The sequence below is a fragment of the Serratia sp. 121840015-1 genome, assembly GCF_053627655.1.
This window is the reverse complement of the sequence record NZ_JBSEYF010000004.1, coordinates 57,672-171,890: the sequence shown is the minus strand read 5'-3', so window position 1 is coordinate 171,890 and position 114,219 is coordinate 57,672. Positions and strand designations below refer to the sequence as shown.

Here is a 114,219-nt window from a genome sequence, read left to right as displayed (position 1 = left end):
AATCTGAAGCTGCCCGCCCGGCAGGGCAAACAGCCTTAAAATCCGTTGAGTTTGCGGTCTCGCTGCCACTCTTCAGGGGTGTACGCCTTGATAGACAAGGCATGAATGCGGTTGTCCGCAATGTATTCCATCAGCGGTGCGTAAACCGTCTGCTGTTTTTTGACGCGGCTCATACCGGCGAACAGTTCACCGACCACGATCGCCTGAAAATGGCTGCCGTCGCCCGTCACATGTACTTCATCCAGTGCCAATGCCTGCATCAGCACGTCTTTAATCTCGTTGGTTTCCATAGTATCCAGTTCTGCCGCTAAAGGATCATAAACAGCCTAGTATCTTAGTGGAATACGATGTTTTCTTAAACTAAAGAAAAAGCCCCTGCGTAACAGGGGCTTTGTATCGTTTTACCACGCAAGGGCGACGTAAAACGCCGCTAACCGGCGGTATCGACAGGCATTATCGCCTGCAGGTTGTAGAGCGCGATCAGCGTTTTCAGGCGCTCGGTGGCGCCGAAAATTTTTAGCGCTACGCCGCGCTCACGCTGCTCTTCCTGCAGATGCAGCAACAGCGCCAGCCCGGCGGAGTCCACCCGCTCCAGTTGCGCCACGTCGATCGCGGTTTTATCCGCCATCAGCGCATCGCGCTGCCGCCACAGCGGCTGCAGCGTTTCCCGGTCCAGTTCACCGCGCAGGATCAGCGTCTGCTGCTGTGATTCGAAGCTGAGCGCTGCCGACATCAGTTTTTCTTGTCCAGCGTAATAGGCTGCGCGGCGGCGGCCTGCAGCTGTTTGGTCAGGCCATCGATGCCCTGAGTACGCAGCGTGGACGCCCACTCGTTCTGCTTGGTGGTGATCATGCTGACGCCTTCGGCGATCATGTCATACGCCTGCCAATAGCCGGTTTTGCTGTTCTTGCGCCATTGGAAATCCAGACGTACCGGCGGGCGGCCGCCGTTGTCGATGATGGTGACGCGAATGGCCACGATGTCGGCATTGCCCAGCGGCTGTTCAGGCGCGATCTGGTAAGTCTGGCCGTGGTACATCGCCAGCGCCTGGCCGTAAGCCTGCTCCAGGTAAGACTGGAAGGCGGTAAAGTAGGCTTCGCGCTGCGCAGGCGTCGCGTCTTTGTAGTAACGGCCCAGCACCAGCGCGCCGGCGTATTTCACCTGCACGAACGGCATCAGTTCCTGATGCACGATGGAGCGCAGGTAGTTCGGGTCCTGCTTGATCTTCGGCTGTTCGTTCTTCAAACGGCTGAAGGTCTTCTGCGCCGCGTCTTGCATCAAGCTGTAAGGATTGGTTTGGTCGGCTGCGCTCGCCAGCGGTGCAACCACCAGCAGAGCCACCATCAGTAAACGTTTAAACATGCAGGTATCCTCTCTTAATGATTTGGAACAGCGGGTTGCGGTGCGGCGCCGGCAGCCGGCTCAGCGGCCGCGTCTCCCGATTTGGCGCTGTCCTGACCGCCGCTTTTATACAGGAACTGGCCGATCAAATCTTCCAGAACCATGGCTGACTTGGTGTCCTGGATGGTGCCGCCGTCTTTTAGAATGGTGGTGCCCATGTCAGGATCTTCGAAGCCCACGTTAAGCGCCAGATATTGCTCGCCCAGCAGGCCGGAGGTGCGGATCGCCAGCGAGCTGGTATCCGGGATTTGGTCGTACTTTTTCTGGATATCCAGCGCCACGCGCGGCGTGTAGGTTTTCGGATCGAGCTCGATGTCCGCCACGCGGCCGATCACCACGCCACCGATCTTCACCGGCGAACGCGGTTTCAGGCCGCCGATGTTGTCGAACGTCGCGTAAATGCGGTAGGTCGGCTCGCTGCCGATCGATTTAAGGTTCGCCACCTGCAGGCAGATAAACACGATGGCGCACAGCGCGATCAGCATAAATGCCCCAACCCAGATTTCACTCTTCTTCGTTTGCATCGAATCAATTCCCAAACATCAGTGCTGTCAGCACGAAATCCAATCCCAACACCGCCAGTGACGAATGCACCACGGTACGCGTCGTCGCCCGGCTAATCCCTTCAGAGGTAGGCACGGCGTCGTACCCGTTGAAAATGGCAATCCAGGTTACGGTAATGGCGAATACCACGCTTTTGATCAGGCAGTTGAGCAGATCTTTTTTCCACTCCACGGCGCCCTGCATCGCCGACCAGAAGAAGCCGCTGTCGATGCCCTTCCAGTCCACGCCGACCACCGAGCCGCCCCAGATGCCGATCGCCACGAAAATGATGGTCAACAGCGGCATGCTGATCAGCCCCGCCCAGAAGCGCGGCGCCACGATGCGCCGCAGCGGATCGACCGCCATCATTTCCAGGCTGGAGATCTGCTCCGTCGCCTTCATCAGGCCGATTTCCGCCGTGAGCGCGGAACCGGCGCGGCCGGCGAACAGCAGCGCCGTCACCACCGGCCCCAGTTCGCGCAGCAGCGACAGCGCCACCATCATGCCGAGGCTGGCCTCGGCGCTGTAGGTGGTGAGCACGATATAGCCCTGCAGGCCCAGCACCATGCCGATGAACAGCCCGGAGACCATGATGATCAGCAGCGACTGCACGCCGACGCTGTAGAGCTGTTTCAACAACAGCGGCCACTGCTTGCCGGGTTCCGGCCGGCCAATCAACGCGTTGAACAGCATCAACCCGGCGCGGCCGAAGCTGGCGCTGGTGTTGATGCCACTGCGCCCCAAGGACGCTAACGCTCTTAATAACATGAGCTTATTTACTCCCTAAGCCTAGCAGTTCGGTCTGATAATCCCCGGCCGGGTAGCGGAACGGCACCGGCCCATCCGCTATACCATCCAGGAACTGGCGCACGCGCGCATCAGGATTGTTCTGCAATTGCTGCGTGGTGCCTTCGGCGATCACCCGGTGATCGGCCACGATGTAGGCGTAGTCGGCGATGCTCAGCACCTCCGGCACGTCGTGCGACACCACGATGCAGGTAATGCCCAGCGCATGGTTCAGCTCATCGATCAGCTTGACCAGCACCCCCATGGTGATCGGATCCTGGCCGACGAAGGGTTCGTCGAACATGATCATCTCAGGGTCCAGCGCGATCGCGCGCGCCAACGCCGCCCGGCGCGCCATGCCGCCGGAAAGCTCATTGGGCATCAGTTGGGCCGCGCCGCGCAGCCCTACCGCCTCCAGCTTCATCAGCACCGTGCTGCGCAGCAGGGGTTCAGGCAGGTTGCTGTGCTCGCGCAGCGGGTAGGCTACGTTTTCGAATACGGTCAAATCGGTGAACAGCGCGCCCGACTGGAACAGCATGCTCATCTTTTTGCGCGCGTCGTATAACTGACGGCGGGACAACGCGGGAATGTTGTCGCCGTCGAACCAAATTTCCCCGCTGTCCGGCGTCAGCTGGCCGCCTATCAGGCGCAGCAGCGTGGTTTTGCCGATGCCCGATGGCCCCATGATTGCCGTGACCTTGCCTCGGGGCACCGTCAGGTTGATGTCTTCAAATATCCGCCGGTCGCCGCGCGAGAAGCTCATGTCGCGCACTTCGACCAAATTATCTGTCTTATGGAGCATGTTAATGGACCCTTTACGACTCATCTGTTGCTGAATCTACCCGTGATGTTAAAGCAATGGGCTCAATCCGTCTCATCTTTACAAAAACTTACTGCCATTTCGCGACCAATGGTGCCATTGGTTTTACTTTTCCGCGCCACCCGGTCAAAATTGGCGCCATAACGAAAAAAAACGAAACTGTTCAACTATTAGCCGGGAAAAACCGTTGCTGTAGCTCTAGCGCGCGCAACGGAGGGCAAGCAATACCGCCGCATTGACGGCTTTAACCAACGAACCGGGATAATACCCGACAAAGGACCCTGCATGTTTCTCGCGATAGCATTATTAATCGTTGGTTTATTTCTACTGGTGTATGGTGCAGACCGCTTAGTTTATGGTGCTGCCGTGATTTCCCGCTCGCTCGGCGTCCCGCCGTTGATCATCGGCATGACCATCGTCGGCATCGGCACTTCGCTGCCGGAGCTGATCGTGTCCACCACCGCCGCGCTGAACGGGCAGATAGATATGGCCGTTGGCAACGTATTAGGTTCCAACATTACCAACATTTTATTGATCCTGGGCGTGGCGGCGCTGATTCACCCGCTGGCCGCGCGCTCCGAGATACTGCGGCGCGAACTGCCGCTGATGTTAGCGGTCACAGTATTGTGCGGTTTCGTGTTGATGGACGGCACCCTGAGCAGGCTGGACGGCGTGCTGCTGCTGGCCGCCGCCGCCGGCTTCATCCTGCTGATGCTGAAAATCGCCCGGCTGGCGCAGCGCGAGGGCAGCGACAGCCTGACCATGGAACAGATCGCCGAGCTGCCGCAGGACAGCAGCAACACCGTGGCGGTGCTGTGGCTGGTGTTGGCGTTTATCATTCTGCCGCTCTCTTCCAGGATGGTGGTCGATAACGCGACGGTGATTGCGCACTATTTCGGCCTGAGCGAACTGGTGGTCGGGTTGACCATTATCGCCATCGGCACCAGCCTGCCCGAACTGGCCACCTCCATCGCCGGGGCGCTGAAGGGCGAGGATGATATGGCGATTGGTAATATCATCGGTTCCAATATTTTCAACACGGTGATCGTGCTGGGCGTCCCCGCCCTGCTATCGCCGGGTAGCGTGGACACCGCCGCCTTCCAGCGCGATTACTGGGTGATGCTGGCGGCCAGCGTGCTGCTGAGCGTGCTGTGCATCGGCCGCAAACACCGCATCGGCCACCTGGCGGGCGCGCTGTTATTATGCGGCTTTATTGCGTATCTTGCGGTGCTGTTCTTTAACCCTTTCAGTACTTTCGGCTAAACCGACGGGAATGAGTATGTCGAACATTGAGTTGCAACCGGGCTTCGATTTTCAGCAGGCCGGCAAAGAAGTGCTTCAGATAGAGCGTGAAGGGCTGGCTCAGCTCGACAGCTACATCAACGCAGACTTCACCCGCGCCTGCGAAACGATCGCCGCCTGCGGCGGCAAAGTGGTGGTGATGGGCATGGGCAAATCCGGCCATATCGGCTGCAAGATCGCCGCGACCTTCGCCAGCACCGGCACCCCCTCATTCTTCGTTCACCCGGCGGAGGCCAGCCATGGCGATTTGGGCATGGTCACCCCGCAGGACATCGTGCTCGCCATCTCCAACTCCGGCGAGTCCAGCGAGATCCTGGCGCTGATCCCGGTGTTGAAACGTCAGCAGATCACCCTCATCTGTATGACCAACAATCCGGAAAGTTCGATGGGCAAAGCGGCGGATATCCACCTGTGCATCAAGGTGCCGCAGGAAGCCTGCCCGCTGGGGCTGGCGCCGACCACCAGCACCACCGCCACGCTGGTGATGGGCGATGCGCTGGCCGTCGCGCTGCTGAAAGCGCGCGGTTTCACGCCGGAAGATTTCGCGCTGTCGCATCCGGGTGGCGCACTCGGCCGCAAACTGCTGCTGCGAGTTAGCGATATCATGCACAGCGGCGACGAAATGCCCCACGTCAGCGCCGACGCCTCGTTGCGCGACGCGCTGCTGGAAATTACCCGAAAAAATCTGGGCCTGACGGTGATTTGCGACGATCTGATGAAAATCGCCGGCATCTTCACCGATGGCGACCTGCGCCGGGTGTTCGACATGGGCATCAACCTGCGCGAGGCGAAGATCGCCGATGTCATGACGCCGGGCGGCGTGCGGGTGCGCCCCAATATTCTGGCGGTCGATGCATTGAACCTGATGCAACAACGCCACATCACCGCGCTGCTGGTTGCCGATGGCGACCAGTTGCTGGGTGTGGTACATATGCATGACATGCTGCGCGCCGGCGTCGTTTAATTAAGGAATAGAACGGAATGGGTATGGTAGAAACCTGCTACGGGCCGGTAGAACAAGAGGTTATGGCGCGTGCCGGGAACATCCGCCTGTTGATTTGCGACGTTGACGGCGTGCTGTCGGACGGCCTGATCTTCATGGGCAACAACGGTGAAGAACTGAAGGCGTTCAACGTGCGCGACGGTTACGGCATCCGCTGCTTGAAAACCTCGGACATCGAAGTGGCGATCATCACCGGCCGCTCCGCCAAGCTGCTGGAAGACCGCTCGCAGACGCTCGGTATCACCCATCTGTATCAGGGGCAATCCGATAAGCTTTTGGCCTTCCGCGAACTGTTGGATAAACTGTCGTTAACGGCGGATCAGGTCGCCTATATCGGCGATGACCTGATCGACTGGCCGGTGATGGCGCAGGTCGGCCTGGCGGTCGCGGTGGCGGACGCCCACCCGCTGTTGACGCCGCGCGCCCACTACGTCACCCGCATTGCCGGCGGCCGCGGCGCGGTGCGCGAACTGTGCGACATCATTCTTTTGGCTCAAAATAAGCTGGAGGACGCCAAAGGGCTGTCGATATGAGTAAAACCAAACTGTGGATCACCATCCTGTTGACGGTGATCGTTCTGGCGCTGATCGGCTGGAACATGACGGACTTCAGCGACGAGACGGCCCCTGGCCCGGTCAACGATCAGGATCCGACTTACCAGAGCCAGCACACGGTCACCGTGGTGTACAACCCGGCCGGCAAGCTGAATTACAAACTGGTGGCGGAAGACGCGAAGTATTACACCGCCGGCGAGCTGAGCTGGTTCACCCAGCCGGTGATGACGCTGTTCGATGAGAATGCGGTGGCCACCTGGTCAGTTCGCGCCGATCGCGCCAAACTGACTAAAGACCGGATGCTGTATCTGTATGGTCACGTCGAGGTAAACAGCCTGACCACCACCTCGCAGCTGGAAAAAATTAAGACGGACAACGCTCAGGTAAACCTGGTCACCCAGGACGTCACCTCCGATGACGAAGTCACGCTTTACGGGACCAATTTTACCTCTAACGGCATGAAAATGCGTGGGAACCTGCGGACCAAAACCGCTGAGCTGATTGATAAGGTTAAGACCAACTATGAAATTCAGAACCAAAAACCAACTCCGTAACCTGTTGCTCGGCAGCTTAGTTTTGGCCGCCAGCGCCCCCGCTCTGGCGCTGAAATCCGACTCCAGCCAGCCGGTGAGCATCGACTCGCTCAAGCAGTCGTTGGACATGCAAAGCAACGTCAGTACCTTCACCGACAACGTGGTGATCAAGCAAGGCACCATCGATATTCGCGCCGACAAGGTGGTGGTCACCCGTCCGGGCGGAGATCAGAATAAGACCTATATTGAAGCGTTCGGCAACCCGGTAACCTTCTACCAGATGCAGGACAGCGGCAAGCCGGTCAAAGGCCACGCGCAGAAAGTGCGTTACGACGTGGCGACCCAGCTGGTGACCCTGACGGGCAACGCCTATCTGGAGCAGCTCGACAGCAACGTGAAAGGCGATCGCATCACCTATCTGGTGCAACAGCAGCAAATGCAGGCGTTCAGCGATAAAGGCAAACGCGTGACAACGGTTCTGGTACCGTCGCAGTTGCAAGACAAAAACGGGCAAAAAAAGAGTAACTAATCACTTATGGCAACACTCATCGCAGAAAACCTGGCGAAAGCCTACAAGGGCCGTAAAGTTGTCGAAGACGTCAGCCTGAAAGTGAAATCCGGCGAGATCGTCGGCCTGCTCGGGCCGAACGGCGCCGGTAAAACCACCACCTTCTACATGGTGGTCGGCATCGTGCCGCGCGACGCCGGGCGCATCGTGATCGACGAAGAAGACATCAGCCTGCTGCCGCTGCACGCCCGCGCGCGCCGCGGCATCGGATACCTGCCGCAGGAAGCGTCGATCTTCCGCCGCCTGAGCGTGTACGACAACCTGATGGCGGTGCTGGAGATTCGCCCCGACCTCACCAGCGAACAACGCGAAGACCGCGCCAAAGAGCTGATGGAAGAGTTCCATATCTCCCATCTGCGCGACAGCCTCGGCCAGGCGCTGTCCGGCGGTGAACGCCGCCGCGTCGAAATCGCCCGCGCGCTGGCGGCCAACCCGAAATTCATTCTGCTGGACGAACCCTTCGCCGGGGTGGATCCGATTTCCGTTATCGACATCAAAAAAATCATCGAGCACCTGCGTGACAGCGGCCTGGGCGTGCTGATCACCGACCACAACGTGCGCGAGACGCTGGACGTATGTGAACGCGCCTACATCGTCAGCCAGGGCAAACTGATTGCCCACGGCACGCCGGATGCTATTCTGGCCGACGAGCAGGTAAAACGCGTTTATCTGGGCGAAGAGTTCCGCCTCTGAGCGCCGGCGCGCCCTGCGGGGCGACACCGTTAACGGAAGTAGACAGAAGACTATGAAGCAAGGTTTGCAACTCAGGCTCAGCCAACAGCTGGCCATGACTCCTCAGCTCCAGCAGGCGATCCGCCTGCTGCAGTTGTCCACGCTTGAGCTTCAGCAAGAGATCCAGCTGGCGCTGGAGAGCAATCCACTGCTTGAACAGACCGATCTGCACGACGAAATCGACGCCAAAGAAACCCAGGAAACCGAGGGGCTCGATACCCGCGAGGCGCTGGAACAAAAAGACATGCCGGAAGAGCTGCCGCTGGACGCCACCTGGGATGAGATCTACACCGCCGGCACGCCGTCAGGCACCGGCACCGACTACAGCGACGACGAGCTGCCGGTCTATCAGGGCGAGACTACCCAAACGCTGCAGGATTACCTGATGTGGCAGGTGGATCTGACGCCGTTCTCCGATACCGACGCCGCCATCGCCACCTCCATCGTCGACGCGGTGGACGACACCGGTTATCTCACCGTGCCGCTGGAAGACATTCTGGAAAGCCTGGGCGACGAGAACGTGACCCTCGAGGAAGTCGAGGCGGTGTTGAAGCGCGTGCAGCGTTTCGATCCGATCGGCGTCGCCGCGCGCGATCTGCGCGATTGCCTGCTGGTGCAGCTCTCCCAATACGCCAAAGACACCCCTTATCTGGCCGAAGCGCGGCTGATCATCAGCGACCATTTGGATCTGTTGGCCAACCACGACTTTCGCAGCCTGATGCGATCAACCCGGCTAAAAGAAGATACACTGAAAGAAGCGATGCTGCTGATTCAGTCGCTCGATCCGCGCCCGGGGCAGTCGATCAATACCGGCGAATCGGAGTACGTAATTCCGGACGTGCTGGTGCGCAAAACGCAGAACACGTGGACGGTCGAGCTCAACGGCGACAGCATACCGCGTTTGAAGATCAATCAGCAGTACGCCGCGCTGGGCAACAGTGCCCGCAGCGAAGCCGACGGCCAGTTCATCCGCAGCAACCTGCAGGAAGCCAAGTGGCTGATTAAAAGCCTGGAGAGCCGCAACGAGACGCTGCTGAAGGTCACCCGCTGCATCGTCAGCCAACAGCAGGCGTTCTTCGAGCAAGGCGAAGAGTTTATGAAACCCATGGTGTTGGCGGATATCGCCCAGGCCGTGGAGATGCATGAATCGACGATCTCGCGCGTCACCACGCAGAAGTTTCTGCACAGCCCGCGCGGCATTTTCGAATTGAAATATTTCTTCTCCAGCCACGTGAATACCGACAGCGGCGGCGAAGCCTCCTCGACGGCGATCCGCGCGTTGGTGAAGAAATTGATTGCGGCGGAAAACCCCGCCAAACCACTCAGCGACAGCAAGCTGGCCACCCTGCTTTCCGATCAGGGGATCATCGTGGCGCGGCGCACCGTCGCCAAGTACCGAGAGTCTTTGTCCATCCCGCCGTCGAACCAGCGTAAACAGTTGGTTTGACCTCTATTGAGAAGGAAGACACTATGCAGCTCAACATTACCGGACACCACATCGAAATCACCGATCCGTTGCGCGAGTTCGTGAACAACAAGTTCGCCAAACTCGAACAGTATTTTGATCGCATCAATCAGGTGTATGTTGTATTAAGTGTGGAAAAAGTGCAGCAAATTGCGGAAGCAACGGTGCACGTGAATGGAGGCGAGTTGCACGCCACCTCGGAAGACGAGAATATGTATGCCGCAATTGATACGCTGATCGACAAATTGGCACGTCAATTGAACAAACATAAAGACAAATTGAAGCAACACTGACACCCTAACCCATTCCGTGAGGTTGCCTCCGTCGCAGCCTCGCCCTTCGGCGCGTGACCCGCATGGGTGACGCGCCGAACGGTAATCAGGGTTAAAACCGACGAAAAACCGCCTTGCCGGGTGCGCCCGGCGGCGCGGTTTTAAGTGAAGATGAGATGAACAACGAATATATGCAATTAAGCTCGGTGTTAAACATCGAGTGCACCAAAAGCTCGGTACACTGCACCAGCAAGAAGCGGGCTTTGGAAATTATCAGCGAACTGGCCGCCAAACAGCTCAATCTGCCTTCGCAGGTGGTGTTTGACGCGGTTCTCACCCGGGAGCGCATGGGCAGCACCGGTATCGGCAACGGTATCGCCATTCCCCACGGCAAACTGGAAGAGGACACACTGCGGGCCGTTGGCGTGTTTATCCGTCTCGACCAACCCATCGCTTTCGACGCTATCGACAACCAGCCGGTCGACCTGCTGTTCGCGCTGCTGGTGCCTGCCGATCAGTGCAAAACCCATTTGCATACCCTGTCGCTGGTCGCCAAACGCCTGGCCGACAAAACCGTATGCCGCCGCCTGCGCGCCGCGCAGAGCGACGAAGAGCTTTACCAAATCATCACCGAGTGAAGCCCGGCCGGCGTGACTTCCAGCCCGGATAACGCTACTGTTTCACGATGATGGATCCGGCTGCGGCCGGAATAACAAAGTTTCCACCGGTGGCGATGAACGCCGCCGCGATGCCAGGGGAGTTGCCACATGGTGCTGATGATTGTCAGCGGCCGTTCCGGTTCCGGAAAATCCGTCGCCTTGCGGGCGCTGGAAGACATGGGTTTTTACTGCGTTGACAACCTGCCGGTGGTGCTGCTGCCGCAGCTCGCCAACACGCTGGCGGAACGCAATATCTCCGCGGCGGTCAGCATCGACGTGCGCAACATGCCGGAATCGCCAGAAGTGTTCGAATACGCGATGACTCAGCTTCCGGACAGCTTCTCGCCGCAGCTGCTGTTCCTCGACGCCGATCGCAACACGCTGATCCGCCGTTACAGCGACACCCGCCGCCTGCACCCGCTCTCCAGCAAAAACCTGTCGCTGGAAAGCGCCATCGACGAAGAGAGCGATCTGCTCGAACCGCTGCGCTCGCGGGCTGACCTGATTATCGACACCTCGGAAATGTCGGTGCACGAACTGGCCGAAATGCTGCGCACCCGCCTGCTGGGTAAGCGTGAGCGCGAGCTGACCATGGTGTTCGAATCCTTCGGCTTCAAGCACGGCATTCCGATCGACGCCGACTACGTGTTCGACGTGCGCTTCCTGCCTAACCCGCACTGGGATCCGAAGCTGCGGCCGATGACCGGTCTGGACAAGCCGGTCGCGTCGTTCCTCGATCGCCATACCGAAGTGCACAACTTCATCTACCAGACCCGCAGCTACCTGGAGCAATGGCTGCCGATGCTGGAAACCAACAACCGCAGCTACCTGACGGTCGCCATCGGCTGTACCGGCGGTAAACACCGCTCGGTATACGTGGCGGAACAGCTGGCCGATTACTTCCGCTCGCGCGGCAAGAACGTGCAGTCGCGCCACCGCACGCTGGAAAAGCGCAAACAATGACGGTCAAACAGACGGTTGAAATCAAAAACAAGCTGGGCATGCACGCGCGTCCGGCGATGAAACTGTTCGAGCTGGTGCAAAGCTTCGACGCCGAGGTGATGCTGCGCAACGAAAGCGGCACCGAAGCCGAAGCCAGCAGCGTCATCGCGCTGCTGATGCTGGACTCCGCCCAGGGCCGGCATATCGAAGTCGAAGCGACCGGCCCCGACGAAGTCAACGCGCTGGCGGCGGTGGTCGAGCTGTTCAACTCCGGGTTTGATGAAGATTAGCCGCTGAAGCCCTCTCGCGAATGCGTCGTACCGGCGCGTTCGTTCCCTTTGCCTCCTATCCCTGACACAACCTCCCGCTTTTCACTTTGCGTACCCGCTTCCAAAATCAGCAGTAACTGCCTGTAAATGCGAGGCATGGATTTACCATCACGGCGCTAACCGCAATAGTGTGCCACGACAGAAACGGGCTGCAGCCGGGTATTTCCCTCTCACTGCGAGCGGGGATGATAAGTTTACAATTTGTGAACACCTAAGGCAGCCGCTATAATGTTCACCAGGCAGGAATCGAGGGAACGATGCATATCATTTCCAGGGAACCGTTCAATAACGCAACGAAGCAATACCCTAATGAAGCCGCTGCTCTCGAGGCCATTTATAAAACGTTGCGACGCGGCGAGTTCCGCACGCCGGACGAGTTAAAAGCGCTTTTTCCTTCGCTCGATCGTATGAAATACAAAGAGAAATGGTGGGTCATTGACGTCGGCGGCAACCACCTGCGAATTTTGTTCTTTGCCAGCTTTGAGACACAGAAAGTATTCATAAAGCACATTGTTAGCCACGCCGAGTACGACAAGCTGATGCAGCACTATCGAAGGAGTTCATCATGATTACAGATGCCATTAAGGCCGCCGATGCGCTGCTGCGCGCCGTGCCCTTATTGCAGGGCAGCGGTTCTCAGCAAGACTACCGGGAAGCGCTCGAATTGGTGGAATATCTGCTGGAAAACGATGAACACCATCCGCTGATTGACATGCTGGCAAAAAAGATCGCCGAATATGAAGATAACGGCGCCGAGTTTACCGCATTCAACCAGCGTATCGCCCAACTCCCGCAGGGGGTGGCCGCGCTTCGCGTATTGATGGAACAGCACCAACTCAGCCAAAGTGATTTTGAACATGAGATCGGCAAAAAGTCGTTGGTCAACCAAATCCTAAGCGGCAAAAGATCGCTGACCATTCCGCACATTATGGCGCTGGCCAAACGCTTCAATCTGCCCCCGGCCCTCTTTCTGCCGGAAGCAGATTAGCCCCCTTAACTCCGGCTCAGGCAGTCCAGCGCCACCGCTTTAAAGCTGTCGAAGCTGTCGCTGCCCAACAGGCGGCTCATTGAGCGTTCACGCACGAAGGTGACGAACAGCTCGTAGATCGCCATCGCCTCTTCATAGTCGCTCTTGCTGATCGCCAGCAGGAAAATCACGTGCGCGACCTCGCCTTCTCCCCAGGCGACGCCCTGCGGCGCCAACAGCGTCACCACCACGGTCTTTTTGGCCAGCAGCCCCAGCGAGTGCGGCAGCGCGATGCCCTCGCCCAGCAGCGTGGAAACGATCGCCTCGCGTTCGACCAGCGACGGATAGAAGTCCGCGCCGACGTACCCTTCCCGCTCCAGCTGGCCGCACACCCGGCTGAACAGCTCCGCCTGCGTCAACGGCTCGTTGAGCACCATGAAATGCTCGGCGTCGAAGAACTTCTCCAGCATGTACGGTCGGGTGCGATCCACCAGCACCAGCTTGCCCAGTTGCTCCAGTTGGTAATCGGTCGGGAACGGCGACATCACCACCACCGGCTTGTTCTTTTCGCCGATGCGGGCGTTGGAAATCACGAAGTCTTCATCGATATGCTCAAGCATCTCGTAATCGCGCAGCGAGACAATGCGCGTCATCACCAGCTGCGGATACTTGCGCGCAATCTGCGCCTGGATCATGCGCACCGTCGAGTTGCCGGTATCGCACACCAGCATCACCTGCGGGTGGCGCTCATAACCGATGTTGTAATGCCGCTCCAGCCCCACGCCGATGTGCAGCACCAGATAGCCGATTTCGTTCTCGCTCAGGGTATAGGGGGTGTATTTGCCCCAGCTGGAGACCGCCGCCAGCGTCACGTCGTAAGCCATCGGATAGTGCTGCTTGATGTTGGCCAACAGCGGATTGGGGATATTGATCTGGTATTTCACCCGCGTAATCATGGTCTTGATATGGGTGAGCAGATCGGCCCGCAGCTGCTCGTCGCCCTGCAGGTTGTAGTTATAGTGTGCGTTGATGTAGGACAGGATGTAGTCCACCAGCGCTTCTTCATCGTCGGCGTTGATCTCGGTCGGCTGCACGTCCTGCACGCGCCGTGCGGCAATGTTGACCCGCAAATAGGCCTCTTCGGCCATCGAGATCTCTTTGCCGGAGGCCGAACGCAGCTCCGCCGCCAGGCGGGTCGACACCTGACGCACCGCGTCGTCGCCGTCTTCCACCTCGAAGTCCGGCAGCGGATAGCCGTCGTTGATGCGCCGCAGCGCCACCGCGCAGTAGAAGATCAGGTACTGCTCGCCCTCGTCGGTCAGGCGAATGGCATATTGCGACAGCAGCGGGTGCAGCAATCCGGCGAACGCCGCTACCTGCGGCTGCAGCAGGATCTCGTTGTTGAGCAGCGGGTTCTCGGCGTCGGCCAGCTGCAGCTGGAACAGCAGATCGGTGAGACAGGCGCGGATCGCCATCTCGGCGCCGAACAGCTTCATGCCGTAGCGCGGCTTGGTTTCGATCGTCAATTGATAGTGCGCCAGACGCTCTCTCACCTCAGCCATGTCGTTTTGCAACGTACCGCGGCTGACGAACCACTCGTCGGCCAAATCTTCCAGTTTGAGGGAGAAGGCTGAGGTCAAAAAACGCACCAGCAGATAATGCACCCGCTCCTGCGCGCTGCGCGGGGTGGCGTGCTTGCGGCGCTCCTGATGCTGCAGAGCGCTGAACAGCGCGGCGTTATCGACCTGCAGGCGATAGCCGGCCCCGCGGCTATGCACGAAACGCGCGCCGTATTTGTCCAGAATCTCGTTCAGCGCGGTGATGTCCGCCCGCACCGTGCGGGTGGACACGGCGAAACGCTTCGCCAGCTCATCCTGCGGCAAAGTCTCGGTTTGCAAAGCATCGAACAAGTAAGCCAAACGCGGGTAAGGAAATCGCACCATTCTGTGTCCGTCAATCAGGCAACCCGCCCGGTGAGCCGGGCGGGCCACGGGTTACTTCGGCGGCGGCAGGAACGCCATTTGCGAGGGGCTGCCGATCGGCAGATAGCCGCCCACAAAGCTGAGTTTGCCGTCCGTCGGGTTTACGCTGAAACGGGTAACGTTATCGCTGCGCTGGTTCAACGCATACAGATAGCGGCCATCCGGGCTCAGCGCCAGCGAACGCGGGTAATCGCCACGCGTCCAGGTTTCCGCCACCGGCTTCAACTCACCGCCGGCGCCCACGCTGAACTGGGCAATGCTGTTATGCAGCCGGTTGGCGACGTACAGCGTGTCGCCGTTCTTGCTGAGCGCCAGCCCCGAAGCGAAGCTGGTGCCCTGATAGTCGGCGGACAATGCGGAAACCGCATGCAGTTGTTTCAGAGTACCTTTTTGGCGATCAAAACGGTAGCTGGTCAACGTCGAGGCCTCTTCGTTCACCAGCAGCACGGTTTCGCCGTCCGGATGGAACACAAAGTGACGCGGCCCCGCGCCGGCGGAAGAGGCGGCGATCCACGGCGGATCGTTCGGCGTCAGCCGGCCGCTCTCGGCGTCAAAGCGCCATTGGTAGATGCGATCCAACCCCAGATCCGTGGAGAACACGAACTTGCCGCTCGGATCGCTGGCGATCATATGGGCATGCGGGCCATTGTGATCGCTGATGGCGAAGCTGCCGTTCACCGCCGCCGCCGGTTTGGCCGCGCCCGCCGGGCCCTGCTGTTGCTGCACCGAGCTGGCGGCGCCCAGGCTGCCGTCCGCTTCGATCGGGAAAGCCGCCACGCTGCCGCTGACGTAGTTGGCCACCAGCAGATGCCGCCCGTCCGGCGTCGATGAGAGATACACCGGCCCCGCCCCCTGCGAATCCACCTGGTTGAGCTGCGTCAGGCCGCCGTCGGCCGGATTGACCCGGTAAGCGGTGATGCCGCCGTGTTTGCCGCCGTTGAAATCGGCCACTTCGCTGGCGACATACAGCGTCTTGCCATCGGCGCCCAGCGTCAGCTGCGCCGGATTCGGCACTTTGCTGACCAGCGTAGTGTGGCTCAGCGCGCCGCTGGCCGGATCGACCTGCACCCGATAAACGCCTTCGCCGTTGGGATTATAGGTGCCGATATAGGCGAAATGAGATGACATGGAATTCATTGCATCCTCAGCATGCAGCGCCGGGCCGGTCACGGCCAGCAGCGCCAGGAACAACGCGGTGCGTCGGGTTGGAGTCTGCCAGTTTCGCATAGTAATCCTCAGTATATATCCGTCATCTTTCAAGCTGCAGCGTTGTTGGCTGCCCGCACTCACCCCAGTCACTTACTTAAGTAAGCTCCTGGGGACTCATGCTCTTGCCGCCGGGAAGCAACTCCAATTATTTAGGGCATACCTCATCCCATTGCGCGTTCAGCCCACCAGCTTTTTGGTCATCGCCAGCAGGGTTTTCACGTCCTGCGGACGCGTGTCGCCGCTGGCGGCGTCGATGATCGAGCTGTAGATATGCGGGATCACGCGTTTCACGCCGGCCGCCAGCGCGATCTCGACGATCGGCTCGTAATTCTCCAGATCGATGCCGCCGGTCGGCTCCAGCATAAAGTCATGCTCGGCGCAGGCCTTGGCTACGTACTGGTACTCGTCCTTGCACTTCAGGCCACCCATCGGGAAATACTTGATCGAGCTGCCGCCCATGTCCTTCAGCAAGGCGATGGCGGTTTCCACCGGCACGATGCCGTCAGGCGCTGCGGCACTCAATGGGCCGGTAGAAATCTTCACCCAGCCGACACGGCCGGTCGGCGATACCAGGCCGTTGACCACGCTGTCGTTCTGGCCCAGCAGAGCGCGGCTGGCGCCGACGCCGGTAAACACCTGGTTAACGTGCTGCGGCTGCACCTGCTGAGCGATCAGGCTGACCATCGCCGACTGTTTCGGATCGCCGGCGCCCAGGCCGACCGAGAGCGCGTTTTCAATCAGGCGCGCATAGCGCAGCATGTCGGTCACCGCGCTGTCGACGTCCGGGTAGTTCTTGGAGAGTACGCCCACCAGCACATGGCCTTCCGCCGCGGCGTAGATGTCCTGCGCGTTGGCTTTGGAGCCGGCCAGCACGTTCAGGCAGACGCGGTCGCGATAGTAGTTAGGCTGCAGCTTCATGCTTGTTTCTCCGTAAACAGGTTTTTGATACAGCTAAAGACGGTCATCAGCTGTTGCTCGTCGACGCTGCGCACGTCGACCTCAATCTTGCCCTCGTTGGCCTTGTAGCCGCGGAAGTAGATGGCAATATCGCCGGTTTTCAGCGCCTGAACGATGTCATAGGTCGACCGCCCCAGCACCGCTTCGTCGAAAGTGATCTCGGCGCGGGCGATATCGCGGCCGGCGCTGTCCCAGACGGTTTTGGCGCTGACGCCGGTCAGGGTGTTGAGGCTATCGAGGAACGGCGTCATCCGCGCCACCATCTGTTGCCCGGTGGTTTTCTCAAGCGTCAGATAGCTTTCAATCGCCTGCGTCAGCCCGAGGATGCCCTCTTTGCCGACCTTCATCGCCCGGCCGATACCGCCGGACTGCAGCTTCACCCACTCGACGTACTGTTTCTTGCCGATAACCAGGCCGCTGGTCGGCCCTTCGATGGCTTTGGCGCCGCTGTAGATCACCAGATCGGCCCCCATCTGGTAGTAACACATCAGATCTTCTTCCGCCGCGGCGTCGACGATCAGCGGCAGGTTATGCTTGCGCGCCACTACCGCCGCCTGTTCGACGGACAGAATGCTTTTCTGCACGCAGTGGTGCGATTTGACGTACAGGATCGCCGCCGTCTGCGGCGTGATGCAGGCTTCAATCTGCTCCGGCGAACATTCGTTGGCGTAGCCCGCCTCCACCACCTTGCCGCCGCCCAGCGCCACCATGGTGTCCACCGGCGCGCCGAAGTTGACGTTGTGACCGCGCGGCAACACGATCTCGCGCGGCACGGCGATCGGCGCCGAGTGCAGGTTCACCAGCAGATTGGCGTTATCTTTGACGATCGCTGCCGCCACCGACTGGGCGATGCCCGCCGAGGCGCAGGAAACGATCACCGCGTCCTCAACGTTGAGCAGATCGGCGATGTAGGCGCCGGTCTTGTTGACCAGATCCTTTATTTCGAAATAGTGATTCAGGCCGTAGTCAACGGCGTCAATCACGTCCTGGCGCGGCGTGGAAACGCCGAGAATGGTCATGCGGCCGGAGGTGTTGATCACCTGCTTCAAACCGTATTTTTCATAAATCGAAGACATGGGCTGCCTCCCCTTGTTCGGTTAATAGGATTTCCCCGGCCACCACCGCGGCCAGCGGCACCAACAGCTGTTCGCCCTCGGCGGTTTGCCCTTCGGCGTCGGCGAACACCTGCGGTTCGCGGCGCAGTTCAAACAGCGTGAAATCAGCGTCATAGCCCGGCTCCAACCGCCCTTTGCCGCTCAGCTGCAGCGCCGACGCGGCGTTCTCCGTCACGCAGGCGATCACCTGCGGCAGCGTCAGGCCGACGCTGAAGAATTTGGACATCACCGTCGCCAGGCTGTGCACCGGCCCGTTCATGCGGTTGCGGCAGTAAATATCGGAGCTGATGGTATGCGGCAAAATGCCCAGCGAGATCGCCTGGCGCGCCACCTCGAAGCTGAAGCTGGCGGTGCCGTGCCCCACGTCGAGCAACACGCCGCGCCGCAGCGCGCGCTGGATCGACTCGCGCAGCGTGCCCGCCGGCGTCAGAATGCGGTTCGGTTTGCCGTTGTAGCAGTGGGTGATGATGTCGCCACGGGTCAGCAGATCGGCGATCTCGTCCAGATTCGGCGGGTTGTTGCCGATATGCACCATCAGCGGCAGCTGGCGGTTTTCCCGCTGGATCTCTTTGGCCAACACCAGTGGCCGGGTGCCGTTCTTGCCCACCACGCTACTGCTCATGCGCGCCTTGATGCCGATGATAAAGCCGGGATGGTTGGCGATGGCCTGGCCGGCCTCGTGCTTGTCGATGTCCGTCAACTCCGCCAGCTCGTTCTGCCGCAGCAGGCCGATGCGCGAGATGTTGAGGAAGGCGAACACGTTGGTTTTGGCGCTGCGCGTCAGCTGATAAAAGGCGTCGATATCGTCGGCGCCGGTGCTGCCGGCATCGACCACGCTGGTGACGCCGCTGGCGACACCGACCCGATCCGGCTCGTCATGGTAAATCGGCGAGTCGGGATAGCAGTGTACGTGCGCATCGATCCAACCGGCGCTCAGGCGGCAGTTGCCCGCCAGATCCAGTTGGCGAACGGCGCTGACGTCCGCCGCCAACCGCCCGACCGAGGCTATTTTGCCGTCTTTCACCGCCAGATCGATCAGCGTGTCGTCCGCCAGCCTGGCGCCTCTGATTACTAAGTCATACATACCGCATTGCTCCTGTTAGCCCGGGCGCCGCCGCAGCATCGGGCGGCGCCTGGCGCAGGCCTCTTAAGAAATGGCTACCGGGAAGATCGCCCCCAAGATCATCGCGCCGAGGATCGCTCCACCGGTGATCGGTTTACCCCAGATATAGAACAGCAGCGCGCCGAGCAGCGAACCGATGCCGATCGGGATCGAGGCGGTCATCGCCGACAGGATGATCAACGGCCCGAGGAAGCGGCCCGACGAGTTGCCCGCGCCCATCATCACGTCCGCCCCGTAGGTGGAGTTGCTCTGATTGATGGTAAATTTGCGCGCCAGGATGATCACGTAACCGATCGCCAGGCCGATGACGAGGCCGGTGGCCAGCGAAGCGGCGAAGTTGGCGACCGGGAACACGATGCCGGCCCCCAGCAGCAGCGCCGGTACGCCCAGCCCGACGCCAGTCTGGATCGCGCCACCGATGTCCAGGATCCCCACCAGCGAGCCTTCGATGATGCGCGCGAACAGGAAGCTGGCGCCGAACGCCGCCACCGCGCCATACACGCCGGTATCCATCCCCGCCCGCAGCATGGAAACGAACGCCACTTCGTTAAAGGCGCCGATGCCGTACAGGTAGTACATGTGCGTCCCGGCGAACACGCCGGAGGACAGCAGGCCAACAAAAATCGGGAATGACCAGTCGGCGTACCAGAAGCCTTTTTGGGTTTGCTCTTCCATCATCCCGCTCCTTATTTACCGCTCAGGGTGTTGTGAATGGCGTCCAGCCAGCCCGGCACGCCGAGGCTGAAGGACTCGAGAACTTTCATGTCGAAGCCGCGGAAGAAGCCGCTCAGCACGAACAGCAGCACGATCACCGCCATCATGATCTTGGTGATCTTGTTCCAGCCACTCTCTTCTACGCCTTTGCCGATCAGAATGCCCAGCACCAGGCCCGGTACGGCGTTGCCCATGATCAGCTGCGCCAGGCCGCCGAAGATGGTGCCCCAGAAGCCGGAACGGCGCCCGGCGTCGATCGCCGCCAGCCAGAAGATCACCGGCATCACGGTGTTCACCAGCAGGTTGGCCGCCGGCACCAGCACCTTGATCGCGGTGACCTGCAGCGCGGCAGGCACGGCGGAAGCGGTGGTATTGAGGAACGCCACCACCAGCATGCCGATGATGCCGCAGGCAATGGCCATTTTTTTCGGATCGTGCAGCGTTTGCGCCAGATTGCGGTTCTTGACCATCAGGGCCGCCGCGCCCCAGTGCGGGATGATGCGGTGGTCGACGTCCTGCGTGAAGGAGCCCGCCGCCACGGAAGACGCCCAGGCGTTGAAGAAGAAGCCCAGACCGAATGAGAAGTGGGAAGCCGGATCGCCCTCGCAGGAATTCAGCTCGCCCAGGGTGCGAAACGCCCCCATGCCCTGTGTTGTCGGTGCGTGGAACATGCGCGCGGCGCCGGCCCCTACGCCGACCCCCACCAGCCCACCGATAATAATCGATTTAAATAAGATGATTAAAAACATCAGTATACCCTTTCATTTATGCTAACGTTTTTATTTCGTGACGAAGACAACCTTCTCGGTATTGATAATGGTTACGTTCACGGTTATTTCCAGAGAAACGGCATAGCTCTTTCTTTCACGCGGCAAAAAGAAGAAAAGAAATTTCTCTTTAGTTATTTTCTCTTCCGCTTTCACTACGCTGACGTCCTGCGGCTCGATACGCAGCAGAATATTGTTGGTGGACTTTAATACCGCGCCCTGCACATTAGCCAAGGCGGAAGCAAAAGCTTTCGCTTTGCTGTCGCCTTTACCCTCCACCTTTACCGATGTGGTATATTGCTCTTTCATTATGGATTGCCATGTTTTTTGACGTAGGCTTCCACCAGTTTCTGGCCCAGCTCTTCTTTATCCATAAAGCCGAAGCCCAGCACGTTGTAGCCTTCGTTAATTGCCGTCACGCCCTCTTCCACCGAACGCATGCCATATTTAGCCTTGTAGCCGTGTTTGGTTTGCGCGGTAATCGCGCCGGCGCCGCCGCTGCCGCAAAAAGAGATGCCCAGCTGCGCGTTTTCCGCTTTCATGACGTCGCCGAGCTTCATGTCCGCCGCGACGCCGGGGATGACCACCGCTTTTCCGCCTGCGCTTTCAACGCCTTGGCCAACTTTTTGCCCTTTGCCCAGACGATCGCCGATCACTACGGTAATTTGACCCATGGTATATTCTCCTGATTGAAATCGATGCGTTAACCGCTATGCGTTATTATCTTTGGCCACTTCGAAGTGCACTGACAGCAAATAGGCTTCTTCGATAGGCAATGTGCCAAACTGATTCACCACGCGCTCCGCCATTTGCATGGATTCGGCAGAGATTTCGTCGAACAACGATTTATCCACCTCCGGCAACGGCTCACCGGTTATTGAACGCAGCACCATGGCGCGAATATGCGATTCCAGCATCTGTTGCTGCACCGCATTGGTATAAATATTTTCAGCATTCAGCATCGCGGTAATATCCGCCAACACCCGAGCAGCGATCGCTCCGGCTTCGCTGACATCGGATTGTTCAATTTCTTTTATCGAAGCAGATCCATCATTCACTTTTCAGTACCCCTAGATCCTACATTAATCAGTAAGCCGTAAAGCGCATCACCTGAATAACCCGCTTTCTGTGATGTCTTTACCCTACCCTCGGTAGGATTTTCTGTGTAGACCGGTTTTTTCCAGTTCGAAGTGGAAATCGAATGACGCGCCGGGATCCATTTCGCAAAACGGCGCGGCGGTGAAAAAGTCAATGAGATAACAAATAGATAACCGGGCTAACCGTTTCTTTTGCCACGATTGACGATAAAAGCCTTCGTGATCGGGATCTCTTTCTTTTCTCGCCCCAACCGCCTACTATCAATAGGACAAATCGACATTACCCACACCCCCGCTCCTCTGGCGCGGGGGTGTTGCTTTGTGTTGTTTTTCCGAATTTATGGGTGCACAGACTGGCACCCTTTGATTTGACTGGAGAGTGGAATGACCAAACCCATCATTACTATTAATGAGCTGGATGCGGAACGCCTGGATGCGCTATTGGAACAACCGGCCTTTGCCAACACCGACGTCGCCGCCGCGCTGAACGACGAGTTGGATCGCGCGGAAATCCTGCCGCCGGAGAAAATGCCGGCCAACGTGGTGACCATGAACAGCCGCGTGCGTTTTCGCGATCTGCACACCGATGAAGAGCACGTGCGCACGCTGGTTTACCCGGCATCGCTGAAAGACAGCCACGATCAGCTGTCGGTAATGGCGCCGCTGGGCGCAGCGCTGCTCGGCATGCACGTCGGCAAGCAGATCTCCTGGCAATTGCCGAACGGTGAAGAAGCGCGGATTGAAGTGCTGGAATTGCTGTACCAGCCGGAAGCGGCGGGCGAATACCACCGTTAAGCGGTTCTCAGGGCGGCATCCGGCCGCCCTTTCTGTTTCAGAGGCAAATAGCGATCAGCACGGCGATCAGCAGCAGCACGTAGATTTTGGCATGCAGCGCATCGCTCACCTTAGGCAAACAGCGCCTGGCAAACACGATCCCCGCAATCCCCGCGACCACCAGCAACCCCAGAATGTTCAGATTGACGTAGCCCAGATACTGCGGCCCGCTCATCTCGTGCCACCCCAACACGATATACATCAGCGCCCCGATCACCGCCACCGGGATCGACAGCGGATTAGCGGCGCTGACGCAATACTTCATGTCGTAACCATGGCGGCGCAGCAGCGGCACGGTCATCACGCTGCCGCCCACCCCCAGCAGGGTGGCGATGCCGCCGATCAGCGGCCCACCGCCCCACAGCGTAACGGGGGACAGTTCGGCGCGCGCCGGTTTGATCAAAAAACCCCGGCGGAACAGGCAGTCGGCGATGGTCACTGCCATATAGACCACAAACAGCCCGCGGATCACGCCGTCCGCCAGCAGTGAAGAGGCGAACGCGCCCAGCGCCGCGCCGATGCCGATGAAAAAGATCAGCGGCACGATGGTTTCACGCAGCAGGTTGCCGCTGCGCCAGTTGGTCAGCGTGGCGTAACTCGCGTTGAGGATCATCACCGCCGTCGAGGTCGCCACCGCGATATGCATCGCCTGGCCGGGCTGCTCGCCCGATGCGGAGATCAGGTGATAGACGAAAGGCACCACCACAAAGCCGCCGCCGAAGCCGAACAGAATGGTGGTGATGCCGGTCAGAAAACCGGCACCCAGTACAATCAAGGTTTCAATCATGGCCGTGCGCCCGCACGAAGTCGTCGAACCCGGCGCAGAACTGCCCCGCCAGCGGGTGGAAACGATCGCCGACGAACAGCCCCAGATACTGCTCTCGCACGGCGTCATGGTCCACCAGCTCAATGCCCGCCTGCTCTGCCTGCGCCAGCGTCTGCGCGTCCGGGAAGCCCCAGTAGCGCGAATCGCCCTGCTTTTCCGCCGCTATCGCTTCGCTATGCTCCGCCCACATCAGCTGGCGCGCCAGGAAAGTGCCGCTCTGCACGCCCAACAGCATCATGTTTTCCAGGAACGACAGATCGTGACGCAGCTCGGCGGGCAGGCGGGCGATCACCGGGCCGGCGTCCCAGTGCTCATCCATTTCATGCAGCGTTACCGCACAGTCCCTGTCACCGTTCATCATCGCGCGGAACAGCGTCATCACCCCGCGATAGCGCGGCAAATCCCCCGGATGCAGGTTCCAGAGCAGCTTGCCGCGTCGGCTGAAGGCGCGCACATAGTCGGCGGAGAATTTCTGATAACAGCGCAGGGAGATCACCCCATCCATATGCCCCAGGCTGCTGATAAACGCGGTGTCGTTGATGTCGAGAACGCGATGCGCTTTGACCCCGGCGGCGGCCAGGAACAGCGCCGGCGGCTGATAGGCGCCCTCGCAGGCGGCGGCGTTGCGGCCCACGAACGGGAACACGAAATCGTTCAGCACTTCGCGCTCATACAGCCCCAGGCGGCGAACAGCCGGCTCCTGCGTGCGCCCGGCGCTTTTCGCCAGGGGGAAATACACCGTAAAGGCACACTCGTCCTTCAGGGCGGCGATCAGATCCTGACACACCAGCCAGGAGAAAATGTCGTTGCCGACAAAGAGCGCTACGTTTTTCATACTTCAGCCTTCTTTGCGTTGAAAATAGGGTTGTTAAACACGATCTTGCTAATATCCCGCGTGATGGACTCCATCGCCGAGGTGTAAAACAGATCGCCCTTGGCGGGCGCGCCGAGCGAGTAGAGATGCTGCTCGCGGCCGCGCCGGTCGGCGATTTTCAGCGTGTGCGGGTTGCACTTCACGCCGCCGAACAGGTTCTCTTGCACCAGCCCGTCTTGCAGCAGCTGATGGCTCAGGCGGTTGGGCGGCAGTTGATAGGAAGGCGTGGTGCAGTTGAACAGATACTGCGCGTGCACCCGCGTCTCATGGCAACGGAGGGTAAACCCATCCGCTCCCTTGCAGATATCCGCCAGGCCGCCGCAGGCGCGCAGGCGTTGGCTCTCCAGCGCCGCCACGATCTTGTTGGCGTTCTTGATCGGCATGGCGTGCCGATTGCGCATCCAGGAGGAGTTGTAAAAGCGCATGAAGACCTGCCGGTTGTTGGCATCCATCTTGACCCAGGCGGCGCACACCGCCGGGTGGATCGCCGCCAGATAGCTGCAAATATGCTCCCGGGCAAAACGCGCGCGATCGAGGCTGTCTGCCAGATCGCGATAGCAATCGCGCCTTTCCCCCAGCGCCGAGAGCACCGTCAACCGCTCCGGCCCCGGATAGTGGCGCGCCAGCGCGGCATTGATCGCATGCACCAGCTGATGCGCGTCAATGAAATCGCAGCCGGCGACAAAGCGCCGCACCCCCTCCACAAACGCCTCCGGCGGCGGACGCATCAGCGCCGGCTGCACGCTGGGGAACAGGCCCGAGCGCGATAAAGCGCAGATGTCGGTCGCCCCCAGGCGCTCCATCAGCTCTACGATGGCGTCAATCGCCGTCAGGCTGCAGCCGATCACGCCGATGGTCGAATAAGGGTTGATCGGCGGCAGATCCTGGTGGGCCTGATAGGCGATCACCCCGTCCACCGGATAGAGACATTCCGGCGGGTTGTGCCCTGAGCACAGCACCAGCGCGTTCATCTGCTCGGCGCCGCCGCAGGCGGTGGTCAGCCGATAGCCGGCTTCGTGCGGCGCGATGGCATTCACTTCGGCGGTCACGAAATTCAGCGTCACATTACTGTCCGCCGCCATATAAATCGTCATGTCGCGAATAAAATCGAGATATTCCCGATACAGCCAGCGCGGCGGATAACGATCCTGGCAAAACTGCGGGAAATGCATGGCAATCCAATCAACAAAGTGCGCATCGTCGAAAATATCCGCCGACATGTTTTCCGGCGTCATATTTAATATATGGCTGTCAAAATCGCTGCTGTATGCCATACCGCCTTTGAAGCCCTGCTTGTCGAAAACCTTCAGGGAAAGCGGTCTTTTGCAATGATTAACCGACTTATTTTTTATAAAGTTATACGCAAAAGAGATCCCGGCGGCTCCGCCGCCAATCACACCGAACTTATACATGAAATATCACCTTATAGTCATTGAACTGCACTAAGAACTATTGCTTCAGGTGTTGGAATAAAATGACGCTTTATTCCTTATTAACTTCTTGTATTGCGAGAACGAGAACGTTCGTCCCACCCCGGTGTGAAAACTTGCATGGGTTGCCTGGCCGATAAAATAGCGGCGCCCCGAACAAGCGTTATTTTTCTGCCCCGATAGTAGGGCGACGGCCGTTGGCTTGCTTTATATGAAGGGCCAACTATCATTGCGTTTCGGCCAATCTGCCCGCCAAAGAGGACACATGCGCAATGTCCGCATTGATGACATCGACCACGTAACGCGCGCGGTGATCGCCATCGGCACCGACTACCCACCGGGGCATCTGCTGCCGATGCACAGCCACCGGCGCGCGCAGTTGCTGTACGGCGCCACCGGCGTCATGCACGTTTTCACCCAGCAAGGCAATTGGGTCGTCCCGCCGCAGCACGCGGTGTGGCTGCCGCCGCAGATGCCGCACGCGGTGAGGATGGTCGGCGTCACCACCCGCAGCCTGTACCTCGAACCCGGCGCGTTGCCCGCCGAACGGCCGCAGGTCTGCCAGGTGGTCAGCGTCACTCCGCTGATGCGTCAGCTGTTGATGGCGGCGGTGGATATGCCGCTGGAGTATGAACAAGAGGGGCGCGACGGAGCGCTGGCGACGCTGCTGCTGCATGAGCTGGCTAGGCTGCAGCCTTTGCCGTTGCACATCCCGCTGCCCGCCGATCCTCGGCTGGGCGAGCTGTGCCACGCCTTTTTGCAGCACCCCGATGCCCACGACTCCGCGCAGCGGTGGGCGCCTCGCCTGTACATGAGCATTCGCACCTTCAGCCGCTTCTTTCGCGCACAGACCGGCCTGCCGTTTTCGCAATGGCGCCAGCGCGCCTGCGTGGTGCTGGCGTTGGCGCTGCTGGCCGAAGGGCGCAGCGTGACGCAGGTGGCGATGGAGATGGGATATGACAGCAGCGCGGCGTTTTCAACCATGTTTCGCCGCGTGCTGGGGCAGGCGCCCTCCTCCTATCTGACGGAAGACGGGCGCGACGGTTGACGGGTTAGCGGAATTTCTTGTGGTTGGCGTCGCGGGTCTGTTTGAACCCCTGCGCCAGCTGCTTCGCTTCGGCGACTTTGCCCTGGTTGGCCAGCGCCAGCGCCTGATCGATCTGGCCGATCAGGGTATCCAGCCCGTGGCGGAAATCTTTCATTTCCGGACTGTCGGCGGCTTTGTCCTCCAGCTTCGGCGGAGTGCCCTGTTTGGCGTCCTGCGCGGCGGCGCGCATGTTTTGCAGGCTCTGTGTGAGGGTAGCGGCGGAATCGGTATTCAGCACCGTTTTGTAGTTTTCCGCCAAGGTGTCCATATCGTCGCCCAGATCGGCGGCGGCCGCCAGCGAACTGGCCGCCAGCAGCGTCAACGCCGCCAGCGCTTTCAGGGTATTCTGCATGTTTGCTCACCTTCCAGTTATTGTTTTAATTAACCCACCGATACCATAGGCAAGGCCGGGCAAAACCGAAACCGGAGATTTGTAAGCAAGGTTGAGACGGGATAACGCGCGGCCGGCGAGCGCCGGCCGCGCAGAGGTTCACTGACCGGCGATCTTCATTTCCGGCAGCAGCACCGAACCGCACTGGATATTGCTGCGGGTTTCGATATCGCTGCCGACGCTGACGATATTGCGCAGCATGTCTTTCAGGTTGCCGGCGATGGTGATCTCGCTGACCGGATATTGGATCTCGCCGTTTTCCACCCAGAAACCGGCGGCGCCGCGCGAGTAATCGCCGGTGACGCCGCTGACGCCCTGGCCCATCAGCTCGGTCACCACCAGACCGGTGCCAAGCTGTTTCAACATGCCGGCGAAGTCCGCACCCTGCCCGGCAATGCGCCAGTTATGGATGCCGCCGGCATGGCCGGTGCTGTGCAGGCCCAGTTTGCGCGCCGAGTAGCTGGTCATCAGCCAGGTTTGCAGCACGCCGTCCTTGACGATATCGCGCCGCTGGGTGCGCACGCCCTCGCTGTCGAACGGCGTCGACGCCAGCCCTTTCAGCAGGTGCGGATGCTCCTCAACGGTCAGCCACGCCGGCAGGATCTGTTTGCCGAGCGAGTCCAGCAGGAAGGTCGACTTGCGGTAAACGCTGCTGCCGCTGATGGCGCCCACCAGATGGCCGAACAGCCCGGTGGCCACCTCGGAGGCGAACAGCACCGGTGCCTTCATGGTCGACAGTTTGCGCGGCGCGAGGCGCGCCAGCGTGCGGCGGGCGCACTCCTGCCCCACCCATTCGGGGCTTTGCAGATCGCCCATCGCACGGCCGATGGTGTAAGCGTAATCTCGCTCCATATCGCCGTCCTGCTCAGCAATGACGCAGCTGGACAGCGAGTGGCGGCTGGAACAGTAGCTTTGCAGCATGCCGTGGCTGTTGCCGAACACCTTGATGCCGTAGTGGCTGTTGAAGCTGCCGCCTTCGGTGTTGGTGATGCGCTTGTCCGCCGCCAGCGAAGCCTGCTCGGCACGCGCCGCCAGCTCGATGCCGCGCTCGGCGTCCAGTTCGATCGGGTGGAACAGATCGAGATCCGGCGCCTCGAACGCCAGCAGATCTTTCTCCGCCGGGCCGGCGCAGGGATCTTCAGAGGTGTAGCGCGCGATATCCAACGCCGCCTGCACGGTGCGGGCGATGGCGTCCGGGCTGAGATCGGTAGAAGAGGCGCTGCCTTTGCGCTGACGGTGATACACGGTAATGCCCAGCGCGCCATCGCTGTTGAACTCGACGTTTTCCACCTCGCCGAAGCGGGTACTGACGCTGATGCCGGTCGATTTGGTGACCGCGACTTCCGCCGCGTCGGAACCGGCGCGGGCCAGCTCCAGCGCCTGAGAAACGGCCTGTTCCAGCGCCTTGCGCTGTTCTGCAACTTGAGTGACTACTTTCATCAATCTGCCATAATTAATCAGAAAATCGTTGAGAAAAGTGCCGGAGCGGCGTAGTTGTGCACGCGGGGCGGCGCGCAAAAATCCTGAGATCTCTGCCGTTGAGTCTAACAGGAACCGCGTTGAATTTCGCATAAAGCCGAACGGCAAAGCCGGGATAACATGCAAAAGCCGCGCATTACTCGACGATCAGTTTTACCGACTTGCCGATATTCGCCATCATGTTGACCAACGCGTCCAGCGTGAACTTCTCGGTTTTCTGATTCACCACGTCGGACACGCGCGGCCGGGAAGTGTGCAGATAACGCGCCGCCTCCTCCTGGCGATAACCTTCTTCCTCAATCCACGCGCTAATCTCACCCATCAGCTGTTTTTTCAGTGCGATAAGCTGCGCAATTTCCGCATTGGACTGCGCTTGCAATTGCCGAGCCTCGTCGGCGGAAAATCCCAGATCCGCAAACACATTGCCGCCTGCGGGCGTAACGTGGCGTGAACCGGTATCAATCGGTTTGGTCATGACCTTTACTCCGCTCATTAATAACCGCGTCATAACGCGCTTTGATTATCTGAATATCGTGGCGGCTGGTTTTCTCCGTCTTCTTCTGAAAGCTGTGCAAGACATAGATCGCTTCGCTGAACTTTGCCACATAGACCACCCTGAACGCGCCGCCGGTGGCATATAAACGGATTTCGATAACGCCGCTTCCGCAGCTGACCATCGGTTTCCAATTACCGGGTTCCAGACCTCTTTGCACTTTACTCAGTTCAAATCCTGCCGCTTTTCGCGCATCGATTGGAAAGGCCAGCAAATCCGCTAACGATGAACCGCGCCAATCAATGGCTTTCTCGATGCCATCATCCATGAATACCACCTCCTTTTGTATAAAACTTTATACAAACATGGTGATAAAAACAACAGCATGAATTCAGAGGACAGGTGCCAAGACATGATTGTGCCCCAGCGCGGCAGCTATACTCAGTTTGCTCAAGGCACGCAATTGGCGGGTTGCCGGACAACCTGTTAGGATTAGCCTCTTTTTAACGGAGCCTACCATGAACAAACAGCCTGAAGACTGGCTCGACGATGTCCCGGAGAATGAAAACGAGGACGATGACGAGATTATCTGGGTCAGTAAAAGTGAGATTAAACGTGATGCCGAAGCGCTGAAAGACCTGGGGGCCGAAATGGTCGATCTGGGCAAAAACGCGCTGGACCGCATTCCGTTGGACGAAGATCTGCGTGCCGCCATCGAGCTGGCGCAAAAGATCAAGAAAGAGGGCCGTCGCCGTCAGCTGCAGCTGATCGGCAAGATGCTGCGCGCCCGCGATATCGAGCCGATCCAGACCGCGCTCGACAAGCTGAAAAACCGCCACAACCAGCAGGTTTCGCTGTTCCATAAACTAGAAGCGCTGCGCGACCGCCTGGTGGAAGAAGGCGATGACGTCATTCCGTCGATCCTGGATCTGTATCCGGCCGCCGATCGCCAACAGCTGCGTTCACTGGTGCGCAACGCGCAGAAAGAGAAGGCCGCCAACAAGCCGCCTAAGGCTTACCGCCAAATCTTCCAATACCTGCGCGAGCTGGCCGAAGCGGCCGACTAAGCGCCGCCGCCATCCCGGGATGAAGCCGTTTCATCCCCGGTGATGGGCCGGCTCGCCGCTGCTTTCACGGATATTGAAGCGCAGGCTGCCTTCCAGCTCTTCTTCCGCCTCTTCAAACAGCAGAATGATCGCGCCGAAACGACGCTTGCTGCGGGCATTCAGGTGAGTGAACTCGATTTCCACCGGCAGGCCGATATCGCCGGTCACCACGTCCCACAGCGCGTCGAGGTTGGCGCCGAACCCCTCGTCCAGCGCAAACTTGCGCGCGAAATCGCGGTAGAAGGCCGGCACATCCTGGATCTGTTCAAAATCAAACTCTACTTTTGCCATCAAACTCACTCCACACGAATGAAGTTTTTGTAATGGTCGCGCGTGACGAAGATCAGACCGTCGCTCGAATACAGCAGGCGATCGGCGCCGCGCCGGCCACACTGGTAATTGATGTCCGCTTCGCGCCAGACCCGGCCGCCGGCGGTCGGCAATTGCCCTTCACGGTTAGAGAATCGATCGCCGCCAATCGCCTTGCCCGGCAATACCGCACAGAGGTTGCCTGAACGCGGATCCCAGCCCTGCTCGCGCGCCTGCTTCTTGGTGACGTAGTAATCCGGCAGCCGCTGATGCTGCTGCAGGTAACTCACCACCGTTTGCTGCTGCGTGAGCCGATCGATGCTCTGCTGCTGCCCCGCCGGGGCCTGGACCACCGCCGGATTGCCGCCGATCGCACGGTGCTCGTTGCCGCGCAGCGCGCTGAAGACGGCGATAACCACGGCGATGACAATCGCCACCAGAATCCGCTTGTTCATGACATTCCCTGAAATTATGCCGCCGAAGGCGCCGCAGCTCCCCCAGGCTAGTTAGGTATATAGTCGACCTGGATGAAACTAAGATGACCGGCAAGTAACGTTTTCGCGGCGGCTAAGGTTTCATCCATTCATGACAATGATGCCACTTTCCAGCCGTTCTGGCACTCGGAGTCTCTCTGAAAACGGGCCGCCTCTTATGAGACGGCCGCCGTACCAGGCGCTGCTTTCAGTATAGTCAGGGAAGGCGCCGCATAACGCGGCGCAAAAGGCGGGAACGCATCAATCGATCAAGGCGTGGCGATAGCGATGCAGCATGTCGGCCAGGCGTTTCACCGGCCCGGTGACGCTGAGCGGCGCCTGATTGTCCACCAATTTTTGCTGGTACTCGTTCATTTCACCCAGCAAGCGATCGTAGTAATAGGCGCGCTTGACGTCGTTCTTGGCCGAGACCACCCGATCGGCGGTGCTGCGGATCTGGCGGTGGAAGGCCGACAGCTCTTCGCTGACCGGGATTTCCGCCCGCTGCATACGCTGGTGGGCGATGATCAGGTTCAGCGCCAGACGATACTTGGCGATATCGTTCGGGAACATCATCAGCAGCTGGTTGAGCTGTTGATACAGCGCTGGCAGGTGGTTCTGCCGACGGCGCGCCGCCTTGGTGGTCAGCGCCGACACCGCGCTGCTGACGAACTGGTTGAGCAACGTGCGGCCGGTGCGCTCGCGCGAATTGTCGCGGATCAGCAGCAGCACCATCAACCCGACGCAGCTGCCGAGGAACTGGCCGAGCGCCCCATCGAGAAACTGGGTGACGTTGAACTCCATCGGGTTGCTCAGCACCAGAATGTTGATCGTCCCCGCCAGCAGCCCCAGCGAACCGAGCCGCCGCTTCTGCACCTCGATGCCGATGAAAAACGCCAGCAGGCCGAGGCTGAGACACAGCAGCAAAATGCTCTGCTGCGTCGCCGGCAGGATCACCATGAAGAACAGGGAACCGACCGGGATCGCCGCCAGCATGCCCAGCACGAAATCCATCGCCACCATGCGCGGCGCCGGGGTGCGCATCGCCAGCGAGGTGATTACCGCGATGATCACCATAAAACCGCTGCCGGACGTCCAACCGGTCCACAGCCACAGCAGGCTGCCGAACGCCGTGGCCACAAAGGTGCGCAGGCCGTTGATCATCGCGTGATGCCCTTCCGCCGAGGTCGGCTTGACCACGGTTTCATTGCTCAACACACCCTCTTCCACCGCGCTGATGCTGCCGTTGGTGTGTACGCCCTTCGACAGCAGCAGGTAGCGCGTCGCCGCGCCGACCCAGCCGGTGAGGGTCGGCAGCGTTTCATCGGAGCGATGCGTGGTCAGCACCTGGCGCAACAGCTTCATGCGCTTGTGGATCTCCTGCGGGGTTTCCGCCGGCACCATCAGTTGCTCCCGCAGGCTCGCTTGCAGCGCGTTCGGGTGATTCAGCAGGATCAGATAGGTTTCGCAAGCCTGGGTGATCAGCGTCAGCGACAGGGTATGCAGCGCCTTCACCCGACGGTTGACCTTCTGCCAGCGCGAGGACTCCATCATCAGGTTGTTGCGCATGCCATCCAGCGCCGTGGTGCTCTTGACCAGATTGCTCCAGGCACGGTCAATGTCTTCTTTGTCGGCGTTGCTGATGCACATCTGCATCAGGCGATATTGATCCACCAACAGCTGATCCACCGCCCGATCGATGTCCTGCTTGATCGAACGCGGCGAGAACAGCAGATCCGCCAATACGGCGCTGACGATGCCCAGCACGATCTCGCTGCAACGCTCGATGGCGAACTGCGGCGCTTCCAGCAGATGGGCCTCGCTGGTGGCGACCGTCACGATGATGATCAGCGCGGTATAGCCGGCCAGGCCCCAGGCGTAGGAGTTCTCGACCTTGATCAGCGAAGAGAGCCAGGTGCAGAAGCCGGCCCAGATGCAGCACAGCAGCAGCATCACCACCGGCGCACGGGCGGTGGTGATGATAATGATCAGGCCGACAAAGCAGCCGATAAAGGTGCCGATGATGCGCAGCCAGCCGCGGTGGCGGATGGCGCCGGAGAAGGGTTCACCGCCGGCGGCAAAGGCCGGGCCGGCGGCGACGATGGCGGCGGTCATCGCCGACCAGCGCGGGGTTTCCAGGTTGAGATGGAAACCGACGAACAGCGCAAACACAATCGCGAAGCTGAGTTTGAAGGCAAACCTCAGCCGGATAAAGGTTGGGCTGTTCATTAGCCGAACTCACGCAGCCGGTGCATCAGGCGCACAAAGGGCGAGCCGCTGTCGGCATTGCGATCGTTCTTGCCGACGATCACCACGGTGGCGGTGGTGCCGGCCGGGTACGGATGCTGTTGGTCCTTGGCGTCCAGCAGGATCTTCACCGGCACGCGCTGCGCCAGGCGCACCCACTCCAGGTTGCTGTCGATCGAGGCCAGCCCTTTGCTGTTGACCGTGCTGCTGCTGTTGTTTACCGCCGCCGCCACGCTGTCGACGGTGCCGTGCATGATGCGATTGCTGCCGAGCGGGGTGATCTCCGCGCGGTCACCCTTATTCAGGCCGGTCAGCTTGGTTTCTTCCAGATAGGCCAGGATGTAGAAGGAGTCTTTCTTCACCAGCGCCACCGCCACCGAGCCGCGGGTGATGTATTCGCCGGCGTGGACGTTGAGGTTGGTGATCCAGCCATCGGCCGGGGCACGCACCGTGGTGCGCTCCAGATCCAGCTGCGCCAGCTCGCGCGCCGCCACGGCCTTCGCCAGCTGGTGTTGCACGGTCTGCAGCGAGTTGTTCGACTGGTCGATTTCTTCCTGCGACATCGCCTGCACGCCCAGCTTGACGCGGCGGCCGGCCTCGCGCCGTTTTTCCGCCGCCAGCGTTTGATAGTAGGCGACGTCGGCACCGGCTTCCGCCAGCGCCTGCTCATAGCGCGGCCGATCGACCACGAACAGCACCTGGCCTTTCTTCACCAGCTGGTTGTCCACCACCGGCACTTCGGTCAGCAGGCCGCTGACGTCCGGCGCGATCGCCACCACGTCGGCGGTGAACTTGGCGTCACGTGTCCACGGCGACTCGGTGTAGAACACCCAGGCCTTGAACACTGCAACGATACCCAGCAGCACAAGAATCAAAGTGATCGCGATTCGGGTTATTTTTATCGAAAAATTTTTCACAGCGACCTCAAACAAAAAGACATGAAATCAGATAAAACAAGCAGCAATACAGCGCGGTGTTAAACAGCGCCGGATGCCAGACAAAATCGTAAATCCCCGTCGGCTGCAGCAGGCGGCGCAAGAGAAAAAACAGCGCCAGCGACACCAGCAGCTCGAAAAACACCGGCGGAAACGACAGTCCGAAGATGACCATAACCGGAAGCAAACTCATCACTTTTTCCTTATTGTTCACTACGCCGGGGAAAGACACATCTCGCCATTCACATTCTCTTTACATTTTAGCGTGCGCGCGCCACAAATCTTGACCGGACAGCTTGTCCAGGTCACGAACCCGAAAAAAGGTTAAACTTTGGGGCAGACATCCACGACAGGGATTGCGAGGGTGCCGGAGGAGCGGCAGGATTGCGTCGCCGCTCGCTCTCGCACGTTGGTAAGGTCTATTCACCCGACCACGTTATATTAGCCTGCTTACTATCAAGGCATCAACAATCTGTGATCTAAATCACTTTTAAGCCAGAGTGAATAATGGAAAGATTAAAACGGATGTCGGTATTCGCCAAAGTGGTTGAGTTCGGGTCGTTTACCGCGGCCGCGCGCCAACTCGACATGAGCGTTTCATCGATCAGCCAAACCGTCTCGAAACTGGAAAATGAGCTGCAGGTCAAGCTGTTGAACCGCAGCACGCGCAGCATCGGCCTGACCGAGGCCGGCAAAATCTACTATCAGGGCTGCCGACGCATGCTGCAGGAAGTCAGCGAAGTGCATGAGCAGCTGTACGCGTTTAACAATACGCCTGCCGGCACGCTGCGCATCGGCAGCTCATCCACCATGGCGCAAAACGTGCTGGCGAACATGACCGCCGAGATGATGAAAGAGTACCCGGGCCTGACGGTCAACCTGGTGACCGGCATTCCGGCACCGGATCTGATCACTGATGGATTGGATCTGGTGATCCGCACCGGCGCGCTACAGGACTCCAGCCTGTTCTCCCGCCGCCTGGGGCAGATGCCGATGGTGGTGTGCGCGGCCAAAAGCTACCTCAGCCAGCACGGCACGCCGCAGAAGCCGAGCGACATGGTCAACTTTTCCTGGCTGGAGTACAGCGTACGCCCCGACAGCGAATTTGAACTGATGTCGCCGGAGGGCATCACCACGCGCATTTCACCGCAGGGGCGCTTCGTCACCAACGACTCCTCCACCATGATCCGTTGGCTGAAAAACGGCGCCGGCATCGCCTACGCCCCGCTGATGTGGGTGATCGAAGAGATCAAGCGCGGCGAGATCGAGATCCTGTTCAAAAGCTACCATTCGGATCCGCGGCCGATCTACGCGCTCTATACCGAGAAGGACAAACTGCCGCTGAAGGTGCAGGTGTGTATCAACTACCTAACCGACTATTTCGAACGCGTGGCGGCGGTCTATCAGGGCTATCGCTGAGCAGCGCTCAAATAACGGTGCGCCAGCGCGCCCAGCAGCATCAGCGCCAGCATGCCGAGGCCCCATAGCAGCCAGACGGCGTAGCCGGCCCAGTTCAGCAGCAGAGGAAAATAGCTCGCCAGCCCGCTGCCCAGCTGTTTCAGCCACGGCAGCCAGGCATCCAGCACCGTCTGCGGCACCAGACTCAGCGCACCGCTCATCGGCAGCGATGCGCCGCCGGCCGCTTCCGCCAACGCCGGGAGCCAGGTCAGCACGCCGGCCACACCCCAGGCCAGCAGCGTCCATAGCGCCATGGCACCCAGCAGCAGCGCGGCTGTCCAACCGCCCCGGTTCACGGCACACCGCCGCCGCACTGCGGGCAAAAGCGGCTGCCCGGCGGCAACGGCGCGGCACACTGGCCGCAGGTGGCGCTCACCGCGGCAAATGGCTGGCCGCAGCGATGGCAATAACGTGCGCCCGGTTTATTCACCGCCTGGCATTCCGGACACTGCGGCCCCGGCTCGCCATGCTGGTTATAGCGGTTGCCATGATGCCCGCCGCGGTGACCCGCGCGCTGATGACCGCCATTAACACCGCCTTTCCCCAACAACCTTTTCAGTAAGCTCATCCCGCCTCTCCTCTGTACATTGACGCTGAAGCTCACTGTAAACCCTGGAGTAAACTCCAGGGTAAAGCCCGGCGATGAGGATTTACGTTTCATTACATCGAAAAAGTGGCAAGGCTTTGATGCCGTTAACAAAAGCACCATCGGTATTATCCCACGCCGCCGCGCTGCGTTATGCTGCGGGAACCTCTCCCTGCATCAGGAATAACCATGAAAAAAATCATACTGGACTGTGACCCGGGGCATGACGACGCCATCGCCCTGCTGCTGGCCTGGGGCAATCCGCAGATCGACCTGCTGGCGGTCACCACCGTGGTGGGCAATCAGACGCTGGACAAAGTGACGCGCAACGCACTGGCGGTGGCGCGCATCGCCAATATCACCGGCGTGCCCTTCGCCGCCGGCTGCCCACGCCCGCTGGTGCGCAATATCGAAGTGGCACCCGACATTCACGGCGATTCCGGCCTCGATGGCCCGGTGCTGCCGGAACCCCACCTGCAGCTGGACTCGCGCCACGCGGTGGATCTGATCATTGATACCGTGATGGCCCACCCGCCCGGCAGCGTGACGCTGGTGCCGACCGGCGGCCTGACCAATATCGCCATGGCAGTGCGCAAAGAGCCGCGCATTGCCGAGCGGGTCAAGGAAGTGGTGCTGATGGGCGGTGGCTACCACGTGGGCAACTGGAGCGCGGTGGCGGAGTTCAATATCAAAATCGATCCCGAGGCGGCGCACATCGTGTTTAACGAAAAATGGCCGCTGACCATGGTCGGGCTGGATCTCACCCACCAGGCGTTGGCCACGCCGGCAGTCTGCGAGCGCATCGCCGCCCTCGGCACCCGGCCGGCCGCCTTCGTCGGCGAACTGCTGGCCTTCTTTGGCCACATGTACCGGCAGGCGCAGGGCTTCAGCGCCCCGCCGGTACACGATCCTTGCGCGGTGGCTTACGTGATCGATCCGAGCGTGATGACGGTGCGCAAAGCGCCGGTGGATATCGAACTCACCGGCACCCTGACGCTGGGCATGACGGTCGCGGACTTCCGCGCGCCGCCGCCGCCGGACTGCCACACCCAGGTGGCGGTCAAACTGGATCAGGATAAATTCTGGGATCTGGTGGTAGATGCGCTGGAGCGGATTGGCGAAGTGGAGTGAGATCTGTGAAACATGGATTAACGCGCTTTTACAGGCGCGTTGGTCCGTCTGGCATGATGGCAACAGGGATAGGCAGACCATCTCTCCGTTATTTACAAGAGCACAGAACAATCTTAAAAAAATTTACTTTAATAAAATTCAAAAAAAACCATAAGAACAAGAATAGTCTTAATAAAAATAAAAAATGGCGTGATAAAGAAAATGTGAAATAAGATAATGAACAGCGACAAATAAAATAACGCCCACCGCACCGCCATTAGCAACAACGATTTAACAATAAAATGCTTATCTCATTGGCTCCGTCAGCTGTTTGCCCAGACGCTCGTTGCCGCTCACACGGCGTTTCATTACGCACAAGACAATCACAACCAATTGATTTAAACACAAAAATAAAACAATAGATTAAAAATTGACTGGAGCGAGATAAATTTGAGAAAATGACAACCCTGTTTAAAAAAAAATAAAAAACCTTTTTGCAGGCAACTGAATACGGCTTCCCCCTTTTTATATAAGCCGTCCCCGCGCTCACAGGGGGGGGAATTATTTATCACTTCGATATGAAGTCTTTTCAATTCCTATAAAGCATTTCAGGCATTGACGCTTCAGCGAATTTAAACCCCAGGATAAGGATAGGGAATCCTCAAAAAATGCATTCAATGAACGATATCGAGACATGGCGGGTTAACCATGACCGATAAAGCCCCCGTTAACGCACCGGCTATCGCCGTGTTGCCCCTGCTGCTGATCTGGATGGCGGTGCTCCTGCCGGTCTATCACCCCAACATGGGCGGCGGCGGCCTGGCGCTGCCGCAAAATATTCTGGCCTGGAGCGTCATGGCACTGACCACGCTGATCGTGACCTTCACCGTTTGCCTTGGCCGTACCCGTCTTTCGCTTACCCCCACGGCACGCCTGTTGCTGCTCGGCATCGCCGTGCTGGCGCTGCCGCTGCTGTATACCCGCCCCGAGTGGCGCGAAGATGCCCTGTGGCGCTGCGCCGGTTTGCTCGGCAGTTGGCTGTTCTATGTCGCCTGTCTGCAGCTGCGCCTGACAGCCCGGCAGCGCAACCTGTTGCTGTACGGCCTGCTGTTCGCCGTCGGCGTTCAGGCGTTGCTAGCGGCGCTACAGCTGTTCGCCCCTGCTCTGGCCTGGGTATCTCCTAACGGCAGCCGGGTCTACGGCGTCTTTCAGCAACCGAACGTGCTGGGCAGCTTCATCGCCACCGGGCTGGCTTTGGCGCTCTGGCTACTGCTTGCCCCTCTCTCTGCGCCGACGCGGCGGCAACTCCCGCTGCTCGCGCTGCTGGCCGCTTTCTCCGCCCTGCTGGTGCTGATCCAGTCGCGCGCCGCCTGGCTGGGCAGTGCCCTGGCAGCGGCGTTGCTGCTGTGGCGTTTTGCCCGCCAGCACCCGGCCGTGAGCCGCTGGGCCGGCGGTGCGCTGCTGTTGGGCGTGGCGCTCGGTACCACGGTGTTGCTCACCGGTTTCGGTATGGATGGCCGCGCGGGTCTGATCGGTCGTGAGCTTTCCAATAGCGCTCGCCTGACCATGCTCCATGACGTCGGCGCCATGATCCTGGCCAAACCGCTGCTGGGCTGGGGCTACGGCGGCTTTGAATACAGCTTCGCGCACTTCCGTCTGCAGACCATGCCCTGGCGAGAAGTGCTGGAAGTCGCCGGGCACCCGCACAATGAAATCCTGCTGTGGTGGGTTGAGGGCGGCCTGCCGGCGCTGGCGGGTATCGTTATCGTCCTCGTCGCCGGCGCGCTGCTGTTGAAACGCGCCTGGCAACGGGATCGCGAGCAGCCGGCCGGTGCGCGCGTCGGGCTGTTTCTGGTGCTGCTGCCAATGCTGGTACACACCCAGCTGGAATACCCTTTCTATCTGTCTGCGCCGCATTGGCTGGCGTTTCTGCTGCTGCTGGCGCTGCTGGACGGCCAAACCGGCGAGCCGCGCCCGCTGCCGTTCGCCAAAGCCCTGAGCCTACCGGTGGCGATGGCGGCCATCGGCGTACTGGTGATGGCGGTCTTCGCCTGGCAAGGGCGCATGGCGCTCACCCAATCGGAGCGCACCATGCTGGCCACCATCGACAGCATCGAGCAGATGCCGCCGGCCGCCGCCTGGATCTACCGGGAGCGTAAAACCTTCGACGAACAATCTCACGCGCTGCTGGTCTATAACCAAACGCGTGATGATGCCCTGTTGACCGGCTATCGGCAGTGGGCCAACGCCTATCTGCAGCGCCGTATCGACGCCAACGTCTACGCCACGCTGATCATGATCTTGCGCTACCAGGGCGCTCAGGCGGAAGCCGACGCTCGCCAGCGGGAAGCCGCTTTCCTGTTTGCGCGGGATGCGCGGTTCAGGTAGGAAAAGTGAGGTGAGAGCGTGTTGCTCTCACCTGCCGTCTTGAGATTCACGCGGCAAAATCGCGCACGTTTTATCCAGCAGCGATTCTACCGAGGCGCGGTTGCCTACGTCCCAGCCGCGCTTCGAGGCCAGCAAGATAAACCCCCGTTGGCCGGCAAACGTGGTCGGAACGACGGCCACGCCATACTCCGCCAGCTGCTGCGGCGAGAGATGAAAATAATCCGCAAGATCCTTAATCGGGTAGATGCCCATCGCGGTCGGTTGCATCACGCGGCGGGCATAGTAGGTGTGGCGCAACAGCTTATCCGGCAAAGGTCGCCATTGTTCCTGAATATAGGGGCGTTCTGCCTGCAATTGGCGCCGTACATCTTCGCGCAGACAGGTCAGGTGAATATGCAATTGGTTCTGGCTGCGGCCATAAGCGGAGTTGATCGCCATGCCCAGCCTGTCGTCCGGCACCGGCCCGCCATACTCGGCGGCCAGCCGGTAACGCATCAGCCATGCATAGCCAAAATAGTCCGTCCGCTCCCCGGCCAGCAACTGCGGGCTTTCAATGCCGGAAAGCGGCGCCGTCGGCACCAAAATGAAGTGATAGGGATAACGCGGGTTTTGCAGCACGCTAAAACCCTGCGCTTTCCCCTGCGGCATATAAATCTGCTCACACGGGGCCGGATCGCGCTTTTGCTGATAGTTGGCCATGCAGAGCTTATCGACCACGCCCCACAGCGCATCGGAACGGGCGCAGCCCGTCAGGGAAAGAACGCCCAGCAACAGCAGCCAACGCCGGGTAGACACACCAAAGCACGCCATCGTCATCTTTCTCGGCATCATCGCCGCACAGCACTCTTTGCGTGGGCGAGAAAAAACTCAAAATGGGGAATGAACAAGAGGCCAGTGCATGGCCCCTTGAGGAAAGATTACGCCGTGCCGCCGACGGTCAGCGTATCCAGTTTCAGCGTCGGTTGGCCGACGCCCACCGGCACGCTCTGGCCTTCCTTGCCACACACGCCCACGCCTTTATCGAGCGCCAGATCGTTGCCGACCATCGAGATCTGCTGCATCGCCTCGATGCCGGAGCCGATCAGCGTCGCCCCTTTCACCGGTTTGGTGATGCGGCCCTTCTCGATCAGGTAGGCTTCGGTGGTGGAGAACACGAACTTGCCGGAGGTGATGTCCACCTGGCCGCCGCCAAAGTTCGGCGCGTACAGGCCGTATTCGACACTGGCGATGATCTCTTCCGGCGTCGATTGGCCCGCCAGCATATAGGTGTTGGTCATGCGCGGCATCGGCAGATGCGCGTAGGACTCGCGGCGGCCGTTGCCGGTCGGCGCGACGCCCATCAGCCGCGCGTTGAGCTTGTCCTGCATGTAGCCTTTCAGCACGCCGTTTTCGATCAGCACGTTGTACTGGCCCGGCACGCCTTCGTCGTCGATCGCCAGCGAACCGCGCCGCCCTTGCAGGGTGCCGTCATCCACCACGGTGCACAGCTCGGAAGCCACCAGCTCGCCCATATGGCCGCTGAACACCGAGGTGCCACGCCGATTGAAGTCGCCTTCCAGGCCGTGGCCCACCGCCTCGTGCAGCAGGACACCCGGCCAGCCGGCCCCCAGCACCACCGGCATATTGCCGGCCGGCGCCGCCACCGCGCCAAGGTTGACCAGCGCCATGCGCACCGCTTCTTTGGCGTAAGCATCGGCGCGCACGTCGCCGTCGACGGTTTCCAGGAAGTAGTCATAGCCGAAACGGCCGCCGCCGCCGCTGGCGCCGCGCTCACGCTTGCCATCCTGCTCCACCAGCACGCTGACGGAGAGGCGTACCAGCGGGCGAACGTCCGCCGCCAGCGTGCCGTCGGTGGCAGCCACCAACACCTGTTCGTAAACGCCGGTGATGCTGGCGTTCACTTCCTGCACCCGTGCATCGGCGGCACGCGCCACCTTGTCGACGCGGTGCAGCAGGGCAATTTTCTCTTCGCGCGGCAGGCTTTGCAGCGGATCGAGCAGCGGGTACAGCGCCCGATAGCCGATCTCGCCCAGGGTGTGCGCCCGCCCGTCACCCTGCTCACGCACGATGCTGCGCGCCGCTTGGGCGCTCTGCTGCAGCGCATTCAGGGTGATCTGATCGGCATAGGCGAAGCCGGTCTTCTCGCCGCTGACGGCGCGCACGCCGACGCCCTGGTCGATATTGTAAGAGCCATCCTTGATGATGCCGTCCTCGATCACCCAGGCTTCGTGATAGCTGGACTGGAAATAGAGATCGGCGTAATCGATACGGCGTTCTGCCAGTTGACCCAGTACCTTGTACAGGTCTTGATGACTCAGCTTGTTGGTAGCGAGTAACTGCTCACTGACAAACGTCAGGCTCATAATGGTTTCACTCTTGATTGGAGGATAACTTGTCAGACGGCGCCGTCAGCGACGTCTGGAATCGGTTGTGCTGCAGCACCGGCATCTGCGCACGAATATTTTTCAGGCTTGCGGTGTCCACGCGCACCTTCAGCGCCGCCACGGCGTCCGCGTTCTCGGCCAGCACCTTGCCCCAGCCGTCGACAGCCAGCGTGTGGCCCCAGGTGCGGCGGGTCGGCCCGTGGCGCCCCACCTGTGCCGGCGCCAGGATCATGCACTGGTTTTCGATCGCCCGGGCACGCAGCAGAATTTCCCAATGCGCCTCGCCGGTGACCCGGGTAAAGGCCGCCGGCACCGAAATCAGTTCGGCCCCCTGTGCCCGCAGCGCCTGGAACAGCGCGGGAAAGCGCAGATCGTAGCATATGGTCATACCCAAACGCCCGACCGGCGTATCCACTACCGTCAGGTGCTGCCCGTGCTGGTAGGTATCCGACTCGCGGTAGTGGCCGTGCGCATCGTTGATGTCCACATCGAACATGTGCAGCTTGTCGTAGCGGGCGCGGATTTCGCCCTGCTCGTCGAACAACAGGCTGCTGGTGGTGATAAGCTCCGGGTTTTCGCGGCTGATCAAGGGCATCGAGCCCACCAGCAACCACACGCCATAGCGGCGCGCCAGCTCGCGCACCGCGTTTTGCAGCGGACCGTCGCCCTGTTTTTCCGCCTGTTGGCGGTAAGCCGCGGAGTTGGCGAACAGCAACGCGTTCTCCGGCGTCATGACCAGTTTTACCCCGGCATTGAGCTGTTTGATCTGCTGTTCAATCTGGGCCAGGTTATCGCGCACCTGATCGCCACTGCACAACTGCAACAACGCAACGTTAGCATTCCTCATGACGCCTTATCCTCCTTTGCCTTACGAAGTACCTCATTGATCTTCGGCTGGTCGAGATCGCCGCTGATATGGTAACGAATCAGCGAAATCTTGCTCCACAGCGGCCCCAGCACCTGCGAGGCGGCAAATACCGCCGCGCCGACGATCGGGTTGACGACAAACGCCGTGGCCACGCCGACGGTCGCCGAAATCGCCGGCGCCACCACCGCCTCCATATCAATACGGCGGCGCGCCAGATCGATCTGGCCACTCATGGCGATGTCCGCCGCCAAGCCGTCGATCAATAGATTATCAGTATGCATTATGCCATCTTTCAGCCAAGCGGTGCTGCGGATGGAGTCAAAGTAGAAGCCTTTGCCGAAGGTATCGCTGAAATCGAACTGCAGCTTGCGCAGCAAGGCGTCGAAGCTGACCAATCGCAGCAACTGACCGGCGCGGCCGCCGCCCATGCTGTCGATCTCGCCCTTGCCCATCTTGACCTGCAGCGCGCCGCTCAGCGTATTGACCTGCGGCTGCCACGGCGCGCCGTGCCAGTACAGATCGAAGTCCACGTCGTAAGGCGCGCCTTTCAGCGGGATAGTGATGCCGAAGAAGGCGGCGGTTTCATCGATTTTGCCGCCGAGCAGCTTGCCTTTCAGCGAGCTGCGCTCTTCCTGCGCATTTTGCTTCCACAGGCCGGTGGCGCTCATACGCCCTTTGCCGGTGTCGACCAGGCCGTGATCCAGCGTCAGGGTATCCCCTCGATTGCTCAGATCCGCCTCGACCCTGCCGAGGTTCTGCCCCAGCACCCAGCACGACTTGCAGCGCAGCATCAGCGAAGGCCAGTCGCGGAAGGAAACTTTCTCCGCCGGCGGCGTCGGCGTGCCCGCCGCGTTTTTCGTCTCGGCGAACTGCGGGTTGTAATACAGGTAGTTGATATCGGCGCGCCACGGCCCGCGATCGGCCACCCGCAGGCTGCCGTCCACTTCATCGCTCTTGGCGCTCACCACGGTGGCACCCAGCTGTTTTTCGGCCGACAGCGTCAGCTTATGCCAGGCCTGGCCGCCCAACAGCAGCTGCGGCGTGGTCAGCGCCACGGTGGTGGGGAAGCTGAAGCCGCCCACCTGACCGCTGCCGCCCCCCTGTTTCAGCGCCGGCGCCAGCAGCGCCAGCCACTGCTCGCCATCCAGCGCCGGCAGGTTCAGCGTCATCGACTTGCCGGCCGGCAGCGGCGGCGTGCCGCCACCGTTGGTTTGCCAGGCGGCGCGCGCCAGATTCACCTGTTTTTTGTCGAAGCGCCATTCACTGTTGAAGCGGTTTTGCTTGCCCGCGCTGCCGGTCAACATGAAGCCGTTCAGACCGCCTTTGACCTTAACGTTCACCGGCAACGCCTCGCCCGGCGGTTTGTCCAGCGGTGAAGGTAAGTGACTGCTCACTTTTTTCAAATCCGCGTCGATGCCGATATCGTAGCTGGCCGAGCCCTGATGTGGGAGCGTGATGGCCACCTGGCTCTGCCAGGGCGCACTGCCGCTGAGCGCATCGGCAACCTCTTTCGGCAGGCCGGGGAACTTGCCCGGCTGCCCATCCCCCTTCAGGCCGACGTCAATCTTGTAGTCGCGAGCGCCTTCCTGCGTGGAGAAGTTGACCGCCACCGGCTGCCCGAACCAGGTGGCCGACAGCGGGTCGCTCTGCAGGTTACCGTTGTCGAAGCGGAACTTGCCGCTGAGCTTTTGCAGTTCGCTGTCCAGCGGCTTAATCAGCAACGAGTTGTTGTTCAGCGCCACTTCACCGGTCGCTCTGACCTGCTCGCCGTCCAGGGGAATATCGAGATGTAAGCGCCCACTGACATCACCGCCAATCTGCAGCTGATCCAGCGCCGCCCCCAGCGAATCGTGCAGCGGCGTCTGCATGAAGTAGTCGTGCACGTCGCTGCCCGCGCCTGCGACTTCGGCGTCGATCAGCAGCCGCTCTTTCAGGTAATCCGGGATCACCGCGCTGATATTTTTGCCCGCCACCTTGCCCAACCGGGTTTGCGGCGCATGCATCCACAGTCCTTCGTTGGCGAAGTCGAGGTCGATCGCCAAATCGGTCAGCGCCGGCCAGCCCGGTTGGAACTGGAAGGTGGCGTGGCGCAGCGGCACGAAGACTTCAAACTGCCCTTCGTTTTTACGGTACGGGAAGTGCTGCGGATCGCCGGAATAAATCAGCGTGGCGTTATCCACCTGGCCGCCCTGAATGGCGCCGCTCAGGTAGTCCACCAAATGCTTGCCCATCAGCGGTTCCGGGAAATAGCGCCAGGCGTCGGCGCCGTCATACAGGCGGATGCCCGCCAGGATATTCAGCCACGGATCGCCCTTGGCCGGCTGCTGATAGCGGAAATCGCCGTTGACCCACAGCGACTTCGCCTTGACGTCCAGCCCCTGGCTCGCCAGCTCCCAGCCTTGATCGTTGTAACGCCAGGTCAGCGCGCCACGCGCGCTGCTGATTTCAAGCGGGGCGCGGAACATGTCGCCGTAAGGCAAGGTGCTGCCTGCCAGCCCCAGCGTCAGGCGGCCGTTCTCCACCCCACCGCTCAACGCGCCGGAGAAGTGGTTGACGCCCGGCAGCAGTTCCCAACGCTGCCAGCTGACATCGCGCCACAGCGCCTGGAAACGGCTCTTTTCCGGCTGGTTCAACGGGATGTCCAGCGCCAAGGCCTCCATCATCCCCTGCGGCTGCAGATCGTTCCAGCGATCGAGCACGTCCGGGCTGAGGAACGAGAAGGTCGGCAGCAGCGCCGACAGGCGCTCCAGCTGAAGGTTGGTCGCGCGCACCCGCAGCTCTTCATTCTGCGCCGGCCCCATGAACTCGGTGTTTTCCGGCAGCCACAGGGCGGAAAGCGTGCCCTGCGGCCAGGCCTGGCCGTCGGTGCTCAAGCGCAGCTGCGGCACGTCGAGCTGCCAACCGGTGCCCTGGCGGCGCAGCGACAGCGCCAGATTGTCCACGTCCAGCCGGTGCTGCGCGGCGCCGGTATCCCAGTTGGCCGCCCCCTGCTTGAGCAACGCATGGCCGCCGGCAATCTCGCCGTTCTGCACCTGCAGCCAGGCCGCCAGGCTGAAGTCGGCGCTTTCCAGCCCGGTGTTGGCGCGCAGCCAGCGGGTAAACCAGGGTTTCATGTCGATGTTATCGGCCTGCAGGTAGACCGTGCCGGTGTCCAACAGGCCCTGATTATCGCGCAGGTCCATGCGCAGCTGCACCACGCCGTGTTGGCCGTTCAGCGTCGACAGGCTGATCTGCCCCTCGGCGCGGTGACGATCGCGGCCGTTGAGCCAGGTCAGCTGAGGAATGTCGAATTCGGCGCGCGCGCCGGCGGGCGTCAGGAACGAGATACGGCTGTCGCGCAAATCAAAGTGATCGAGCTGGCGTAGCATCAGATCGCTGATTTTACCCGGTTCAAGGCCTTCGCCCTGCCGGTCGCCGCCCAGCGTGGCGTTCAGATCGAGCCGGAATTGATAGAAGGTCAGATCGCGGAACTGCCAGCGCCAGTGCAGCAGCGATTGCCACACGTCCAGCGCCAGCGTCACGCGTTCGATATGCACATCGCTTTTGGGCAGCGTAACGCTCAGGTTACGCACTTCAAGCTGTGGGCCGAACGTTTCCCAACTGCCCTGCAGGAAATCCATCTGCACGGGCACGCCGGACAGCTTCTCCACCTGCGCCAGCAGTTGGGGACGGTAGTCGTTCAGCTTCGGCAGCATCAGGCGCAGCCCGCTGATCAGCAGCGCCACAATCACGATTAGGGTGGCGCCTGTTGCTAACAGAATCCCAGGCAGTCGCCTCACGCAGTTCTCCTTGCTCCGCTGCCTGGCAACGGGAATATCTATGCACTGACGGGCCCGGCATGCGGGCCCTTACGATGTCGGACGGGCTACATCATGACGACGTCGAACTGCTCCTGGCTGTACAACGGTTCGATCTGCACCTTCACCTGTTTGCCGACGAAGATCTCCACTTCGGCCAGCGCATGCGACTCTTCGCTCTTCAGCGCTTCGCCGACCGCCGCCGAAGCGTACACCAGGAAGCGATCGGAATCGTAAGCATGGTGCACGCGCACAATCTCGCGCAGGATCTCGTAGCACACGGTTTCCACCGTTTTCACGGTGCCGCGCCCATTGCAAGTAGGACAATCGTGACAGAGCACATGTTCAATGCTTTCACGCGTTCGTTTACGCGTCATTTCAACTAAGCCTAGCTGAGAGAAGCCGTTGATCGTGGTTTTTACCCGATCTTTACTCAACGCCTGCTCCAGCGAGTGCAGCACCCGGCGGCGATGCTCTTCGTTGTTCATATCGATAAAGTCGATGATGATGATGCCGCCCAGGTTACGCAGCCGCAGCTGGCGCGCGATGGCCTGCGTCGCCTCGATGTTGGTATTGAAGATGGTTTCGTCGAGGTTGCGGTGGCCGACGAAGGCGCCGGTGTTGATGTCGACCGTGGTCATCGCCTCGGTCTGATCGATGATCAGATAGCCGCCGGACTTCAGCTCCACCTTGCGTTCCAGCGCACGCTGGATCTCGTTTTCCACATCGTACAGATCGAAAATCGGCTGGCTGCCGGTATAGAGTTCGAGCTTGTTGGTAATGTCCGGGATGTACTCGCCGGTAAACTCCACCAGCAGATCGTGCGTTAGCCGCGAATCGACGCGGATGCGATCCAGCGCCGCGCCGGCGAAATCGCGCAAGATGCGTTGCGCCAACGCCAGCTCGCCGTACAGCTTGTATTTGGTCTGGTTGCGCTTCTTGCGCTCCATTACCTTGGTCCACAGGCGTTTAAGGAACGCGGCATCCTGCGCCAGCTCTTCCTCGCCGATGCCTTCCGCTGCGGTGCGGATGATAAAACCGCCCAGTTCGTCGCAGTGCGGCGCAACGATGGATTTCAGGCGCTCACGCTCGGCTTCGCTGTCGATACGCTGTGAAACGCCGACGTGCGCCGCGCCCGGCATGAAGACCAGATAGCGCGATGGCAGCGTGATGTCGGTGGTCAGGCGCGCGCCCTTGGTGCCGAGCGGATCTTTCACCACCTGCACCATCAGGTCTTGCCCCTGGCGCACCAGCTCGGCGATGTCGCGCACGTGGAAGTTTTTCCGCTCGTCGCCGGCGACGCATTCGGTATGCGGCATGATGTCGGAGGCGTGCAGGAAGGCGGCCTTGTCCAGGCCGATGTCGACGAACGCCGCCTGCATCCCCGGCAAGACGCGGCTGACGCGCCCTTTATAGATATTGCCGACGATGCCGCGTTTGGATTCGCGTTCGATATGGATCTCTTGCAGAATGCCGCCATCGATATAGGCGACCCGCGTTTCAGACGGTGTGATATTAACCAGTAGCTCAGCTGTCATGCCTTCTCCTCAGAGCCGGTCGATAATGGCAGCGCCCATCAACCGGTTCTTACATCACGTAATGCGACAAAATTACTGAGCAGCTCATGTGTTTCGACCAGCGGCAGACCGACCACCGCGTGATAACTCCCGGTTATCGTTCTGACGAAACAACCACCCTTTCCTTGAATTCCATAGGCGCCCGCCTTATCCATCGGTTCGCCCGTAGCAATATAGTCGCGGATATCCTGTTGTGACAGGCTGCGGAACGTCACGTCGGTCACCACCAGCTGGCAGCGCACGTCGTGGCGATCGGCGATCGCCACCGCCGTCATCACCTGATGCTGTTTGCCCGACAAAGCCGCCAGCATGTCCGCCGCATGGGCTTCGTCGCGCGGCTTCTCCAGCACCCGGCCGTTGAGCACCACGATGGTGTCGGCGCCCAGCACCGGCCGATCTTCCTGCGCCAATGCTACACCCGCTTTGGCCTTGTCCTGCGCCAGGCGGCGCACATAGGCTTCGGCGGCTTCGCCTTCCCGGCGCTGCTCTTCGGTATGCGTCAGCAGAATGTCGAACGATACGCCCAGCAGGGTCAACAGTTCACGTCGACGTGGGGAGCCGGAGGCCAGATAAAGCGAAGTCATTGAGATACCCTTACTGTACGGCGAACTGACGGCGGATTTTGCGCATCAACAGGAACAACCACGGCCACAAAATGCCGTTTACCACACTACTCCAGAACACCTCTGGGCGGAAAGAGACGTTGATCACTAAAAACTCAGCCCAGAACACCACCACGTCCATCGACAGCGACAGCAGCACGACGATCAGCGCCTGTTGCCACAGCGCCATATTGCGGAACAGTTGGAATTTGAACGCCACCAGGTAGGCGATGATACCCAGCGCCAGCGCGCGCACGCCCAGCGTGGAGCCGAGGATCAGATCCATGATCAGCCCCAGCACGAAGCCGGTGCCGACGTTGACCCGGTGCGGCAAGGCCATTACCCAGTAGATCAGGATCAACACCAGCCAGGAAGGCCGGAACATGTAGATTTGCTCCGGCCACGGCATGATTTGCAGCACCAACGCCACCAGGAACGACAGCCAGATTATCCAGCGCCCGTGGCTGCGGTAGCTGTTCATTGCACCACTCCCGCCGCGGCAGGCTGAGCTTGAGGCTGGGCAGACGCCGGAGCGGCGGTTTGCGGCGCCACGCCGGTGGCCGGAGCCGGCAGCTGAGGCCCGACCGAACCGGCAGGCGGCAGCACCTGCGGCATCATCTGCATCAGGCGTTCATTGGCCACGCGGTGCACTTCGTCCGGCGGCAGCGGCATGTCGCCGTTGCGATCGGCGCCCCACAGCAGCAGCAGGTAGCGCAAGCGCTGCAGACCGGCGGTCGGCCGCGCCTGAATCACGGTGTAAGCGCGCTGGTTGTCGACCTTGACCGAGGAGACCACCGCCACCGGATAGCCTTCCGGGAAGCGGCCGCCGAGGCCGGAGGTCACCAGCACGTCGCCAACGCGGATATCGGTGTTGTTCGGCAGATGCTCCAGCTGCAGATCGTCGGCGCAGCCGCTGCCTGCGGCAATCACCCGAATATCGTTGCGCAGCACCTGGATCGGCAGCGCGTGCGAGGCATCGCAGATCAGCAGCACGCGGCTGGTGACTTTCGCCACCGCCACCACCTGACCGACCACGCCCTTGTCGCTGATCACCGGCTGGCCTTCATAGACGCCGTTGTCCGACCCTTTGTCGATCACCACCTGATCGCTGTACGGATCGGAACCGGTGGAGATGACCTGGGTCACCATCTTGTGTTCGTCCTGGCGCAGCGGGGAACCCAGCAGCTCGCGCAAGCGGGCGTTTTCCTGCTTGAATTGGCCAAGAAGAAGAATATCGCTGTTTTTCAGCAGCAGTTCCTGCCGCAGAGCTCGGTTTTCCAGCTCCAGCTGTTGGCGGGTGGCCAGCGTTTCTGACACGCTGTCCAAAACTTTACGCGGCCCGTTGGCCAGAAAATAGAAAGGGCTGACTGCGGTGTCCATGTAGTTGCGTATCTTCACGAACGTGCCGAGCCGGCTGTCGGCAACGATCAGGCCAATGGCCGCGATCACCGCCAAAAAAAGTCGCAGTTGCAGGGAAGGCCCCCTGCTAAAAATCGGCTTCATAAATTATGCGAGTTCCTCGACAACAGAAAGAGGAACCGTACCCGATTTTCGCTGTGCGCATTCATCCGATACGATTCCTCCTTCCAGGGGCTGACTATTCTTCGCTGAACAAATCGCCGCCGTGCATGTCGATCATTTCCAACGCCTTGCCGCCGCCGCGCGCTACGCAGGTCAACGGATCTTCCGCCACCACGACCGGAATGCCGGTTTCTTCCATCAGCAGGCGATCGAGGTTGCGCAGCAGCGCGCCGCCGCCGGTCAAGACCATACCACGTTCGGAAATGTCGGAGGCCAATTCTGGCGGGCACTGCTCCAGCGCAACCATCACCGCGCTGACGATGCCGGTCAGCGGCTCTTGCAGGGCTTCTAGGATTTCATTGGAGTTCAGGGTAAAGCCGCGCGGTACGCCTTCGGCCAGGTTACGGCCGCGGACTTCGATTTCGCGCACTTCATCGCCCGGATAGGCAGAACCGATTTCGTGCTTGATGCGCTCGGCGGTCGCTTCGCCGATCAGCGAGCCGTAGTTACGGCGCACATAATTGATGATGGCTTCATCGAAGCGGTCGCCGCCGATGCGCACGGAAGAGGAGTACACCACGCCGTTCAGCGAGATCACCGCCACTTCCGTGGTACCGCCACCGATATCCACCACCATGGAACCGGTCGCTTCGGAAACCGGCAGGCCTGCGCCGATCGCCGCCGCCATCGGCTCTTCAATCAGGAACACTTCACGCGCGCCGGCCCCTTGGGCGGACTCGCGGATAGCGCGGCGTTCAACCTGGGTTGCGCCGACCGGCACACAGACCAGCACGCGCGGGCTTGGGCGCATGAAGCTGTTGCTGTGAACCTGTTTGATAAAGTGCTGCAGCATTTTTTCGGTCACGAAGAAGTCGGCGATTACGCCGTCTTTCATCGGGCGAATAGCCGCGATGTTGCCGGGGGTGCGGCCCAGCATCTGTTTGGCGTCATGACCGACGGCCGCTACGCTCTTTGGGGAGCCGGCACGATCCTGGCGAATGGCAACCACCGAAGGTTCATTCAGTACGATGCCTTGCCCTTTAACATAAATCAGGGTATTGGCGGTACCCAAGTCGATGGACAAGTCGTTGGAAAACATGCCACGAAATTTCTTAAACATAACGAAAGGATAATCCTGCAAGCTGGGGGCGGAAAATAAAATCCGCCTACTTTACCAACCACACGAAGCAGCGACAAGGCGCAAAAACGTTCTACTTCGGTGAAAAATAGTCTGTATTGTTTCTGCTCGAATGCACGGAAATTGGATGAGGCCTGAATTCCCTGAACAAAGGCTCAGTTTACCACCCTGTCAACGCACGAAACGGCGTAACACAGCTCATAAAATCTAACATATTCCCTGATTGCCGCCGATGGTAAGCACCTACCAACGTCAACCAGATAAAAGCTGACAAGAGCCTATCTCAAATAGGCGTCGTTGTCGCAGGCAGATTGGAGAAAACTCCAAAATGACGGGTGACATGGCCCAGATGGATCCGGCGTTCATTCTACGTCAATTTTTGTCCGGCAATCAGCTTAAACACGATAACGACGTGAATATTTTTTACGCCCCACGTCGATCGGTTCCGGCGACGCGAAAAAGTCGCCCTGCCCGCCGTGGATACCACGCTCTTTCAGCGTCTGCCACTCGTTGCGCGTGCGTACGCTGGCGGCGAACACCTGCGCGTGCGTGCCCGCGCAGGCGCCCGCCAGGCTCTGCACGAACAGCTGATTTTCGTCCCGCTTATCGATACTCCGCACCAGCCCCGGGTGGAGCTTGACGATCTCCACCTGCAACGACTTGATATAGGACGTACTGACCACGGTTAAACCCGCTTTGGACACCGCGAGGCGGCAGCCCAGCCCTGACAACAACTTCAGCACCGGACGCAAACGGTCGATATGTTGACACACATCTGCCTCCGCAAGTTCAATCAGAATTCGCCTACGCTGACTTTTTTCGCACTGCAACAGCGTATCGCGCAGCCAGCGCTGGAAAGAACGCTGCAAAATCGAGTCGACGCACAGCGGAAACGCCAGCGTTTCCTCAGGCCATTGCGCCAGCAAGGGGATGATGCGGCTCACCTGTTGGCGATCGTAACTCTCCGCCAACCCCAGTTGCTGCACCAGCGGCATATATTCCGCCGGCAGCAACTCCTGGGAGCCGTCATAAATCCGGCTCATGATCTCAAGATGGTGTACCTCGCCTGCCACGGTCACCGCCGGTTTCTGATACAGCCGCGGGCCGCCGCGCGCCAGTACCTGTTCCAGCAACGTGCGCCACTTGACGCTGCCGCGCCCCTTTTCCGGCACCTGGCTGTCGTACACATACCAGCCGTTCTCGCCCTGCAGCGTAGCGTGGCGCGTCGCCTGCTCCGCGTAATCGATCACCTGCTCCGTGGTTTGCCCGCTGCGGTACGCCACGATGCCGATGTGCAGGAAGGCCTCACGATCGATCAGCGCCGTGGAAGGCAAGGCATCGATGGCGTTGACCAGCTGTGACGCGATGCCGTCGGCCTCCTTCAGGGTTCGATGCGGCAACAGCACGGTAAAATCGCTGTGGAAATAGCGCGCCAGCAGCGCCGAGGGGTAGCGCATCACGAAGGTAGACAGCAGGTTGACCAGCGAATACATCAGCTCCTGGACCGCCACGCTGCCGTGCGTGTCGCGCAGGGTCTCGAAATCGGGCAGCCGCACCATCATCACGATGCCGTGCGAACCTTCGTCTTCCAGCTGAGTGGTCAATTGATTATCGAAGAACAGGCGATTATTCAGCCCGGTTTTGGCGTCCTGCGCGGCGAAGGCGCGGATCAGCGTATCGACCCGGCTGCGCTCTTCCCGCGCTTCCGCCAGATCGGCCAGCAGGCGATCGAGCGCGCCGCTGACGTTGGCCGGCCACTCACGCACGTCGCCCTGCATGACGTTTTCACGCTCGCCGTTCAGAATGCGCCGCGCGCGGCGTTCCAGGCGATCTTCACCGTCGGCCTGCTCACGCAACCAGCGCAGGCTGAACAGCAAAACCACCACCATGACGACGATCGACAGCGTGACGGCGGCGGTGGACTGCAACGTGCGCACGTCGCTGGCGAAGGGATCGAGGTAAGTGATGTACAGCGTGCTGCCCGGATGTTGCAACAGGGGGCGCGAGACCTGACGATAGCCGTTCAGCGTATCCCAGGGCTCTTTTTTCAGCGTCGGCAATTTATAGTTGAGAAACTGGCTGGTGCCGGCCTCTACGCGGATCGACACGATGCCGAGCGGGCGCATGACGATCGGCAACCATTTCTCCTGATCGCGCGGCGATTCGTGCAACATGGCCTGATCGAGAGAGGTAACCAGCGAATCAAAGCGACGCTCCTGGCGATCCTGGGTAACGTAAAAGAAGCTGTATGAGCATCCCATCAGCATCAAAAACATCGCCAGCGCGACCAACAGAGTGATCAATGCAGAGAGTTTGGTGGTAAATCGCATCCCTGTGCCTTGTCCGCTATGGTTAAGTGAGTGTTCACCCTTTAGCTAAAAGGGGCCGTCCAACCCTAACAAGCCTTGCTGAAGAATTAAACCTGCAAGCGCCGTTTTTGTCCTTTATCAGGACTTGGGCCGCTTATTATGCATATAGTCAAATAAATGTGATTCAGCCATTGATAGAAAAGTGTAAACGAGAGGAAGAGTGACATGCGTGCACTGTTATTGGAACAACAAGACGACCAAACTCTGGCTCAAATCAAAGATATCGGCAGCGACCGGTTGCCGGAAGGCGATGTCACCGTCGACATCAACTGGTCCAGCCTAAATTATAAGGATGCGCTGGCGATCACCGGCAAAGGCAAGATCGTGCGCAACTTCCCGATGGTGCCGGGCATCGACTTCGCCGGCACCGTGCGCCACAGCCGCGACGATCGCTTCAAAGAGGGGCAAAGCGTGGTGCTCACCGGCTGGGGCGTAGGTGAACATCACTGGGGCGGCCTGGCCGAGCAGGCGCGCGTCTCGGGCGAATGGCTGGTACCGCTGCCGAACGGCCTGGATGAGCGCAAGGCGATGATCATCGGCACCGCCGGCTTTACCGCCATGCTGTGCGTCATGGCGCTGGAGGAAGGCGGCGTGCACCCGGACGACGGCGATATTCTGGTGACCGGCGCCAGCGGCGGCGTGGGCAGCACCGCCATCGCCCTGCTGGCGGCGTTGGGCTATCGGGTGACCGCCATCAGCGGCCGCGATAGCAATACCGACTACCTGAAAGCGCTCGGCGCCAAAGAGGTGATGTCGCGCGATGGCTATATCGACACGCCGCGCCCGCTGGAGAAACAGCTGTGGGCCGGCGCGGTGGACACCGTCGGCGACAAACTGCTGGCGCGGGTGCTGGCGCAGATGAACTATAACGGCACCGTCGCCGCCTGCGGCCTGGCGGGCGGTTATCAGCTGCCGACCACCGTGATGCCGTTCATTCTGCGCAACGTGCGTCTGCAGGGCGTGGATTCGGTACATACGCCGCTGCACCGCCGCCAAACCGCCTGGGAGCGGCTGGCCGGTATTCTGCCGGACAGCTTCTATCAGCAGGCCACGCATGAAATCACCCTCGAGCAGGCGCCGGCCACCGCCGCCGCGCTGCTGAACAACCAAATCACCGGCCGCACCCTGGTGAAAATCCGCTGATCTTCTCCCCCCGGCAACGGGGGTTCACCCGCTTCTGCGAAATTTCATATTTTCCCGCGTCCCCTCGCTTCCTGCCGGCTTTAGCGCCATGCTTATTTCATGGAGACCCGTTAGCCGCTCGCAGGCGGCGGGAATCAGTCGCGGAGAACATAAGCATGAACAAACACCCGAAATTGACCGAGGCCGACGTCACGCCGGAGAGCGTGTTCCACCAGCGGCGCAAAGTGCTGCAGGCGCTCGGCATCACCGCCGCTACGCTGGCGCTGCCTACCGGCGCACGGGCGGACCTGCTGTCGTGGTTCAAAGGCAACGATCGCCCCAAGGCGCCGCCGGGCAAAGCGCTGGAATTCAGCAAGCCGGCCGCCTGGCAGGCGCAGCTGGCAATGACGCCGGAAGACAAGGTCACCGGCTACAACAACTTCTATGAATTCGGCCTCGACAAAGCCGATCCGGCCGCCAACGCCGGCGGGCTGAAAACCGAAGGCTGGAAAGTGCGCATCGACGGCGAAGTGGCGAAGCCGATAACGCTGGATATCGACGATCTGATGAAGCGTTTCCCGCTGGAACAGCGCATTTACCGCATGCGCTGCGTCGAGGCCTGGTCGATGGTGGTGCCGTGGATCGGTTTCGAACTGGGCAAGCTTCTCAAGCTGGCCGAGCCGAACAGCAACGCGCGCTACGTGGCCTTCCAGACGCTGTACGATCCGGAGCAGATGCCCGGCCAGAAAGATCGCTTTATCGGCGGCGGCCTGAAATACCCCTACGTCGAAGGGCTGCGGCTGGACGAGGCGATGCATCCGCTGGCGCTGCTGACCGTCGGCGTGTACGGCAAAACCCTGCCGCCGCAAAACGGCGCGCCGCTGCGGCTGATCACGCCGTGGAAATACGGCTTCAAAGGCATCAAATCGATCGTGCATATCCGTCTGGTGCGCGATCAGCCGCCGACCACCTGGAACCAATCCGCGCCGAACGAGTACGGTTTTTATGCCAACGTGAACCCGCACGTCGATCATCCACGCTGGTCGCAGGCCACCGAGCGTTTCATCGGCTCCGGCGGCATTCTCGACGTCAAACGCCAACCGACGCTGCTGTTCAACGGCTATGCCGATCAGGTGGCATCGCTGTATCGCGGCATGGATTTGCGGGAGAATTTCTAAGTGCGCCTGACGCCTGTTCATATCAAATGGCTGAAAGCCGCCCTGCATCTGGCGGCGTTTTTGCCCTTTCTGTGGTTGGTGCTGGCGGTAGATCAGGGCTGGTTCAGCGCCGATCCGTCCAAGGACATCCAACATTTTACCGGCAGGATGACGCTGAAACTGCTGCTGGCCACGCTGATGATCGCCCCGCTGGCGCGCTATGCCCGTCAGCCGTTACTGATCCGCTGCCGCCGTCTGGTGGGGCTGTGGTGCTTTGCCTGGGGCACGCTGCACCTGATAAGCTACTCCACGCTGGAGCTTGGGCTGAGCAACCTCGGCCTGTTGGGCAGCGAGCTGGTGAATCGGCCTTATCTGACGCTCGGCATCCTCACCTGGCTGATCCTGCTGGCGCTGGCGGCCACCTCGACGCTGTGGGCGATGCGCAAACTGGGCGCCAAATGGCAAATGTTGCATAACTTCGTCTATCTGGCAGCGATCCTCGCCCCCATCCACTACCTGTGGTCGGTCAAAACGTTTTCCCCCCAGCCGTTCATCTACGCGCTGCTGGCGGTGGCGCTGTTGGGCCTGCGTTACAAGAAATTCCGCGCCTGGTGGCGCTGAATCACGCGGCGGCACGCGTTATTGTCGTTGAAAAACACGCGCCGCCGACCGGAACTTTTTCTGTGTTCCAGCGCTCATATTCCTGTCACGGATCCCCGAGTTAGTCGATTTGGGGTTGAATATCTTCGCTGATAAGACCAGTATTTAGCTGCGAATTGCTACGATATCGTTATAATGCCCGACCTTGTTTCTGTTCTCAGGGTGAATTGGCCCCTTAACAGGTGACAAATCGATAACATCGGGTTATTTTCTACGATGATGGTTTTATTGCCGGAGATACCAGCACAATGGCGGATAAGTTTCACATTTTGCTTCTGAACGGCCCCAATCTCAATCTGCTGGGGACGCGTGAGCCGGAGAAGTACGGCAGCACGACGCTGACAGAGATTGTTAACGGATTGGAAAACCAGGCATCCGCATTGGATATTACCCTGAGCCATCTGCAATCCAACGCCGAGCATCAGCTGATCGATCGCATTCATCAGGCGCGCGGCAACACCGATTTCATTCTGATAAACCCGGCGGCGTTCACGCATACCAGCGTGGCGCTGCGCGATGCGCTGCTGGCGGTGCAGATCCCGTTCATCGAGATCCACCTGTCCAACGTGCACGCCCGCGAACCTTTCCGCCATCACTCCTATCTCTCAGACGTGGCGGTAGGCGTGATTTGCGGCCTCGGCGCGGATGGCTACGCTTTCGCTTTACAGGCAGCGGTTAACCGTCTGTCAAAAACCCACTAATTGCTCCACAAAAAGAGTACGGAATCACACTCATGGATATTCGTAAAATCAAGAAACTGATCGAACTGGTTGAAGAATCAGGCATTTCTGAACTGGAAATCTCTGAAGGCGAAGAATCGGTTCGCATCAGCCGTGCCGCACCGGCGCAGGCTTACCCTGTCATGCAACAGGCCTATGCGATGCCGGCACAGCAGCAGCCGGCCCTGGCTGCCGCCGTTGCTACCGCACCTGCGGCAGAAACCCCGGCGGCACCGGCGGCCATGAGTGGCCACGTCGTTCGTTCGCCAATGGTAGGCACCTTCTACCGCACCCCAAGCCCGGACGCGAAAGCCTTCGTGGAAGTGGGCCAGAAAGTGAACGCCGGCGATACCCTGTGCATCGTTGAAGCCATGAAAATGATGAACCAGATCGAAGCGGACAAGTCCGGCGTCGTGAAAGCCATCCTGGTGGAAAACGGCCAGCCGGTCGAATATGACGAGCCGCTGGTCGTCATCGAATAACGAGGCGCCCCCATGCTTGATAAAATTGTTATCGCCAACCGCGGCGAGATCGCGCTTCGCATCCTGCGTGCCTGTAAAGAACTGGGCATCAAGACCGTTGCGGTTCACTCCGCGGCCGACCGCGATCTGAAACACGTGCTGCTGGCCGACGAGACCGTCTGCATCGGTCCTGCGCCATCGGTAAAAAGCTACCTGAACATCCCGGCCATCATCTCGGCGGCGGAAATCACCGGCGCCGTGGCGATCCACCCGGGCTACGGCTTCCTGTCTGAGAACGCCGACTTCGCCGAGCAGGTTGAACGCTCCGGCTTCATCTTCATCGGCCCGAAAGCCGAAACCATCCGCCTGATGGGCGACAAGGTTTCCGCGATCAACGCCATGAAGAAAGCCGGCGTGCCTTGCGTACCGGGCTCCGACGGCCCGCTGACCGACGACATGGATAAAAACCGTGCCTTCGCCAAGCGCATCGGTTATCCGGTGATCATCAAGGCGTCCGGCGGCGGCGGCGGTCGCGGCATGCGCGTCGTGCGCAGCGACAAAGACCTTGAGCAGTCCATCAACATGACGAAAGCGGAAGCCAAAGCGGCTTTCAACAACGACATGGTGTACATGGAAAAATACCTGGAGAATCCGCGCCACATCGAGATTCAGGTATTGGCCGACGGCCAGGGTAACGCCATCTATCTGGCCGAGCGCGACTGCTCCATGCAGCGCCGCCACCAGAAAGTGGTCGAAGAAGCGCCGGCACCGGGCATCACCAGCGAAATGCGCCGTTACATCGGCGAACGCTGCTCGAAAGCCTGCGTGGAAATCGGCTACCGCGGTGCGGGTACCTTCGAGTTCCTGTATGAAAACGGCGAGTTCTATTTCATCGAAATGAACACCCGTATTCAGGTAGAGCACCCGGTTACCGAAATGATCACCGGCGTGGATCTGATCAAAGAGCAGCTGCGCATCGCTGCCGGTCAACCGCTGTCGATCAAACAGGAAGAAGTGAAGATCCACGGCCACGCGGTAGAATGCCGTATCAACGCCGAAGATCCGAACACCTTCCTGCCGAGCCCGGGCAAGATCACCCGCTTCCACGCGCCAGGCGGTTTCGGCGTGCGTTGGGAATCTCATATCTACGCCGGTTATACCGTACCGCCGTACTATGACTCCATGATCGGCAAACTGATCACCTTCGGCGAAAACCGTGACGTGGCGATTGCCCGCATGAAGAACGCCCTGGCTGAACTGATCATCGACGGCATCAAAACCAACGTTGAGCTGCAGCAGAAGATCATGAACGACGAAAACTTCCAGCACGGTGGCACCAACATCCACTATCTGGAGAAGAAGCTGGGTCTGCAGGAAACCTAAGGCAGCCACGCAGCATCGTCTGACGAAAGGCCGGTTAATCACCGGCCTTTTTCTTTGGCATTACCGCCAGTAACGGCTTGGCAAAACGCCGCCATGCCGTAAAATTCCCTACCTTTGATGAATCCATCACCGTAAACCTATGGGAGACACGGATGGACAAACGCTTTATTCAGGCGCACCGCGAAGCGCGCTGGGCACTGGGGCTGACGCTGCTCTACCTGCTGGCCTGGGGGCTGGCGGCCTACCTGCCGGACAGCGCTATCGGCGTCACCGGCCTGCCGCACTGGTTCGAAATGGCCTGCCTGCTGGTGCCGCTGCTGTTCATCGGCCTGTGCTGGCTGATGGTGCGCACGGTGTTCCGCGACATTTCGCTGGAGGACCGCGATGCAAACTGAAGTGATCCTGCCGCTGGTCGCCTACCTGCTGCTGGTGTTCGGCCTGTCGGTGTACGCCTACAGCCGCCGCCAGAGCGGGAATTTCCTCAGCGAATACTTCCTCGGCAACCGCTCGATGGGCGGCTTTGTGCTGGCGATGACCCTGACCGCCACCTACATCAGCGCCAGTTCGTTTATCGGCGGCCCCGGCGCCGCCTACAAATACGGCCTGGGCTGGGTGCTGCTGGCGATGATTCAGCTGCCGGCGGTGTGGCTGTCGCTCGGGGTGCTGGGCAAGAAATTCGCCATCCTGGCGCGACGCTACAACGCCATCACCCTCAATGACATGCTGTATGGCCGCTACCAAAGCCGCCTGCTGGTGTGGCTGGCCAGCCTCAGCCTGCTGGTGGCGTTCCTCGGCGCCATGACGGTGCAGTTTATCGGTGGTGCCCGCCTGCTGGAGACCGCCGCCGGCATTCCTTACGACACCGGCCTGCTGATCTTCGGCATCAGCATCGCGCTGTACACCGCCTTCGGCGGCTTCCGCGCCAGCGTGCTGAACGACGCAATGCAGGGGCTGGTGATGCTGCTCGGCACCGTGCTGCTGCTGGTGGCGGTGATCCACGCCGCCGGCGGACTGGACAGCGCGGTGCACAAGCTGCAGCAGATCGATCCGGCGCTGGTGTCGCCGCAGGGCGGCGATCAGATCCTCAGCCTGCCGTTTATGGCGTCGTTCTGGATCCTGGTGTGCTTCGGGGTGATCGGCCTGCCGCACACCGCCGTGCGCTGTATCTCCTACAAGGACAGCAAGGCGGTGCATCGCGGCATTCTGCTCGGCACCGTGGTGGTGGCGGTGCTGATGTTCGGCATGCACCTGGCCGGCGCGCTCGGCCGCGCGGTGTTGCCGGATCTCAAGATCCCCGATCAGGTGATCCCGACGCTGATGATCACCGTGCTGCCGCCGTATGCCGCCGGGATCTTTTTGGCGGCGCCGATGGCGGCGATCATGTCGACCATCAACGCCCAGCTGCTGCAATCCTCCGCCACCATCATCAAGGATCTCTACCTGGGCGTGCGGCCGCAGCAGATCCACAACGAGCGGTTGATCAAGCGCTTCTCCAGCCTGACCACGCTGATCCTCGGCCTGCTGGTGCTGCTGGCGGCCTGGCGACCGCCGGAGATGATCATCTGGCTCAACCTGCTGGCTTTCGGCGGGCTGGAGGCGGTGTTCCTGTGGCCGTTGGTACTGGGCCTGTATTGGGAACGCGCCAATGCTCAGGGAGCGCTTAGCTCAATGGTGTCGGGTGCGGTATGCTATACGCTATTGGCCAGCTTCAACCTGCAGCCGGCGGGGCTGCACCCTATCGTGCCTTCGCTGTTGCTCAGCCTGTTGGCGTTTTATCTCGGTAACGTCGTCGGCGAAAAGCGCCGGGCGGCGTCATCATTACCCTCTTGAAGAGAATTGCTATGCCTTGGATCCAACTCAAACTGAACACCACCGGCAGCCAGGCGGAAGACCTGAGCGACGCGCTGGTGGAAAGCGGCGCCGTGTCGGTGACCTTCCAGGACACCCACGACAACCCGGTGTTCGAACCCTTGCCGGGTGAAACCCTGCTGTGGGGCGATACCGACGTGATCGGCCTGTACGACGCGGAAACCGATATGGCCGAGGTGGTGGCGATGCTGGAACAGCACCCGCTGCTGGGCGCCGGTTTCCGTCACAAGATAGAACAGCTGGAAGACAAGGACTGGGAGCGCGAGTGGATGGACAACTTCCACCCGATGCGCTTCGGCGAGCGCTTGTGGATCTGCCCGAGCTGGCGTGACGTGCCGGATCCCGACGCGGTCAACGTGATGCTCGATCCGGGCCTGGCGTTCGGCACCGGCACCCACCCGACCACGGCGCTGTGCCTGCAGTGGCTGGACGGCCTCGATCTGGCCGGCAAAACCGTTATCGACTTCGGTTGCGGTTCCGGCATCCTGGCAATCGCCGCCCTGAAGCTGGGTGCAGCGCGCGCTATCGGCATCGACATCGATCCCCAGGCCATTCAGGCCAGCCGCGACAACGCGCAGCGTAACGGCGTTTCAGAGCGTCTGGAGCTGTATCTGCCGAAAGACCAGCCGGCAGACCTGCTGGCTGACGTGGTGGTCGCCAACATCCTCGCTGGCCCGCTGCGCGAGCTGGCGCCGCTGATCGGTTGCCTGCCGAAGGCCGGTGGTCATCTGGGGCTGTCCGGCGTGCTGGCCAGCCAGGCCAGCAGCGTTGCGCAAGCCTACGAAGAGAAGTTCACGCTCGACCCGGTCGCCGAGCGTGAAGAGTGGTGTCGCATCACCGGCCGCCGCAAGTAAGCGTCACGGTCTATTGCCCCCTCATCCACCGGCCCTGCGCCGGTGGATTTTTTTTGCCTGACGATCGGCCTGCGGGCGAGACAAAATTTTATGCAATTTTTCGCCGCTCAACGACGGATCGCCCTGACAATGCGCCTTCCAGACAGGCTATCTCGGCAAAAAACGCGGGTGAATGCAGATAATATTCTGCGCAAAGGCGAATATTTTGCCGCACACAAAACAAGCACTTTTCGTCAACTTATTGTAAAATATATATAATATTTTTATGAATCACCGCGTAGCGTATTTTTCGTCCTAATATCGGGCCAATTGGTTAAAGTTTGGCCTTTCATCTCGACGCAAAAATGCGTAATATACGCGCCCTTGCGGACACAGTATGGTCACTCTTTGTCTATGCGCATTGGACACCACCAGCTTACTAATTGCCTGATTGCGGCCCCGATGGCCGGTATTACAGATCGCCCGTTCAGAACCCTCTGTCATGCAATGGGTGCTGGGATGGCTGTATCCGAAATGCTCTCCTCCAACCCGGAGGTGTGGCGGACGGATAAGTCGCGTCTGCGTATGGTGCATAGCGATGAACCAGGGATCCGCTCCGTGCAGATTGCCGGATGCGATCCTGATGATATGGCCGCCGCCGCGCGTATCAACGTGGCCAGCGGCGCGCAGATCATCGACATCAATATGGGATGCCCTGCCAAAAAAGTGAACCGGAAGCTTGCCGGGTCCGCCTTGTTGCAGTACCCGGATCTGGTAAAACGGATCCTCCACGCGGTGGTTGACGCGGTGGATGTGCCGGTAACGCTGAAGATTCGCACCGGCTGGGCGCCAGAGCATCGTAACTGTGTAGAGATTGCCCAACTGGCCGAAGACTGTGGTATTCAGGCCCTGACGATTCACGGCCGAACCCGCGCCTGTCTGTTTAACGGCGACGCGGAATACGACAGCATTCGGGCAGTTAAGCAGAGTGTTTCCATTCCGATTATCGCGAATGGGGATATTACTGACCCGCATAAAGCCAGAGCAGTGCTCGACTACACCGGGGCCGACGCCCTGATGATAGGCCGCGCTGCTCAGGGGAGACCCTGGATCTTCCGGGAAATCCAGCATTATCTGGACACTGGGGAGCTGCTGCCGCCGCTGCCGCTTGGCGAGGTGAAGCGCTTGTTGATTGGGCACATTCGGGAATTGCACGGCTTCTATGGCCAAGGCAAGGGATTCCGGATTGCTCGTAAGCACGTGTCCTGGTATCTCCAGGAACACGCTCCGAATGACCAGTTTCGGCGCACATTCAACGCCATAGAGGATGCCAGCGAACAGCTGGAGGCGTTGGAGGCATATTTCGAAAATCTTAGCGTAAAAAAAGAGCTGACAGAACTATGTTCGAACAACGCGTAAATTCTGACGTACTGACCGTTTCTACCGTTAACTCACAAGATCAGGTGACTCAAAAGCCTCTGCGTGACTCGGTTAAACAAGCACTGAAGAACTATTTTGCTCAACTGAACGGTCAAGACGTAAATGACCTGTATGAGCTGGTACTGGCTGAAGTTGAACAGCCACTGTTGGACATGGTGATGCAATACACCCGTGGCAACCAGACCCGCGCAGCCCTGATGATGGGCATCAACCGCGGCACGCTGCGCAAGAAGCTGAAAAAATACGGCATGAACTGATACTAGTCAGTTAACGTGTTGAAAAGGCGCTTTATCTCATTTGATAAGCGCCTTTTTCTTTTTCTGGCCTGTGCCTACATTGGCGGGGCTTTACGCGGAATGCGCTTATCAATATATCCGGCAATGAAATAGCAAATACCCGCCACGCCCGCGATCATCACGTAGCGCTTCCACCCGTCCAACTCCACACCCAGGCTATCCAGCCCGCTCAACACCACAAACACCAGCAGACCCAAAATAACCGATGCTCTGCCTGTCCAGGTTGGCGGAGGTGTAAATAAACGCCTTACCCAATAGGGCCTCATAGGGCTTCCTTCTTACTTACGACGGAGTCACCAATCGATGAAGGATACTCTCACGTTTTAATCAGGGCGACAAAGCACGACATCAGCGTGGCGGATTATAACCATAAAAAAAGGCCGGAAACCCGGCCCTCTTGTTGTGACGACAGCAAATTACTCGGTCGCTTTGTTCTTGAGGCTTTCCGCCCCTTGCTTGGTCTTATCCCAAGCCTTCTCCGTACCCTGTTTGGTGGAGTGCCAGGCCTTTTGCGAGCCTTCGCTCACTTTGCTGCCGACGCTGTCGCTCTTGCCTTCAGCGGCGTGCTTGGCTTTCAGCTTCAGCTCTTCACCCTTGTCCTGAGACTGGTGCAGCTTTTCTTTGGCGGTATCCGCCCCTTTGTGCGCTTCGGCAACGACCTCGTTGCTGGCGTGAGCGGCGGTGTCGGTCGCGGTCTCAGCGGCGAACACCGGGGAAGCGAGCAGCAGTGCAGACAAGGCAATGATTGATTTCTTCATAAGTCCCTCTTTTTTCAGATACGTGCCATTCATCATGAAACAAGATGGCATGAAACGCCCCTTGAACGATTTAAGAATAGGACTAAAACCAAAAAAATCGATATAAAATTTTATTAAAAATAAATTTCTCATTTTTTTATGCCGTTCGAGCGAATCCCGGTCAAAAAGCACGAAAACGTTAAATTTTTCCTGTCACAAAACTATAATTTGTATGAATTTTTAACAAGCATTAACAGGGATGGATTCTATGGTTGCCGCGATCATTATCGGCATTTTCATCGTCAGCTTCTTCTACGCGCACTCCCGCGGCAAAGAGAAACAAAAGGTTACCCGCCAACTGTTCGATCACTCCACCTTTATGGGGCCGATCAACATGTTTATGACCGGTTTCTCCCGTTTGCCCGCCAAACAGCCCTATTTCGACGAAAAAGGCTTCCCGGAGCTGCAGACGCTGACCGACAACTGGCAGGTGATCCGCGAAGAAGCGGTGCGCCTGCAGGATCACATCAAAAAGGCGCAGTCGCACAACGATGCCGGCTTCAACACCTTCTTCAAACGCGGCTGGAAACGTTTCTATCTGAAATGGTACAGCGACAGTCACCCTTCGGCGCAGACGCTGTGCCCGCAAACCGTCGAGCTGCTCAACCGCATCCCGTCGGTCAAGGCGGCGATGTTCGCCGAGCTGCCGCCCGGCAGCCATTTGGGTAAACACCGCGACCCTTACGCCGGCTCGGTGCGCTATCACCTGGGGCTGATGACGCCCAACGACGATCGCTGCTTCATCGAAGTGGATGGCGAACAGCACAGCTGGCGTGACGGCGAGGCGGTGATCTTCGACGAAACCTACGTGCACTGGGCACAGAACGACACCGACCAGACGCGCATCATTCTATTTTGCGACGTCGAGCGGCCGATGAAGTGGCGCTGGGCGCAGGCGGTCAACCACTGGGTCGGCTCTACGCTGATGTCTGCGGCCAGCTCGCCGAACGACGACCAGGACCGCACCGGCGGCATCAACCGCATCTTCAAATACGTCAACGCGGTGCGCGATGCCGGTCAGCGCCTGAAAGCACGCAACCGCCGCGGTTACTACCTGCTGAAATGGCTGGTGATCGCTGCAATCTTCGCCGCGATTATCATTCCCAGCCTATAAAACGCGCCAATCTTCAACTTAGGGGCAACGCGAATGAGAATATTCGCATGCCCCTCTTCCGCCACACCCCGTACCCTGTGCTAGCATAAGCATTCCTAGAGCCGCCTCCGCTGGCCAACAGCTATCCCTCCGAAGCCTGATAGCAGCGCAAACCGCCCTTCGAATGTAAATGTTTAGTCAATTATGGAATCCCGACTAAACCCTGGTCGTGCCCGGGTGTCTGAGTGGTCGTATCGCTATCGAGTGGAACCTTTATGCGTTACAGCTTGCTGCCCCTTTTTAACGTATAAAACGAGTTTCTATGAAATCAGCCAAAGCATTTCAACTGGCCTTGCTGCACCCGCGCTACTGGCTCACCTGGTTCGGCCTCGCCCTGCTGTTCCTGCTGGTCCAGCTCCCCTATCCGTTGCTTTACCGGCTGGGGGTGTGGATGGGGCGTACCTCGATGCGTTTTCTCAAGCGTCGCGTCACCATCACCCGCCGCAACCTTGAACTGTGCTTCCCCGAGATGGACGAAGCGCAGCGCGAGCGCAAAGTGGTGGGCAACTTCGAATCCCTCGGCATGGGCCTGTTGGAAACCGGCATGGCCTGGTTCTGGCCGGATAAACGCGTCAAGCGCTGGTTCAACGTCTCCGGCATCAACCACCTTAACCTGGCGCAGCGTGACGATCGCGGCGTGCTGGTGATCGGCGTGCACTTTATGTCGCTGGAGCTGGGCGGCCGGGCTATGGGCCTGTGTCAGCCGATGATGGCGATGTACCGCCCGCACAACAACAAAGCGATGGAGTGGGCCCAGACCAAGGGCCGTATGCGCTCCAACAAGGCGATGATCGATCGCAAGGATCTGCGCGGCATGGTGCACGCACTCAAGCGCGGCGAGGCGGTGTGGTTCGCGCCGGATCAGGACTACGGCCCGCGCGGCAGCGTATTCGCCCCGCTGTTCGCCGTCGATCAGGCCGCGACCACCAGCGGCACCTTTATGCTGGCGCGCATGGCCAACCCGGCGCTGGTGCCGGTGGTGCTGATCCGCCGCGAAGGGGGCCGCGGTTACGACCTGCTGATTCAACCGGCCCTGGAAGACTATCCGCTCAGCGACGAGCAGGCGGCGGCGGCCTATATGAACAAAGTGATCGAGAAAGAGATCCTGCGGGCACCGGAGCAATATCTGTGGCTGCACCGCCGCTTCAAAACCCGGCCGGTCGGCGCGCCGTCGCTGTACTGACCCTTTTTCCAGCCCGGCCGACGCCGGGCTTTTTTGTGCGCAGCGTTTAAAAAATCTGCGGTTCACGATCCCGCTTTCCTGTAATCTCCTTTTTTACCCGCACAGGAAAGGAAATGATGAAAGCTCAAGTCCGCATTGCTCTGGTCGGTGATTACACCCCGCAAGCCGTGGCCCATCAGGCCATCCCCGTAGCGCTCCAGCTCACCGCCGCCCACCTCGATATCGACGTGCAGCCCCAGTGGCTACCGACCGACACCCTGACCTCCCCCGACGTCCTGCAAGATTTCGACGCCATCTGGGTGGTGCCGGGCAGCCCGTATCGTCACGACGACGGTGCCTTTATGGCGATCCGTCATGCGCGGGAAAACGACGTGCCGTTCCTCGGCTCCTGCGGCGGTTTTCAATACGCGATCGTCGAGTACGCCCGCAACGTGATGGGCTGGCACGACGCCGGTCATGCGGAAACCGACAGCGGTGGCCGGCTGGTGATCGCTCCGCTTAGCTGCTCGCTGGTGGAAAAAACCGGCGACATCGTTTTCCAGCCTGACACCCGCGTCGCACGGGCCTACGGCAGCCTGAACACCCATGAAGGCTACCACTGCAACTTCGGCGTCAATCCGGAATTCGTCGTCGATCTGCAACGCTTCCCGCTGGTCATCAGCGGCCACGACAGCGAAGGCGACGTGCGCGCCATCGAACTGCCGGCTCACCGTTTTTACGTCGCTACGCTGTTCCAGTCGGAACGCGCCGCGCTGCGCGGCGAGCTATCACCGCTGGTGGTGGAGCTCGTCAAAACCGCCGCCAACGGGTAAAAAAAAAGCCCTCTTGCGAGGGCTTTCTCATCGGATACATCCCGCCGGCTTACGCCTGTCCGAGCTCGCGCAACGCCAGATTGAAGTGTTGCCCCAGCTCACGCCGATGAACAGGATGCTCCATCATCGACACATGGTCGCCGTTGACCTGGCTGACGCGGACGGTCGCCGGCGGCAGCAGCTTATCCCATCCCAACGCGGAAGCGTCTTCGCGGCAATATCCCGCCTGCTTGATCTTCTGCCAATACGCCTGGAACTGTGCGTTCTGCGAATTGACGGAAACCTGCTCCTGCTTCGCCTTGAACAGATGGATTTTCAGCGATGCGGGCTGCACCAGGGTCGCTTCCACCAGTTTGGCGTAGTGGTGCCGCTGCTGCCAGAGCGCCGCCTCGTCGGCCACTTCCTCACGCTGAGTCTTGATCCCGGCGCGTTGCACGGCCGCAATCGCCTCCGGCAACGGCAGCTCAGCCAACTGCTGACAGAACTGCGGATCCGGCCTTTCCTGCGTTGACTCCACCCAGTTCAGCAACAGCTGGACCGGGCTGTGCATTGCCGCCACCGGCCGCAACGTGTCGATCAACCCCAGGAAAGCGACCGCTTCCCCGGCCGATTGCAGCTGCTCGGCGATGGCATAGGCCAACACCCCGCCGGAAGAGTACCCCGCCAGATGGTATGGCCCCTGCGGCTGCACTTCGCGAATCAACGCCACGGCGCTGGCGGCCATATCGGACATGGTGGCCGGCTTCTCCTCCACCGCCGGCCACGGCACGGCGTAGACCGGGAAGGTCTCGTCGATCTCCTTGGCCAATTCAAACACGTAGGAGTGGTCGCCAAAGCCGGTCGGGACGAAGAACAGCGGCGGCCGGCTGCCGCTGCTGCGAGCCGGCACCGCTTTACGCAGCGGAGCCTCGGCGGTGCGACGATCTATCCGCTCGGCCAGCTCGGCCAATATCGGATGGTTGAAGATCGCCTGTACCGGCAAGGTGATGCCTTGCTGACGCAGCTGGCTGGAAAGACGTACCGCCAGCAGCGAATGGCCACCGAGCTCGAAGAAATTGTCGTGACGCCCTATCTGGCCAATCTCGAGCAGCTCACACCATACCCGCGCCAGCGTCGTTTCGGTCTCCCCCTGAGGCGCCGCATACTCCCGAGTGCCGACTGCCGCGCGCTCCGGCTCCGGCAAGGCGCGCCGATCCAGCTTGCCGTTGGCGGTCAACGGCAGCGCATCCAGCCAGACATAAGCCGACGGCACCATGTACTCCGGCAAACGTTCGCTCAGATAGGCCCGTAGCTGTCCCTGCAACGCGCTGCGGTCAACGTCGGCCGTCGGTACGATCCAGGCGACCAGGCGCGGATGATGTTCCGTCGAACAAACCTGCACCACCGCTTCCCGCACCCACGGGCTCGCCGCCAGCTGCACCTCAATCTCGCCCGGTTCGATGCGGAACCCGCGCAGCTTGATCTGCTGATCGCATCGCCCCTGGTATTCAAGACTGCCGTCCGGCAAATAACGCGCCAGATCGCCGGTGCGATACATGCGGCCGCCACCGACCGGATTGAACGGATCGCTCAGGAAGCGCTGTGCCGTCAGTTCCGGTCGGTTCAGGTAGCCCAACGCCACCCCCACGCCGCCGATGTGCAATTCCCCCACCGCTCCCATCGGCACCGGGCGTCCGCGGGCGTCCAGCAAGTAAGCGCGGGTATTGCCGATCGGTTTCCCAATCGGCAAGCGCGCCTCCCCTTCAGCCCGCTCGATGCGTGCCGTTGTCGCAAAGGTGGTGGTCTCCGTCGGCCCATAGGCATGGATCAGGTGCACCGGCCCCCGCTCTTGCAACAGCCGCGCATAAGCGCCCGGATCCTCTTTCTCCCCTCCGCTAATCAGATATTTCAACTGCGCCAGTGCGCCGCTGATGCTGTGCACATACTGATTGAACAGCGCAGTGGTCAAGAACAGCGTGGTGATGCGATGGCGTTGCAGTTCGGCCGCCAGACGCTCGGCCTCCATCATCACCTCCGGCGCGATCACCACCAGCGCACCGCCATTCAACAGGGCGGCCCAAACCTCCATCGTGCTGGCATCAAACGCCGGGTTGGCGGCAAAGGCGATGCGGTCGTCGGCGTCAAAGGCGGCGTAGCGGTTGTTGCGCACCAGACGCGTGATCCCCTGGTGCGGCGTCATGACGCCTTTCGGCGTCCCGGTCGAGCCGGAGGTATACATGATGTAGGCCGTCGCGCCGCTCGACACGCGCAACGCCGGGTTACCGACATGACCTTCAGCTTCGCGATCCTCGACCGTCAGCTGCGGAATGCTTTCGTCGCCGACGGCGTCCGTCAGCATCAGGCAGGCGCCGCTGTCATCGGCGATCCACGCCTGGCGCGCGGCCGGCAGTTGCGGATCGATAGGGACATACGCCGCCCCGGCCTTGATTACCGCCAATTGGGCGCAGACCAGTTCGATGCTGCGCGCCAGCCGCACCGCGACCCGGTCGCCCGGTTGTACGCCGCGCTCAATCAGCCGATGCGCCAACCGGTTGGCGCGCGCATTCAACTGTGCGTAGCTGAGCCGTTGCGCATCCTGAATCAAAGCGATGGCCTGCGGCGTCTGCCGCGCCTGCTGTTCAAACAGTTCGTGCACGCAGGTATCCGCCGGGTAAGCTTCCGCCGTATGATTCCAGCGGCACAGCTGCAGCGCATACTCTTCATCCGGCATCACCTCCAGTTCGCAGACCGGTGTCTGAGGCGCCTGCTCCAATGCCTGCGCCAATGCGCTCAACGCCTGCGCCATATAGCCGCACACGCGCTGCGCTTCAATCGGCTGCCTGACCTGCGCCGTCAGGCCCAGCGAATCACCTCCATCCTCGACCGACAGCACGAACGGATAGTTGGTACGTTCCTGGCTATCGAGCAGCGTCACGCCGGTCGGCAATGCGGTGTCCTCGCCGCTGTTATGCCGGTAGTTCAGCAGGGCACTGAACAGCGGCGTGCCTGCGGCGACGCCGCTGCAGCGCTGCGCCAACGCCAGCGGCGCATGCTCATGGGCCAGCAGCCCGCTCAGCCGGATGTGCGCCTGCAACACCGCCGATTCCGCGCCGACCTCGTTGACATCCAGCCGTAGCGGCAGAGTATTGATAAACAATCCGAGCGCCCGTTCCGCCCCGTCTCCGGCCTGCATGCGGCCCAACAATACGGTGCCGAACACCACCTCATCGCGGCCGGTAGCGCGCGCCAACACCTGCGCCCAGGCCAGGTGGCACAGGCTGGCCAGGCTGACGCCCAGCCGCCGCGCCTGCCGCCGCAGCTGTTGGTTGAGCGTATGCGGTAAGGCCAGGTGCGCCGTCGAGATATCCCGCCCTTCGCCATGCACGTCGCTCAGGCCGAACGGCAACGACGGTTCATCGATATCCGCCAGCATCGTGCGGAAGAACTGTTCGTGTTCGGCCTTGCTGACGCCGAGCCTTGCCTGCGCCACCGCGTTGCGGAACGGCGGCGCCTTGGCCAGTTCGTCCCCGCGCCCGGCCAGGATCAGGTTGATCTCCTCCTGCATCACCGCCAGGGTCGAGTGGTCGCCGATCAGGTGATGCCACTGCTGGAGTATGCACCAACTGCCTTCTTCCTCCTGTGCGGCGACAAAGCTCAGCAACGGTGCGCGCGTCAGATCAGGCCGCACGCGGCGCGGATCAAACAACGCCGTCAGCCGCGAACCGATCTCGCCCTCCGCCGGATTGAGCCGCAGTTCTCGCAGCGACAACTCGGCCTTGCGCCACACCACCTGCACCGGCGATGACACGCCCTGCGTGATGAACGCGGTGCGCAGAATGTCATGGCGATCGATCACCTGCTGCATCGCCGCCAGCCAGGCGTCCAGGCGCGCACGGCTGTCGAAACGCAGCACCGCGGACAGCTGGTACGGGTCGCCCCGTTCCGCCAGCAGATGGTGGAACAAAATCCCCTCCTGCAGCGGCGACAAGGCGTAGATGTCCTGTACGTTGGCCACGCCGCCCGGCACCTGCGCCACCACCGCGTCGATCTCCGGCTGGCTCAGCGTCGCCAGCGGCAACATCTCCGGCGTAATGGCTACGCAGCCCGGTAGGATACCGTTGGCCGGCACGCTCACTTCCTGCTGCGTGACCAACGTCTGCGCCAGCGTTGACAGCGTCGGCGCGGTGAACAGCGTTTGCACCCCGGCGCTCAGCCCGACACGGCGCAGCTGCGCCATCAACTTCACCGCCAACAGCGAGTGGCCGCCCAATTCGAAGAAGTTATCGTGGCGCCCGACCCGCTCAAGGCCCAGCAGCTCGCGCCAGATCCCCGCCAGCAGCGTTTCCAGTTCGCCTTCAGGTTCGGCGTAAACCTCACGCACGTAGGCGTCCTCCTGCGGCTCAGGCAGCGCGCGCCGATCCAGTTTGCCGTTCGGCGTCAGCGGTAGCATATCCAGCGCCACCCAGGCCGCCGGCAGCATAAACTCCGGCAACATCCCCGCCAGATACTGTCGCAGCGTCACCGCCAACGTCTGGCGATCCGCGTCAGCCTCCGGCACCACCCAGGCCACCAACCGCTTAGTGTCCGCTTCGCCGAGGACATCCACCACCGCTTCGCGCACCGCCGGGTGACCGGCCACTCGCGCCTCGATCTCACCGCATTCGATGCGGAAGCCGCGAATTTTCACCTGCCGATCGTTGCGCCCCAGGTAGTCGATATTGCCGTCCGGCAGATAGCGCGCCAGATCGCCGGTGCGGTACATCCGCTCGCCAGGGTTAAACGGATCCGCCAGGAATCGCTCTGCCGTTAACTCTGCGCGGTTGAGATAACCCAGCGCCACTCCGGGGCCGGCGATGTAGATCTCGCCGGTCGCGCCGAGCGGCACCGGTTGCCCGTGTGCATCCAGCAGATAAATCCGGGTATTGCCGATCGGCCGCCCGATGGGCAAGCGCTGCCAGGGATCCACCCGCTCGATCGTGGCCGTCGTGGCAAACACCGTACACTCGGTCGGCCCATAACCGTTGATCAGCCGTACCGGCCCAGCCTCTTTCAGCATGCGGGCAAAGGCGTGCGGATCCGCCGCTTCACCGCCGCTCAGCAGATATTTCAACTGCGCCAGCGTCGCGGCGATGCTATGGACATATTGGTTAAACAACGAGGTGGTCAGGAACAAGACGTTAATCCCTTGCCGCACCAGCGCCGCCGCCAACGCCTCGGCTTCCGTCAACACTTCCGGCGCAATGATTGCCAGACTGGCGCCATTCAACAGGGCTCCCCACATTTCCAGCGTGCTGGCGTCAAACGCCGGATTGGCGGCGAAAGCGAAGCGATCGCCGCGTTCAAACGACGCAAAACGGTTGTTGATCGCCAGCCGGAGGATGCCTTGATGCGTCACCATGACGCCTTTAGGCGTACCGGTCGAGCCCGAGGTATACATGATGTAGGCCGGCGCGTCGCCGGCGCGAGGCACCGCCGGATCGTGGGTCGGATTCTGCCGCAGTCGATCGATACGCAGGCATGCGATCTCGCCGGCTATCTCGCGGTCGAGATCGCGATCGCACAGGATCAACGACGCCCCGCTGTCGCCGATGATCCACGCCTGCCGCGCAACGGGCAGGTGCGGATCGAGCGGCACATAAGCAGCCCCCGCCTTGAGGATCGCCAGCTGAGCGATGACCAGAGAAACGCTGCGTTCAAGCGACGTGGCCACGCGATCGCCCGGGCGCACGCCCTGTGCGATGAGTTGGTGCGCCAGTTGGTTGGCGTGGGCGTTCAATTGGGCATAGCTCAGGCTGTCCCGATCGTTCACCACCGCAACGGCGTCCGGCGTGCGCTGCGCCCACTGTTCAAACAGGACGTGGGCACTGCTCTGCGCCGGATAAACTTCCGCGGTTCGGTTCCAGCCGTACAACAACAGTTCGCGCTCGGCAGCCGGCAGCAGATCGAGATGCGACGCAGGCTGCGTAGCATTTGTCGCCATCGCCCGCAACACCTGCACCAGGTAAACGCCGTAACGCTCGGCGGTAGCGCGGTCGAACAGCGCGGTGGCGAAGTTCAGCGTACCGCTGATTTGCTCGTCGCGCTCCGCCAGATCGAGCGTCAAATCATACTTGGCGATCTGATAGCCCAACTCGGCACTCTCGGCCTGCAGCCTAGGCAGCGAGATATCGCGCACCGAGCCGTCCTGCCAGGCCAGCATTACCTGGAACATCGGGGTATAACCCAGGTGGCGCGGCGGATTGACCAGCTCCACCACCTGCTCGAACGGCAGATCGCGATTTTCCCGTGCCGCCAGCACCGTGTGGCGGATCCGCGCGATCAGCGTCGGCAGATCCGGATCGTCGCGAAGATCGATGCGCAGCGCCAGCGTGCTGACGAAGAAGCCGACCAGCGATTCGGTTTCCAGCCGGCCACGGTTGGCCTCCGGCGTGCCGATCACCAGCTCCTGCTGCCCGGCCATGCGCGCCAGCACCAGGCTCCAGGCCGCCAGCACCGTCATGAACAGCGTGCCGCCATGCTGCCGGCTGAACTGCCGCAGCGCCTGCGTCAGCTCGGCGTCGATCGCGATCGGCACCTCCCCGCCGCTGAAAGACTGCACCGTCGGACGCGGCCGGTCGGTCGGCAGCGTCAGCAGCGCCGGCGCATCGCTCAGCGTTTCGCGCCAGTATTGCGCCTGCGCCGCCAACCGCTCTGGCGTCAGATAGCGACGCTGCCAGGCGGCGTAATCCGGGTATTGCAGCGTCAACGGCGGCAGCGGATCGCCATCGCCGCGGCGGAAAGCACCGTACAACGCCCCCAACTCACGCAGCAGAATACCGGTCGACCAACCGTCGGAGATGATGTGATGACAGGTGAGCAGGAACAGATGTTCCTCATCCGCCAGGCGGATCAGCGCGGCGCGCACCAGCGGCCCCTGCGTCAAATCGAAAGGCGCCTCCGTCAGGCGCTGCGCCAGTTGCCGCGCCTGGCTCTGAGCATCCTGCCGCCCACGCAGATCGTGAACCGTCAACGGCAGCGCGTCTGCCGGCAGAATGTGCGCCTGCGGCTGCCCCTCGACGGTGACAAACCGGCTGCGCAACGCTTCGTGGCGGGCATAGAGCGCATCCAGGCTCTGCCGCCAGGCGGGCAGATCCAGCTCGCCGCGCAGGCTCAGCGCCAGAGGAATATGGTAAGTTTCACTCAGGCCTTCCAACTGCGTCAGGAACCACAAACGCTGCTGGGCAAACGACAGCGGCAACTCGGCGCCGCGTCGCATAGCCTCGATCGGCGGCAGCGCCTCATCGGTTCTCCGCAGTTGCTGCGCCAACGCCAGCAGCGTCGGGTTGGCGAACAGGGTCTGCAACGGCAGCTGCCATTCCACCTGCTGCAGACGGTTGGTCAGACGTACCGCCAACAGCGAGTGCCCTCCCAGTTCGAAGAAGTTATCGTGGCGGCCTACCTGCTCCACGTTCAGCAGTTCGCGCCAGATCGCCGCCAGCAGCGTTTCGTGTTCACCCTGCGGCGCTTCGTACGCTGCCTGGCTCTGCGCCCCCTGCGGCTCCGGCAGCGCCCGCCGATCCAGTTTGCCGTTCGGCGACAGCGGCAACGCCGCCACCACCACCCAGGCCGACGGCACCATATAGTCCGGCAGCGCCGCGCTCACATGCTGCCGCAGCACGCCCGCCAGCGTCTCTTCCGCCACGCCGGCGGCCGGCACCACCCACGCCACCAGCCGTTTGTCGTCGCCCACCGCCCGCGCATCCACCACCGCTTCGCGCACCGCCGGGTGCGTTGCCAGCGCCGCCTCTATCTCGCCGCATTCGATGCGGAAGCCGCGGATTTTCACCTGCTGGTCATTGCGCCCCAGGTACTCGATGTCGCCGTTCGCCAGATAACGCGCCACGTCGCCGGTGCGGTACATCCGCCCGCCCGGCGCGAACGGATCGCTCAAGAAGCGCTCCGCCGTCAGTTCAGGCCGGTTCAGGTAGCCTCGCGCCACCTGCACCCCGCCGATATACAGCTCGCCCACCGCCCCCAGCGGCACCGGCTGCCCGTGCTCGTCCAGCAGGTAGATACGCGTGTTGGCGATCGGCCGCCCGATCGGCACCGACACCCGGTCCGCCTCCCGCGAACAGTGCCAGGCGGTGACGTCCACCGCCGCCTCCGTCGGCCCATACAGGTTATGCAACTCCGCCTGCGGCAGCCGGCGGTAAAACTCCGCCACCAGCGCCGCCGGCAGCGCTTCCCCGCTGCACATCACCCGCACCACCTGGCCGCAGCGCGTCGCCGCCTGCCCGTCCGCCAGGAAGCTTTGCAGCATCGACGGCACGAAGTGCAGCGTGGTGACGCCGTACTGTTCGATCGCGCGGCTCAGGTAGTCCGGATCCTTGTGCCCTTCCGGCTTCGCCATCACCAGACGCGCGCCGACCATCAGCGGCCAGAAGAACTCCCACACCGAGACGTCGAAGCCGAACGGCGTTTTTTGCAGCACCGTGTCCGCCGCCGTCAGGCCGTAGGCTTCCTGCATCCACACCAGCCGGTTGACCACCCCGCGGTGCTCATTCATCGCGCCCTTCGGTTTCCCGGTCGAGCCCGAGGTGTAAATCACGTACGCCAGGTGCGACGCCTGCGCGCGCCGTTCCGGGTTCTCGGCGCTCAGCGTATCCGGCAGCGCCGCCTCCAGCGCCAGCTGCGGCGTCGCAGGCTCGCCCAGCGCCGCCCGGCCGGCGGCGTCCGCCAGCAGCAGCACCGGGTCGGCATCCTGCAGGATGTACTGCAGGCGTTCACCCGGATAGGCCGGATCGAGCGGCACATAGGCGCCGCCGGCCTTGAGGATACCGAACAGCGCCGTCACCATGTTCAGGCCGCGTTCGGCGCACACCGCCACCCGGCTGTCCGGGCCGACGCCGCGCGCTATCAGCGCGTGCGCCAGCCGGTTGGTGCGGGCGTTCAGCTGGGCGTAGCTCAGGCTTTCCGCTCCGCTCACCAGCGCGATGGCGTCCGGCGTGCGGCACACCTGCTGCTCGAACAGCGCCGCCAGGGTCTGATCCAGCGGGTAGTCACGCTCGGTACGGTTCCAGCCATGCAGCAGCAGTTCGCGTTCCGCCTCAGGCACCACCGCCAGTGAACATACCGGCGTTTCCGGTGCCTGCTCCAGCGCTTGCGCCAGCGAGCCCAGCGCCTGCGCCATATAGTCGCACACCCGCTGGGCATCGACCGTCTCTGTCACCTGCGCCGTAATGCCGAGCGAATCGCCGCCGTCCTCCACCGATAACACAAACGGATAGTTGGTGCGCTCTTCGGCGCTCAGCAAGCTGACACCTTCCGGTAACGACACTGCCTCGCCGTTGTTATGGCGATAGTTGAGCAAGGCACTGAACAGCGGCGCCCCAGGGCTGACGCCGCTGCAGCGCTGCGCCAATGCCAGCGGCGCATGTTCATGCGCCAGCAGCCCGCTCAGCCGCACGTGTGCCTCTCTTGCCGCCGCCTCCGCGCCTCGCCGATCGATGTCCAGGCGCAGTGGCAATGTGTTGATAAACAACCCCAATGCCCGTTCCGCGCCTTCGCCGCCCTGCAGGCGACCCAGCAATACGGTGCCGAACACGACCGCGTCTCGCCCGCTGACGCGCGCCAGCACCTGCGCCCAGGCCAGGTGGCACAGGCTGGCCAGGCTGACGCCCAGCCGCCGCGCCTGACGTCGCAATCGCAGATTCAGCGCCGAAGAGAGCGCCTGGTAGCGGCTGACGATTTGCCGTCCTTCACCATGCACATCGCTCAGGCCAAACGGCAGCACCGGCTCGCTGATATCCGCCAACATGTCGCGGAAGAAGCTTTCATGTTCTGCTTCGCTGAGCGTCAGGCGCGCCTGCGCCACCGCATTGCGGAACGGCTGGGCGGCGCCCAGCTGTGCGCCACGGCCGGCGAGGATCTCGCTGACCTCTTGCTCCATGAAGGCCAGCGTGGAGTGATCGCCAATCAGATGATGCCACTGTTGCAAAGCGCACCAGCAGCCGTCTTCCTCCTGCGCGACGGTAAAGTTGAGCAGCGGCGCACGGGTCAGATCCTGCCGCTGCTGCAACGGATCAAAACTGGCCGCCAGCTGTTGCCAAATCGTACCGTCAGCCGGATCGAAACGCCGCTCGCTCAGCGCCAGCTCGGCCTTGCGCCACACCACCTGCACCGGCGAGGACACGCCCTGCGTGATGAACGCGGTGCGCAGAATGTCATGGCGATCGATCACCTGCTGCATCGCCACCAGCCAGGCGTCCAGGCGCGCACGACTGTCGAAACGCAATACCGCAGACAGCTGGTACGGGTCGCCCTGTTCCGCCAGCAGATGGTGGAACAAAATCCCCTCCTGCAGCGGCGACAAGGCGTAGATGTCCTGTACGTTGGCCACGCCGCCCGGCACCTGCGCCACCACTGCGTCGATTTCCGCCTGGCTCAGCGTCGCCAGCGGCAACATCTCCGGCGTAATGGAGGCGCCGCCCGGTAAGATCCGGTTTTCCGGTATCTCGATCTCACCCTGCGCACTCATCGCCTGCGCCAACGCCGACAGCGTCGGCGTTGAGAACAACGTCTGCACGTTCGCTCCCCAACCGGCACGCCGCAGTTGAGCCATCAACTTCACCGCCAGCAGCGAGTGGCCGCCCAGTTCGAAGAAGTTGTCGTGGCGGCCTACCCGCTCCACGTTCAGCAGGTCGCGCCAGATCGCCGCCAGCAGCGTTTCGTGTTCACCCTGCGGCGCTTCGTACGCTGCCTGGCTCTGCGCCCCCTGCGGCTCCGGCAACGCCCGCCGATCCAGTTTGCCGTTCGGCGACAGCGGCAACGCCGCCACCACCACCCAGGCCGACGGCACCATATAGTCCGGCAGCGCCGCGCTCAGATGCTGCCGCAGCACGCCCGCCAGCGTCTCTTCCGCCACGTCCGCGGCCGGCACCACCCACGCCACCAGCCGTTTGTCGTCGCCCACCGCCCGCGCATCCACCACCGCTTCGCGCACCGCCGGGTGCGTCGCCAGCGCCGCCTCTATCTCGCCGCATTCGATGCGGAAACCGCGGATTTTCACCTGCTGGTCATTGCGCCCCAGGTACTCGATGTCGCCGTTCGCCAGATAACGCGCCACGTCGCCGGTGCGGTACATTCGCCCGCCCGGCGCGAACGGATCGCTCAGGAAGCGCTCCGCCGTCAATTCGGGCCGATTCAGATAGCCCCGCGCCACCTGCACCCCGCCGATATACAGCTCGCCCACCGCCCCCAGCGGCACCGGCTGCCCGTGATCGTCCAGCAGGTAGATGCGCGTGTTGGCGATCGGCCGCCCGATCGGCACCGACACCCGGTCCGCCTCCCGCGAACAGTGCCAGGCGGTGACGTCCACCGCCGCCTCCGTCGGCCCATACAGATTATGCAACTCCGCCTGCGGCAGCCGGCGGTAAAACTCCGCCACCAGCGCCGCCGGCAGCGCTTCCCCGCTGCACATCACCCGCACCACCTTGTCGCAGCGCGTCGCCGCCTGCCCGTCCGCCAGGAAGCTTTGCAGCATCGACGGCACAAAGTGCAGCGTGGTGACGCCGTACTGTTCGATCGCGCGGCTCAGGTAGTCCGGATCCTTGTGCCCTTCCGGCTTCGCCATCACCAGGCGCGCGCCGACCATCAGCGGCCAGAAGAACTCCCACACCGAGACGTCGAAGCCGAACGGCGTTTTTTGCAACACCGTGTCCGCCGCTGTCAGGCCGTAGGCCTCCTGCATCCACACCAGCCGGTTGACCACCCCGCGGTGTTCGTTCATCGCGCCCTTCGGTTTACCGGTCGAACCCGAGGTGTAAATCACGTACGCCAGGTGCGACGCCTGCGCGCGCCGTTCCGGGTTCTCGGCGCTCAGCGTCTCCGGCAACGCCGCCTCCAGCGCCAGCTGCGGCGTCGCAGGCTCGCCCAGCGCCGCCCGGCCGGCGGCGTCCGCCAGCAGCAGCACCGGGTCGGCATCCTGCAGGATGTACTGCAGGCGCTCGCCCGGATAGGCCGGATCGAGCGGCACATAGGCGCCGCCGGCCTTGAGGATACCGAACAGCGCCGTCACCATGTTCAGGCCGCGTTCGGCGCACACCGCCACCCGGCGGTCCGGGCCGACGCCGCGCGCTATCAGCGCGTGCGCCAGCCGGTTGGCGCGGGCGTTCAGCTGGGCGTAGCTCAGGCTTTCCGCTCCGCTCACCAGCGCGATGGCGTCCGGCGTGCGGCGCACCTGCTGCTCGAACAGCGCCGCCAGGGTCTGATCCAGCGGGTAGTCACGCTCGGTGCGGTTCCAGCCATGCAGCAGATGCTCCCGTTCGGCGAGCGGCAGCAAATCGATATGGGATACCGACCGAGGGTTATTCAGCGTCATCGCCCGCAGCGCCTGAATCAGGTAAACGCCGTAGCGTTCAGCGGTGGCGCGATCGAACAACGCCGTGGCGAAGTTCAGCGTGCCGCTGATGCCTTCGCCGGTATCGGCCAAGTCGAGCGTCAGATCAAACTTCGCCGCGCTGTATTCCAGCCCGGCCAGCTCGGCCTGCAGCCCAGGCAGCGGAATATCGCGCACCGAGCCGTCCTGCCAGGCCAGCATCACCTGGAACAGCGGGGTATAGCCCAGATGGCGCGGCGGATTGACCAGCTCCACCACCTGCTCGAACGGCAGATCGCGATTTTCCCGAGCCGTCAGCACCGTGTGGCGGATCCGCGCGATCAGCGTCGGCAGATCCGGATCGTCGCGAAGATCGATGCGCAGCGCCAGCGTGCTGACGAAGAAGCCGACCAGCGATTCGGTTTCCAGCCGGCCACGGTTGGCCTCCGGCGTACCGATCACCAGCTCCTGCTGCCCGGCCATGCGCGCCAGCACCAGGCTCCAGGCCGCCAGCACCGTCATGAACAGCGTGCCGCCATGCTGCCGGCTGAACTGCCGCAGCGCCTGTGTCAGCTCGGCGTCGATCGCGATCGGCACCTCTCCGCCACTGAAAGACTGCACCGTCGGACGCGGTCGGTCGGTCGGCAGCGTCAGCAGCGCCGGCGCACCGCTCAGCGTTTCGCGCCAGTATTGCGCCTGCGCCGCCAGCCGCTCCGGCGTCAGATAGCGACGCTGCCAGGCGGCGTAATCCGGGTATTGCAGCGTCGGCAGCGGCAGTGGATCGGCATCGCCGCGACGGAAAGCGCCATACAACGCCCCCAGTTCACGCAGCAGAATGCCGGTCGACCAACCGTCGGAGACGATGTGATGACAGGTGAGCAGGAACAGGTGCTCCTCATCCGCCAGGCGGATCAGCGCGGCGCGCACCAGCGGCCCCTGCGTCAAATCGAACGGTTGAGTGGCCGCCTGACGGCACAGCGTGTCGGCTTGCGCGGGGTGACGTCGCAGATCGTGGAACGCAAGCGGCAGCCCGTTTGCCGGCAAAATCTGCACCTGTGGCCGATCTTCCCGGGTGATGAACCGACTACGCAGCGATTCGTGACGCGCATAGAGCGCATCCAGACTATGTTGCAGCGCCTGCCGGTCCAACCGGCCGTGCAGCCGCAGCGCCAGGGGGATATGGTAGGTTTCGCTCATCCCCTCCAACTGGGTCAGGAACCACAGGCGTTGCTGGGCGAACGACAGGGGCAATTCGCCGTCGCGCGCCACCGGCAGTATCGGCAGCGGTTCCTGAGCCGGCGCAACTTCCAGCGCCTGCGCCAGCACGTGCAGTACCGGGCTGGCGAACAGCGCCTGCAACGGTAACAGCCATCCGGCCTGTTGCACGCGGTTAGCCAGGCGCACCGCCATCAGCGAATGCCCGCCCAGTTCGAAGAAGTGGTCATAGCGACCGACGCGCTCTACGCCCAGCAGCTCGCGCCAGATTGCCGCCAGCAGGTTTTCCGCCTCACCCTGCGGCGGCGCATAGGCTTCACGCACATAGGCGTCAACCTGCGGCACCGGCAGAGCCCGCTTGTCCAATTTGCCGTTGCCGGTCAGCGGCAACGCCTCCAACCAAACGTAAGCCACCGGCACCATATAATCCGGCAGCCGCGCCTGCAGATGCTGACGCAGCCCGGTCGCCAGCGTAGCGCGTTCGGCTTCCGGTGCCGGAACCACCCACGCCACCAGTCGCTTGCCCCCGTCGCCATCGTCAATCGCGTCCACGGCTACGCTGCGCACGCGCGGATCGGTACTCAGCTGTGCCTCCACCTCGCCGCATTCGATACGGAAACCGCGGATTTTTACCTGCTGGTCATTGCGCCCCAGGTATTCGATATCGCCACCCGGCAGATAGCGCGCCAGATCGCCGGTACGATACATGCGCGCACCCGGCGCCCGGTTGAAAGGATCATCGAGAAAGCGTTCCGCCGTCAATTCGGGCCGGTTCAGGTAACCCCGCGCCACCCCTTCGCCGCCGACGTAAAGTTCGCCGATCGCCCCCATCGGCACCGGTTCGCCGTCGGCGCCCAGCAGATACAAGCGCAAATCCGGGATGCGGCTGCCGATCGGACTGGTGGTGATCGCCGTGTCCTGCGCCGACAGCGGTCGATAAGTCACATGCACCGTGGTCTCGGTGATACCGTACATGTTGATCAACCGTGTCTGCCGGTTCTCTGGACGAGCAAACCACGGCGCAAGATCGGAAGGCTTCAGCATTTCGCCACCAAACACGATCTCGCGTAGCTGCTGGCGCGCTTCGCTGTGCGCCTGAGCCTGGATAAAGGCTTTGAAGGCACTCGGCGTCTGGTTCAATACCGTGATGCCGCTGCGGCAGACGAAATGATAAAAATCCGGCGCCGAGCGGGCGATCGCCTGCGGTACGATGAACAGCTGGCCGCCATACAGCCAGGCGCCCCAGATCTCCCAGACGGAGAAGTCGAAGGCGAATGAGTGGAATAGGCACCACCTGTCGGCGGCGCTGAAGTTGAACCAGGCGTTCGTCGCGCTGAACAGCCGCGCGACCTGTCGGTGCTCCACCATCACCCCTTTGGGTTTGCCGGTCGAGCCGGAGGTATAAATCACATACGCCAGGTGCGCCGGGCGCACCCCGACGTCCTGCAGATCGTCGCTTTCCCCCGTCAGTGGCTGTTCCAGCGCCAGCACCGGCACCTCGCAGTCACCCAGCGCTTGTCGGCCGAGCTCATCCGCCAACAGCAGCACCGGCGCTGAGTCCGCCAGGATGTACTGTAGCCGCTCGCCGCTATAGGCGGGATCCAGCGGCACATAGGCGCCGCCGGCTTTGAGGATCCCCAGCAGCCCGACCAGCATCGGCAGCCCGCGCCCGGCGCACAGCGCCACCAGGCTGTCCGGCTGCACGCCAAGCTGTACCAGCCGATGGGCCCAACGGTTCGCCTGGGTATTCAATTCCGCGTAGGTCAGGCTGTCATCGCCATACGTCACCGCGATCGCCTCCGGCGTCCGTCTGACCTGTGCTTCGAACAACCGGTGCAGACAAACCGCCGGCGAGTGTGAAGCGACGGTATGGTTGAGGCCCTGCAGCAACTGCGCGCGTTCTTCCTCGGAAACCAGACTGAGTTCGCCGACGGTGCGACGATGAGAACCCGCCCTCACCGCATCGTTGAGCAGCATCAGCAGATGTTGCGTCGCACGCAACATCTGTTCGTCAGCCACGGAGGCGGCGTCGTAGACCCAACGGAAAGCGCCGTCAGCCTTGCAGATTTGCAATACCGCGCGCGAGCCGGAAGCCATGATGGCGGCAACCCCCTCGTCTTCAGGCTGCAACCCCTGCGCCGAGCGCCGGCTGACGATCGATACCGCCGTCGGCCAAGTCTGAGGCGCTCGCAGGTCCGCATCGCGCGTCAGCAACGCGGGATGATAATCGGCATGAGCGCGCAGCTGGCTATATTCCTGTTCCAGCGCGGCCAACGCCTGCTGGAAATTGCCGGTGTGATCAACAGAGACCTGCAGCGGCAGCACGCGCGCGCTCAGGTGGGCCCAACGACCCCAATTCCGATCGTCCGGGGTGATCCACCCCAGCTGAAAATCGGTTTCATTGCACATGCGCGCCAGATAAAGGGTTGCTGCCGCCAGAACCTGCTCACCGGCAATTTTTTCCAGGCGCTGCCAGGCCGTCGCCTGCCAGCGTGCGGGAAGCTCCGCCTGGCGGCCAGGCCCCGGCGGGAACGGCGCCGGATAATAACGCGTCAGGCGCGGTTGCCAAAAAGCGGCGCTATCGGCGCTGGCGCCATACGCCGCGCCTAACAGCGAGGCTTCGGCAGCGTTAATCGTCGGCAAGACCGAGCCGACAGACAGGCCGCAGGCCTGCGCCAGCGCATCGCCTGGCTGAGTCGAGCCGTCGGCGCGCAAGAACGGCCCGACGCGCACCACGCCGGGGTTCGCGGCAATCTCCCAGCCGTCGGCCTCGACGTGCAGCAGGGTACCGGGTTCGGCCTGCCGCTCATCGCTCACCGCCTGCAGCGCCGTCACGCCCAACACGCGCTCCGCCAGCAGTATCTTCGCCGCACATCCCGCGCCATGGCTCAGCGAGCACACCAGGCGCTGCAGCGCCTCAGCCGGGCGATCCCAACGAATGATGCCGCCGGCAGGCGGTTGCCGACGGTTGGTGTAAAAGCTGCCGCCGGCCTCGGCATCCGCCAGCGCCGCCACTTGCCGATCCAACGCCTCGATCGTCCCCGCCGTTGATGCGTTCAGCGCCCGTAAAATAAACTGGAAACGGCGCTGCAAAACATCCAGATCGCCTAATGAATTTGCATAAGCGGCGTCAGAAAAAGTGACGTCCAGCTCATTCGCCTGCTGGTCTTCATACAGCATAATCTGTAGATCGCCGGACGGAATATTCCCGCCATAATACCAACGGGTGCGGCATCCCCAGAAAGGATCGCCGTGGTCGAAAGAAACAATGTTAATTGAAGGGCCAAACCAGGCGGAATCCGTCGCGCCATTGTCACGCCGAATGTCCTCCCCACGATATAATTGATGGCGAACCACTTTTGCTATTTCGGCCGCAACCTTTTGGATAAATTCGGCCAGGCTCAGCTGGGGTTCAACCTTGATAATCAAAGGGACAACGTTAGAGGTCATACCAATACTGTTTCGTTCTCTCGTCCCGGTCACCGGCATGCTGAAATTAAGATATTCACTGCCGGTCAGGCTGTAGAAACATAATGCTACGGCGGCGGCCAATATATGTGCGCGGTGTACGCCGATATTGTCAGCTTGTTGCTGCAGCTGATCCAATGCCTCTTTTTCCAGCAGCTGCGTGTTGCGGTTCATCGCGGCGTCCGGAGTCAATATGGCTCTACGCGACAAACTCTGCGGCGCAGCGGCAGTATATTCCCGCCAAAAAGCCTGATCGGAAGAAAAGCGTGAGGAATCGCGGTATTTGATGTCGTTTTCATAAAGCAGAGAGAAATTGCAGTTGGCGAATTCAGGGATGACGCCGCCGGACGCCAGCGCGTTATAGTAAGCCGCGATGCGCCGCATCACTTCCTCGGCACTGCGGCCGTCGGTGATCATATGGTGGAAACGCCGATAGAGGACATAGCGCTGCGGAGCAAGCGTAATTACATAAAAACTAAAAGGTTCCTCTCCCGTAGCGCGGCGCGGCAGCGCGGCATCCGCCACCATCCAGCGTCTGGCCGCCTGCAGGGGATCGGGTTCCTTACTGAGATCGAGTGTGAACAGCGGCTCATGTGTGCGTGGCGCGCGGTATTGATAAAGCTCACCGTCTTTTTCCACAAAATGCGCTTGCAGAGCCGGCGTTTCTTCCACGATGGCATCGATGGCTTGCCGCAGCAGTTTAACGTCGAGAGGCCCGTCAACCTGCCCATAGCCCCAGATATTGAACGACAACTCTTTGGAAATGTTTTCCCCCAGCCAGAGTTCACGCTGGGCGATAGTCATTTCATGCAGTTCGACTTTCCCCGCCGCGGCCTGAGCACCCGTACGGAATTCCCCATTCTTCACATCAGTTTGTTTGTTCATAATATTCTCTAGCACGTTTTCATTACGTTAATGAAAGGGACCGTCCGGATTTAGGCAAAGCCTGGCCGTCCGACAGTTCAAGTCAGAATAAAAAACCGTAGAAAAGCTGGGTCTCCCCCAACTAAGAAAGAATGAAATAGTTAATCCAGAGGTTCCCCCCTGTGCCTCAATTTGTAGAGCTGTGAAGTATAGGAGAGGATATTTTTTTTGGCGAAATGTGCGAAAGGAAATAAATGACCATTTTATTTCCCCGATATTACTCAGGGATGACGAGCGTATTCCTCTTGTATTAATCCGATATAATTAGAGAGAAATTCATATTCTTTTGTATTATTCACCACAGTTAATGTGCAACAATACTTACGATAAGAGCCTCTCCATATCAATAAGTTATACTTTATTGTTTTAATGATAATAATTTATTACTTAATTAATTCATTACCATTAAAAATGAACGGCAATTTTGCCCGCGGCGCATCTATCGTTTTTTGTTATAACGATGGGAAAAATTATGCTGAAAAATTTCTTCGTTTTTTCGGGCGCTCATCGACGGCACCGTTCCCAACGACAGACAATGTAAAATGGGGCGGCAGAGCCCGCCCCGAGAGGTCTTACCACATCAGCCGGCCGATCAGCGGCGCAGCCACCACCGTGATAATGCCGGCCAGCATCATCACCAGGCTCGACACCACGCCCTCCTGCGGCCCCAGTTCATAAGCGCGGGCGGTGCCGGCGCCGTGCGACGAGGCGCCAAACCCGGCTCCCTTGGCCAGGCGGCTGCGCACCGCCAGCCGCAGAAACAGAATGTCGCCCACCGCCATGCCGAACACCCCGGTGATCACCACGAACAGCGCCACCAGATCCGGCTGCCCGCCCATCTGTTTGGCGGCCTCCAGCGCGAACGGCGTGGTAATCGAACGCACCGCCAGGCTGCGCTGCACCTCTTCCGGCAGCGTCAGCAGGCGCGCCAGCCACACCGAGCTGTACACCGCCACCAGCACCGCCGTCGTTACCCCGGCGGTCAGCGACAGCCAGTGGCGGCGGATGATGTGCAGATTCTCGTACACCGGCACCGCAAAGGCGATGGTCGCCGGCCCCAGCAGCCACAGCAGCCAGTGGGTTTCACCGATATAGTCCTGATAGGAGATGTGGGTGACCACCAGCAGCAGCACCAGGATCATCGGCGTCAGTACCAGCGGCATCAGCAGTAACGTGCGGCGGCGGCGGTACAGCTTTTTGTTGGCGAAGTAGAGCGCCAGCGTCGCCAGAAAGCAGGCCAGGCTGAGGATAAAATCATTCATGGCGCTGCTTCCGTCGCTGCAGCCAAATCTCCAGCCGATACACCCTGTCCACCACCAGCCCGGTGGCGCCCAGCGTCAGCATGGTGCTGACCGCGATCACCAGAAAGATCTTCCAGCCCTCGACCATCAGCAGCTGGGCATAGTTGACCACCGCCACCACCGCCGGCACGAAGAACAGCAGCATTTCCGCCAGCAGCCAGCGGGAGCCGGCCTTGACCCAGCTCAGCGGCAGAATGCGCAGCAGGATCAGCGCCAGCAGCATCAGCATGCCGACGATATTGGCGGGGAGCGGCAGGTGGAATTGTTGCACCAGGCGATCGGCGATCAGGAACAGCGCCGCATACAACGCCACCTGAATCGGCACCTGCAAACGGGTCAGCAGGGAGGGGGCAACGCGGCGTAACGCCAGAGACATGGAAGATGACCTCAAACAATAAATTGACGGCCTACAGTATACGCAGCCGGGAAACCACGCCTGAAATGAATTAAAATTATCGACATCATGCCGTCCGGGAATAATTTCCCGCCGGTAGCGCCCTCAAGGAGAACCCTAACGTGGATGTCCGCACCCTGCGCTACTTCGTTGAAGTGGTGCGCCAGCAAAGCTTCACCCGCGCGGCGGAAAAACTGTTCGTCACCCAGCCCACCATCAGCAAGATGCTGCGGCATCTGGAAGAGGAGCTGGAATGCACGCTGCTGATCCGCGAAGGCCGCAAGCTGCGCCTGACCGACAGCGGCCAGGCGGTGTATCAGCGCGGCCTGACGATCCTCGACGAATTCCGCCAGCTGGAGGCGGAGCTGGAAGACATCAGCTCGGTGAAAAAAGGCGTGCTGCGGCTGGGCATTCCGCCGATGGTGGGCAGGCAGATCGCCGATCTGATCCGCCGCTTTCGCCAGACCTACCCCGGCATCGAATTAAAAATTTCCGAGCTGGGCGGGCTGTCGGTCGAACAGGCGGTGATGTCCGGCGAACTGGATCTGGCGATGACGGTGCTGCCCTTCGATTCGGAACAGCCGCTGACCTTTCTGCCGCTGCTGGGCCATCCGATGTGCGTGGTGGCGCCGCGCACGCCGCAGTGGCTCAACCGCACCCGCATCAATATCGCCGAATTGGCCGACAGCCCGATCCTGATTTATAACGAAGACTTTGCGCTGTACAAGATGCTGATGAAGGCGTTTCGCCAGGCCGGTTTTGAACCGCAAATTGCGGTGCGCAGCGGCCAATGGGATTTCCTCGCCTCGATGGTGCAGGCCGGCGTGGGCATCGCCATGCTGCCGGAGCCGGTCTGCCGCTGGCTGGACAAGGAAAACCTGGTCTGGCTGCCGCTGGAGCCGCGCATGGAGTGGAAAATCGGGCTGATCTGGCGCCAGGGCAGCTACCTGTCGCACAGCGCGCAGGCCTGGATCGCCTGCTGCCGCGACTACTGGCCGCCGCTCAAGTAGCCAAAAAACAAGGGCCGCACAGGCGGCCCTTCGGGAAGAAATAAAGAGGAAAACATGATTCCTCTTCTGAGGTTTACCCTTCGCGCTCGATCAGCAGCGCTTCGAGCAGGTCGAGATCGTGCAGCAGTTTTTGCAGCGTCTCGTTGCTGATTTTCTGCGTGGCGCGCAGGTGGTACAGCTCGCCGCGCTCGGCGCGCAGCGCCGTCAGGCGGAAACGCCGCTCGAGGTTTTCCATCGCCAACGCATTCTCGATATCGTCTTTCGACGCGATGCGCCGCCGCAGCATGCCCGTCACCCGCGAGCTGACCTCTTTCAACACCTGCGGATCGAGGTTCTCTTCGGTATCGGCGACCAGACGCTCTTCCATTTTATTCACGCTCTCGATCGCCACTTCGGCCGCCATGGCGATCGCCATGCGCTCTTCGTGCTTGCTGGCGCTCTTGTCGGCCACCTGAACGCCGCGCAGCAGCAGCGGCAATGCCAGCACGCCGACGATCAACGACAGCAGGATCACCCCGGCGGCGATAAACACCAGCTGATAGCGCGCCGGGAAGGCGGTGCCGTCGCTCAGCAACAGCGGTATCGACAGCACACCGGCCAGGGTAATCGCCCCGCGCACCCCGGCGAACGACGCCACCCACAGCTCACGCGTGCTGTAGTCGCCGAACTGCAGCGGGCGCTTTTTCATAAAGCGGTTGCTGGCCTTCTTCATCACCCACAGCCAGGTGAAACGCAGCACCAGCAGCGCGGCGTAGATGGTGGCCACGTCGGCGAACAGGTACCAGGTCTGGATGGTCGGATCCAGCTCCGCCTGCAGGATAGAGGTTTCAAGAATGCCCGGCAGCTGCAGGCCCAACATGATGAACACCATGCCGTTGAACACGAACTCCAGCATCGCCCATACGCTGTTGGCGCGCAGGCGCATCGCCAGCGGCGCGTTGCGGATCACGCCGGATTGGCTGATGGTCATCCCCGCCGCCACCGCCGCCAGGATGCCGGAAACGCCGATGTGTTCGGCGATCAGGTAGGAGGCGAACGGCAGCAGCAGCAGGAATACGATCTGGGTCGCCGGATCGTCGCCGCTCCAGCGGCTCATCACCCGCAGCGATTTACTGTAGGTCCAGGTGACCGCCACGCCGGCCAGCAGGCCGCCGATCGCCACTTTGAGGAACTCGAGGGTCGCGCCGCCCACGGTGAACACCATGGTGCCCATCGCCACCGCGATGGCGAACTTGAGCGACACCAGGCCGGAGGCGTCGTTCATCAGCGCCTCACCCTCGAGCACGCCCATGATTGGCTTCGGAATGCGCCCTTTGCCGACGATGCCGGACAGTGCCACGGCATCGGTTGGCGACAGCACCGCCGCCAACGCGAAGGCCGCCACCAGCGGAATGCCCGGCACCATGGCGTAGATCAGATAGCCGACGCCGACCACGGTGATCAGCACCAGCACCAGCGCCAGGCCGAGAATTTCACGCCCATGGTGCAGGAATTCGCGCGTCGGCGTTTTCCAGCCGTCGGCAAACAGCAGCGGCGGAATGAACAGCACCAGGAACAGTTCGGGATCAAAGTCGACGTGCAGCCCGAAATGCGGCCAGGCCAACAGGGCCCCGATGGCGATTTGCATCAGCGGCAGCGGCACCTGGAACGGCAACATGCGCGTCACCACCCCGGACAGGGAGACCACCAGGATCAAAATGAGGATTGTAAAAAAGATTTCCATGCTTTCCTTAGACTCTACGATTCAGACGACATCGGCTCAGGGCCTGCGTTGGTCCCGATAGTAGATCACTTTTTTTACAGCCGTTAAAGCTTGTTGTGCCTTTCAAAACGCGGTGCAGAGCAGAAGAAGACTTATCTTAAGAAGGGAAATGCCGTGACAGTTTCCCTCACCCGCCGGGCGAGGGAAACCTGAGGGTCTTAAATCGCCCAGCCGCCGGCGTAGAACGCCACCAGCGCCACGGCGATCAGCACGGTGCCGATGTTCAGCTTACGCCATTCGCCGGAGAAGATGCGGCCGATGACCAGCGAGCTGAAGCCCAGCATGATGCCGGTAACGATGTTGCAGGTCAGTACGATGAACACCGCACACAGCAGGCCGGCCATCGCGTCGACGAAGTCGTTGAAGTCCAGCTTGGTGACGTTGCTCAGCATCAGCAGGCCGACGTACATCAGCGCCGGTGCGGTGGCATAGACCGGCACCAGATAGGCCAGCGGCGACAGGAACAGGATCAGCAGGAACAGAATGCCGACCACGGTGGCGGTCAGGCCGGTCTTGCCCCCCGCGGCGGTGCCGGCGGCGGATTCGATGTAGACCGCGGCGGGCGCGGCGCCCACCAGGCCGGAGAAGATGCTGCTCAGGGAATCCGAGGTCAGCGCCTTGCCGCCGTTGATGATCTGCCCGTCTTTATCCAGCAGGTTGGCCTGCCCGGCCACCGCGCGGATGGTGCCGGTGGCGTCGAACACCGCAGTCATCACCAGCGCCAGCACGCTCGGCAACACCACCGGCTGCAATGCGCCCATGATATCCAGGCTGAAGATCAACGATTTGCCGTCAGCGTCCGCCAGGCTCGGCATGGCGAACAGCCCCTGGTATTTCACCGCCGGGTCGAAGATCAGGCCGATGATGGAAATGGCGATGATCACCAGCAAAATGCCGCCGGGCACGCGCAGTTTTTCCAGGCCGAAGATCACCGCCAGGCCGACCAGCGTCATCACCACCGGGAAGGAGGTGAACGCGCCGAGCGCCACCGGCAGACCATCCAGCGGGTTCTTCACCACCAGGCCGACGCCGTTGGCGGCGATCAGCAGCAGGAACAGACCGATACCGATGCCGGTGCCGTGCGCCACGCCCATCGGCAGGTTGCGCAGGATCCAGGCGCGGATGCCGGTGACCGAGATAATGGTAAACAGTACGCCCATCAGGAACACCGCACCCAGCGCCACCGGAATGCTGATGTGCTGGCCCAGCACCAGGCTGAAGGCGGTGAAGGCGGTCAACGAGATCGCACAGCCGATCGCCATCGGCAGGTTAGCCCACAGCCCCATCAGCAGCGAGCCCAGCCCGGCCACCAGGCAGGTGGAGACAAACACCGCCGCCGGCGGGAAGCCCGCTTTGCCCAGCATGCTCGGCACCACGATCACCGAGTACACCATCGCCAGGAAGGTGGTTAGCCCCGCCACCACCTCCTGGCGCACGCTGCTGCCGCGCGCGGAAATTTTAAAATAGCCATCAAGCCCGCCGGTTGGTTTTGCGGCGTGGTTCGCTTGAGAGTTCGACATAGGTTACTTCCCCTGTGTTTCATGAATCGGCCCGTCGCAGCAGGCCTGTAATCTCGCCCGCGCCCGATCGTCACGTAATCGTTTACGTCACGTTCCGCATCCTTGCCCTTCTGTCGCAGCGCCAACGGCGATGCGCACCAAGGCAAACGTTTAACTCGCAGCGCGCGGTACGGGTGATTTATGGTGGTTTATTCAAGGCAAACGATTATCCTGCCTTCCATAGCGTCTAATCAACTAAAGATCGCGGCAATTTATGCAGAAAGCGGCGGGAATAGCGCCAGCACGATAAAACCGGGGCGGCGAACGCCGTCGCGGCAGGGTTATTGCGTCTGCACCGCAGCGGGATCCATATACATCAATTCCCAGATATGGCCATCCAGATCCTGAAAACCGTGGCCGTACATCACGCCGTAGTCCCGCGGCGGGTGGTAGGTGTTGCCGCCGCCGGCGACCGCCTTACGCACCAGTTCGTCCACCGCCGCCCGGCTGGGTTGCGACAGGCATACCAGCACTTCGGTGGCCTGCTTGGCGTCGCCGATCGGGTTCGGGGTAAACATCCTGAATTTGTCGTGGGTCAGCAACATCACGTAAATCGTGTCGCTGACCACCATGCACGCGGCGGTGTCATCGGTAAATTGCGGGTTGAAAGTGAAACCTAGGTGGGTGAAGAACGCCATCGAGGCGGGCAGATCGCTGACGGGCAGGTTAACGAAGATTTGCGTAGCCATGGGCTACCTCCGATGAAGAATGACCCCATCGAGTATAGCCCATCCGGTTAGCTCAGCAGGTCGTAAGGGCCGCCCTGCTCCAACGCCCGCTGGTAGGCGGGCCGGGCGTGAATGCGCTGCAGAAAACCGCGCAGTTTCGGGCAATCATCCAACGCGCCGCGCGCCGCCATCGCCTCCAGCGGGAAGCTCATCTGAATGTCCGCCGCGCTGAAGTCGTTGCCGACAAACCAGCTGCCCTTGTTCAGGTGCTGTTCGAGGAATTCGCAGTGCGGCGCGATCTGCTTGTCGAGATATTCGCGCTGCACGCCCTTGCCGATCGCGCCGGCCACCGGCCGCAGCAGCCAGGGGATCGGCGGCTGGCCGAGCCGGCTGAACACCAGTTTCATCACCAACAGCGGCATCAGCGATCCTTCAGCGTAGTGCAGCCAGTAGCGGTATTGCTGGCGCGCGTGGAAGTCGGTCGGCATGAACATCCCTTGCGCGTCATAGGCTTCCTGCAGGTATTCGATGATGGCGCCGGATTCCGCCAGCGTCAGATCGCCGTCGACGATCACCGGCGATTTGCCCAGCGGGTGGATCTTTTTCAGCGCCGCCGGCGCCAGCATAGTCTGCGGATCGCGTTCGTAGCGTTGCACCTGATAGGGCACGCCCAGCTCTTCCAGAAACCACAGAATGCGCTGCGACCGCGAGTGATTGAGATGATGAACAATGATCATAAAGAAGCTCCTGTCCGCTGCCACACCAGTTCGCCCACCTGCACGCCGTTGCCGAGCTGCAAGGGCACCGTGCGCAACGTCAGCCGATCGCCGCTGAAAGCGTAAAAACGCACCTGACGGCTGCCTACCCAGTTGGGGAACGAACAGCCTTCGACCTGATGCACCACCCGCTGTTCGCTTTCCTCCACCTGATAGCGGCCGAAGTAGCAAATCATATTGATGAAGGCCGCGCGGATCTCCCGCTCGGACCCCTGCGCCAAATCGTCGGCGGCGAAACGCGGCCGCACGGCACTGTACAGCTGCGCCGCCATCGTGCCGTTGGCCTCATAGTGGATTCGCCCCAACACCTGCTCGCCCAGCGGGTAATTCAGCTCGCCGTTCTGGTTTTTGAACACCGACGACACCAGCGCCCAACTGCCGATAAACGCGTTTACCGTCATTACGCTTCTCCGGTTAAGGATCGTCTGTATAGGGTAGTGGCGATTTTTACCGCACGCCAGCGGATGAAAAAACAATCAGTTTATTTGACAGAGATACTCAAAACTCTCCGATTTTTTATTCCAGCCTGCCGCACTACTATTTAACACATCGAGAGACAACAGGCTCTCATCCGATCAATACGCTGAGGAATACATCATGAAAAACGTCAAAATTTTTGCTACCGCTGCACTGCTGGCTACCGCTTCTTTTGCTACCTTCGCCGCCGATATGCCTTCCAGCCAACCCGCTGCAGACGCCCAGAAAATCGGCGTAGTTTCCGTTAGCGGCGCCACCAACCTGAGCGCGCTGGAAAGCGAACTGGCCAGCAAAGCCGCCGCATCGGGCGCCAGTTCATACCGCATCGTCGCCGCCGGCGGCCAGAACAAACTGTACGGCACCGCAGAAATCTTCAACTGATCGTCGAACAGCCAACCGACGGAAGAAAGAAGCCCCGCAAGGGGCTTTTCTCGTTTTAGCGGGCGTCGAAGCGTGTCGCCAGCTTCTGCAGGCGAAACTGCTCGGTGATGAAATCGACAAAAACCCGGGTTTTGGTCGGTAAGAATTTGGTGGTGGGAAAATAAAGGTGCATGCTGCCGCGATCGACATACCAACCCGGCAACACCCGCACCAGACGGCCGTTTTCCAGATAGGGCACCGCATTCGGCATGGCGATCAAGGCAATGCCCAAGCCCATTTCCGCCGCCCGCGCCGCCGCCTCCGGCTCGTTTACCGTCATGCCGATCGCCATCGCCGGCGCATGCTGCTCGTTTTCCGCATTGCGCAGCGGCTGATGGCGGATGCGCCCGGTCTGTGGCGAACGGATGAAAATCCCGGTGTGTTGCGCCAGTTGTTCCGGCTGCCGCAGCGGCGGCCGTTGCCGCAGATAATCCGCCGAAGCCACCAACACGCCGTGTGCGGGCGCCAGCTCGCGCGCAATCATCCCCTGAGCCAGTTCGATGCCGCCGCCCAACGCGGCGTCGAAGTGCTCGCCGATCAGATCCACCTGGCGATTATCGAAATGCCAGTCCGGCACGATCGCCGGATAACGCGCCAGAAAATCCGGCAACATCGGCAACACGAAATTCAGACCGAAAGCGGTGCCCATGCTGATCCTCAGGCTGCCGGCCGCCACGCCGCCGCTGCTGCTCAGGCCCTTCAACGCGCACTGAATCGACTGCAGGCCACCGCTGACTTCCTGCAAAAAACGCTCGCCCTCTTCGGTCAGGATCAGCTGGCGAGTGTTGCGCTGAAACAGGCGCACGCCAACCAGCGTCTCCAGCCGGGTGACGTTTTTGCCCACCGCCGCCGGGCTGAGGCTCAGCTTGCGGCCGGCGGCGGAAAAGCTGCCGTTTTCCGCGCTGCTGACGAAGCATTCCAGGTGTCCCAGCATACTTTTCCTCTATGGATTTCAAACTAATGGTTTGAACTGATTATAGCTCTTTGTGGCTAGTGGCCGTGCCGGCGATCTCCGATACTGAATGCCGGCACTTTACTTTACCCTCACCCACTTTGGAGAAATAACATGACCACAGCACACCCTCTGCAAGGCAAAGTCGCGTTCGTTCAAGGCGGTTCACGCGGCATCGGCGCCGCCATCGTTAAACGTTTGGCGAGTGAAGGCGCCGCCGTCGCCTTTACCTACGCCGCCTCGGCCGATCGCGCCGAAGCGGTGGCAAGCGCCATCACCGCCGCCGGCGGCAAAGCCCTCGCCATCAAGGCCGACAGCGCCGATGCGGCGGCGCTGCAGCAGGCGGTGCGCCAGGCGGTCAGCCAGTTCGGCAATCTGGATATTCTGGTGAACAACGCCGGGGTGTTTACGCTGGGCAGCACCGAGGAACTGGCGTTGGAAGACCTGGATCGCATGCTGGCGGTCAACGTGCGCAGCGTGTTCGTCGCCAGCCAGGAGGCGGCGCGCCACATGAACGACGGTGGCCGCATCATCCACATCGGCAGCACCAACGCCGAGCGCGTGCCGTTCGGCGGCGCGGCGGTGTATGCGATGAGCAAATCGGCGCTGGTCGGCCTGACCAAAGGCATGGCGCGCGATCTCGGCCCGCGCGGCATCACCGTCAACAACGTGCAGCCCGGCCCGGTGGACACCGAAATGAACCCGGACGCCGGCGAGTTCGCCGATCAGCTCAAGCAGCTGATGGCGATCGGCCGCTACGGCAAAGATGAAGAGATCGCCGGCTTCGTCGCCTACCTCGCCGGCCCGCAGGCGGGTTATATCACCGGCGCCAGCCTGAGCATCGACGGCGGCTTCTCGGCGTAACCGCCCCTGAAATGCAAAAAGCCCCGTGAAGGGGCTTTTCTGTTGGCTGCAAACGGCCGGATATCAGAACGGGATATCGTCGTCGAAATCCATTGGCGGTTCGTTGCTGGTTGCCGGAGCGCTGTTCTGCGCCGGGCGAGACTGCTGCTGGCCGCCGCTGAACTGGTTGCCGCCCTGTGGCTGCTGAGGCTGGCCCCAACCGCCCTGGCCGCCGGCAGATTGACCGGCCGGTGCGCCGCCGCCCTGACGGCCGCCCAGCATCTGCATGGTGCCGCCGACGTTAACCACGATCTCGGTGGTGTAGCGATCCTGGCCGCTCTGATCCTGCCATTTACGGGTCTGCAGGGAGCCTTCGATGTAGACCTGAGAGCCTTTACGCAGGTATTCGCCCGCCACTTCGGCCAGTTTGCCGAACAGCACGACGCGGTGCCACTCGGTCTTCTCTTTCTGTTCGCCGGTCGCCTTGTCACGCCAGCTTTCGGAGGTCGCCAGGGTAATGTTGGCCACTGCGCCGCCGTTCGGCATGTAACGGACTTCTGGATCCTGACCCAGATTCCCGACCAGAATTACTTTGTTTACGCCTCTGCTGGCCATGAGCACTTCTCCCGATGATTGATTTCTACACAGTATAAACGCATCAGTTTACCACGCTGAGTGCGAAACCACACCCGTGTTGATAAGTGCGAATTGCATTCCAGAATTGTCTTTTCGATCGACCTTGTTGCATTCGCATACTGGATATTCATTCAGGTTTTTTTGTGTCATAATTATGCGTTTCGACCAGGCTGTGCCGGTTTTTTGCGAGATCCATCACAAAATCCCCCGCAAAAATCGCGACAGGCGCGGTGTATCATCAAGACGGGAAGTGTAAATGGACAATATCGAAGTTCGTGGTGCTCGAACCCATAATCTGAAAAACATCAACCTGATCATCCCGCGTGACAAACTGATCGTCGTCACCGGCCTGTCCGGTTCCGGCAAGTCATCGCTGGCTTTCGATACGCTGTATGCCGAAGGGCAACGCCGCTACGTCGAATCGCTCTCCGCCTATGCGCGCCAGTTCCTGTCGCTGATGGAAAAACCCGACGTCGACCATATCGAAGGCCTGTCGCCGGCGATCTCCATTGAGCAGAAATCCACCTCGCACAACCCGCGATCCACGGTCGGCACCATCACCGAGATCCACGACTACCTGCGCCTGCTGTTCGCCCGCGTCGGCGAGCCGCGCTGCCCGGATCACCATGTGCCGCTGGCGGCGCAAACCGTCAGCCAGATGGTCGATAACGTGCTGAGCCAGCCGGAAGGCAAACGCCTGATGCTGCTGGCGCCGGTGGTGAAAGACCGCAAGGGCGAGCACACCAAAACGCTGGAAAACCTGGCCGCCCAGGGCTACATCCGCGCGCGCATCGACGGCGAAGTGTGCGATCTGTCCGATCCGCCGAAGCTGGAGCTGCAGAAGAAACACACCATCGAAGTGGTGGTCGATCGCTTCAAGGTGCGCGACGACATGGCGCAGCGCCTGGCCGAATCGTTCGAAACCGCGCTGGAATTGTCCGGTGGCACCGCAGTGGTGGCGGACATGGACGACGAGAAAGCGGACGAGCTGCTGTTTTCCGCCAACTTCGCCTGCCCGATCTGCGGCTACAGCATGCGCGAGCTGGAACCGCGCTTGTTTTCCTTCAACAACCCGGCCGGCGCCTGCCCGACCTGCGACGGCCTGGGCGTGCAGCAGTTCTTCGATCCGGATCGCGTGGTGCAAAACCCCGAGCTGTCGCTGGCCGGCGGCGCGATCCGCGGCTGGGATCGCCGCAACTTCTATTACTTCCAGATGCTGCGCTCGCTGGCGGAGCATTATGAGTTCGACGTCGAGGCGCCGTTCAACACCCTGAGCGCCAACGTGCAGAAGGCGGTGCTGAGCGGCTCCGGCAAAGAGTCGATCGAATTCAAATACATCAACGATCGCGGTGACACCACCGTGCGCCGCCATCCGTTCGAAGGCGTGCTGCACAACATGGAGCGCCGATACAAAGAGACCGAATCCAGCGCGGTGCGCGAAGAGCTGGCGAAGTTCATCAGCAACCGCCCTTGCGCCTCGTGCCACGGCACCCGCCTGCGCGAAGAAGCGCGCAACGTGTTCGTCGAAGACACCACGCTGCCGGAGATCTCCGATTTGAGCATCGGCCATGCGATGACCTTCTTCCAGAACATGAAGCTCAGCGGCCAACGCGCCAAAATCGCCGAAAAAGTGCTGAAAGAGATCGGCGATCGCCTGAAATTCCTGGTGAACGTCGGCCTGAACTACCTGTCACTGTCCCGCTCGGCGGAGACGCTCTCCGGCGGCGAAGCGCAGCGTATCCGTTTGGCCAGCCAGATCGGCGCCGGCCTGGTGGGCGTGATGTACGTGCTGGATGAGCCGTCGATCGGCCTGCACCAACGCGACAACGAGCGCCTGCTGGAAACGCTGATCCACCTGCGCAACCTCGGCAACACGGTGATCGTGGTGGAGCATGACGAAGACGCCATCCGCGCCGCCGACCACGTGATCGACATCGGCCCCGGCGCCGGCGTGCACGGCGGCCAGGTGGTGGCGGAAGGCACCGTCGACGACATCATGGCGCAGCCGGACTCGCTGACCGGCCAGTTCCTCAGCGGCAAGCGCGAGATCGCCATTCCGGCGCTGCGCGTGCAGGCCGATCCGACCAAGGTGCTGAAGCTGAGCGGCGCGCGCGGCAACAACCTGAAGGACGTGACGCTGACGCTGCCGGTCGGGCTGTTTACCTGCATCACCGGCGTTTCCGGCTCCGGCAAATCGACGCTGATCAACGATACGCTGTTCCCGATCGCTCAGCGCCAGCTCAACGGCGCCACCATCGCCGAACCGGCGCCGTTCCGCGAAGTGACCGGCCTGGAACATTTCGACAAGGTGATCGACATCGATCAAAGCCCGATCGGCCGCACGCCGCGCTCCAACCCGGCCACCTACACCGGCATTTTTACCCCGGTGCGCGAGCTGTTCGCCGGCGTGCCGGAATCGCGCAGCCGCGGTTATACGCCGGGCCGTTTCAGCTTCAACGTCAAGGGCGGGCGCTGTGAAGCCTGCCAGGGCGACGGGGTGATCAAGGTCGAGATGCACTTCCTGCCGGACATCTACGTGCCGTGCGACCAGTGCAAGGGCAAGCGCTATAACCGCGAAACGCTGGAAGTGAAGTACAAGGGCAAGAGCATCCACGAAGTGCTGGAGATGACCATCGAAGAAGCGCGTGACTTCTTCGACGCGGTGCCGGCGCTGGCGCGCAAGCTGCAGACCCTGATGGATGTCGGCCTGTCGTACATCCGTCTCGGCCAGTCGGCCACCACGCTCTCCGGCGGTGAGGCGCAGCGCGTCAAGCTGGCGCGCGAGCTGTCGAAACGCGGCACCGGCCAGACGCTGTATATCCTCGACGAACCGACCACCGGTCTGCACTTCGCCGATATCCAGCAGCTGTTGGCGGTGCTGCATCAGTTGCGCGATCAGGGCAACACCATCGTGGTCATCGAGCATAACCTGGACGTGATCAAGACCGCCGACTGGATCGTCGATCTGGGGCCGGAAGGCGGCAGCGGCGGCGGCGAAATCCTGGTCGCCGGCACGCCGGAAACCGTGGCCGAGTGTGAAAAATCGCACACCGCACGCTTCCTGAAACCGCTGCTGGAAAAATAACGGCGGGTTATCCCTCTCAACGAGGCGGAATAGGCCGCCTCGTTGAGCAATCAACATATCCCTTTCTGAAAAACATTAAATCATCTTCTCTGCATCATGCCTTTAAAAACAGGCGCTTTGAGCCCTGCCAATAATAAACTCGCCCAATCATGCCACTCGTTTGGCTGTTGTTTATTCCCCATGCGTTTCACTGTTGCGGTGAAATAACGCCAATGACGCGCCGTCGTCTGTCAATTAATCAATATAAACCTGGCGTTTATAAATAAGCTGCAATTAATCGCCGGCCTGCGAGCCGTATATTCAATGGGATAATATAAAAGGTGTTTAACGTGGATACTAAACTGGGAACCTCTGTCGCCGCGCTGTTATTTCTGTTTCCTTTCGCCGCTCAGGCGCAGGACGGCGAGGTCTCTTTAACGCTCGCCGGCGGCCTTGCCGTCGCCCCCGCCTATGAAGGCTCTTCTTTTTACAGCATTGAACCCTTGTATCAGGTGAATGCCGGCTATCAAAACGCCAGCTGGGGGGAGTTCAGCGCAGGCAGCGAGGGGGCACGCTGGCAATTCCCGCTCGCCGGCCCCGTCGGCATCGCGTTATTGCTCAACTATGACGCCGGCCGTGACGAGGAAATCAGAACCTTACGCGGGCGCAACACCCGACTCAAGGGCATGGGCAAGCTGGGTGGCGCACTGGAGGCCGGCGCCGAACTGAGCTACCAACTCGATCCCTTCCGCGCCTACGTAAAAGGCATGCAGGCAACGCGCAAGCGCAGCTACGGCGGGGAAGAACTGGGCCACACGGCCTATGTGGAAACCGGGCTCACCGGGCAATATCCACTCAGCGAACAGCTGACGTTGATCGGCAACCTCTCCACCACCTGGGCCAACAGCGGCTATCAGCGCGGCTATTTCGGCGTGACGTCGCAGCAGGCACAGCGCAGCGCTTTCAGCGCTTATCGGCCGGGCAGCGGCTTCAAGGACGCGACCCTCACCGCCGCGCTCAATTACCAATGGCGACCGAACGTGGCCTTCCAGGCCGGGGTCGGCGTGACCCGTCTGCTGGGCGACGCGGCCGACAGCCCTATCGTCGAAAAAACCACGTCGGGTATGGCCTTCACCAGCGCCAGCTACAGCTTCTGACGTTTTACCCAATGAGAGTGAGCGCGTACACCCGTCAGATAACGCCATAACGCGACGGCGAAAAAATAAACTATAGTTTAACGAATTGTGAGGTAAACAGGCGGATAATTAAACCATGCCATATTTACCTGACAATATCTGGCGTTGCTCTCCCTTATTAAGGATATTTTATGTGCCAACATCATTCGACAGAATGTCGTAACTTCACGGCATTTCGCCACCGCTGGGAAATGCCCATGATCTGGCTATCGGCGATAATAACGCTTCTCGGTTTTTTATTTGGCATCGCCGCTATCGTCGCGTCCTCGGACGAGACGATTCTGGGGTTAGGCACGGAAGCCAAAGAAACATTGGATACGCTCAGCCTGTTCGCCTTATTACCACTGATCCCTATCGCTTTCTATATTTATCGTTTCTATCTCGCCGCCCAGGCGAAATCCAACGCCTTGCGCGTCGGGCCGGCACAATTTCCCGAGCTGTTCGCGCTGTATCAGGATATTGGCCGCCGCCTGGAGCTCAAGACGCTGCCGAAGCTCTACCTGACCAACGGCAACGGCGTGGTCAACGCCTTTGCGCTGGAATGCAACCGCCGTCAGCGCTATGTGGTGATCCACGCTGAAATCGCCATGCTGATGCCCACCGCGCCGGAGATCGTGGAGTTCGTGCTGGCGCACGAGCTGGCCCACCACAAGCTGCGCCACGTGTCGCTGTGGCGCCTGGCGATCGGCGTCGTACCGCAATCGCTGGTGCTGCCCGGCCTGGCGACCACCCGCGCACAGGAGTATTCCGCAGACCGCGTGGCGCTCGCCGTCTGCCCGAATTACGCCGACACGGTGCGGCTGCTGGCCGTCGGCCCCTGGATGCAGCACGGCGTGAACACGCAGGCCTGGCTGGAACAGTGCGAAGAAGAGAACAAGGAGCTGTTTGTCCGCATCAGCAACCTGCTGTCGGATCATGCGGTGATGGTCAAACGCTTCAAGGCGCTCAAAGACATTGAGATGCACGGCTTCGAGCGCCACGGCAGCATGTTTTAATCCGCCCCGTCGGGCCTACAGCGTTTTCAGCACCCGCGCGGGGTTGCCGCCCACCACGCAGTTGGCCGGCACGTCTTTGGTCACCACCGCGCCGGAGGCCACGACCGCATTGTCGCCGATGGTCACGCCCGGATTGATCACCGCGCGTCCGCCGATCCATACGTTGTCGCCAATCTTGACCGGCTTACCGAGCTCCGCACCACCGACGCGGGTCTCAGCGTCCAGCGGATGGGTCGCGGTGTAAATATGCACGCCCGGTGCCAGCAGGCAGTTGTCGCCGATATGCACCTCGCACACGTCGAGGATCACGCAGTCGAAATTGGCGTAGAAGTTCTTGCCGAGATAAATGTTATAGCCATAGTCGCAGCGGAAGGTCGGCTCGATGGTGCCGCCCTGATAGCCGCCCAGCAGCTCACCCAGCCACTGTTTGCGCAGCTCGCCCTCTTCCGGCGAGGAGTGGTTATAGCGATGCGTCAGCTGGCGCGCGCGCCGACGCTCGCTGCGCAGCAGGTCATCGCCGGCGTCGTACAGCTCCCCGGCGATCATCTTGCGCTTTTCTTCGCTGATGGCCATGTCGGCCTCCTTATGTTATCCGCGTTTCTTGAATGCCCAAGCGTAGCCGCTTTTGCCTGATGACAAAAAGGGAACGTTCCCAATTTAAAATCATGATCACGCTTTGACACGAAAAAACAGGAGAAAAACAGGCGGCGCCGCCGCCCGGCAATCAGGCGCGCAGTTCCTGGCGCACGTGTTCGGGCAGGCCTTCCACCACCAGCTGATAGGAGCTGTCGATCAGCGTGTAAAACTGCGAGTTCGGCAGGTTGCCGTCGAGAAACACCGTGTTCCAGTGCGCCTTGTTCAGGCCGGCGCAGGCGACGATCTCAGGATGGTGTTCACGCAGGCTTTCCGCCAGCTCCGGGCTGGACTTGACCGCCAGCGCCGGCCGCCCTTCGACCTCGCACACCATGGCGAACATCACGTCGCCTACCTTGATCTGACTGGCCTGCCACTGGTTTTGGTCGCTTTGCTCCGCGCCCGGCTTCGCCATGCAGTACTCCAGCAATGCGCTGTTATTCATTGGGTTACTCCCCCTGTAATGTGGCCACAATACGGCGTGCTCCGCCGTGGATGCGGTGCTCCCCCAGCCAGATGCCCTGCCATGTGCCCAACATCAGCCGCCCGTGCCTGACGGGCAGCGTCAAGGACGCGCCCAGCAGCGAGGATTTGATGTGCGCCGGCATGTCGTCCGGCCCTTCGTAGTCATGCTGATAGGGTGCGTTTTCCGGCACCTGACGCAGGAAATGCTGCTCCATATCGGCTCGTACCGTGGGATCGCAGTTCTCGTTGAGCGTCAGCGAGGCCGAGGTATGCTGCAGCAACAGATGCAGCAGGCCGGTTTGCAGGCGGTGTAAGTGGGTTAACTGGTTGACGATCTCGTCGGTAACCAGATGAAAGCCACGCGCTTTTGCGCTGAGGATTAGCGTTTGCTGATGCCACATGAGTGAGCGCCCCTCAATCAGTATATTCTCTCTCCGGTTTGCGGCAACTTCGGCGGCGCGCCGGCAATAAAAAAGGAGCGATATCGCTATCGCTCCCCGATGAACGTCCGTTCAGGCTAACAGACGTTACTGCACCGCGGCAAACGCCTCGGCCACCTGACGCACGTTGTTGTGGTTCAGGCCGGCCACGCACATGCGGCCGCTGTGGATCAGGTAGACGCCGAACTCTTCACGCAGGCGATCGACCTGCGCCGCGCTGAAGCCGGTATAGCTGAACATGCCGCGCTGCGCCAGCAGGTAATCGAAGTTGCGCTGCGGCAGCGCGCTCTTCAGGGTGTCCACCAGCGCGTGACGCATCTCGAGAATGCGGGTGCGCATGCTCTCCACTTCGTCCAGCCATTGGGTTTTTAACTGGGTGTCGTTCAGCACCTTGGCCACCAGCTGCGCGCCGAAATTCGGCGGGCTCGAGTAGTTGCGGCGCACGGTGGCCTTCAGCTGGCCCAGCACGCGCCCGGCCGCCTCTTCGCTTTCGCACACCACCGACAGGCCGCCGACGCGCTCGCCGTACAGCGAGAAGATCTTCGAGAACGAGTTGCTCACCAGGCACGGCAGGCCGGCCGCCGCGATGGCGCGAATGGCGTAGGCGTCCTGCTCCATGCCGCCGCCGAAGCCCTGGTAGGCGATGTCGAGGAACGGAATGATTTCACGCTCGGCGATCACCTTGACCACCTCATCCCACTGGGCAGGGGTCAGGTCGGAACCGGTCGGGTTGTGGCAGCACGGGTGCAGCAGCGCGATGCTGTGCTTCGGCAGCTGTTTCAGCGCGGCGAGCATGGCGTCGAACTTCACGCCCAGGCTTTCGCTGTCGAAATACGGGTAGGTATTCACCTTGAAACCGGCGCCGCTGAAGATGGCGACGTGGTTTTCCCAGGTCGGATCGCTGACCCACACCTGCGAATCCGGGAAGTAGCTTTTCAGGAAATCGGCGCCCACTTTCAACGCGCCGGAACCGCCGACGGTCTGAATGGTGGCGATGCGCCCCTGCTGCAGCATCGGGTGCTGCGCGCCGAACAGCAGATGCTGGATGGCGGAACGGTAGGGTTGCAGCCCTTCCATCGGCAGGTATACCGAGGCGCCGTGCTCGACGCTGTTCAACTGCGCCTCCGCCGCGGCGACCGCCCGCATCTGCGGAATGATGCCCTGCGCATCGTAGTACAGGCCGATACTCAGGTTTACCTTGTGCGCGCGCGGGTCTTGTTTGAATTTTTCCATCAGCGACAGAATGGGATCGCCGGCATAGGCGTCAACGTTCTGGAACACGGGGTTTTTCTCCTGGTTTATTTATTGTGGTTTGGGCACAGCGTTACGTTCCTAATATAGACGGAAAACCGCATTCGGTTTTAGCTTTCTCGCGCCACCGGCAATAAACCGTTTTCCTTGATGCGATTGAGCACCACCGCCGTTTTGATATGCGCCACGCTTTTGTGCGGCGACAGCGTCTGGCTGATGAACTCGCTCAGCGCGGGCAGGTCCGCCACCGCCACTTTCAGCAGGTAATCGGCGTCACCGGTGGTCTTGTAAGCGTCGAGGATCGCATCCACCTCTTCCAGCATCTGATGAAAGCTGTCGATCTGCTCCTGGGCGTGCGTGATCAGGCTGACTTCGATCAGCCCCACCAACCCCAGGCCGACCGCCTCCGGCGCCAGCCGCGCGTGGTAGCCGCGGATCAGCTGCGCCTGCTCCAGGCTGATGCGCCGCCGCGAACACTGGGAGGCGGAGAGCCCCACCAGCTCACTCAGCTCCTGATTGGTCAGACGGCCGTTGGCCTGTAACAGCGTCAGGATTTTCATATCAAAATCGTCAATGTTGTACATAGCCACCTGTAAACTGTGTTAATAAATGTTGACGTTACAGCCTACCAGTTTTTTTACCGTTGCCGACGTCACACCCTGGCGCTTAAATCGCGTACAGCAGCAACGCCCGGCGTTTTCGCCGGTAAGCGGCATAAAAAACGGCTAACTCATGCAGGCAAACGACAATTAACGGCGAAGTAACGCATAAAACCACGAATGTATAAAAAGGACGCCAGATGAAAAAGTTACTCCCTCTCGCGCTGCTGCTCGCCGCCGGCAGCGCCGGCGCGCAATCCCACCTGGATAAGGTGCTGCAGCAAAAGACCCTGGAGGTCTGCACCACCGGCGACTACAAGCCCTATACCTTCCTCAAGGAAGACGGCAGCTATGAAGGCATCGATATCGACATGGCGGAATCGCTGGCCAAGAGCCTGGGCGCGAAAGTGAAGTGGGTGAAGACCAGCTGGAAAACCTTGACGCCGGACTTCACCTCCGGCAAGTGCGACATTGCGATGGGCGGTATCTCCGTCACACTGGAGCGGCAAAAGCAGGTGTTCTTCGCCGACAAGCTGGATACCGACGGCAAAATCCCGCTGGTGCGCTGCACCGACGTGAAGAAATACCGCACTCTCGAGCAGATCAACAAACCGTCGGTGCGTCTGTTGGAACCGGCGGGCGGCACCAATGAAGCCTTCGTGCACGCCTATCTGCCAAAGGCCAAACTGACGCTCACGCACGACAACATGAGCATTTTCCAACAGCTGGTGGACCGCAAGGCAGACGTGATGATCACCGACGCCTCCGAGGCGCTGTACCAGCAGAAGCGCTATCCGAAGCTGTGCGCGGTGAATCCGACCAAACCGATGCAGTACGGCGAGAAGGCTTACATGCTGCCGCGCGACGATCTGAGCTGGAAACTGTATGTGGATCAGTGGCTGCACCTGGCCAAGGCGACCGGCGAATATCAGAAGATTATCGATAAGTGGTTGGCGGTAAAGAAGTAACCCGCTGAGAAACGGGGCCGACGCGCGTCGGCCCCTGCGGCGTTTCAGTCGCCGATGTATTCCATCGCCACGCGCTGTGTGAGCTTGGTGATCAGCTCGTAAGCGCTGATGCCGGTGCAGACGGCGATGCGCTCGACCGGCAGCGCCGGCCCCCACAGCACCGCTTCATCCCCCACCTTATCGGCGGCGGCCGGCCCGAGATCGACCGAAATCATGTCCATCGACACCCGGCCGACGATCGGCACTTCGCGGCCGTTGATCAGGATCGGCGTACCGGTCGGCGCGCTGCGCGGGTAGCCGTCGCCGTACCCCATCGCCACCACGCCCAGCCGGGTATCGCGCGGGCTGACCCAGGTGCCGCCGTAGCCGACCGCTTCGCCGGCCTTGTGCTCGCGCACCGCGATCAGGCTGGACTTCAGCGTCATCGCCGGCTGCAGCCCATGCTCGGCGCCGCTGCCGTTATCCAGCGGCGACACGCCGTACAAAATAATGCCGGGGCGTACCCACTCGTTGTGGGCGTCCGGCCACAGCAGCGTGCCGCCGGACGCGGCGACCGAGCGCTGGCCCGGTTTGCCGCGCGCGAACTGCTCGAAGCAGGCGATCTGTTTCAACGTGGTGTCGGATTCCGGCTCGTCGGCGCGGCTGAAGTGACTCATGATATTGACCGGCTGCGCCACGTTGCGGCAGGCGCACAGGCGCTGATAAAACGCCTCCGCGTGTTCGGGGCGCACCCCCAGCCGATGCATGCCGGTATCGAGCTTCATCCACACCGGCACCGGACGCGCCAGCTCGGCCTGCTCCAGCGCTTCGAGCTGTTCGATGCTGTGCACCGCGGTTTCGATGTTGTTCGCCACCAGCACCGGCAGATCTTCGGCACTGAAGAAGCCTTCCAGCAGCAGGATCGGTTTGACGATGCCGCCGGAGCGCAGCATCAGCGCTTCGCCGATGCGCGCCACGCCGTAGCAGTCGGCGTCTTGCAGGGTGTGTGCTGTTTCCAGCAGGCCATGTCCATAAGCGTTTGCTTTCACAACGGCAATCAGGCGGCTTTGCGGCGCCTGGCGGCGCACCTGTTGCAGATTATGTCGCAGAGCGCGGCGGTCGATTACAGCGGTTGCCGCTTTCATTTCAGTTCCTTAGCTGATTATTCGTCATCGTATTGTGGCCCCGCGTAGTTGTCGAAACGCGACCACTGGCCGTTAAAGGTAAGGCGCACGGTGCCGATCGGGCCGTTACGCTGCTTACCGATAATAATTTCCGCGATCCCTTTCAGATCGCTGTTCTCGTGATACACCTCATCACGATAGATGAACATAATCAGGTCAGCATCCTGCTCGATAGAGCCGGATTCACGCAGGTCGGAGTTGACCGGGCGCTTATCGGCGCGCTGCTCCAGGCTTCGGTTCAGCTGCGACAGCGCCACCACCGGCACCTGCAGCTCTTTCGCCAGCGCCTTCAGCGAGCGCGAAATCTCGGCGATCTCCAGCGTACGGTTGTCGGACAGGGCCGGCACGCGCATCAGCTGCAGGTAGTCGATCATGATGAGGCTGAGCCCGTCGTGCTCGCGGAAAATGCGCCGCGCGCGCGAGCGCACTTCGGTCGGCGTCAGGCCGGAGGAGTCGTCGATGTACATGTTGCGCTTCTCCAGCAGAATACCCATGGTGCTGGAAATGCGCGCCCAGTCCTCATCGTCGAGCTGGCCGGTACGGATGCGCGTCTGATCCACGCGCGACAGCGACGCCAGCATACGCATCATGATCTGTTCGCCGGGCATCTCCAGGCTGAAGATCAGCACCGGTTTTTCCTGGGTCATCGCGGCGTTTTCGCACAGGTTCATGGCGAAGGTGGTTTTCCCCATCGATGGACGGGCGGCGACGATGATCAGATCAGACTTTTGCATGCCCGCGGTTTTCTTGTTGAGGTCCTGATAGCCGGTATCGACCCCGGTCACGCCGTCGTGCGGCTGCTGATACAGCTGCTCGATACGCGATACGGTGTCTTCCAGGATGCGCTCGATGCCCTTCGGGCCTTCGTCTTTGCTGGCGCGGTTCTCGGCGATTTGGAATACGCGAGATTCCGCCAGATCGAGCAGGTCTTCGCTGCTGCGCCCCTGCGGATCGTAGCCGGCGTCGGCGATCTCGTTAGCCACCGAGATCATCTCGCGCACCACCGCGCGCTCGCGCACGATGTCGGCGTAGGCGCCGATGTTGGCGGCGCTCGGGGTGTTTTTCGACAGCTCGGCCAGGTAGGCGAAGCCGCCGACCGAGTCCAGCTCGCCTTTCTGCTCCAGCGATTCGGACAGGGTGATGAGGTCGATAGGCTTGCTCATCTCCAGCAGACGCTGCATCTCGGTAAAGATCAGGCGATGCGGGCGGCTGAAGAAGTCGTTGGCGACCACGCGCTCCGCCACGTTGTCCCAGCGCTCGTTATCCAGCATCAAACCGCCCAACACCGACTGCTCGGCCTCCAGCGAGTGCGGCGGCATCTTCAGCCCTTCCATCTGACGATCTCTGGAACGCTCTCTGGTTTCGTCCGCGTTTGTTTTGTTGGTTGGTTTTTTTCCTGCCATGAAACGTAGTCTTTATCCGGTTGCGAATGAAGGATCTTGACGCGAGAGTATACGTGATTTTTGCGTCATAACCGATGCAAAAAAGGTATTGAATCCCGCACGGGTGAACTGGATCTCCGATACTAAAAAGAATAGGGTGAAATCAGACACTCAAACGAGGTAACGATATGGCCAAGCGCATTCAGTTTTCCGCCACCGGCGGGCCGGAAGTCTTGCAATACGTTGATTTTACACCGCTCGATCCCGCCGCCGGCGAAGTGCAGATCGAGAACAAGGCGATCGGCATCAACTACATCGACACCTATGTGCGCAGCGGGCTGTACGCCCCGGCGAGCCTGCCGAGCGGCCTCGGCACCGAGGCGGCCGGCGTGGTGGTCAAGGTTGGCGCCGGCGTTAGCGCGATCAAACCGGGCGACCGGGTGGTGTATGCGCAGTCATCGCTCGGCGCCTACAGCGAAGTCCACAACGTGCCGGAAGAAAAAGTGGCGCTGCTGCCGCACAACCTCAGCTTTGAGCAGGGCGCCGCTTCTTTCCTCAAAGGGTTGACGGTGCACTACCTGCTGCGCCAGACCCACGACGTGCAGCCGGGTGAAGTGTTCCTGTTCCATGCCGCCGCCGGCGGGGTTGGGCTGATCGCCTGCCAATGGGCCAAAGCGCTGGGCGCGCGCCTGATCGGCAGCGTCGGCTCCGACGAAAAGGCCGCGCTGGCGAAACAGGCCGGCGCCTGGGCCACCATCAACTACCACAAAGAGGATATCGCCCAGCGGGTGGCCGAGCTGACGCACGGCGAGAAGGTCGGCGTGGTGTACGATTCGGTGGGGCAAAGCACCTGGCAGGCCTCGCTCAACAGCCTGAAACGGCGCGGCCTGATGGTCAGCTTCGGCAACGCCTCCGGCCCGGTGACCGGCGTCGATCTGGCACTGCTGAATCAGAAGGGCTCACTGTACGTCACCCGCCCTTCCCTTAACGGCTACATCACCAACCGCGCCGAGCTGCAGTACGCCAGCAACGAGCTGTTCTCGCTGATCGGCAGCGGCGCCATTCGGGTGGAGGTGAAAGACGAGCAGAAATTTGCGCTGGCCGACGCCCAGCGGGCGCACCAAGTGCTGGAAAGCCGCGGCACCAGCGGCTCCAGCCTGCTGATCCCCTAATTGCCGCAAAAGAAAAGGGCTCCTTACGGAGCCCTTTCTGTTACTGCGTTTTGTAGGGGTAGAGCAGAGTCCGCCAGAGACAGGGGGTTGCTTCAGCAACACGAATTTTGGTTGTCTCTCACGGTGATGAAATCGGTCGCATCACTGCATCGACAAACATCCTAACAGCCCCGTCCGGCAAAAAACACGCTTTATGTGCCACATCGCGCGGCAAAACTGCCAAGCTGTGATCGCTGCCGCATTAGCGGGGCGGCAAGTTGTGCAAGTTTCATCGCGACTGACTGATTATTCAGCAAAAAATCAGTAACGTCTGGCCTGCGGTTTCTGCATCGACCGGTAAATCCATACCCCGACGACCGCCAAAATCAGCCACGGCAGCAGCTTGATGACCACCGCGAACAACCCGCCCAACAGCATGAACGCCGCCGCCACCAACAGCGCAGCGAAGATCCCCAGCAGCGAGATGCCGGTCACCATCAGCATCACCACAAAGCCAATGAGAAAGAAGATTTCCAACATGATTGCTCCTTTGCAATACAACGTATCTGCTGAGGGAATTACAAGAAGCGTGCCAGAATGGCGGAGGGGCTAACCTATTGAAAAGATGGGGCAGGCATCCGGCAACGCGCCGAATGCCTGGCGAAAAAAACTAACTGTTGGTCAAAATTTTTGTGGGTTACGCCATTTCCACACGCGGCTGACGCACCAGCGCCAGCGCCTGCTCCACCACCCGCGCATCGGCACCCGGCTTGTGGGCGTTCTCGCTCAGGTGGCGACGCCACTGGCGCGCGCCCGGCACGCCCTGGAACAAACCGAGGATGTGGCGGGTGATGTGGCCGAGATAGGTGCCGTTGGACAGCTCGCGCTCAATGTACGGATACAGTGCTTCGACGATCGCCACGCTGTCCGGCACTGCGGTCTGCGCGCCGAACAGTTCGCTGTCGACCCGCGCCAGAATGCCCGGATTCTGGTACGCCTCGCGCCCCATCATCACGCCGTCCAGATGCTGCAGATGCTGCTGCGCCTCTTCCAGCGTTTTCACCCCGCCGTTGATGGCGATGGTCAGCGCCGGGAAATCCCGCTTCAGCTGATAAACGCGCGGGTAGTCCAGCGGCGGCACTTCGCGGTTCTCTTTCGGGCTGAGGCCGGAGAGCCAGGCCTTGCGCGCGTGGATGGTGAACATGTCGCACTCGCCGCGCCCGGCGACGGTTTGGATAAAGTCGCACAGGAAGGCGTAGCTGTCCTGATCGTCGATGCCGATGCGGGTCTTCACCGTCACCGGGATCGACACCACGTCGCGCATCGCCTTGATGCAGTCGGCGACCAGCGTCGCCTGCCCCATCAAACAGGCGCCGAACATGCCGTTTTGCACGCGATCGGACGGGCAGCCGACGTTGAGGTTAATCTCGTCGTAACCGCGCTGCTCCGCCAGTTTGGCGCAGTGCGCCAGCGCGGCCGGATCGCTGCCGCCCAGCTGCAGCGCCACCGGATGCTCTTCTTCGCTGTAGGCCAGGTAGTCGCCCTTGCCGTGAATGATCGCGCCGGTGGTCACCATTTCGGTGTACAGCAGCGTTTCCTTGGTCAGCAGGCGGTGGAAGTAACGGCAATGACGATCGGTCCAGTCGAGCATCGGCGCGATGGAGAAACGATTGGCGGCGTAGGTTGGGGCGTGGTTGTCTTTCGTCATGCTGAGTTACTGGCTACCTGAGTCTGTCTGGGTTTAACGAACGGCGCGCGGCCGCAAACGGCTATTATAACGACAATCGGCGCCGTTGGGAAAATCGCCTTCGTTTCCCCCCTATTCCAACGTGCGGATAACCCGGCACGGCTGCCCCAGCGCCAGCACATTGGCCGGGATATCGCCGGTCACGATGCTGCCCGCGCCGATAGTCGTGCCGTCGCCGATGGTCACGCCCGGCAAGATCACCACGTTACCGCCGATCCATACGTTGCTGCCGATGGACACCGGCTGCGCCGAGGTGCGGAAAGGAAAGGCCGGGTCGCCGGTAAAGCGTTCGCCGGCCTTCAGCGGGTGGCTCGGCGTGTAGATTTGCACGCTGGGGCCGATCAGCGTGTTGTCGCCGATGGTGATGGTATTGCAGTCGAGGAACACCGCATTGACGTTGATAAAACAGTTTTTACCGATGCGGACATGCTGCCCGTAGTCGCACCAGAACGGCGTTTCGATCCAGCTCGCCTCACCCCAGGCGCCGAACAGTTCGCCGAGCAGGCGGTTTTTCTCGTCCGCCTGATGCGAATCCAGCGTCCCCAGGCTTTTGGTCAACGCCCTGGCCCGATGGTACATCGCAATCAGTTCTTCATCGCGGCTGTTGTACTCCAGGCCGCTTAACAGCTTCTCTCTTTCCGTCATCACACAAGGCTCCTGTTCGTCACGCGGGTGAAGCGCGTTATACCGCTCTCGCCAGCGGCTCTCCAGCGCTAAAATCGGCAACGTTGATTTGCCGCCCGGTGGAGGGAAAAAGTTGTGATGCATCTCTCTTTTAGCGCACTCAGCGCGCCTTTCCCTGCGCAATCCTCAGGGGAAAAGGGGGCAACTCTCGGCGATTCGCCGTAATCATGGTAAAATCGGCTTTTTTACGTACCGGGATATTTGCGATGAACTCAACCACCCAGGAAAAGCTGCTGGCGCAGGCGGAACGCCTCTGCCAACAACGCAATGTGCGATTGACGCCGCAACGGCTGGAAGTGCTGCGTCTGATGACTCAGCAACCCGGTGCAATCAGCGCTTATGACCTGCTCGATCTGCTGCGCGTCGCCGAACCGCAAGCCAAGCCGCCGACGGTCTATCGCGCGCTGGATTTTCTGCTGGAGCAAGGGTTTATCCATAGAGTGGAATCCGCCAACAGCTACGTGCTGTGCCACCACTTCGAACAGCCGATGCACACGTCCGCACTGTTTATCTGCGACCGCTGCGGCCAGGTGACCGAACGCACTACCGAAGGCGTAGAGGAAACGCTGCAGAAGCTGGCGCAGGAGGCCGGATTTGCGCTGCGTCACAGCGTGGTGGAAGCGCACGGCCTGTGCGCCGGCTGCGTGGAGGTTGAGGCATGCGACAGCAAGCATGACTGCGCCGAACACGATCACAGCATCGCCATCAAGAAGAAGTAACACGAAGTCAGGTACCTCCCTGTACCTGCGGCCGGGGCGCCAGAGGATGAGAGCGACGCCGGCCTGCGCTGGGCAAGCCGCCTTCAATGGCGGCCCTGCAAATTACCAGCGGTGTTTGGTGTGATCTTCCCAGGCTTTCACCTCTTTCTCGGCCGCCTCTTTCTGGTAACCGTAGCGCTCCTGGATTTTGCCGACCAGCTGTTCGCGTTTCCCTTCGATGACCGTCAGATCGTCATCGGTCAGCTTGCCCCATTTTTCCTTCACTTTGCCTTTAAGCTGCTTCCAGTTACCGTCGGCTTGATCTTTATTCATAGTCTCTCCGTTAACCTGTGGTGAATCAGTGATCCCTGTCGCCGGCCGGGGTTAACCAGAAATTTTTCTGGCCGATACGCCCTTCACCTTAAGAGATATCGCTCCCCTTCATTCGCCAGCCACATGATTCATTCTAGTTAAAAATGGAAATAAAAAAGCCATATGACAGAATAAAAAACCATTAAGAAATGAAATAAACATAAAAAACGCCAACAAACAATGAGCTAAGCCGGGCAGAACCAGGCTGGAAACATGTAAGCAAACATGAACAAAAACATAAGACAAATTAATAATTAACCCAACAAAGCGCACGGTTTAGCGTGCGGCAAACCAGCTGCCGCGCACCTGATGGCGGTGCCAAATCCAGCCCAGTGCCAGACCGCGCAGCGCCAGAAACACCGCCAGCGCCAGCCAGAGTCCGTGGTTGCCAAGCAGCGGCACGCTGAACAGCGCCAGACCGTATCCCGCCGCAGCCACCGCCATGCTGTTGCGCATCTCGGCACCGCGCGTGGCACCGATAAACATGCCGTCCAGCAAATAGCACCACACCCCGACCAGCGGCAGGATGACCTGCCACGGTAAATAGTGGGCGGCCAACGCACGCAGCTCCGGCAAGGAGGTCAACGCCGCCACGATCTGCTGGCCGGTAACGGCATACGCCAGGGCGAAGGCCAGCGCGACCAGCCCTGCCTGCCTGCAGGCCG

The 114,219-nt window shown here is 60.9% G+C and carries 107 protein-coding genes (1 of these 107 cut by a window edge); 43 read left to right on the top strand and 64 right to left on the bottom strand.

Annotation, left to right across the window (positions count from 1 at the left end; translation table 11 throughout):
* Positions 1-35: 35 nt before the first annotated feature.
* From ibaG to mlaF, 6 genes are all read right to left on the bottom strand, one after another.
* Complete coding sequence (ibaG, locus tag ACUXAC_RS19010) at positions 36-290, bottom strand: BolA family iron metabolism protein IbaG (RefSeq protein ID WP_004937066.1); 255 nt, start codon at positions 288-290, stop codon at positions 36-38.
* Positions 291-430: 140 nt separating this feature from the next.
* On the bottom strand, positions 431-733 hold the full coding sequence (mlaB, locus tag ACUXAC_RS19005) for a lipid asymmetry maintenance protein MlaB (protein ID WP_060424671.1): 303 nt from the start codon (positions 731-733) through the stop codon (positions 431-433).
* Positions 733-1,362 (bottom strand): phospholipid-binding protein MlaC, encoded by a 630-nt coding sequence (gene mlaC / locus ACUXAC_RS19000; RefSeq protein ID WP_084827500.1) that lies wholly within the window; start codon positions 1,360-1,362, stop codon positions 733-735. Before mlaC ends, mlaB begins: the two co-directional genes overlap by 1 nt.
* Before the next feature lie 14 nt (positions 1,363-1,376).
* Positions 1,377-1,925, bottom strand: a complete 549-nt coding sequence (gene mlaD / locus ACUXAC_RS18995) for an outer membrane lipid asymmetry maintenance protein MlaD (protein WP_060424667.1) — start codon at positions 1,923-1,925, stop codon at positions 1,377-1,379.
* Between the two features lie 4 nt (positions 1,926-1,929).
* Positions 1,930-2,712: a lipid asymmetry maintenance ABC transporter permease subunit MlaE gene (gene mlaE / locus ACUXAC_RS18990; protein WP_004937059.1), complete on the bottom strand. Its 783-nt coding sequence runs from the start codon at positions 2,710-2,712 to the stop codon at positions 1,930-1,932.
* Between the two features lie 4 nt (positions 2,713-2,716).
* A complete protein-coding gene (gene mlaF / locus ACUXAC_RS18985) occupies positions 2,717-3,532 on the bottom strand; it encodes a phospholipid ABC transporter ATP-binding protein MlaF (protein ID WP_454266825.1) in 816 nt (271 codons plus the stop codon).
* A 303-nt stretch (positions 3,533-3,835) separates the two neighbouring features.
* On the opposite strand from mlaF, the gene ACUXAC_RS18980 reads away from it, so the two are divergent.
* From ACUXAC_RS18980 to ACUXAC_RS18920, 13 genes are all read left to right on the top strand, one after another.
* Positions 3,836-4,813, top strand: a complete 978-nt coding sequence (locus ACUXAC_RS18980) for a calcium/sodium antiporter (RefSeq protein WP_004937053.1) — start codon at positions 3,836-3,838, stop codon at positions 4,811-4,813.
* Positions 4,814-4,829: 16 nt separating this feature from the next.
* Positions 4,830-5,816 carry an arabinose-5-phosphate isomerase KdsD gene (kdsD, locus tag ACUXAC_RS18975; protein WP_454266824.1) on the top strand — a complete coding sequence of 329 codons (987 nt, stop codon included), beginning with the start codon at positions 4,830-4,832 and terminating at the stop codon, positions 5,814-5,816.
* Between the two features lie 17 nt (positions 5,817-5,833).
* Entirely contained in the window at positions 5,834-6,388 is a 555-nt protein-coding gene (kdsC, locus tag ACUXAC_RS18970; RefSeq protein ID WP_454266823.1) for a 3-deoxy-manno-octulosonate-8-phosphatase KdsC, read from the top strand.
* Positions 6,385-6,963: an LPS export ABC transporter periplasmic protein LptC gene (gene lptC, locus ACUXAC_RS18965; protein WP_038879652.1), complete on the top strand. Its 579-nt coding sequence runs from the start codon at positions 6,385-6,387 to the stop codon at positions 6,961-6,963. Before kdsC ends, lptC begins: the two co-directional genes overlap by 4 nt.
* Positions 6,932-7,471 carry a lipopolysaccharide ABC transporter substrate-binding protein LptA gene (gene lptA / locus ACUXAC_RS18960; RefSeq protein ID WP_025304377.1) on the top strand — a complete coding sequence of 180 codons (540 nt, stop codon included), beginning with the start codon at positions 6,932-6,934 and terminating at the stop codon, positions 7,469-7,471. Before lptC ends, lptA begins: the two co-directional genes overlap by 32 nt.
* A gap of 6 nt (positions 7,472-7,477) precedes the next feature.
* A complete protein-coding gene (gene lptB / locus ACUXAC_RS18955; protein WP_004937040.1) occupies positions 7,478-8,203 on the top strand; it encodes an LPS export ABC transporter ATP-binding protein in 726 nt (241 codons plus the stop codon).
* 52 nt (positions 8,204-8,255) lie between these two features.
* On the top strand, positions 8,256-9,689 hold the full coding sequence (gene rpoN, locus ACUXAC_RS18950) for an RNA polymerase factor sigma-54 (RefSeq protein ID WP_049198529.1): 1,434 nt from the start codon (positions 8,256-8,258) through the stop codon (positions 9,687-9,689).
* 23 nt (positions 9,690-9,712) lie between these two features.
* Complete coding sequence (gene hpf, locus ACUXAC_RS18945; RefSeq protein WP_004937038.1) at positions 9,713-10,000, top strand: ribosome hibernation promoting factor; 288 nt, start codon at positions 9,713-9,715, stop codon at positions 9,998-10,000.
* A 155-nt stretch (positions 10,001-10,155) separates the two neighbouring features.
* On the top strand, positions 10,156-10,617 hold the full coding sequence (ptsN, locus tag ACUXAC_RS18940) for a PTS IIA-like nitrogen regulatory protein PtsN (RefSeq protein ID WP_016930212.1): 462 nt from the start codon (positions 10,156-10,158) through the stop codon (positions 10,615-10,617).
* 129 nt (positions 10,618-10,746) lie between these two features.
* Positions 10,747-11,601: an RNase adapter RapZ gene (rapZ, locus tag ACUXAC_RS18935; protein WP_015379177.1), complete on the top strand. Its 855-nt coding sequence runs from the start codon at positions 10,747-10,749 to the stop codon at positions 11,599-11,601.
* Positions 11,598-11,870 (top strand): PTS phosphocarrier protein NPr, encoded by a 273-nt coding sequence (npr, locus tag ACUXAC_RS18930; RefSeq protein ID WP_004937034.1) that lies wholly within the window; start codon positions 11,598-11,600, stop codon positions 11,868-11,870. The genes rapZ and npr overlap by 4 nt, the downstream gene beginning before the upstream one ends.
* Before the next feature lie 296 nt (positions 11,871-12,166).
* Positions 12,167-12,478, top strand: coding sequence for a type II toxin-antitoxin system HigB family toxin (locus ACUXAC_RS18925; protein WP_060424659.1), 312 nt, complete (start codon positions 12,167-12,169; stop codon positions 12,476-12,478).
* Positions 12,475-12,897: a helix-turn-helix domain-containing protein gene (locus ACUXAC_RS18920; protein ID WP_049198530.1), complete on the top strand. Its 423-nt coding sequence runs from the start codon at positions 12,475-12,477 to the stop codon at positions 12,895-12,897. Before ACUXAC_RS18925 ends, ACUXAC_RS18920 begins: the two co-directional genes overlap by 4 nt.
* A gap of 5 nt (positions 12,898-12,902) precedes the next feature.
* Here the strand turns inward: ACUXAC_RS18920 and ACUXAC_RS18915 are convergent, their stop codons facing one another.
* The 10 genes from ACUXAC_RS18915 to ACUXAC_RS18870 all read right to left on the bottom strand — a co-directional run bounded on the left by ACUXAC_RS18915 (position 12,903) and on the right by ACUXAC_RS18870 (position 21,780).
* Positions 12,903-14,819, bottom strand: a complete 1,917-nt coding sequence (locus ACUXAC_RS18915; RefSeq protein WP_089186491.1) for a BglG family transcription antiterminator — start codon at positions 14,817-14,819, stop codon at positions 12,903-12,905.
* A gap of 51 nt (positions 14,820-14,870) precedes the next feature.
* The gene (locus ACUXAC_RS18910; protein ID WP_454266822.1) at positions 14,871-16,085 is read right to left on the bottom strand and encodes a lactonase family protein; all 1,215 of its coding nucleotides are present in this window, start codon (positions 16,083-16,085) and stop codon (positions 14,871-14,873) included.
* Positions 16,086-16,244: 159 nt separating this feature from the next.
* The gene (gene dagF, locus ACUXAC_RS18905; protein WP_033648993.1) at positions 16,245-16,985 is read right to left on the bottom strand and encodes a 2-dehydro-3-deoxy-phosphogluconate aldolase; all 741 of its coding nucleotides are present in this window, start codon (positions 16,983-16,985) and stop codon (positions 16,245-16,247) included.
* Positions 16,982-18,100 carry a DgaE family pyridoxal phosphate-dependent ammonia lyase gene (locus ACUXAC_RS18900; RefSeq protein WP_049273708.1) on the bottom strand — a complete coding sequence of 373 codons (1,119 nt, stop codon included), beginning with the start codon at positions 18,098-18,100 and terminating at the stop codon, positions 16,982-16,984. Before ACUXAC_RS18900 ends, dagF begins: the two co-directional genes overlap by 4 nt.
* Positions 18,084-19,223 carry an amidohydrolase/deacetylase family metallohydrolase gene (locus ACUXAC_RS18895; RefSeq protein ID WP_060440973.1) on the bottom strand — a complete coding sequence of 380 codons (1,140 nt, stop codon included), beginning with the start codon at positions 19,221-19,223 and terminating at the stop codon, positions 18,084-18,086. Before ACUXAC_RS18895 ends, ACUXAC_RS18900 begins: the two co-directional genes overlap by 17 nt.
* Before the next feature lie 63 nt (positions 19,224-19,286).
* Positions 19,287-19,937, bottom strand: a complete 651-nt coding sequence (locus ACUXAC_RS18890; protein ID WP_048234891.1) for a DUF4310 family protein — start codon at positions 19,935-19,937, stop codon at positions 19,287-19,289.
* Between the two features lie 11 nt (positions 19,938-19,948).
* Positions 19,949-20,725 (bottom strand): DUF4311 domain-containing protein, encoded by a 777-nt coding sequence (locus ACUXAC_RS18885; RefSeq protein WP_004937006.1) that lies wholly within the window; start codon positions 20,723-20,725, stop codon positions 19,949-19,951.
* 30 nt (positions 20,726-20,755) lie between these two features.
* Positions 20,756-21,052: a DUF4312 family protein gene (locus ACUXAC_RS18880; RefSeq protein WP_004937003.1), complete on the bottom strand. Its 297-nt coding sequence runs from the start codon at positions 21,050-21,052 to the stop codon at positions 20,756-20,758.
* Positions 21,052-21,417 (bottom strand): glycine-rich SFCGS family protein, encoded by a 366-nt coding sequence (locus tag ACUXAC_RS18875; protein WP_019453148.1) that lies wholly within the window; start codon positions 21,415-21,417, stop codon positions 21,052-21,054. Before ACUXAC_RS18875 ends, ACUXAC_RS18880 begins: the two co-directional genes overlap by 1 nt.
* Before the next feature lie 36 nt (positions 21,418-21,453).
* Positions 21,454-21,780: a glycine dehydrogenase gene (locus tag ACUXAC_RS18870; protein ID WP_369803947.1), complete on the bottom strand. Its 327-nt coding sequence runs from the start codon at positions 21,778-21,780 to the stop codon at positions 21,454-21,456.
* A 444-nt stretch (positions 21,781-22,224) separates the two neighbouring features.
* Between ACUXAC_RS18870 and rnk the strand changes: the two genes are divergently transcribed.
* On the top strand, positions 22,225-22,635 hold the full coding sequence (rnk, locus tag ACUXAC_RS18865; protein WP_004936993.1) for a nucleoside diphosphate kinase regulator: 411 nt from the start codon (positions 22,225-22,227) through the stop codon (positions 22,633-22,635).
* Between the two features lie 37 nt (positions 22,636-22,672).
* Here rnk and ACUXAC_RS18860 read toward each other — a convergent pair whose 3' ends face one another.
* The 3 genes from ACUXAC_RS18860 to ACUXAC_RS18850 are packed head-to-tail and all read right to left on the bottom strand — an operon-like array spanning position 22,673 to position 25,786.
* The gene (locus ACUXAC_RS18860; protein ID WP_060424644.1) at positions 22,673-23,461 is read right to left on the bottom strand and encodes a sulfite exporter TauE/SafE family protein; all 789 of its coding nucleotides are present in this window, start codon (positions 23,459-23,461) and stop codon (positions 22,673-22,675) included.
* Positions 23,454-24,335 (bottom strand): formyltransferase family protein, encoded by an 882-nt coding sequence (locus tag ACUXAC_RS18855; protein ID WP_454266821.1) that lies wholly within the window; start codon positions 24,333-24,335, stop codon positions 23,454-23,456. Before ACUXAC_RS18855 ends, ACUXAC_RS18860 begins: the two co-directional genes overlap by 8 nt.
* Positions 24,332-25,786 (bottom strand): FAD/NAD(P)-binding protein, encoded by a 1,455-nt coding sequence (locus tag ACUXAC_RS18850; protein ID WP_343181502.1) that lies wholly within the window; start codon positions 25,784-25,786, stop codon positions 24,332-24,334. The genes ACUXAC_RS18855 and ACUXAC_RS18850 overlap by 4 nt, the downstream gene beginning before the upstream one ends.
* 283 nt (positions 25,787-26,069) lie before the next feature.
* Between ACUXAC_RS18850 and ACUXAC_RS18845 the strand changes: the two genes are divergently transcribed.
* Positions 26,070-26,852, top strand: a complete 783-nt coding sequence (locus ACUXAC_RS18845; RefSeq protein WP_063988588.1) for an AraC family transcriptional regulator — start codon at positions 26,070-26,072, stop codon at positions 26,850-26,852.
* A gap of 4 nt (positions 26,853-26,856) precedes the next feature.
* Here the strand turns inward: ACUXAC_RS18845 and cybC are convergent, their stop codons facing one another.
* The 4 genes from cybC to ACUXAC_RS18825 all read right to left on the bottom strand — a co-directional run bounded on the left by cybC (position 26,857) and on the right by ACUXAC_RS18825 (position 29,582).
* Positions 26,857-27,243, bottom strand: coding sequence for a cytochrome b562 (gene cybC, locus ACUXAC_RS18840; protein WP_038879687.1), 387 nt, complete (start codon positions 27,241-27,243; stop codon positions 26,857-26,859).
* A 138-nt stretch (positions 27,244-27,381) separates the two neighbouring features.
* The gene (pmbA, locus tag ACUXAC_RS18835) at positions 27,382-28,722 is read right to left on the bottom strand and encodes a metalloprotease PmbA (RefSeq protein ID WP_033648986.1); all 1,341 of its coding nucleotides are present in this window, start codon (positions 28,720-28,722) and stop codon (positions 27,382-27,384) included.
* Positions 28,723-28,897: 175 nt separating this feature from the next.
* The gene (locus ACUXAC_RS18830; protein ID WP_033636158.1) at positions 28,898-29,236 is read right to left on the bottom strand and encodes a helix-turn-helix domain-containing protein; all 339 of its coding nucleotides are present in this window, start codon (positions 29,234-29,236) and stop codon (positions 28,898-28,900) included.
* Positions 29,220-29,582: a type II toxin-antitoxin system RelE/ParE family toxin gene (locus ACUXAC_RS18825; RefSeq protein WP_033636159.1), complete on the bottom strand. Its 363-nt coding sequence runs from the start codon at positions 29,580-29,582 to the stop codon at positions 29,220-29,222. The genes ACUXAC_RS18830 and ACUXAC_RS18825 overlap by 17 nt, the downstream gene beginning before the upstream one ends.
* 190 nt (positions 29,583-29,772) lie before the next feature.
* Here ACUXAC_RS18825 and yjgA point away from each other — a divergent pair, with 190 nt between their 5' ends.
* The gene (gene yjgA, locus ACUXAC_RS18820; RefSeq protein ID WP_004936968.1) at positions 29,773-30,321 is read left to right on the top strand and encodes a ribosome biogenesis factor YjgA; all 549 of its coding nucleotides are present in this window, start codon (positions 29,773-29,775) and stop codon (positions 30,319-30,321) included.
* 30 nt (positions 30,322-30,351) lie between these two features.
* On the opposite strand, the gene ACUXAC_RS18815 is transcribed toward yjgA, so the two are convergent.
* From ACUXAC_RS18815 to aaeX, 5 genes are all read right to left on the bottom strand, one after another.
* Entirely contained in the window at positions 30,352-30,651 is a 300-nt protein-coding gene (locus ACUXAC_RS18815) for a barstar family protein (protein ID WP_047730838.1), read from the bottom strand.
* A gap of 5 nt (positions 30,652-30,656) precedes the next feature.
* Positions 30,657-31,124: a ribonuclease gene (locus ACUXAC_RS18810; protein ID WP_141960343.1), complete on the bottom strand. Its 468-nt coding sequence runs from the start codon at positions 31,122-31,124 to the stop codon at positions 30,657-30,659.
* Positions 31,125-31,403: 279 nt separating this feature from the next.
* The gene (aaeB, locus tag ACUXAC_RS18805; RefSeq protein ID WP_060424633.1) at positions 31,404-33,371 is read right to left on the bottom strand and encodes a p-hydroxybenzoic acid efflux pump subunit AaeB; all 1,968 of its coding nucleotides are present in this window, start codon (positions 33,369-33,371) and stop codon (positions 31,404-31,406) included.
* Positions 33,371-34,306 carry a p-hydroxybenzoic acid efflux pump subunit AaeA gene (aaeA, locus tag ACUXAC_RS18800; protein ID WP_084827489.1) on the bottom strand — a complete coding sequence of 312 codons (936 nt, stop codon included), beginning with the start codon at positions 34,304-34,306 and terminating at the stop codon, positions 33,371-33,373. The genes aaeB and aaeA overlap by 1 nt, the downstream gene beginning before the upstream one ends.
* A gap of 7 nt (positions 34,307-34,313) precedes the next feature.
* The gene (gene aaeX / locus ACUXAC_RS18795) at positions 34,314-34,517 is read right to left on the bottom strand and encodes a p-hydroxybenzoic acid efflux pump operon protein AaeX (protein ID WP_004936952.1); all 204 of its coding nucleotides are present in this window, start codon (positions 34,515-34,517) and stop codon (positions 34,314-34,316) included.
* Positions 34,518-34,831: 314 nt separating this feature from the next.
* Between aaeX and aaeR the strand changes: the two genes are divergently transcribed.
* Complete coding sequence (gene aaeR, locus ACUXAC_RS18790) at positions 34,832-35,743, top strand: HTH-type transcriptional activator AaeR (protein WP_004936950.1); 912 nt, start codon at positions 34,832-34,834, stop codon at positions 35,741-35,743.
* Here the strand turns inward: aaeR and ACUXAC_RS18785 are convergent.
* Positions 35,734-36,078 (bottom strand): hypothetical protein, encoded by a 345-nt coding sequence (locus ACUXAC_RS18785; RefSeq protein ID WP_060440966.1) that lies wholly within the window; start codon positions 36,076-36,078, stop codon positions 35,734-35,736. The two genes, aaeR and ACUXAC_RS18785, sit on opposite strands and share 10 nt — an antisense overlap.
* Complete coding sequence (locus tag ACUXAC_RS18780; protein ID WP_060440965.1) at positions 36,075-36,350, bottom strand: zinc ribbon domain-containing protein; 276 nt, start codon at positions 36,348-36,350, stop codon at positions 36,075-36,077. The genes ACUXAC_RS18785 and ACUXAC_RS18780 overlap by 4 nt, the downstream gene beginning before the upstream one ends.
* A 207-nt stretch (positions 36,351-36,557) precedes the next feature.
* On the opposite strand from ACUXAC_RS18780, the gene uriH reads away from it, so the two are divergent.
* The 3 genes from uriH (at position 36,558) to ACUXAC_RS18765 (ending at position 39,866) form a co-directional block, all read left to right on the top strand.
* Complete coding sequence (uriH, locus tag ACUXAC_RS18775) at positions 36,558-37,499, top strand: uridine-preferring nucleoside hydrolase UriH (RefSeq protein ID WP_060424624.1); 942 nt, start codon at positions 36,558-36,560, stop codon at positions 37,497-37,499.
* Between the two features lie 5 nt (positions 37,500-37,504).
* Positions 37,505-37,711: a hypothetical protein gene (locus ACUXAC_RS18770; protein ID WP_127554753.1), complete on the top strand. Its 207-nt coding sequence runs from the start codon at positions 37,505-37,507 to the stop codon at positions 37,709-37,711.
* A 475-nt stretch (positions 37,712-38,186) separates the two neighbouring features.
* Positions 38,187-39,866, top strand: a complete 1,680-nt coding sequence (locus ACUXAC_RS18765) for a PglL family O-oligosaccharyltransferase (RefSeq protein ID WP_159318676.1) — start codon at positions 38,187-38,189, stop codon at positions 39,864-39,866.
* 27 nt (positions 39,867-39,893) lie between these two features.
* Here the strand turns inward: ACUXAC_RS18765 and ACUXAC_RS18760 are convergent, their stop codons facing one another.
* The 10 genes from ACUXAC_RS18760 to csrD all read right to left on the bottom strand — a co-directional run bounded on the left by ACUXAC_RS18760 (position 39,894) and on the right by csrD (position 54,083).
* Positions 39,894-40,676 carry a CDP-diacylglycerol diphosphatase gene (locus ACUXAC_RS18760; protein WP_387445058.1) on the bottom strand — a complete coding sequence of 261 codons (783 nt, stop codon included), beginning with the start codon at positions 40,674-40,676 and terminating at the stop codon, positions 39,894-39,896.
* A 107-nt stretch (positions 40,677-40,783) separates the two neighbouring features.
* Positions 40,784-42,229 carry a metalloprotease TldD gene (gene tldD / locus ACUXAC_RS18755; protein ID WP_387445036.1) on the bottom strand — a complete coding sequence of 482 codons (1,446 nt, stop codon included), beginning with the start codon at positions 42,227-42,229 and terminating at the stop codon, positions 40,784-40,786.
* A gap of 7 nt (positions 42,230-42,236) precedes the next feature.
* Positions 42,237-43,097 (bottom strand): deaminated glutathione amidase, encoded by an 861-nt coding sequence (nit1, locus tag ACUXAC_RS18750; RefSeq protein ID WP_004936930.1) that lies wholly within the window; start codon positions 43,095-43,097, stop codon positions 42,237-42,239.
* Positions 43,094-46,897, bottom strand: a complete 3,804-nt coding sequence (gene yhdP, locus ACUXAC_RS18745; RefSeq protein ID WP_454266820.1) for an AsmA2 domain-containing protein YhdP — start codon at positions 46,895-46,897, stop codon at positions 43,094-43,096. Before yhdP ends, nit1 begins: the two co-directional genes overlap by 4 nt.
* An 86-nt stretch (positions 46,898-46,983) precedes the next feature.
* A complete protein-coding gene (gene rng, locus ACUXAC_RS18740; RefSeq protein ID WP_025304418.1) occupies positions 46,984-48,453 on the bottom strand; it encodes a ribonuclease G in 1,470 nt (489 codons plus the stop codon).
* A gap of 38 nt (positions 48,454-48,491) precedes the next feature.
* Positions 48,492-49,076 (bottom strand): Maf family protein, encoded by a 585-nt coding sequence (locus ACUXAC_RS18735; protein WP_004936921.1) that lies wholly within the window; start codon positions 49,074-49,076, stop codon positions 48,492-48,494.
* Positions 49,077-49,086: 10 nt separating this feature from the next.
* Positions 49,087-49,575: a rod shape-determining protein MreD gene (mreD, locus tag ACUXAC_RS18730; RefSeq protein WP_004936918.1), complete on the bottom strand. Its 489-nt coding sequence runs from the start codon at positions 49,573-49,575 to the stop codon at positions 49,087-49,089.
* Positions 49,572-50,597: a rod shape-determining protein MreC gene (mreC, locus tag ACUXAC_RS18725; protein ID WP_060440962.1), complete on the bottom strand. Its 1,026-nt coding sequence runs from the start codon at positions 50,595-50,597 to the stop codon at positions 49,572-49,574. The genes mreD and mreC overlap by 4 nt, the downstream gene beginning before the upstream one ends.
* 94 nt (positions 50,598-50,691) lie before the next feature.
* Positions 50,692-51,735, bottom strand: a complete 1,044-nt coding sequence (gene mreB / locus ACUXAC_RS18720; RefSeq protein ID WP_003855260.1) for a rod shape-determining protein MreB — start codon at positions 51,733-51,735, stop codon at positions 50,692-50,694.
* Positions 51,736-52,148: 413 nt separating this feature from the next.
* Positions 52,149-54,083, bottom strand: coding sequence for an RNase E specificity factor CsrD (gene csrD, locus ACUXAC_RS18715; protein WP_387445043.1), 1,935 nt, complete (start codon positions 54,081-54,083; stop codon positions 52,149-52,151).
* 204 nt (positions 54,084-54,287) lie between these two features.
* Here csrD and acuI point away from each other — a divergent pair, with 204 nt between their 5' ends.
* The 11 genes from acuI (at position 54,288) to fis (ending at position 64,023) form a co-directional block, all read left to right on the top strand.
* Positions 54,288-55,265: an acrylyl-CoA reductase (NADPH) gene (gene acuI / locus ACUXAC_RS18710; protein ID WP_047729768.1), complete on the top strand. Its 978-nt coding sequence runs from the start codon at positions 54,288-54,290 to the stop codon at positions 55,263-55,265.
* Positions 55,266-55,420: 155 nt separating this feature from the next.
* Positions 55,421-56,422 (top strand): protein-methionine-sulfoxide reductase catalytic subunit MsrP, encoded by a 1,002-nt coding sequence (gene msrP, locus ACUXAC_RS18705; RefSeq protein WP_047729767.1) that lies wholly within the window; start codon positions 55,421-55,423, stop codon positions 56,420-56,422.
* A complete protein-coding gene (gene msrQ, locus ACUXAC_RS18700) occupies positions 56,423-57,022 on the top strand; it encodes a protein-methionine-sulfoxide reductase heme-binding subunit MsrQ (protein ID WP_047729766.1) in 600 nt (199 codons plus the stop codon).
* Positions 57,023-57,309: 287 nt separating this feature from the next.
* Positions 57,310-57,762: a type II 3-dehydroquinate dehydratase gene (aroQ, locus tag ACUXAC_RS18695; protein WP_004936891.1), complete on the top strand. Its 453-nt coding sequence runs from the start codon at positions 57,310-57,312 to the stop codon at positions 57,760-57,762.
* 32 nt (positions 57,763-57,794) lie between these two features.
* Positions 57,795-58,262, top strand: a complete 468-nt coding sequence (gene accB, locus ACUXAC_RS18690; RefSeq protein ID WP_038879746.1) for an acetyl-CoA carboxylase biotin carboxyl carrier protein — start codon at positions 57,795-57,797, stop codon at positions 58,260-58,262.
* Between the two features lie 12 nt (positions 58,263-58,274).
* The gene (gene accC / locus ACUXAC_RS18685; protein WP_004936886.1) at positions 58,275-59,624 is read left to right on the top strand and encodes an acetyl-CoA carboxylase biotin carboxylase subunit; all 1,350 of its coding nucleotides are present in this window, start codon (positions 58,275-58,277) and stop codon (positions 59,622-59,624) included.
* Positions 59,625-59,776: 152 nt separating this feature from the next.
* The gene (locus ACUXAC_RS18680; protein WP_004936865.1) at positions 59,777-60,019 is read left to right on the top strand and encodes a YhdT family protein; all 243 of its coding nucleotides are present in this window, start codon (positions 59,777-59,779) and stop codon (positions 60,017-60,019) included.
* On the top strand, positions 60,009-61,454 hold the full coding sequence (gene panF / locus ACUXAC_RS18675; protein ID WP_038879752.1) for a sodium/pantothenate symporter: 1,446 nt from the start codon (positions 60,009-60,011) through the stop codon (positions 61,452-61,454). The genes ACUXAC_RS18680 and panF overlap by 11 nt, the downstream gene beginning before the upstream one ends.
* Before the next feature lie 11 nt (positions 61,455-61,465).
* A complete protein-coding gene (prmA, locus tag ACUXAC_RS18670) occupies positions 61,466-62,347 on the top strand; it encodes a 50S ribosomal protein L11 methyltransferase (RefSeq protein WP_033636181.1) in 882 nt (293 codons plus the stop codon).
* Positions 62,348-62,740: 393 nt separating this feature from the next.
* On the top strand, positions 62,741-63,745 hold the full coding sequence (gene dusB, locus ACUXAC_RS18665; protein WP_004936856.1) for a tRNA dihydrouridine synthase DusB: 1,005 nt from the start codon (positions 62,741-62,743) through the stop codon (positions 63,743-63,745).
* Positions 63,727-64,023: a DNA-binding transcriptional regulator Fis gene (fis, locus tag ACUXAC_RS18660; RefSeq protein WP_000462905.1), complete on the top strand. Its 297-nt coding sequence runs from the start codon at positions 63,727-63,729 to the stop codon at positions 64,021-64,023. The genes dusB and fis overlap by 19 nt, the downstream gene beginning before the upstream one ends.
* Before the next feature lie 74 nt (positions 64,024-64,097).
* Here the strand turns inward: fis and ACUXAC_RS18655 are convergent, their stop codons facing one another.
* Together ACUXAC_RS18655 and ACUXAC_RS18650 are read right to left on the bottom strand one after the other, a co-directional pair.
* Positions 64,098-64,328 carry a hypothetical protein gene (locus ACUXAC_RS18655; RefSeq protein ID WP_141960366.1) on the bottom strand — a complete coding sequence of 77 codons (231 nt, stop codon included), beginning with the start codon at positions 64,326-64,328 and terminating at the stop codon, positions 64,098-64,100.
* Between the two features lie 150 nt (positions 64,329-64,478).
* Entirely contained in the window at positions 64,479-64,820 is a 342-nt protein-coding gene (locus ACUXAC_RS18650; protein WP_016930249.1) for a hypothetical protein, read from the bottom strand.
* A gap of 247 nt (positions 64,821-65,067) precedes the next feature.
* On the opposite strand from ACUXAC_RS18650, the gene lpxO reads away from it, so the two are divergent.
* The 3 genes from lpxO to ACUXAC_RS18635 all read left to right on the top strand — a co-directional run bounded on the left by lpxO (position 65,068) and on the right by ACUXAC_RS18635 (position 68,007).
* Positions 65,068-65,973 (top strand): lipid A hydroxylase LpxO, encoded by a 906-nt coding sequence (gene lpxO, locus ACUXAC_RS18645; protein WP_060424607.1) that lies wholly within the window; start codon positions 65,068-65,070, stop codon positions 65,971-65,973.
* A gap of 301 nt (positions 65,974-66,274) precedes the next feature.
* Positions 66,275-67,195: a kdo(2)-lipid IV(A) palmitoleoyltransferase gene (gene lpxP / locus ACUXAC_RS18640; RefSeq protein ID WP_164268871.1), complete on the top strand. Its 921-nt coding sequence runs from the start codon at positions 66,275-66,277 to the stop codon at positions 67,193-67,195.
* Between the two features lie 113 nt (positions 67,196-67,308).
* Positions 67,309-68,007: a CTP synthase C-terminal region-related (seleno)protein gene (locus ACUXAC_RS18635; protein WP_321189997.1), complete on the top strand. Its 699-nt coding sequence runs from the start codon at positions 67,309-67,311 to the stop codon at positions 68,005-68,007.
* Between the two features lie 49 nt (positions 68,008-68,056).
* Here the strand turns inward: ACUXAC_RS18635 and ACUXAC_RS18630 are convergent, their stop codons facing one another.
* The 3 genes from ACUXAC_RS18630 to ACUXAC_RS18620 all read right to left on the bottom strand — a co-directional run bounded on the left by ACUXAC_RS18630 (position 68,057) and on the right by ACUXAC_RS18620 (position 87,625).
* A complete protein-coding gene (locus tag ACUXAC_RS18630) occupies positions 68,057-85,909 on the bottom strand; it encodes an amino acid adenylation domain-containing protein (protein ID WP_454266819.1) in 17,853 nt (5,950 codons plus the stop codon).
* 611 nt (positions 85,910-86,520) lie between these two features.
* Positions 86,521-87,210, bottom strand: coding sequence for an LrgB family protein (locus tag ACUXAC_RS18625; protein ID WP_004936833.1), 690 nt, complete (start codon positions 87,208-87,210; stop codon positions 86,521-86,523).
* On the bottom strand, positions 87,203-87,625 hold the full coding sequence (locus ACUXAC_RS18620) for a CidA/LrgA family protein (protein ID WP_004936830.1): 423 nt from the start codon (positions 87,623-87,625) through the stop codon (positions 87,203-87,205). Before ACUXAC_RS18620 ends, ACUXAC_RS18625 begins: the two co-directional genes overlap by 8 nt.
* A 140-nt stretch (positions 87,626-87,765) precedes the next feature.
* Between ACUXAC_RS18620 and ACUXAC_RS18615 the strand changes: the two genes are divergently transcribed.
* On the top strand, positions 87,766-88,653 hold the full coding sequence (locus tag ACUXAC_RS18615; protein WP_025304429.1) for a LysR family transcriptional regulator: 888 nt from the start codon (positions 87,766-87,768) through the stop codon (positions 88,651-88,653).
* A 73-nt stretch (positions 88,654-88,726) separates the two neighbouring features.
* On the opposite strand, the gene ACUXAC_RS18610 is transcribed toward ACUXAC_RS18615, so the two are convergent.
* The 5 genes from ACUXAC_RS18610 to ACUXAC_RS18590 form a co-directional block, all read right to left on the bottom strand.
* Entirely contained in the window at positions 88,727-90,376 is a 1,650-nt protein-coding gene (locus tag ACUXAC_RS18610) for a Na+/H+ antiporter (RefSeq protein ID WP_025304430.1), read from the bottom strand.
* Between the two features lie 197 nt (positions 90,377-90,573).
* The gene (locus ACUXAC_RS18605; RefSeq protein ID WP_004936819.1) at positions 90,574-91,935 is read right to left on the bottom strand and encodes an NCS2 family permease; all 1,362 of its coding nucleotides are present in this window, start codon (positions 91,933-91,935) and stop codon (positions 90,574-90,576) included.
* 320 nt (positions 91,936-92,255) lie between these two features.
* A complete protein-coding gene (locus ACUXAC_RS18600; RefSeq protein WP_038874298.1) occupies positions 92,256-92,663 on the bottom strand; it encodes a VOC family protein in 408 nt (135 codons plus the stop codon).
* Positions 92,664-92,710: 47 nt separating this feature from the next.
* The gene (locus tag ACUXAC_RS18595; protein ID WP_049201475.1) at positions 92,711-93,379 is read right to left on the bottom strand and encodes a glutathione S-transferase family protein; all 669 of its coding nucleotides are present in this window, start codon (positions 93,377-93,379) and stop codon (positions 92,711-92,713) included.
* The gene (locus tag ACUXAC_RS18590) at positions 93,376-93,819 is read right to left on the bottom strand and encodes a lipocalin-like domain-containing protein (protein WP_047570370.1); all 444 of its coding nucleotides are present in this window, start codon (positions 93,817-93,819) and stop codon (positions 93,376-93,378) included. Before ACUXAC_RS18590 ends, ACUXAC_RS18595 begins: the two co-directional genes overlap by 4 nt.
* Positions 93,820-94,015: 196 nt before the next feature.
* Between ACUXAC_RS18590 and bhsA the strand changes: the two genes are divergently transcribed.
* On the top strand, positions 94,016-94,276 hold the full coding sequence (gene bhsA / locus ACUXAC_RS18585) for a multiple stress resistance protein BhsA (RefSeq protein WP_060440954.1): 261 nt from the start codon (positions 94,016-94,018) through the stop codon (positions 94,274-94,276).
* A gap of 55 nt (positions 94,277-94,331) precedes the next feature.
* On the opposite strand, the gene ACUXAC_RS18580 is transcribed toward bhsA, so the two are convergent.
* Positions 94,332-95,249, bottom strand: a complete 918-nt coding sequence (locus ACUXAC_RS18580; RefSeq protein ID WP_454266818.1) for a LysR substrate-binding domain-containing protein — start codon at positions 95,247-95,249, stop codon at positions 94,332-94,334.
* 132 nt (positions 95,250-95,381) lie between these two features.
* Here ACUXAC_RS18580 and ACUXAC_RS18575 point away from each other — a divergent pair, with 132 nt between their 5' ends.
* Entirely contained in the window at positions 95,382-96,131 is a 750-nt protein-coding gene (locus tag ACUXAC_RS18575; protein WP_038874304.1) for a 3-oxoacyl-ACP reductase family protein, read from the top strand.
* Positions 96,132-96,194: 63 nt separating this feature from the next.
* Here ACUXAC_RS18575 and ssb1 read toward each other — a convergent pair whose 3' ends face one another.
* A complete protein-coding gene (ssb1, locus tag ACUXAC_RS18570) occupies positions 96,195-96,725 on the bottom strand; it encodes a single-stranded DNA-binding protein SSB1 (protein ID WP_004936793.1) in 531 nt (176 codons plus the stop codon).
* Between the two features lie 277 nt (positions 96,726-97,002).
* Between ssb1 and uvrA the strand changes: the two genes are divergently transcribed.
* The 3 genes from uvrA (at position 97,003) to ACUXAC_RS18555 (ending at position 102,001) form a co-directional block, all read left to right on the top strand.
* Entirely contained in the window at positions 97,003-99,831 is a 2,829-nt protein-coding gene (uvrA, locus tag ACUXAC_RS18565) for an excinuclease ABC subunit UvrA (RefSeq protein WP_454266817.1), read from the top strand.
* Between the two features lie 329 nt (positions 99,832-100,160).
* Complete coding sequence (locus ACUXAC_RS18560) at positions 100,161-100,967, top strand: MipA/OmpV family protein (protein WP_454266816.1); 807 nt, start codon at positions 100,161-100,163, stop codon at positions 100,965-100,967.
* Between the two features lie 236 nt (positions 100,968-101,203).
* Positions 101,204-102,001 (top strand): M48 family metallopeptidase, encoded by a 798-nt coding sequence (locus ACUXAC_RS18555; protein ID WP_157800497.1) that lies wholly within the window; start codon positions 101,204-101,206, stop codon positions 101,999-102,001.
* A 15-nt stretch (positions 102,002-102,016) separates the two neighbouring features.
* On the opposite strand, the gene maa is transcribed toward ACUXAC_RS18555, so the two are convergent.
* The 5 genes from maa to ACUXAC_RS18530 form a co-directional block, all read right to left on the bottom strand.
* A complete protein-coding gene (gene maa, locus ACUXAC_RS18550; RefSeq protein WP_060425164.1) occupies positions 102,017-102,574 on the bottom strand; it encodes a maltose O-acetyltransferase in 558 nt (185 codons plus the stop codon).
* 151 nt (positions 102,575-102,725) lie between these two features.
* Positions 102,726-103,079, bottom strand: a complete 354-nt coding sequence (locus ACUXAC_RS18545) for an MmcQ/YjbR family DNA-binding protein (protein WP_038874311.1) — start codon at positions 103,077-103,079, stop codon at positions 102,726-102,728.
* Between the two features lie 4 nt (positions 103,080-103,083).
* Entirely contained in the window at positions 103,084-103,500 is a 417-nt protein-coding gene (locus ACUXAC_RS18540; protein ID WP_004936779.1) for a secondary thiamine-phosphate synthase enzyme YjbQ, read from the bottom strand.
* 126 nt (positions 103,501-103,626) lie between these two features.
* Positions 103,627-104,820, bottom strand: a complete 1,194-nt coding sequence (locus ACUXAC_RS18535; protein ID WP_100397046.1) for an amino acid aminotransferase — start codon at positions 104,818-104,820, stop codon at positions 103,627-103,629.
* 80 nt (positions 104,821-104,900) lie between these two features.
* Positions 104,901-105,374 (bottom strand): Lrp/AsnC family transcriptional regulator, encoded by a 474-nt coding sequence (locus tag ACUXAC_RS18530; protein ID WP_049201491.1) that lies wholly within the window; start codon positions 105,372-105,374, stop codon positions 104,901-104,903.
* A gap of 215 nt (positions 105,375-105,589) precedes the next feature.
* Between ACUXAC_RS18530 and ACUXAC_RS18525 the strand changes: the two genes are divergently transcribed.
* Positions 105,590-106,357: a transporter substrate-binding domain-containing protein gene (locus ACUXAC_RS18525; protein ID WP_060425160.1), complete on the top strand. Its 768-nt coding sequence runs from the start codon at positions 105,590-105,592 to the stop codon at positions 106,355-106,357.
* Positions 106,358-106,401: 44 nt separating this feature from the next.
* On the opposite strand, the gene alr is transcribed toward ACUXAC_RS18525, so the two are convergent.
* The gene (gene alr / locus ACUXAC_RS18520) at positions 106,402-107,481 is read right to left on the bottom strand and encodes an alanine racemase (protein WP_060425158.1); all 1,080 of its coding nucleotides are present in this window, start codon (positions 107,479-107,481) and stop codon (positions 106,402-106,404) included.
* A 17-nt stretch (positions 107,482-107,498) separates the two neighbouring features.
* On the bottom strand, positions 107,499-108,923 hold the full coding sequence (dnaB, locus tag ACUXAC_RS18515) for a replicative DNA helicase (protein ID WP_025160134.1): 1,425 nt from the start codon (positions 108,921-108,923) through the stop codon (positions 107,499-107,501).
* Between the two features lie 167 nt (positions 108,924-109,090).
* Between dnaB and ACUXAC_RS18510 the strand changes: the two genes are divergently transcribed.
* Positions 109,091-110,074 carry a quinone oxidoreductase gene (locus ACUXAC_RS18510; RefSeq protein ID WP_060425029.1) on the top strand — a complete coding sequence of 328 codons (984 nt, stop codon included), beginning with the start codon at positions 109,091-109,093 and terminating at the stop codon, positions 110,072-110,074.
* Between the two features lie 300 nt (positions 110,075-110,374).
* Here ACUXAC_RS18510 and pspG read toward each other — a convergent pair whose 3' ends face one another.
* From pspG to ACUXAC_RS18495, 3 genes are all read right to left on the bottom strand, one after another.
* Positions 110,375-110,593 carry an envelope stress response protein PspG gene (pspG, locus tag ACUXAC_RS18505; protein ID WP_025304448.1) on the bottom strand — a complete coding sequence of 73 codons (219 nt, stop codon included), beginning with the start codon at positions 110,591-110,593 and terminating at the stop codon, positions 110,375-110,377.
* A gap of 157 nt (positions 110,594-110,750) precedes the next feature.
* Entirely contained in the window at positions 110,751-111,761 is a 1,011-nt protein-coding gene (dusA, locus tag ACUXAC_RS18500; RefSeq protein WP_019453217.1) for a tRNA dihydrouridine(20/20a) synthase DusA, read from the bottom strand.
* Between the two features lie 111 nt (positions 111,762-111,872).
* Complete coding sequence (locus ACUXAC_RS18495) at positions 111,873-112,445, bottom strand: sugar O-acetyltransferase (RefSeq protein ID WP_201965679.1); 573 nt, start codon at positions 112,443-112,445, stop codon at positions 111,873-111,875.
* Between the two features lie 245 nt (positions 112,446-112,690).
* Between ACUXAC_RS18495 and zur the strand changes: the two genes are divergently transcribed.
* A complete protein-coding gene (gene zur / locus ACUXAC_RS18490) occupies positions 112,691-113,203 on the top strand; it encodes a zinc uptake transcriptional repressor Zur (protein ID WP_015379223.1) in 513 nt (170 codons plus the stop codon).
* A 102-nt stretch (positions 113,204-113,305) separates the two neighbouring features.
* Here zur and ACUXAC_RS18485 read toward each other — a convergent pair whose 3' ends face one another.
* Together ACUXAC_RS18485 and dinF are read right to left on the bottom strand one after the other, a co-directional pair.
* On the bottom strand, positions 113,306-113,515 hold the full coding sequence (locus ACUXAC_RS18485; RefSeq protein ID WP_004936743.1) for a CsbD family protein: 210 nt from the start codon (positions 113,513-113,515) through the stop codon (positions 113,306-113,308).
* A 315-nt stretch (positions 113,516-113,830) separates the two neighbouring features.
* Positions 113,831-114,219 carry the final stretch of an MATE family efflux transporter DinF gene (gene dinF / locus ACUXAC_RS18480; RefSeq protein WP_060425155.1) on the bottom strand. 949 nt of this gene lie beyond the right edge of the window, so only the last 389 of its 1,338 coding nucleotides appear in the window; its start codon lies beyond the right edge, outside the window; it ends in the stop codon at positions 113,831-113,833.

Coding starts and splice junctions, on each gene's coding strand:
- ibaG (WP_004937066.1), bottom strand. CDS start 290: ATGGAAACCAACGAGATTAAAGACGTGCTGATGCAGGCATTGGCACTG.
- mlaB (WP_060424671.1), bottom strand. CDS start 733: ATGTCGGCAGCGCTCAGCTTCGAATCACAGCAGCAGACGCTGATCCTG.
- mlaC (WP_084827500.1), bottom strand. CDS start 1,362: ATGTTTAAACGTTTACTGATGGTGGCTCTGCTGGTGGTTGCACCGCTG.
- mlaD (WP_060424667.1), bottom strand. CDS start 1,925: ATGCAAACGAAGAAGAGTGAAATCTGGGTTGGGGCATTTATGCTGATC.
- mlaE (WP_004937059.1), bottom strand. CDS start 2,712: ATGTTATTAAGAGCGTTAGCGTCCTTGGGGCGCAGTGGCATCAACACC.
- mlaF (WP_454266825.1), bottom strand. CDS start 3,532: ATGCTCCATAAGACAGATAATTTGGTCGAAGTGCGCGACATGAGCTTC.
- ACUXAC_RS18980 (WP_004937053.1), top strand. CDS start 3,836: ATGTTTCTCGCGATAGCATTATTAATCGTTGGTTTATTTCTACTGGTG.
- kdsD (WP_454266824.1), top strand. CDS start 4,830: ATGTCGAACATTGAGTTGCAACCGGGCTTCGATTTTCAGCAGGCCGGC.
- kdsC (WP_454266823.1), top strand. CDS start 5,834: ATGGGTATGGTAGAAACCTGCTACGGGCCGGTAGAACAAGAGGTTATG.
- lptC (WP_038879652.1), top strand. CDS start 6,385: ATGAGTAAAACCAAACTGTGGATCACCATCCTGTTGACGGTGATCGTT.
- lptA (WP_025304377.1), top strand. CDS start 6,932: ATGAAATTCAGAACCAAAAACCAACTCCGTAACCTGTTGCTCGGCAGC.
- lptB (WP_004937040.1), top strand. CDS start 7,478: ATGGCAACACTCATCGCAGAAAACCTGGCGAAAGCCTACAAGGGCCGT.
- rpoN (WP_049198529.1), top strand. CDS start 8,256: ATGAAGCAAGGTTTGCAACTCAGGCTCAGCCAACAGCTGGCCATGACT.
- hpf (WP_004937038.1), top strand. CDS start 9,713: ATGCAGCTCAACATTACCGGACACCACATCGAAATCACCGATCCGTTG.
- ptsN (WP_016930212.1), top strand. CDS start 10,156: ATGAACAACGAATATATGCAATTAAGCTCGGTGTTAAACATCGAGTGC.
- rapZ (WP_015379177.1), top strand. CDS start 10,747: ATGGTGCTGATGATTGTCAGCGGCCGTTCCGGTTCCGGAAAATCCGTC.
- npr (WP_004937034.1), top strand. CDS start 11,598: ATGACGGTCAAACAGACGGTTGAAATCAAAAACAAGCTGGGCATGCAC.
- ACUXAC_RS18925 (WP_060424659.1), top strand. CDS start 12,167: ATGCATATCATTTCCAGGGAACCGTTCAATAACGCAACGAAGCAATAC.
- ACUXAC_RS18920 (WP_049198530.1), top strand. CDS start 12,475: ATGATTACAGATGCCATTAAGGCCGCCGATGCGCTGCTGCGCGCCGTG.
- ACUXAC_RS18915 (WP_089186491.1), bottom strand. CDS start 14,819: ATGGTGCGATTTCCTTACCCGCGTTTGGCTTACTTGTTCGATGCTTTG.
- ACUXAC_RS18910 (WP_454266822.1), bottom strand. CDS start 16,085: ATGCGAAACTGGCAGACTCCAACCCGACGCACCGCGTTGTTCCTGGCG.
- dagF (WP_033648993.1), bottom strand. CDS start 16,985: ATGAAGCTGCAGCCTAACTACTATCGCGACCGCGTCTGCCTGAACGTG.
- ACUXAC_RS18900 (WP_049273708.1), bottom strand. CDS start 18,100: ATGTCTTCGATTTATGAAAAATACGGTTTGAAGCAGGTGATCAACACC.
- ACUXAC_RS18895 (WP_060440973.1), bottom strand. CDS start 19,223: ATGTATGACTTAGTAATCAGAGGCGCCAGGCTGGCGGACGACACGCTG.
- ACUXAC_RS18890 (WP_048234891.1), bottom strand. CDS start 19,937: ATGGAAGAGCAAACCCAAAAAGGCTTCTGGTACGCCGACTGGTCATTC.
- ACUXAC_RS18885 (WP_004937006.1), bottom strand. CDS start 20,725: ATGTTTTTAATCATCTTATTTAAATCGATTATTATCGGTGGGCTGGTG.
- ACUXAC_RS18880 (WP_004937003.1), bottom strand. CDS start 21,052: ATGAAAGAGCAATATACCACATCGGTAAAGGTGGAGGGTAAAGGCGAC.
- ACUXAC_RS18875 (WP_019453148.1), bottom strand. CDS start 21,417: ATGGGTCAAATTACCGTAGTGATCGGCGATCGTCTGGGCAAAGGGCAA.
- rnk (WP_004936993.1), top strand. CDS start 22,225: ATGACCAAACCCATCATTACTATTAATGAGCTGGATGCGGAACGCCTG.
- ACUXAC_RS18860 (WP_060424644.1), bottom strand. CDS start 23,461: ATGATTGAAACCTTGATTGTACTGGGTGCCGGTTTTCTGACCGGCATC.
- ACUXAC_RS18855 (WP_454266821.1), bottom strand. CDS start 24,335: ATGAAAAACGTAGCGCTCTTTGTCGGCAACGACATTTTCTCCTGGCTG.
- ACUXAC_RS18850 (WP_343181502.1), bottom strand. CDS start 25,786: ATGTATAAGTTCGGTGTGATTGGCGGCGGAGCCGCCGGGATCTCTTTT.
- ACUXAC_RS18845 (WP_063988588.1), top strand. CDS start 26,070: ATGCGCAATGTCCGCATTGATGACATCGACCACGTAACGCGCGCGGTG.
- cybC (WP_038879687.1), bottom strand. CDS start 27,243: ATGCAGAATACCCTGAAAGCGCTGGCGGCGTTGACGCTGCTGGCGGCC.
- pmbA (WP_033648986.1), bottom strand. CDS start 28,722: ATGAAAGTAGTCACTCAAGTTGCAGAACAGCGCAAGGCGCTGGAACAG.
- ACUXAC_RS18830 (WP_033636158.1), bottom strand. CDS start 29,236: ATGACCAAACCGATTGATACCGGTTCACGCCACGTTACGCCCGCAGGC.
- ACUXAC_RS18825 (WP_033636159.1), bottom strand. CDS start 29,582: ATGGATGATGGCATCGAGAAAGCCATTGATTGGCGCGGTTCATCGTTA.
- yjgA (WP_004936968.1), top strand. CDS start 29,773: ATGAACAAACAGCCTGAAGACTGGCTCGACGATGTCCCGGAGAATGAA.
- ACUXAC_RS18815 (WP_047730838.1), bottom strand. CDS start 30,651: ATGGCAAAAGTAGAGTTTGATTTTGAACAGATCCAGGATGTGCCGGCC.
- ACUXAC_RS18810 (WP_141960343.1), bottom strand. CDS start 31,124: ATGAACAAGCGGATTCTGGTGGCGATTGTCATCGCCGTGGTTATCGCC.
- aaeB (WP_060424633.1), bottom strand. CDS start 33,371: ATGAACAGCCCAACCTTTATCCGGCTGAGGTTTGCCTTCAAACTCAGC.
- aaeX (WP_004936952.1), bottom strand. CDS start 34,517: ATGAGTTTGCTTCCGGTTATGGTCATCTTCGGACTGTCGTTTCCGCCG.
- aaeR (WP_004936950.1), top strand. CDS start 34,832: ATGGAAAGATTAAAACGGATGTCGGTATTCGCCAAAGTGGTTGAGTTC.
- ACUXAC_RS18780 (WP_060440965.1), bottom strand. CDS start 36,350: ATGAGCTTACTGAAAAGGTTGTTGGGGAAAGGCGGTGTTAATGGCGGT.
- uriH (WP_060424624.1), top strand. CDS start 36,558: ATGAAAAAAATCATACTGGACTGTGACCCGGGGCATGACGACGCCATC.
- ACUXAC_RS18765 (WP_159318676.1), top strand. CDS start 38,187: ATGACCGATAAAGCCCCCGTTAACGCACCGGCTATCGCCGTGTTGCCC.
- ACUXAC_RS18760 (WP_387445058.1), bottom strand. CDS start 40,676: ATGGCGTGCTTTGGTGTGTCTACCCGGCGTTGGCTGCTGTTGCTGGGC.
- tldD (WP_387445036.1), bottom strand. CDS start 42,229: ATGAGCCTGACGTTTGTCAGTGAGCAGTTACTCGCTACCAACAAGCTG.
- nit1 (WP_004936930.1), bottom strand. CDS start 43,097: ATGAGGAATGCTAACGTTGCGTTGTTGCAGTTGTGCAGTGGCGATCAG.
- rng (WP_025304418.1), bottom strand. CDS start 48,453: ATGACAGCTGAGCTACTGGTTAATATCACACCGTCTGAAACGCGGGTC.
- ACUXAC_RS18735 (WP_004936921.1), bottom strand. CDS start 49,076: ATGACTTCGCTTTATCTGGCCTCCGGCTCCCCACGTCGACGTGAACTG.
- mreD (WP_004936918.1), bottom strand. CDS start 49,575: ATGAACAGCTACCGCAGCCACGGGCGCTGGATAATCTGGCTGTCGTTC.
- mreC (WP_060440962.1), bottom strand. CDS start 50,597: ATGAAGCCGATTTTTAGCAGGGGGCCTTCCCTGCAACTGCGACTTTTT.
- mreB (WP_003855260.1), bottom strand. CDS start 51,735: ATGTTTAAGAAATTTCGTGGCATGTTTTCCAACGACTTGTCCATCGAC.
- csrD (WP_387445043.1), bottom strand. CDS start 54,083: ATGCGATTTACCACCAAACTCTCTGCATTGATCACTCTGTTGGTCGCG.
- acuI (WP_047729768.1), top strand. CDS start 54,288: ATGCGTGCACTGTTATTGGAACAACAAGACGACCAAACTCTGGCTCAA.
- msrP (WP_047729767.1), top strand. CDS start 55,421: ATGAACAAACACCCGAAATTGACCGAGGCCGACGTCACGCCGGAGAGC.
- aroQ (WP_004936891.1), top strand. CDS start 57,310: ATGGCGGATAAGTTTCACATTTTGCTTCTGAACGGCCCCAATCTCAAT.
- accB (WP_038879746.1), top strand. CDS start 57,795: ATGGATATTCGTAAAATCAAGAAACTGATCGAACTGGTTGAAGAATCA.
- accC (WP_004936886.1), top strand. CDS start 58,275: ATGCTTGATAAAATTGTTATCGCCAACCGCGGCGAGATCGCGCTTCGC.
- ACUXAC_RS18680 (WP_004936865.1), top strand. CDS start 59,777: ATGGACAAACGCTTTATTCAGGCGCACCGCGAAGCGCGCTGGGCACTG.
- panF (WP_038879752.1), top strand. CDS start 60,009: ATGCAAACTGAAGTGATCCTGCCGCTGGTCGCCTACCTGCTGCTGGTG.
- prmA (WP_033636181.1), top strand. CDS start 61,466: ATGCCTTGGATCCAACTCAAACTGAACACCACCGGCAGCCAGGCGGAA.
- dusB (WP_004936856.1), top strand. CDS start 62,741: ATGCGCATTGGACACCACCAGCTTACTAATTGCCTGATTGCGGCCCCG.
- fis (WP_000462905.1), top strand. CDS start 63,727: ATGTTCGAACAACGCGTAAATTCTGACGTACTGACCGTTTCTACCGTT.
- ACUXAC_RS18655 (WP_141960366.1), bottom strand. CDS start 64,328: ATGAGGCCCTATTGGGTAAGGCGTTTATTTACACCTCCGCCAACCTGG.
- ACUXAC_RS18650 (WP_016930249.1), bottom strand. CDS start 64,820: ATGAAGAAATCAATCATTGCCTTGTCTGCACTGCTGCTCGCTTCCCCG.
- lpxO (WP_060424607.1), top strand. CDS start 65,068: ATGGTTGCCGCGATCATTATCGGCATTTTCATCGTCAGCTTCTTCTAC.
- lpxP (WP_164268871.1), top strand. CDS start 66,275: ATGAAATCAGCCAAAGCATTTCAACTGGCCTTGCTGCACCCGCGCTAC.
- ACUXAC_RS18635 (WP_321189997.1), top strand. CDS start 67,309: ATGATGAAAGCTCAAGTCCGCATTGCTCTGGTCGGTGATTACACCCCG.
- ACUXAC_RS18630 (WP_454266819.1), bottom strand. CDS start 85,909: ATGAACAAACAAACTGATGTGAAGAATGGGGAATTCCGTACGGGTGCT.
- ACUXAC_RS18625 (WP_004936833.1), bottom strand. CDS start 87,210: ATGAATGATTTTATCCTCAGCCTGGCCTGCTTTCTGGCGACGCTGGCG.
- ACUXAC_RS18620 (WP_004936830.1), bottom strand. CDS start 87,625: ATGTCTCTGGCGTTACGCCGCGTTGCCCCCTCCCTGCTGACCCGTTTG.
- ACUXAC_RS18610 (WP_025304430.1), bottom strand. CDS start 90,376: ATGGAAATCTTTTTTACAATCCTCATTTTGATCCTGGTGGTCTCCCTG.
- ACUXAC_RS18605 (WP_004936819.1), bottom strand. CDS start 91,935: ATGTCGAACTCTCAAGCGAACCACGCCGCAAAACCAACCGGCGGGCTT.
- ACUXAC_RS18600 (WP_038874298.1), bottom strand. CDS start 92,663: ATGGCTACGCAAATCTTCGTTAACCTGCCCGTCAGCGATCTGCCCGCC.
- ACUXAC_RS18595 (WP_049201475.1), bottom strand. CDS start 93,379: ATGATCATTGTTCATCATCTCAATCACTCGCGGTCGCAGCGCATTCTG.
- ACUXAC_RS18590 (WP_047570370.1), bottom strand. CDS start 93,819: ATGACGGTAAACGCGTTTATCGGCAGTTGGGCGCTGGTGTCGTCGGTG.
- bhsA (WP_060440954.1), top strand. CDS start 94,016: ATGAAAAACGTCAAAATTTTTGCTACCGCTGCACTGCTGGCTACCGCT.
- ACUXAC_RS18580 (WP_454266818.1), bottom strand. CDS start 95,249: ATGCTGGGACACCTGGAATGCTTCGTCAGCAGCGCGGAAAACGGCAGC.
- ACUXAC_RS18575 (WP_038874304.1), top strand. CDS start 95,382: ATGACCACAGCACACCCTCTGCAAGGCAAAGTCGCGTTCGTTCAAGGC.
- ssb1 (WP_004936793.1), bottom strand. CDS start 96,725: ATGGCCAGCAGAGGCGTAAACAAAGTAATTCTGGTCGGGAATCTGGGT.
- uvrA (WP_454266817.1), top strand. CDS start 97,003: ATGGACAATATCGAAGTTCGTGGTGCTCGAACCCATAATCTGAAAAAC.
- ACUXAC_RS18555 (WP_157800497.1), top strand. CDS start 101,204: ATGATCTGGCTATCGGCGATAATAACGCTTCTCGGTTTTTTATTTGGC.
- maa (WP_060425164.1), bottom strand. CDS start 102,574: ATGGCCATCAGCGAAGAAAAGCGCAAGATGATCGCCGGGGAGCTGTAC.
- ACUXAC_RS18545 (WP_038874311.1), bottom strand. CDS start 103,079: ATGAATAACAGCGCATTGCTGGAGTACTGCATGGCGAAGCCGGGCGCG.
- ACUXAC_RS18540 (WP_004936779.1), bottom strand. CDS start 103,500: ATGTGGCATCAGCAAACGCTAATCCTCAGCGCAAAAGCGCGTGGCTTT.
- ACUXAC_RS18530 (WP_049201491.1), bottom strand. CDS start 105,374: ATGTACAACATTGACGATTTTGATATGAAAATCCTGACGCTGTTACAG.
- ACUXAC_RS18525 (WP_060425160.1), top strand. CDS start 105,590: ATGAAAAAGTTACTCCCTCTCGCGCTGCTGCTCGCCGCCGGCAGCGCC.
- alr (WP_060425158.1), bottom strand. CDS start 107,481: ATGAAAGCGGCAACCGCTGTAATCGACCGCCGCGCTCTGCGACATAAT.
- dnaB (WP_025160134.1), bottom strand. CDS start 108,923: ATGGCAGGAAAAAAACCAACCAACAAAACAAACGCGGACGAAACCAGA.
- ACUXAC_RS18510 (WP_060425029.1), top strand. CDS start 109,091: ATGGCCAAGCGCATTCAGTTTTCCGCCACCGGCGGGCCGGAAGTCTTG.
- pspG (WP_025304448.1), bottom strand. CDS start 110,593: ATGTTGGAAATCTTCTTTCTCATTGGCTTTGTGGTGATGCTGATGGTG.
- dusA (WP_019453217.1), bottom strand. CDS start 111,761: ATGACGAAAGACAACCACGCCCCAACCTACGCCGCCAATCGTTTCTCC.
- ACUXAC_RS18495 (WP_201965679.1), bottom strand. CDS start 112,445: ATGACGGAAAGAGAGAAGCTGTTAAGCGGCCTGGAGTACAACAGCCGC.
- zur (WP_015379223.1), top strand. CDS start 112,691: ATGAACTCAACCACCCAGGAAAAGCTGCTGGCGCAGGCGGAACGCCTC.
- ACUXAC_RS18485 (WP_004936743.1), bottom strand. CDS start 113,515: ATGAATAAAGATCAAGCCGACGGTAACTGGAAGCAGCTTAAAGGCAAA.